The organism is Pseudomonas sp. UBA3153, from assembly GCF_002364635.1.
Classification (GTDB): Bacteria; Pseudomonadota; Gammaproteobacteria; order Pseudomonadales; family Pseudomonadaceae; genus Pseudomonas_O; species Pseudomonas_O kuykendallii.
The window spans coordinates 1,122-112,670 of sequence record NZ_DEYR01000061.1 but is presented as its reverse complement, the minus strand read 5'-3'; the positions used below and the strand labels follow the sequence as shown (position 1 = coordinate 112,670).

At 66.8% G+C, this 111,549-nt stretch carries 101 protein-coding genes and 1 pseudogene (1 of these 102 cut by a window edge); 56 read left to right on the top strand and 46 right to left on the bottom strand.

The window, feature by feature from the left end; genetic code table 11:
* From ssuE to B2X67_RS14385, 6 genes are all read left to right on the top strand, one after another.
* Positions 1-198, top strand: the 3' end of a protein-coding gene (ssuE, locus tag B2X67_RS14410) for an NADPH-dependent FMN reductase (protein WP_286785913.1). Its footprint begins 390 nt before the window's first position; 198 of the gene's 588 nt are visible here — the last part of the coding sequence; the start codon falls outside the window, past its left edge; it ends in the stop codon at positions 196-198.
* Between the two features lie 81 nt (positions 199-279).
* Positions 280-1,242 carry a sulfonate ABC transporter substrate-binding protein gene (locus tag B2X67_RS14405; RefSeq protein ID WP_286785912.1) on the top strand — a complete coding sequence of 321 codons (963 nt, stop codon included), beginning with the start codon at positions 280-282 and terminating at the stop codon, positions 1,240-1,242.
* A 52-nt stretch (positions 1,243-1,294) separates the two neighbouring features.
* Complete coding sequence (gene ssuD / locus B2X67_RS14400) at positions 1,295-2,443, top strand: FMNH2-dependent alkanesulfonate monooxygenase (RefSeq protein WP_286785911.1); 1,149 nt, start codon at positions 1,295-1,297, stop codon at positions 2,441-2,443.
* 238 nt (positions 2,444-2,681) lie between these two features.
* Positions 2,682-3,476, top strand: coding sequence for an aliphatic sulfonate ABC transporter permease SsuC (gene ssuC / locus B2X67_RS14395; RefSeq protein ID WP_286785910.1), 795 nt, complete (start codon positions 2,682-2,684; stop codon positions 3,474-3,476).
* Entirely contained in the window at positions 3,473-4,282 is an 810-nt protein-coding gene (gene ssuB, locus B2X67_RS14390; protein ID WP_286785909.1) for an aliphatic sulfonates ABC transporter ATP-binding protein, read from the top strand. Before ssuC ends, ssuB begins: the two co-directional genes overlap by 4 nt.
* 37 nt (positions 4,283-4,319) lie before the next feature.
* On the top strand, positions 4,320-4,535 hold the full coding sequence (locus tag B2X67_RS14385) for a TOBE domain-containing protein (protein WP_090224838.1): 216 nt from the start codon (positions 4,320-4,322) through the stop codon (positions 4,533-4,535).
* 167 nt (positions 4,536-4,702) lie between these two features.
* Here the strand turns inward: B2X67_RS14385 and dibA are convergent, their stop codons facing one another.
* On the bottom strand, positions 4,703-6,619 hold the full coding sequence (gene dibA, locus B2X67_RS14380; protein ID WP_286785908.1) for a phosphodiesterase DibA: 1,917 nt from the start codon (positions 6,617-6,619) through the stop codon (positions 4,703-4,705).
* Positions 6,620-6,782: 163 nt separating this feature from the next.
* Between dibA and desA the strand changes: the two genes are divergently transcribed.
* The 3 genes from desA (at position 6,783) to B2X67_RS14365 (ending at position 10,226) form a co-directional block, all read left to right on the top strand.
* Complete coding sequence (gene desA / locus B2X67_RS14375) at positions 6,783-7,967, top strand: delta-9 fatty acid desaturase DesA (RefSeq protein WP_090224841.1); 1,185 nt, start codon at positions 6,783-6,785, stop codon at positions 7,965-7,967.
* A 120-nt stretch (positions 7,968-8,087) separates the two neighbouring features.
* Positions 8,088-9,068 carry a GGDEF domain-containing protein gene (locus B2X67_RS14370; RefSeq protein ID WP_090224843.1) on the top strand — a complete coding sequence of 327 codons (981 nt, stop codon included), beginning with the start codon at positions 8,088-8,090 and terminating at the stop codon, positions 9,066-9,068.
* A gap of 150 nt (positions 9,069-9,218) precedes the next feature.
* Entirely contained in the window at positions 9,219-10,226 is a 1,008-nt protein-coding gene (locus B2X67_RS14365; protein ID WP_286785907.1) for a cytochrome-c peroxidase, read from the top strand.
* A 60-nt stretch (positions 10,227-10,286) separates the two neighbouring features.
* On the opposite strand, the gene aguA is transcribed toward B2X67_RS14365, so the two are convergent.
* The 4 genes from aguA to B2X67_RS14345 all read right to left on the bottom strand — a co-directional run bounded on the left by aguA (position 10,287) and on the right by B2X67_RS14345 (position 14,838).
* Positions 10,287-11,384 (bottom strand): agmatine deiminase, encoded by a 1,098-nt coding sequence (gene aguA / locus B2X67_RS14360; protein WP_286785906.1) that lies wholly within the window; start codon positions 11,382-11,384, stop codon positions 10,287-10,289.
* A 178-nt stretch (positions 11,385-11,562) separates the two neighbouring features.
* Entirely contained in the window at positions 11,563-12,192 is a 630-nt protein-coding gene (locus tag B2X67_RS14355) for a TetR/AcrR family transcriptional regulator (protein ID WP_286785905.1), read from the bottom strand.
* Between the two features lie 68 nt (positions 12,193-12,260).
* Entirely contained in the window at positions 12,261-13,334 is a 1,074-nt protein-coding gene (locus B2X67_RS14350; protein ID WP_286785904.1) for an extracellular solute-binding protein, read from the bottom strand.
* Positions 13,335-13,461: 127 nt separating this feature from the next.
* Positions 13,462-14,838, bottom strand: coding sequence for a glutamine synthetase family protein (locus tag B2X67_RS14345; RefSeq protein ID WP_090224849.1), 1,377 nt, complete (start codon positions 14,836-14,838; stop codon positions 13,462-13,464).
* A 277-nt stretch (positions 14,839-15,115) separates the two neighbouring features.
* On the opposite strand from B2X67_RS14345, the gene B2X67_RS14340 reads away from it, so the two are divergent.
* From B2X67_RS14340 to B2X67_RS14305, 8 genes are all read left to right on the top strand, one after another.
* Positions 15,116-15,868 carry a gamma-glutamyl-gamma-aminobutyrate hydrolase family protein gene (locus B2X67_RS14340; RefSeq protein ID WP_286785903.1) on the top strand — a complete coding sequence of 251 codons (753 nt, stop codon included), beginning with the start codon at positions 15,116-15,118 and terminating at the stop codon, positions 15,866-15,868.
* 101 nt (positions 15,869-15,969) lie between these two features.
* Positions 15,970-17,328 (top strand): glutamine synthetase family protein, encoded by a 1,359-nt coding sequence (locus B2X67_RS14335; protein ID WP_090224852.1) that lies wholly within the window; start codon positions 15,970-15,972, stop codon positions 17,326-17,328.
* 52 nt (positions 17,329-17,380) lie between these two features.
* On the top strand, positions 17,381-18,748 hold the full coding sequence (locus B2X67_RS14330) for an aspartate aminotransferase family protein (protein WP_376747771.1): 1,368 nt from the start codon (positions 17,381-17,383) through the stop codon (positions 18,746-18,748).
* Between the two features lie 146 nt (positions 18,749-18,894).
* Positions 18,895-19,992, top strand: coding sequence for a polyamine ABC transporter substrate-binding protein (locus B2X67_RS14325; protein ID WP_090224856.1), 1,098 nt, complete (start codon positions 18,895-18,897; stop codon positions 19,990-19,992).
* A 231-nt stretch (positions 19,993-20,223) separates the two neighbouring features.
* A complete protein-coding gene (locus tag B2X67_RS14320; RefSeq protein ID WP_286785918.1) occupies positions 20,224-21,279 on the top strand; it encodes a polyamine ABC transporter substrate-binding protein in 1,056 nt (351 codons plus the stop codon).
* Positions 21,280-21,329: 50 nt separating this feature from the next.
* Positions 21,330-22,484: a polyamine ABC transporter ATP-binding protein gene (gene potA, locus B2X67_RS14315; RefSeq protein ID WP_282339859.1), complete on the top strand. Its 1,155-nt coding sequence runs from the start codon at positions 21,330-21,332 to the stop codon at positions 22,482-22,484.
* A gap of 221 nt (positions 22,485-22,705) precedes the next feature.
* Positions 22,706-23,587 (top strand): ABC transporter permease subunit, encoded by an 882-nt coding sequence (locus B2X67_RS14310; RefSeq protein ID WP_282339926.1) that lies wholly within the window; start codon positions 22,706-22,708, stop codon positions 23,585-23,587.
* Entirely contained in the window at positions 23,584-24,474 is an 891-nt protein-coding gene (locus B2X67_RS14305) for an ABC transporter permease subunit (RefSeq protein ID WP_282339860.1), read from the top strand. The genes B2X67_RS14310 and B2X67_RS14305 overlap by 4 nt, the downstream gene beginning before the upstream one ends.
* 63 nt (positions 24,475-24,537) lie before the next feature.
* Here the strand turns inward: B2X67_RS14305 and B2X67_RS14300 are convergent, their stop codons facing one another.
* From B2X67_RS14300 to B2X67_RS14250, 11 genes are all read right to left on the bottom strand, one after another.
* Positions 24,538-24,861 (bottom strand): DUF3392 domain-containing protein, encoded by a 324-nt coding sequence (locus B2X67_RS14300; protein ID WP_273233782.1) that lies wholly within the window; start codon positions 24,859-24,861, stop codon positions 24,538-24,540.
* A gap of 203 nt (positions 24,862-25,064) precedes the next feature.
* A complete protein-coding gene (gene hemW, locus B2X67_RS14295) occupies positions 25,065-26,264 on the bottom strand; it encodes a radical SAM family heme chaperone HemW (protein WP_286785901.1) in 1,200 nt (399 codons plus the stop codon).
* The gene (gene rdgB / locus B2X67_RS14290; protein ID WP_273233780.1) at positions 26,261-26,857 is read right to left on the bottom strand and encodes an RdgB/HAM1 family non-canonical purine NTP pyrophosphatase; all 597 of its coding nucleotides are present in this window, start codon (positions 26,855-26,857) and stop codon (positions 26,261-26,263) included. Before rdgB ends, hemW begins: the two co-directional genes overlap by 4 nt.
* A complete protein-coding gene (locus B2X67_RS14285) occupies positions 26,854-27,273 on the bottom strand; it encodes a DUF4426 domain-containing protein (RefSeq protein ID WP_273233779.1) in 420 nt (139 codons plus the stop codon). Before B2X67_RS14285 ends, rdgB begins: the two co-directional genes overlap by 4 nt.
* Positions 27,274-27,302: 29 nt before the next feature.
* Entirely contained in the window at positions 27,303-27,923 is a 621-nt protein-coding gene (gene metW, locus B2X67_RS14280; RefSeq protein WP_090224868.1) for a methionine biosynthesis protein MetW, read from the bottom strand.
* 2 nt (positions 27,924-27,925) lie between these two features.
* Positions 27,926-29,065 carry a homoserine O-succinyltransferase MetX gene (gene metX / locus B2X67_RS14275; RefSeq protein WP_273233777.1) on the bottom strand — a complete coding sequence of 380 codons (1,140 nt, stop codon included), beginning with the start codon at positions 29,063-29,065 and terminating at the stop codon, positions 27,926-27,928.
* 112 nt (positions 29,066-29,177) lie between these two features.
* Complete coding sequence (locus tag B2X67_RS14270) at positions 29,178-31,145, bottom strand: dynamin-like GTPase family protein (protein ID WP_286785900.1); 1,968 nt, start codon at positions 31,143-31,145, stop codon at positions 29,178-29,180.
* A 115-nt stretch (positions 31,146-31,260) separates the two neighbouring features.
* On the bottom strand, positions 31,261-31,563 hold the full coding sequence (locus tag B2X67_RS14265; protein ID WP_282339869.1) for a DUF167 domain-containing protein: 303 nt from the start codon (positions 31,561-31,563) through the stop codon (positions 31,261-31,263).
* Positions 31,560-32,153 (bottom strand): YggT family protein, encoded by a 594-nt coding sequence (locus B2X67_RS14260; protein WP_273233774.1) that lies wholly within the window; start codon positions 32,151-32,153, stop codon positions 31,560-31,562. Before B2X67_RS14260 ends, B2X67_RS14265 begins: the two co-directional genes overlap by 4 nt.
* A gap of 10 nt (positions 32,154-32,163) precedes the next feature.
* Positions 32,164-32,982: a pyrroline-5-carboxylate reductase gene (gene proC, locus B2X67_RS14255; RefSeq protein ID WP_286785899.1), complete on the bottom strand. Its 819-nt coding sequence runs from the start codon at positions 32,980-32,982 to the stop codon at positions 32,164-32,166.
* Entirely contained in the window at positions 32,979-33,692 is a 714-nt protein-coding gene (locus B2X67_RS14250) for a YggS family pyridoxal phosphate-dependent enzyme (RefSeq protein WP_286785917.1), read from the bottom strand. The genes proC and B2X67_RS14250 overlap by 4 nt, the downstream gene beginning before the upstream one ends.
* A 142-nt stretch (positions 33,693-33,834) precedes the next feature.
* Between B2X67_RS14250 and pilT the strand changes: the two genes are divergently transcribed.
* Both pilT and B2X67_RS14240 read left to right on the top strand, forming a co-directional pair.
* On the top strand, positions 33,835-34,869 hold the full coding sequence (pilT, locus tag B2X67_RS14245; protein ID WP_090224879.1) for a type IV pilus twitching motility protein PilT: 1,035 nt from the start codon (positions 33,835-33,837) through the stop codon (positions 34,867-34,869).
* Positions 34,870-34,936: 67 nt separating this feature from the next.
* On the top strand, positions 34,937-36,082 hold the full coding sequence (locus tag B2X67_RS14240) for a PilT/PilU family type 4a pilus ATPase (protein ID WP_282339879.1): 1,146 nt from the start codon (positions 34,937-34,939) through the stop codon (positions 36,080-36,082).
* Positions 36,083-36,162: 80 nt separating this feature from the next.
* On the opposite strand, the gene B2X67_RS14235 is transcribed toward B2X67_RS14240, so the two are convergent.
* Together B2X67_RS14235 and B2X67_RS14230 are read right to left on the bottom strand one after the other, a co-directional pair.
* Positions 36,163-37,620, bottom strand: coding sequence for a UdgX family uracil-DNA binding protein (locus B2X67_RS14235; RefSeq protein ID WP_286785898.1), 1,458 nt, complete (start codon positions 37,618-37,620; stop codon positions 36,163-36,165).
* The gene (locus tag B2X67_RS14230) at positions 37,620-38,831 is read right to left on the bottom strand and encodes a putative DNA modification/repair radical SAM protein (protein ID WP_282339885.1); all 1,212 of its coding nucleotides are present in this window, start codon (positions 38,829-38,831) and stop codon (positions 37,620-37,622) included. The genes B2X67_RS14235 and B2X67_RS14230 overlap by 1 nt, the downstream gene beginning before the upstream one ends.
* A 117-nt stretch (positions 38,832-38,948) precedes the next feature.
* Between B2X67_RS14230 and B2X67_RS14225 the strand changes: the two genes are divergently transcribed.
* Both B2X67_RS14225 and B2X67_RS14220 read left to right on the top strand, forming a co-directional pair.
* Positions 38,949-39,347 (top strand): NINE protein, encoded by a 399-nt coding sequence (locus tag B2X67_RS14225; RefSeq protein ID WP_282339887.1) that lies wholly within the window; start codon positions 38,949-38,951, stop codon positions 39,345-39,347.
* Between the two features lie 108 nt (positions 39,348-39,455).
* Positions 39,456-40,784, top strand: coding sequence for a DUF2254 domain-containing protein (locus tag B2X67_RS14220; RefSeq protein WP_286785897.1), 1,329 nt, complete (start codon positions 39,456-39,458; stop codon positions 40,782-40,784).
* Here the strand turns inward: B2X67_RS14220 and B2X67_RS14215 are convergent.
* The 7 genes from B2X67_RS14215 to gshB all read right to left on the bottom strand — a co-directional run bounded on the left by B2X67_RS14215 (position 40,757) and on the right by gshB (position 46,682).
* Positions 40,757-42,043, bottom strand: coding sequence for a dihydroorotase (locus B2X67_RS14215; protein WP_286785896.1), 1,287 nt, complete (start codon positions 42,041-42,043; stop codon positions 40,757-40,759). The two genes, B2X67_RS14220 and B2X67_RS14215, sit on opposite strands and share 28 nt — an antisense overlap.
* Positions 42,043-43,050, bottom strand: a complete 1,008-nt coding sequence (locus B2X67_RS14210) for an aspartate carbamoyltransferase catalytic subunit (protein ID WP_286785895.1) — start codon at positions 43,048-43,050, stop codon at positions 42,043-42,045. Before B2X67_RS14210 ends, B2X67_RS14215 begins: the two co-directional genes overlap by 1 nt.
* Positions 43,051-43,063: 13 nt before the next feature.
* Entirely contained in the window at positions 43,064-43,573 is a 510-nt protein-coding gene (gene pyrR / locus B2X67_RS14205) for a bifunctional pyr operon transcriptional regulator/uracil phosphoribosyltransferase PyrR (RefSeq protein WP_286785894.1), read from the bottom strand.
* Between the two features lie 56 nt (positions 43,574-43,629).
* A complete protein-coding gene (ruvX, locus tag B2X67_RS14200) occupies positions 43,630-44,055 on the bottom strand; it encodes a Holliday junction resolvase RuvX (protein ID WP_090224888.1) in 426 nt (141 codons plus the stop codon).
* Entirely contained in the window at positions 44,052-44,621 is a 570-nt protein-coding gene (locus B2X67_RS14195; protein ID WP_286785893.1) for a YqgE/AlgH family protein, read from the bottom strand. The genes ruvX and B2X67_RS14195 overlap by 4 nt, the downstream gene beginning before the upstream one ends.
* A 76-nt stretch (positions 44,622-44,697) precedes the next feature.
* Entirely contained in the window at positions 44,698-45,600 is a 903-nt protein-coding gene (locus B2X67_RS14190) for a TonB family protein (protein WP_090224891.1), read from the bottom strand.
* 128 nt (positions 45,601-45,728) lie between these two features.
* A complete protein-coding gene (gshB, locus tag B2X67_RS14185; RefSeq protein WP_282339900.1) occupies positions 45,729-46,682 on the bottom strand; it encodes a glutathione synthase in 954 nt (317 codons plus the stop codon).
* Positions 46,683-46,929: 247 nt separating this feature from the next.
* Here gshB and pilG point away from each other — a divergent pair, with 247 nt between their 5' ends.
* The 8 genes from pilG to B2X67_RS14145 all read left to right on the top strand — a co-directional run bounded on the left by pilG (position 46,930) and on the right by B2X67_RS14145 (position 60,876).
* Positions 46,930-47,337, top strand: coding sequence for a twitching motility response regulator PilG (gene pilG / locus B2X67_RS14180; protein WP_090224895.1), 408 nt, complete (start codon positions 46,930-46,932; stop codon positions 47,335-47,337).
* A gap of 44 nt (positions 47,338-47,381) precedes the next feature.
* Entirely contained in the window at positions 47,382-47,747 is a 366-nt protein-coding gene (pilH, locus tag B2X67_RS14175; RefSeq protein ID WP_090224896.1) for a twitching motility response regulator PilH, read from the top strand.
* A gap of 41 nt (positions 47,748-47,788) precedes the next feature.
* Positions 47,789-48,325 carry a chemotaxis protein CheW gene (locus B2X67_RS14170; protein WP_273233762.1) on the top strand — a complete coding sequence of 179 codons (537 nt, stop codon included), beginning with the start codon at positions 47,789-47,791 and terminating at the stop codon, positions 48,323-48,325.
* An 83-nt stretch (positions 48,326-48,408) separates the two neighbouring features.
* Positions 48,409-50,451: a methyl-accepting chemotaxis protein gene (locus B2X67_RS14165; protein WP_273233761.1), complete on the top strand. Its 2,043-nt coding sequence runs from the start codon at positions 48,409-48,411 to the stop codon at positions 50,449-50,451.
* A 68-nt stretch (positions 50,452-50,519) separates the two neighbouring features.
* Positions 50,520-51,395 carry a protein-glutamate O-methyltransferase gene (locus B2X67_RS14160; RefSeq protein ID WP_282339928.1) on the top strand — a complete coding sequence of 292 codons (876 nt, stop codon included), beginning with the start codon at positions 50,520-50,522 and terminating at the stop codon, positions 51,393-51,395.
* Between the two features lie 11 nt (positions 51,396-51,406).
* Positions 51,407-59,347 carry an Hpt domain-containing protein gene (locus B2X67_RS14155; RefSeq protein ID WP_286785892.1) on the top strand — a complete coding sequence of 2,647 codons (7,941 nt, stop codon included), beginning with the start codon at positions 51,407-51,409 and terminating at the stop codon, positions 59,345-59,347.
* Positions 59,340-60,362 (top strand): chemotaxis protein CheB, encoded by a 1,023-nt coding sequence (locus tag B2X67_RS14150; protein WP_286785891.1) that lies wholly within the window; start codon positions 59,340-59,342, stop codon positions 60,360-60,362. Before B2X67_RS14155 ends, B2X67_RS14150 begins: the two co-directional genes overlap by 8 nt.
* 43 nt (positions 60,363-60,405) lie before the next feature.
* Positions 60,406-60,876, top strand: a complete 471-nt coding sequence (locus tag B2X67_RS14145; protein WP_090224907.1) for a chemotaxis protein CheW — start codon at positions 60,406-60,408, stop codon at positions 60,874-60,876.
* A gap of 28 nt (positions 60,877-60,904) precedes the next feature.
* Here B2X67_RS14145 and rimK read toward each other — a convergent pair whose 3' ends face one another.
* Complete coding sequence (rimK, locus tag B2X67_RS14140; protein ID WP_090224909.1) at positions 60,905-61,810, bottom strand: 30S ribosomal protein S6--L-glutamate ligase; 906 nt, start codon at positions 61,808-61,810, stop codon at positions 60,905-60,907.
* A complete protein-coding gene (locus B2X67_RS14135) occupies positions 61,807-62,241 on the bottom strand; it encodes an ATP-dependent zinc protease (RefSeq protein ID WP_175534296.1) in 435 nt (144 codons plus the stop codon). The genes rimK and B2X67_RS14135 overlap by 4 nt, the downstream gene beginning before the upstream one ends.
* A 165-nt stretch (positions 62,242-62,406) precedes the next feature.
* On the opposite strand from B2X67_RS14135, the gene hslR reads away from it, so the two are divergent.
* Complete coding sequence (gene hslR, locus B2X67_RS14130) at positions 62,407-62,799, top strand: ribosome-associated heat shock protein Hsp15 (protein WP_090224912.1); 393 nt, start codon at positions 62,407-62,409, stop codon at positions 62,797-62,799.
* 6 nt (positions 62,800-62,805) lie between these two features.
* Here hslR and B2X67_RS14125 read toward each other — a convergent pair whose 3' ends face one another.
* Positions 62,806-63,594, bottom strand: a complete 789-nt coding sequence (locus B2X67_RS14125; protein WP_090224914.1) for a phosphatase PAP2 family protein — start codon at positions 63,592-63,594, stop codon at positions 62,806-62,808.
* Positions 63,595-63,740: 146 nt separating this feature from the next.
* Between B2X67_RS14125 and hslO the strand changes: the two genes are divergently transcribed.
* The gene (gene hslO / locus B2X67_RS14120; protein WP_286785890.1) at positions 63,741-64,628 is read left to right on the top strand and encodes an Hsp33 family molecular chaperone HslO; all 888 of its coding nucleotides are present in this window, start codon (positions 63,741-63,743) and stop codon (positions 64,626-64,628) included.
* Between the two features lie 490 nt (positions 64,629-65,118).
* Positions 65,119-66,660 (top strand): phosphoenolpyruvate carboxykinase, encoded by a 1,542-nt coding sequence (locus B2X67_RS14115; protein WP_286785889.1) that lies wholly within the window; start codon positions 65,119-65,121, stop codon positions 66,658-66,660.
* 49 nt (positions 66,661-66,709) lie between these two features.
* Here the strand turns inward: B2X67_RS14115 and B2X67_RS14110 are convergent, their stop codons facing one another.
* Positions 66,710-67,381: a nitroreductase gene (locus B2X67_RS14110; protein WP_286785888.1), complete on the bottom strand. Its 672-nt coding sequence runs from the start codon at positions 67,379-67,381 to the stop codon at positions 66,710-66,712.
* A 150-nt stretch (positions 67,382-67,531) separates the two neighbouring features.
* Between B2X67_RS14110 and B2X67_RS14105 the strand changes: the two genes are divergently transcribed.
* The 6 genes from B2X67_RS14105 to B2X67_RS14080 all read left to right on the top strand — a co-directional run bounded on the left by B2X67_RS14105 (position 67,532) and on the right by B2X67_RS14080 (position 74,369).
* Positions 67,532-69,460, top strand: a complete 1,929-nt coding sequence (locus tag B2X67_RS14105; RefSeq protein WP_286785887.1) for a RecQ family ATP-dependent DNA helicase — start codon at positions 67,532-67,534, stop codon at positions 69,458-69,460.
* 135 nt (positions 69,461-69,595) lie between these two features.
* The gene (locus B2X67_RS14100) at positions 69,596-70,516 is read left to right on the top strand and encodes an aldo/keto reductase (RefSeq protein ID WP_286785886.1); all 921 of its coding nucleotides are present in this window, start codon (positions 69,596-69,598) and stop codon (positions 70,514-70,516) included.
* Between the two features lie 145 nt (positions 70,517-70,661).
* Complete coding sequence (locus B2X67_RS14095; RefSeq protein ID WP_286785885.1) at positions 70,662-71,981, top strand: NTP/NDP exchange transporter; 1,320 nt, start codon at positions 70,662-70,664, stop codon at positions 71,979-71,981.
* A 99-nt stretch (positions 71,982-72,080) separates the two neighbouring features.
* Entirely contained in the window at positions 72,081-72,980 is a 900-nt protein-coding gene (locus tag B2X67_RS14090; RefSeq protein WP_286785884.1) for a CHAD domain-containing protein, read from the top strand.
* Positions 72,981-73,096: 116 nt separating this feature from the next.
* Positions 73,097-73,699, top strand: a complete 603-nt coding sequence (locus B2X67_RS14085; protein ID WP_286785883.1) for a nitroreductase family protein — start codon at positions 73,097-73,099, stop codon at positions 73,697-73,699.
* Between the two features lie 244 nt (positions 73,700-73,943).
* A complete protein-coding gene (locus tag B2X67_RS14080; RefSeq protein WP_282339923.1) occupies positions 73,944-74,369 on the top strand; it encodes an HPF/RaiA family ribosome-associated protein in 426 nt (141 codons plus the stop codon).
* Between the two features lie 67 nt (positions 74,370-74,436).
* Here B2X67_RS14080 and B2X67_RS14075 read toward each other — a convergent pair whose 3' ends face one another.
* A complete protein-coding gene (locus tag B2X67_RS14075; RefSeq protein WP_286785882.1) occupies positions 74,437-74,958 on the bottom strand; it encodes a hypothetical protein in 522 nt (173 codons plus the stop codon).
* A gap of 224 nt (positions 74,959-75,182) precedes the next feature.
* Positions 75,183-75,977: a hypothetical protein gene (locus B2X67_RS14070; protein ID WP_286785881.1), complete on the bottom strand. Its 795-nt coding sequence runs from the start codon at positions 75,975-75,977 to the stop codon at positions 75,183-75,185.
* A 71-nt stretch (positions 75,978-76,048) separates the two neighbouring features.
* On the opposite strand from B2X67_RS14070, the gene B2X67_RS14065 reads away from it, so the two are divergent.
* The 5 genes from B2X67_RS14065 to B2X67_RS14045 all read left to right on the top strand — a co-directional run bounded on the left by B2X67_RS14065 (position 76,049) and on the right by B2X67_RS14045 (position 81,587).
* On the top strand, positions 76,049-77,284 hold the full coding sequence (locus B2X67_RS14065) for a 3-hydroxyacyl-CoA dehydrogenase (RefSeq protein WP_286785880.1): 1,236 nt from the start codon (positions 76,049-76,051) through the stop codon (positions 77,282-77,284).
* Positions 77,281-79,071 carry an acyl-CoA dehydrogenase C-terminal domain-containing protein gene (locus tag B2X67_RS14060; protein ID WP_286785879.1) on the top strand — a complete coding sequence of 597 codons (1,791 nt, stop codon included), beginning with the start codon at positions 77,281-77,283 and terminating at the stop codon, positions 79,069-79,071. The genes B2X67_RS14065 and B2X67_RS14060 overlap by 4 nt, the downstream gene beginning before the upstream one ends.
* A gap of 66 nt (positions 79,072-79,137) precedes the next feature.
* Positions 79,138-80,301 carry an iron-containing alcohol dehydrogenase gene (locus B2X67_RS14055; RefSeq protein ID WP_286785878.1) on the top strand — a complete coding sequence of 388 codons (1,164 nt, stop codon included), beginning with the start codon at positions 79,138-79,140 and terminating at the stop codon, positions 80,299-80,301.
* 24 nt (positions 80,302-80,325) lie between these two features.
* Positions 80,326-80,760 carry an acyl-CoA thioesterase gene (locus B2X67_RS14050; protein ID WP_090224938.1) on the top strand — a complete coding sequence of 145 codons (435 nt, stop codon included), beginning with the start codon at positions 80,326-80,328 and terminating at the stop codon, positions 80,758-80,760.
* Positions 80,761-80,837: 77 nt separating this feature from the next.
* Positions 80,838-81,587 carry a TerC family protein gene (locus B2X67_RS14045; RefSeq protein WP_282340635.1) on the top strand — a complete coding sequence of 250 codons (750 nt, stop codon included), beginning with the start codon at positions 80,838-80,840 and terminating at the stop codon, positions 81,585-81,587.
* Between the two features lie 588 nt (positions 81,588-82,175).
* Here the strand turns inward: B2X67_RS14045 and B2X67_RS14040 are convergent.
* The 3 genes from B2X67_RS14040 to B2X67_RS14030 are packed head-to-tail and all read right to left on the bottom strand — an operon-like array spanning position 82,176 to position 83,907.
* A complete protein-coding gene (locus tag B2X67_RS14040; RefSeq protein WP_286785877.1) occupies positions 82,176-82,481 on the bottom strand; it encodes an NIPSNAP family protein in 306 nt (101 codons plus the stop codon).
* A complete protein-coding gene (locus B2X67_RS14035; protein ID WP_286785876.1) occupies positions 82,478-82,867 on the bottom strand; it encodes a glyoxalase superfamily protein in 390 nt (129 codons plus the stop codon). Before B2X67_RS14035 ends, B2X67_RS14040 begins: the two co-directional genes overlap by 4 nt.
* Positions 82,864-83,907, bottom strand: a complete 1,044-nt coding sequence (locus B2X67_RS14030; protein WP_286785875.1) for a low specificity L-threonine aldolase — start codon at positions 83,905-83,907, stop codon at positions 82,864-82,866. Before B2X67_RS14030 ends, B2X67_RS14035 begins: the two co-directional genes overlap by 4 nt.
* A 92-nt stretch (positions 83,908-83,999) precedes the next feature.
* On the opposite strand from B2X67_RS14030, the gene B2X67_RS14025 reads away from it, so the two are divergent.
* Both B2X67_RS14025 and B2X67_RS14020 read left to right on the top strand, forming a co-directional pair.
* Positions 84,000-84,728 (top strand): TraX family protein, encoded by a 729-nt coding sequence (locus tag B2X67_RS14025; protein WP_286785874.1) that lies wholly within the window; start codon positions 84,000-84,002, stop codon positions 84,726-84,728.
* A 248-nt stretch (positions 84,729-84,976) separates the two neighbouring features.
* Positions 84,977-85,282 carry a hypothetical protein gene (locus B2X67_RS14020; RefSeq protein ID WP_286785873.1) on the top strand — a complete coding sequence of 102 codons (306 nt, stop codon included), beginning with the start codon at positions 84,977-84,979 and terminating at the stop codon, positions 85,280-85,282.
* Positions 85,283-85,378: 96 nt separating this feature from the next.
* Here B2X67_RS14020 and B2X67_RS14015 read toward each other — a convergent pair whose 3' ends face one another.
* Complete coding sequence (locus B2X67_RS14015) at positions 85,379-87,700, bottom strand: FdhF/YdeP family oxidoreductase (protein WP_286785872.1); 2,322 nt, start codon at positions 87,698-87,700, stop codon at positions 85,379-85,381.
* Entirely contained in the window at positions 87,697-88,542 is an 846-nt protein-coding gene (fdhD, locus tag B2X67_RS14010; protein ID WP_286785871.1) for a formate dehydrogenase accessory sulfurtransferase FdhD, read from the bottom strand. Before fdhD ends, B2X67_RS14015 begins: the two co-directional genes overlap by 4 nt.
* A 261-nt stretch (positions 88,543-88,803) precedes the next feature.
* Here fdhD and B2X67_RS14005 point away from each other — a divergent pair, with 261 nt between their 5' ends.
* A complete protein-coding gene (locus tag B2X67_RS14005; protein ID WP_286785870.1) occupies positions 88,804-89,292 on the top strand; it encodes an N-acetyltransferase in 489 nt (162 codons plus the stop codon).
* A 95-nt stretch (positions 89,293-89,387) separates the two neighbouring features.
* Here the strand turns inward: B2X67_RS14005 and B2X67_RS14000 are convergent, their stop codons facing one another.
* Positions 89,388-90,299 carry an acyltransferase gene (locus B2X67_RS14000; RefSeq protein ID WP_286785869.1) on the bottom strand — a complete coding sequence of 304 codons (912 nt, stop codon included), beginning with the start codon at positions 90,297-90,299 and terminating at the stop codon, positions 89,388-89,390.
* Between the two features lie 151 nt (positions 90,300-90,450).
* Between B2X67_RS14000 and B2X67_RS13995 the strand changes: the two genes are divergently transcribed.
* The 7 genes from B2X67_RS13995 (at position 90,451) to B2X67_RS13965 (ending at position 97,571) form a co-directional block, all read left to right on the top strand.
* Positions 90,451-91,683, top strand: a complete 1,233-nt coding sequence (locus B2X67_RS13995; RefSeq protein WP_286785868.1) for an HD-GYP domain-containing protein — start codon at positions 90,451-90,453, stop codon at positions 91,681-91,683.
* A 112-nt stretch (positions 91,684-91,795) separates the two neighbouring features.
* Positions 91,796-92,320, top strand: a complete 525-nt coding sequence (locus B2X67_RS13990; RefSeq protein ID WP_273233695.1) for an ATP-dependent zinc protease — start codon at positions 91,796-91,798, stop codon at positions 92,318-92,320.
* A 98-nt stretch (positions 92,321-92,418) separates the two neighbouring features.
* Complete coding sequence (locus tag B2X67_RS13985; RefSeq protein WP_286785867.1) at positions 92,419-94,449, top strand: methyl-accepting chemotaxis protein; 2,031 nt, start codon at positions 92,419-92,421, stop codon at positions 94,447-94,449.
* 380 nt (positions 94,450-94,829) lie between these two features.
* The gene (locus B2X67_RS13980) at positions 94,830-95,072 is read left to right on the top strand and encodes a hypothetical protein (RefSeq protein WP_282340616.1); all 243 of its coding nucleotides are present in this window, start codon (positions 94,830-94,832) and stop codon (positions 95,070-95,072) included.
* Positions 95,072-95,275 (top strand): hypothetical protein, encoded by a 204-nt coding sequence (locus B2X67_RS13975; protein WP_282340614.1) that lies wholly within the window; start codon positions 95,072-95,074, stop codon positions 95,273-95,275. The genes B2X67_RS13980 and B2X67_RS13975 overlap by 1 nt, the downstream gene beginning before the upstream one ends.
* Positions 95,276-95,527: 252 nt before the next feature.
* Positions 95,528-95,794 carry a DUF4212 domain-containing protein gene (locus B2X67_RS13970; RefSeq protein WP_282340612.1) on the top strand — a complete coding sequence of 89 codons (267 nt, stop codon included), beginning with the start codon at positions 95,528-95,530 and terminating at the stop codon, positions 95,792-95,794.
* A 10-nt stretch (positions 95,795-95,804) separates the two neighbouring features.
* Positions 95,805-97,571: a sodium:solute symporter family protein gene (locus B2X67_RS13965; protein WP_286785866.1), complete on the top strand. Its 1,767-nt coding sequence runs from the start codon at positions 95,805-95,807 to the stop codon at positions 97,569-97,571.
* Here B2X67_RS13965 and B2X67_RS13960 read toward each other — a convergent pair.
* The 7 genes from B2X67_RS13960 to B2X67_RS13930 form a co-directional block, all read right to left on the bottom strand.
* Positions 97,565-97,789 (bottom strand): hypothetical protein, encoded by a 225-nt coding sequence (locus tag B2X67_RS13960; protein ID WP_282340608.1) that lies wholly within the window; start codon positions 97,787-97,789, stop codon positions 97,565-97,567. The genes B2X67_RS13965 and B2X67_RS13960 overlap by 7 nt on opposite strands.
* Positions 97,786-98,916: a PepSY-associated TM helix domain-containing protein gene (locus tag B2X67_RS13955; protein WP_286785865.1), complete on the bottom strand. Its 1,131-nt coding sequence runs from the start codon at positions 98,914-98,916 to the stop codon at positions 97,786-97,788. Before B2X67_RS13955 ends, B2X67_RS13960 begins: the two co-directional genes overlap by 4 nt.
* A 70-nt stretch (positions 98,917-98,986) precedes the next feature.
* Positions 98,987-101,407, bottom strand: a complete 2,421-nt coding sequence (locus tag B2X67_RS13950; RefSeq protein WP_286785864.1) for a TonB-dependent receptor — start codon at positions 101,405-101,407, stop codon at positions 98,987-98,989.
* Between the two features lie 106 nt (positions 101,408-101,513).
* Positions 101,514-102,488 carry a FecR family protein gene (locus B2X67_RS13945; RefSeq protein ID WP_286785863.1) on the bottom strand — a complete coding sequence of 325 codons (975 nt, stop codon included), beginning with the start codon at positions 102,486-102,488 and terminating at the stop codon, positions 101,514-101,516.
* A complete protein-coding gene (locus tag B2X67_RS13940; protein ID WP_286785862.1) occupies positions 102,485-103,003 on the bottom strand; it encodes an RNA polymerase sigma factor in 519 nt (172 codons plus the stop codon). Before B2X67_RS13940 ends, B2X67_RS13945 begins: the two co-directional genes overlap by 4 nt.
* 99 nt (positions 103,004-103,102) lie before the next feature.
* Positions 103,103-103,804 carry a 3'-5' exonuclease gene (locus tag B2X67_RS13935; RefSeq protein ID WP_286785861.1) on the bottom strand — a complete coding sequence of 234 codons (702 nt, stop codon included), beginning with the start codon at positions 103,802-103,804 and terminating at the stop codon, positions 103,103-103,105.
* Positions 103,801-105,732, bottom strand: a complete 1,932-nt coding sequence (locus B2X67_RS13930; RefSeq protein WP_282340597.1) for a putative nucleotidyltransferase substrate binding domain-containing protein — start codon at positions 105,730-105,732, stop codon at positions 103,801-103,803. Before B2X67_RS13930 ends, B2X67_RS13935 begins: the two co-directional genes overlap by 4 nt.
* 266 nt (positions 105,733-105,998) lie before the next feature.
* On the opposite strand from B2X67_RS13930, the gene B2X67_RS13925 reads away from it, so the two are divergent.
* The 3 genes and pseudogenes from B2X67_RS13925 to B2X67_RS13915 all read left to right on the top strand — a co-directional run bounded on the left by B2X67_RS13925 (position 105,999) and on the right by B2X67_RS13915 (position 109,900).
* The gene (locus B2X67_RS13925; RefSeq protein ID WP_286785860.1) at positions 105,999-107,051 is read left to right on the top strand and encodes a glycoside hydrolase family 5 protein; all 1,053 of its coding nucleotides are present in this window, start codon (positions 105,999-106,001) and stop codon (positions 107,049-107,051) included.
* Between the two features lie 295 nt (positions 107,052-107,346).
* The gene (locus B2X67_RS13920) at positions 107,347-108,387 is read left to right on the top strand and encodes an acyltransferase family protein (protein ID WP_286785859.1); all 1,041 of its coding nucleotides are present in this window, start codon (positions 107,347-107,349) and stop codon (positions 108,385-108,387) included.
* A gap of 78 nt (positions 108,388-108,465) precedes the next feature.
* Positions 108,466-109,900 (top strand): annotated as a pseudogene (locus tag B2X67_RS13915) (mechanosensitive ion channel domain-containing protein).
* Here B2X67_RS13915 and B2X67_RS13910 read toward each other — a convergent pair.
* Together B2X67_RS13910 and B2X67_RS13905 are read right to left on the bottom strand one after the other, a co-directional pair.
* A complete protein-coding gene (locus tag B2X67_RS13910; protein WP_286785858.1) occupies positions 109,878-110,954 on the bottom strand; it encodes an NAD(P)H-dependent flavin oxidoreductase in 1,077 nt (358 codons plus the stop codon). The pseudogene B2X67_RS13915 and the gene B2X67_RS13910 overlap by 23 nt on opposite strands.
* A partial coding sequence (locus B2X67_RS13905) for a winged helix-turn-helix domain-containing protein (protein WP_286785857.1) occupies positions 110,951-111,549 on the bottom strand: 599 nt, incomplete at its 5' end. The genes B2X67_RS13910 and B2X67_RS13905, both read right to left, overlap by 4 nt.

Genomic DNA, 111,549 nt, shown 5'->3' with positions numbered 1-111,549 from the left:
CAGGACATGCTGCACGGCGTGTTCGCCGAGGATGGCCAGATCGACTACGGCGATGGCCATCCGCAACTGGCGCCAGCGCTCGAACAGCGCCTGCACGACGCCCTCGGGCAGTTTTCCGCGGCGCTGGCCCGGCGTCCGCAGCCGATAGACCCGAACCTGTTGAACGACCGGCTGGTGAACGCCCGCTGGAGCATCTGACCCGAACACCCCAAACCTCGCCTTACTCGCCCGCCAACGGGCAAGCAGGTAGCCAATCAAGACATCGCCAAGGAGAGCGCCATGCGCACCATTACCTTGCGTCGAAGCCTGGCCGCCCTGTTTGCCGCGGCCATCACCTTCGGAGCCGTTACCCAGGCTCAGGCCGATGCGCTGCGCATCGGCTATCAGAAATACGGCACGCTGGTGCTGCTCAAGGCCAAGGGGACGCTGGAGAAGCGTCTCGCGGCCCAGGGCATCGACGTCAAGTGGACCGAATTCCCCGGCGGCCCGCAGCTGCTCGAAGGCCTCAACGTCGGCGCCATCGACTTCGGCGTGACCGGGGAGACCCCACCGGTGTTCGCCCAGGCGGCGGGTGCCGACCTGCTCTACGTCGCCCACGAACCGCCGGCCCCGAGCAGCGAGGCGATCCTCGTGCAGAAGGAGTCGCCGATTCGCTCGGTCGCCGAACTCAAGGGCAAGAAAGTCGCCCTGAACAAGGGCTCCAACGTGCACTACCTGCTAGTGCGCGCCCTGCAGGACGCCGGCCTGCACTACAGCGACATCCAGTCCGTCTACCTGCCGCCGGCCGATGCCCGCGCCGCCTTCGAGCGCGGCAGCGTCGACGCCTGGGTGATCTGGGACCCCTTCCAGGCCGCCGCCGAACAGCAACTGCAGGCGCGCACCCTGCGCGACGGCAAGGACCTGGTGGACAACCACCAGTTCTACCTCGCCGCACGTTCCTACGCCGAGAAACACCCGCAGGTGCTGAGCACGCTGATCTACGAGATCCGCCAGGTCGGTGACGAAGCCAGGGCCGATCCGCAAGCCGTCGCCAAACAGGTCGCGCCGCTGCTCGGCCTGCCCGAGGACATCGCGCTGATCACCGTCAAGCGCCAGGGATTCGGGGCGCTGCCGCTGTCGCCGGAGGTGGTCGCGGCGCAGCAGAAGATCGCCGACGCCTTCAGCGACCTGAAGCTGATTCCGAAACGTCTGCGCATCGCCGATGTGATCTGGAATCCCCCGGGCAAAGTCGCCCAGCAGTGACCGAACCCCTCTCCCTCGCGGGAGGGGACATGAACGTCTAGGAGACCACTCCATGAGCTTGAACATCTTCTGGTTCCTGCCGACCCACGGCGACGGCCATTACCTGGGTACCGCCGAGGGCGCGCGTGCCGTCGACCACGGCTACCTGCAGCAGATCGCCCAGGCGGCCGACCGCCTCGGCTATGGCGGCGTGCTGATTCCCACCGGGCGCTCCTGCGAGGATTCCTGGCTGGTCGCCGCCTCGCTGATTCCGGTGACCCAGCGCCTGAAATTCCTCGTCGCCCTGCGTCCGGGGATCATTTCGCCGACCGTGGCCGCGCGCCAGGCGGCGACCCTGGATCGTCTGTCCGGCGGCCGCGCACTCTTCAACCTGGTCACCGGCGGCGATCCCGACGAACTGGCCGGTGACGGCCTCAACCTGTCCCACGCCGAGCGCTACGAAGCCTCCGTCGAGTTCACCCGTATCTGGCGCCGGGTGCTGGAGGGCGAAACCGTCGACTACGCCGGCAAGCACATCCAGGTGAAGGGCGCCAAGTTGCTCTACCCGCCGATCCAGCAGCCGCGTCCGCCGCTGTATTTCGGCGGCTCCTCGGACGCCGCGCAGGACCTCGCCGCCGAACAGGTCGAGCTGTACCTGACCTGGGGCGAACCGCCGGCCGCCGTCGCCGAGAAGATCGCCCAGGTGCGCGAGAAAGCCGCGGCTCGGGGCCGCGAGGTGCGCTTCGGCATCCGCCTGCACGTGATCGTGCGTGAGACCAACGAGGAGGCCTGGAAGGCCGCCGACAGGCTGATCGCCCACGTCGACGACGACACCATCGTGCGCGCCCAGGCCTCGCTGGCGCGTTTCGATTCGGTCGGCCAACAGCGCATGGCCGCGTTGCATGGCGGCAGCAAGGACAACCTTGAAGTGTCGCCGAACCTCTGGGCCGGCGTCGGCCTGGTGCGCGGCGGCGCCGGCACCGCGCTGGTCGGCGATGGCCTAACCGTGGCCGCGCGGGTCAGGGAATACGCCGCGCTGGGCATCGACACCTTCATCTTCTCCGGCTACCCGCACCTGGAGGAGTCCTACCGGGTCGCCGAACTGCTGTTCCCGCACCTGGACGTGGCCCGGCCGCAGCAGCCGGAGGCGCGCGGTTTCGTCAGCCCCTTCGGTGAAATGGTCGCCAACGACATCCTGCCCAAGGCCGCGGCGGCGAGCTGAGGGTGGCGCAGGCAGAGGTTTTTCCGGCTTGCATCCGGGCTACAGGTCGAGTCGTAGGGTGCGCTGCGCGCACCGCCATTGCCTGCGGCACCCATTGGTGCGCAGGGCGCACCCTACGAACCGATGTTCCTCCGGCTCTCCCATTGATGAGGAAAATGCTGGGGGAGAGGGCTTTCTCGCCCAGTAGCCTGGATGAAATCCGGGGAATACAGACGGTACACAACGTTTCGAGGCAACCATGAGCAACACGACCCTTCACAAACTGGCCCTGCGCGCCGCGCCCTGGGCCTTGCCCATCGCGCTGCTGGCGGCCTGGCAGATCGCCGTGCAGGCCGGTTGGCTGTCCAGCCGCATCCTGCCGGCGCCCAGCGCCGTACTCGCTGCCGGCTGGCAACTGGTGCGTAGCGGCGAGCTCTGGCAGCACCTGGCGATCAGCGGCCAGCGCGCCAGCATCGGCTTCGCCATCGGCGGCGGCATCGGCCTGCTGCTGGGCTTCATTACCGGGCTGTCGAGCTGGGGTGAGCGCTTCCTCGACAGCAGCGTGCAGATGATCCGCAACGTCCCGCACCTGGCGCTGATCCCTCTGGTGATCCTCTGGTTCGGTATCGACGAGAGCGCGAAGATCTTCCTGGTCGCCCTCGGCACGCTGTTCCCGATCTACCTGAACACCTACCACGGCATTCGCAACGTCGATCCGGCGCTGGTGGAGATGGCGCGCAGCTACGGCCTGTCCGGCTTCGCCCTGTTCCGCCAGGTGATCCTGCCCGGCGCGCTGCCGTCGATCCTGGTCGGCGTGCGTTTCGCCCTCGGCTTCATGTGGCTGACGCTGATCGTCGCCGAAACCATTTCCGCCAGCAGCGGCATCGGCTACCTGGCGATGAACGCCCGCGAGTTCCTGCAGACCGACGTGGTGGTCCTGGCGATCCTGCTCTACGCGGTGCTCGGCAAGCTGGCCGACGTCGCCGCCCGTGGCCTGGAGCGCCTCTGGCTGCGCTGGCACCCGGCGTACCAGCCCAAACGAGGTGCCGCATGACCGCCCAACAAGCCCCGCAGAACCTCAAGCGCGGCATCCCGCTGGCGCTGCGCGGCCTGCACAAGACCTTCGGCAAGCGCGAAGTGCTCAAGGACATCGAGCTGACCATTCCCGCCGGCCAGTTCGTCGCCGTGGTCGGCCGCAGTGGTTGCGGCAAGAGCACGCTGCTGCGTCTGCTCGCCGGGCTCGATTCACCCAGTTCCGGGCAACTGCTGGCCGGCTCGGCGGACCTCGGCAGTGCCCGCGAGGAAACCCGGCTGATGTTCCAGGACGCGCGCCTGCTGCCGTGGAAACGGGTGATCGACAACGTCGGCCTCGGGCTTTCCGGTGACTGGCGGCAGAAGGCCCTCGATGCGCTGGAAGCGGTCGGCCTGGCGGATCGCGCCGGCGAGTGGCCGGCGGCGCTGTCCGGTGGGCAGAAGCAGCGCGTGGCGCTGGCCCGCGCGCTGATCCACCAGCCGCGCCTGCTGCTGCTCGACGAGCCGCTCGGTGCGCTGGATGCGCTGACCCGTATCGAGATGCAGCAACTGATCGAACGCCTCTGGCAGCAGCATGGCTTCACCGTGCTGCTGGTCACCCACGACGTCAGCGAGGCCGTGGCCATCGCGGACCGGGTGATCCTGATCGAGGACGGCCGCGTCGGCCTCGACCTGCCGGTCGAACTGGCCCGTCCGCGTCACCGCGGCTCGGCGCGCCTGGCGGCACTCGAAGCCCAGGTGCTCGACCGCGTGCTGGCGCTGCCGCCCGGCGACAACGAGCCGGACCCCGTTTCACCGCTCCCGACGCAACTGCGCTGGGCGCTTTGACCCACGAATCCATCCGTACCGAACCAGGAGAAACGCCATGACCATCAAAGCCATCAACGTCCGCAACCAATTCAAGGGCACCATCAAGGAAATCATTGAGGGCGACGTGCTCTCGGAAATCGACGTGCAGACCGCCGCCGGCGTTGTCACCTCGGTGATCACCACGCGCTCCGTGAAGGAGCTGGAACTGGGTGTGGGCAGCGAAGTGATCGCCTTCGTCAAATCCACCGAGGTATCGATCGCCAAGCTCTGATCGACGGCGGCTCGGTCCCGGGCATTGAAACAGTCCGGACAGCCGCTTGCGGCCAAGGTGCTTCGGCGCGGGAGTCTGTCTTTGCGGATAACCGTCCGGGCATGGCTCGCGGGACCGAGCCGGTTCCTCCGGCGGTAACGATCAAGGCGAGCCCGGGCTCGCCTTTTTCATGCTTCGCCGGCAGGCGGGCGATCGCGCCAGTCGAGCTTTTCCGCCGGCACCGGGCGGCCGAACCAGTAGCCCTGGCCGAGATCGCAGCGGTGTTCGAGGAGGAACGCGGCCTGTTCCGGGGTCTCGATGCCCTCGGCGAGCACCTTCAGTCCCAGGCTACCGGCCAGCGCGATCACCGCGCGGGTGATGGCCATGTCCTCGCTTTCGTCGGGCAGGCCGGCGACGAAGCCCTGGTCGATCTTCAGCTTGTGCACCGGCAGTCGCTTCAGCCGCAGCAGCGACGAATAGCCGGTGCCGAAGTCGTCGATGGACAGGCGCACGCCGAGCACGCGCAGGCGCACCAGCTGGTCGAGGGCGCCGTCGGGGTCGTGCATGATCGCACTCTCGGTAACTTCCAGCTCCAGGCGCGCCGGCTCCAGCCCGGTCTTCTCCAGCGTCTCGGCGATGCGATCGGGCAGGTCGCCGCGGTTGAACACGCGGCTGGAAATGTTCACCGCGACGAACTCCAGTTCGCGGCCCTGCTCCACCCAGCGGCGCATCTGCCGGCACGACTCCTCGAGCACCCAGGCGTCGATGGTTCCGATCAGCCCGCTTTCCTCGGCGATCGGGATGAACTCGCCCGGCGAGATCAGCCCGCGCTCCGGATGCTGCCAGCGCACCAGCGCCTCGACACCGACGACGTGCCCATCCAAAAGGCGCAGCACCGGCTGGTAGTAGACGCGCAACTGGCCGCCTTCGAGGGCGTGGCGCAGCGATGCCGCCAGCTCCACGCGCTGGTGCGCGTAGGCGGTCAGCTCCTGGGTGTAGAAGGCATAGCCTTCGCGACCGCTGCTCTTGGCCTTGAACAGCGCCGAATCCGCGTTGCGCAGCAGTTGCTGCACCGTGCGCGCGTCGCCGGGATAGAGGCTGATGCCGATGCTGGCGCCGGTGAACAGCTCGTGGCCACCGAGACTAAAGGGCGCCTTGATCTCTTCGAGGATGCGCGTGGCGAGGGCCGCGGCCTGCTCGACATGCGGGCAGTCCTCGTAGATCAGGGCGAACTCGTCGCCGCCCATGCGCGCCAGGGTCATGCCGTCTTCGAGGAGGCCGCGCAGGCGTTCGGCCACGCCCTTGAGCAACTGGTCGCCGATGTTGTGGCCGAGGCTCTCGTTGATGTGCTTGAAGTGGTCGAGGTCGACCACCATCACGGCGCCGCCGCGCTTGTCGGCGAAGATGCGCTTGAGCGCGCTTTCGACGCGCTCGATGAACAGCAGGCGGTTCGGCAAGCTGGTCAGCGGGTCGTGGTGGGCCAGGTGATCGAGTTCGTTCTGCGAGCGCTTGATCGCGGTGATGTCGGAGAACACTGCGACGTAGTGGCTGAGCTCGCCGTTTTCGTCGTGAATCGCGCGCAGGTTCTGCCAGATCGGGAAGATTTCACCGCTCTTGCGACGGTTCCAGATTTCCCCGCTCCACTCGCCGCGCTGGTTGAGGCTTTTCCACATCACCTGGTAGAAGGCGTCGTCGTGGCGGCCGGACTGGAACATCGACGGCACCTTGCCCATCACCTCCTTCTCCTCGTAGCCGGTGATGCGCTGGAACGCGCGGTTGACGTGCACGATCCTCTGCTCGGTATCGGTAACCAGGACGCCTTCCAGGGTGCTGTCGAAAACCGCTGCCGCCTGCCGCAGGCTCGCTTCGTTGGCACGCCGGGCGGTGTGCTGCAGGCTCATCCGCGAGAAGTAGAGGTTGAGCAGGGCGTACAGCAGGGCGCTGGTCACCAGCACGAAGGCGAGGCCCTTGGCGCTCTGCCAAAGGAGCATCCGTTCGGTGGTCCCGAACAGCTTGAACAGCAGTTGGTCGCTGAACACCACCCACAGGCTGGCGCCTATCCAATAGATGAAAGCAAGGCGCAGCGCGCTACGATGCAATTTCATGTAACCGCTGGTTCCTTGCCCTGTGTGAGTTAGCGTTCATTATATGTGAGATGCGGGTTTGCATTATTGATCGAAAGACCCGCTGGTTTCATGACCCGCGTCGAAGATAATCGGATTGCTTCGATCCAGGTCCACCCTATCGCTCCAAAGGGCAACTAAGTCTATGTGGTATAACGGTTTTCTCGATCTATCCGGTTGGCAGCTGGTCGCTGTCACCCTGCTGCTCACTCACGTCACCATCGTCGGCGTGACGGTCTATCTGCACCGCTATTCGGCGCACCGCTCGCTGGAGCTGCACCCGGCGCTGAAGCATTTCTTCCGCTTCTGGCTGTGGCTGACCACGGCGATGAACACCCGCGAGTGGACCGCCATCCACCGCAAGCACCACGCCAAGTGCGAGACCGTGGACGATCCGCACAGTCCGGTGCACAAAGGCCTGGGCACGGTGCTGCGCACGGGCGCGGAGCTCTACGCCGAGGAGGCGAAGAACGCCGACACGCTGCGCATCTACGGCAAGAACTGCCCGGACGACTGGATCGAGCGCAACCTCTATTCGCGCTTCCCGGCCGGCGGCATCGCGCTGATGGCGATCATCGACCTGGCGCTGTTCGGCGTGCTCGGCATGACCGTCTGGGCGGTGCAGATGGCCTGGATTCCGATCTGGGCGGCCGGTGTCATCAATGGCCTCGGGCATGCGGTCGGCTATCGCAATTTCGAGTGCCGCGACGCCGCGACCAACCTGGTGCCCTGGGGCATCCTCATCGGCGGTGAAGAGCTGCACAACAATCATCACACCTACCCGAACTCGGCCAAGCTGTCGGTGAAACGCTGGGAGTTCGACCTCGGCTGGGCTTGGATACGGCTGTTCAGCCTGCTTGGTCTGGCCAAGGTGCAACGCGTCGCGCCCATCGCCCACCGCGTCGAAGGCAAGGGCAGTCTGGACATGGACACCGCCATGGCGATCCTCAACAACCGTTTCCAGATCATGGCGCAGTACCGCAAGCTGGTGATCGCGCCGCTGGTGAAGCAGGAACTGGGCAAGGCCGATGCCTCGATGCGTCACCTGTTCCGGCGCAGCAAGCGCCTGCTGTCGCGCGAGCCGAGCCTGCTGCAGGAAACCCATCATGCGCGCATCGAGAACCTGCTGGCGCACAGCCAGGCACTCAAGGTGATCTACGAGAAGCGCCTGGCGCTGCAGCAGATCTGGGCGCGTACCAGCAGCAACGGCCACGACATGCTCGCGGCGATCAAGGAATGGGTCCACGAGGCGGAGGCCAGCGGCATCCACTCCCTGCGCGAGTTCGCCGAACAGTTGAAGACCTATTCGCTGCGTCCTGCCAGCGTGTGAACCAGTCCACGCCGCGCGTCCGGAACGCACGCGCGGCTGGAACTAAGCCCCCGATCGCCTCTCTCAGTCATGGCCCACTTGCCTGGTGGGTTTTTGTCGTGCCTGTGCGAGGTCAGGGAAATGGATAGCAAGACCACACTTTCGGAACTGCCGGTTCCAGCGGAGACACTGCTCGCGCTGATGCACGCGCAGGGCGAAGTCGCGCGCCTGAGCGAGCGCGAACGCCTGTTCAGCGCCCTGCTGGGCAGCGTCAACGCCGTGCTTTGGGCATTCGACTGGCAGACCCAACGGATGATCTACGTGAGCCCCGCCTACGAACGGATCTTCGGCCGTTCCGCCGCGCTGTTGCTCGCCGACTACGGCGAATGGCGCAACAGCATCTACCCTGACGACCTGGAGTACGCCGAGCAGAGTCTCGCCGAAGCGGTCGAGAAAGGCGCCGCGGAATTTCGCGAGTACCGCATCATCCGCGCCGATGGTCAGATTCGCTGGCTCAGCGACAAGTGCTTCATCAACCGGCAGATCGGCAGCGGCGAATCGCTGACCATCGTCGGCATGGCCGAGGACATCACCGAGAAGAAGCAGCTCGAAGGCGAACTGCAACGCCTGGCGACCACCGACGTGCTCACCAAGAGCAGCAACCGCCGGCATTTCTTCGACTGCGCCCAGCGCGAGTTCGAGCACGCCAACCGCTTCGGCGCACCGCTGGCGTTCCTGCTGCTGGACATCGATGACTTCAAGAAGATCAACGACACCCACGGCCACCAGATGGGCGATCAGGTGCTGCAGCGCATCGCCCAGTGCGGTGCCACGGCGCTGCGCCGCGGCGACCTGTTCGGGCGCATCGGCGGCGAGGAGTTCGCCGCGGTGTTCCCCGGCTGCGACCCGGCGCTGGCGCAGCAGATCGCCGAGCGCCTGCAGCGCGAGGTGCAGCGGCTGATCTTCAGCAGCGCCGAGGGCGAGCCGTTCGGCGTCACCGTCAGCCAGGGACTGGTCAGCCTGCGCATCGAGGATGCGGCCCTCGGCGACCTGTTCGCCCGCGCGGACGCGGCGATGTATCAGGCCAAGCGACAGGGCAAGAATCAGATCGTCCTGGCCTGACCTGTGACCGATTGTCGCGATATCGTTCGCGTTGAACACATCTTGTGATGAATTGTTTTTCGCCGTTCCGCGGCGCTTGACCAGCGTCAAGCCTTGAACGCCTCCCGCGGGCCATCGTCATTTCAAATGACGAGCCTGAGGAGAAAGGCCATGTACAAACCGTTGATGTTAGCCATAGCGATGAGCCTGGGCACGGCTGCCTGGGCGATCAGCCCGACCCCCGGCAACGAACCCATCCAGCCGATCCAGCCCGCCAAGGTGGCCAACGCGAGCAAGGTCGAACTCGGCAAGCAGCTGTTCTTCGATCCGCGGCTGTCCAAGTCCGGCTTCATTTCCTGCAACTCCTGCCACAACCTCAGCATGGGCGGCAGCGACAACCTGCCGACGTCCATCGGCCACAACTGGCACCAGGGGCCGATCAACTCGCCCACCGTGCTCAACTCCAGCATGAACATCGCGCAGTTCTGGGACGGTCGGGCGAAGACGCTCAAGGAACAGGCCGGCGGCCCGATCGCCAACCCTGGCGAGATGGCCTTCTCGCATGAACTGGCGCTCGACGTGCTGCGCTCGATCCCGCAGTACCGCGGGGCGTTCAAGGCGGTGTATGGCGACGATGGCGTGAAGATCGACGACGTCACCGACGCCATCGCGGCCTTCGAGGAAACCCTGGTCACGCCGCACTCGCCGTTCGATCGCTGGCTGCTCGGCGATGCGACCGCCATCAGCAGCACGGCCCAGGAGGGTTACCAGCTGTTCAAGAGCGCCGGTTGCGTGGCCTGCCACAACGGCGCAGCGGTGGGCGGCGGCTCGTTCCAGAAGATGGGCATGGTCGAAGCCTATGCCACCAAGAACAAGGCCGAGGGTGTCGCCGGGCTGACCGGCAAGGATGCCGATCGCATGATGTTCAAGGTGCCGACGCTGCGTAACGTCGAGCTGACCTACCCCTACTTCCATGACGGCGCCTACTGGACGCTGGAAGAGGCGGTGGATGTGATGGCGCGCCTGCAGCTGGGTCGCAAACTGAGCACCGATGAAGTCGGCCAGATCGTCGCCTTCCTCAAGACCCTTACCGGCGATCAGCCGAGCTTCGCCCTGCCGATCCTGCCGCCGTCCACGGCACAAACGCCGCGCCCGCAGCCGTTCCCTGTGGCCAACTGACCGGCCGCGTAACAAAAAGCCCCGCCAATCGGCGGGGCTTTTTTATCGGTCATCGAACGCTCAGGGCGCCGGTTGCTGCTGGGTGATGCAGTGGATGTTGCCGCCACCCAGGAGAATCTCGCGGCCCGGCACCATCACCACGCGGTGCTGCGGGAAAAGCCGCGTGAGGATCGCCTCGGCTTCGTTGTCCAGCGGGTCGTCGAAGCGCGGCGCGACGATTCCGCCGTTGACGATCAGGAAGTTCACGTAGGAGGCCGCCAGGCGGATCGACGGATCGCGCGGTTGCGAGCCGAGCGCCTTGTCGACGCCCGCGCACTCTTCGTCGCTGGCGTACAGCGGACCCGGAATCGGCATCTTGTGCACCTGCAACGGACGGCCCTTGGCGTCGCGTGCGTTTTCCAGCACCCGCATCGCCGCCTGGCAGCGCGGGTAGTTGGGGTTTTGCTCGTCGTCGGTCCACGCCAGCAGCACTTCGCCGGGGCGCACGTAGCAGCAGAAGTTGTCGACGTGGCCGTCGGTCTCGTCGTTGTACAGGCCGTCCGGCAACCAGATCACGGTGTCGATGGCCAACTGCTCGGCGAGCACCTGCTCGATCTGCTGACGCGACAGATGCGGGTTGCGGTTACGGTTGAGCAGGCACTCCTCGGTGGTGATCAGGGTGCCTTCGCCGTCCACGTGGATCGATCCGCCCTCGAGCACGAAGCCTTCGGTGTGGTAGCGGTCGCAGCGCTCGATTTCGAGCACCTTTCCCGCTACCTGGCGGTCACGGTTCCAGGGGAAGTAGAGGCCGCCGTCGAGGCCGCCCCAGGCGTTGAAGTCCCAGTCCACCCCGCGCACGCCACCCTTGCCGTCGATGACGAAGGTCGGGCCGCTGTCGCGCACCCAGGCGTCGTCGCTGCTGATCTCGACCACGCGGATGTTGTCGGCATCCAGCTGCGCGCGGGCATTCTCGTACTGTTCCGCGGTCACCCCGACAGTCACCGGCTCGAACTGCGCGATGGCCTTGGCCACCGCGGTGAAGGCCGCCTGTGCGGGTTTGCCGCCGAGGCGCCAGTTGTCCGGGCGCTGCGGCCAGATCATCCAGGTCTGACTGTGCGGCGCCCATTCGGCCGGCATGTGAAAGCCGTCGGCGCGCGGGGTAGTGTCGAGTGTCGGCATTGTGCTCTCCGAGAATTCTGCTGGGCGGCCTGCGCCGGAATGGAGTTGGACCGTGGCGTTTGGGACGGTTCCCAAGCGATTCGGATGACAGACTTATAGTCGATAAGGATCGATATTAATAGGGTTTTTGAAGCGTAATTAGCGCCGTTATTCGCGCAATAATTCGATAAAAATCGTATTAGGCGCGGCGAGGCAGGAATTCTGGAAGGTACAGCCCCAGGTAGGCATCGAACACGCGCCGGCCCTCTTCTGCCAGGCGCGGGGTGATGCTGCCGTGTTGCTGCATAGAGCGGGCATAGACCCGGTCGCCCAGTTCCATGGCCAGGGCGAACACCTCGATCTCCGTGGGCAGCGCCGGCAGGACGAAATGCCGGTCGAACAGCGCCTGCATCAGTCGGCCCAGTTCGAGATCGTGCTGGCGGTCCGCCTGGACCAGCTCGGCGAGGCCGTGTTGGGTGAGGATCAGCTGCCGTGCGGCGGCGTCTTCGGCGTAGATCGCCAGCATGCGCGCCTCGACGATCCGCGAAAGATCGCGCCAGGTGCGCAGGTCTTCGCTGGCGATGGGCTCGGCGAGACAGGCCTGGAAGGCGGCGTGGACCTCGGCGGTGAGCGCCTGGAGCAGGGCGGGAACGCCGGCGAAGAAGTGGTAGACCGAGGACGGCGGGATCTGTGCGCGCTCGGCCACGCTGTACACCGAGAGCCCGCCGACACCCTGTTCGGCCAGCAAGACGCGCGCGGCGACGAGGATAGCGTCGATCCTCGCCTGGCTGCTGGCGCGGGGTTTGCGGGGTGTGGCGGTGCGCGGCATGCGGCGGTCCTGTGCGGGCGCTATCGAGCGGCGAGCATAGCGAAAAGTCTGTCGCTACGCCCGCCGCCTCACTCGCCGTTGCGAAAGCGCGACCAGACGTCGTCGCGCACGCTGGCGTGGCCGTCCGGCAACGGGTCCAGGGCGAACAGCCGGCGCTTGGTGTCGCGGTCCGGGTAGAGCCCCGGCAGGTCGCGCAGGGCCGGATCGACGAAGCCCTGCGCATCGGCGTTCGGGCTCGGGTAAAGGGTTTCCGCGCTGATCAGCGCGGCCACCTGCGGCTGCATCAGGTAGTCGATGAAGCGATGGGCCAGGTCGGCGTGCGGTGCGTTGGCCGGGATCACCAGGTTATCGATGAACAGCGCCGAGCCTTCCTCGGGAATCACGAAGCGCACCGGCTGCCCGGCCTTGGCGGCGGCAAGGGCGTCGCCAACCCAGGCCAGCGATACGCAGAGCCGGCCGTTCGCCAGGCCGTCGATGTAGCGCTCGCTGTCGACGTACTTCAGCCGCGGTCTCAGCGCGTTGAGGGTTTCGCCGGCGGCGCGCAGGCGAGTTGTCGAACTGCGCGCGAGGCTGTAACCGGTGTAGTTGAGGAGTATCGAGAGCACCTCGTCCGGCGCATCGATCACGCTCATTCCGCAGCCCGCCAGGCGCGCGCTCTGCACCGGGTCGAAGAGCAGGCTCCAGCTGTTCGGCAGCGGGCCTCCGTAGGCGGCCTCGGCTTTCGGCTGGTTGATCGCCAGGCCGACCGAACCCCACAGATAGGGCACCGCGTAACGGTTCTGCGGATCGAACGCGGCGAGTTTGTTCAGCAGCGGCTTGTCCAGGTGCCTGCGGTTCGGCAACCGGGCGAAATCCAGCGGCTGCAGACGCTTCTCGCGGATCAGCTTCGGCAACGCGTCGTGGGACGGCACGGCGACGTCGATGGCGTCGCCGGCATGCAGACGCTGCAGCAGTTCCTCGGCGGTGGCGTAGGTGTGGTAGTCGACGTGGATGCCGCTGTCGCGCTCGAAGTTTTCCAGTACCTGCGGCGCGATGTAGTCGTTCCAGTTGTAGACGGTGATGCTGGGGCCGGACGGCGTGGACTCGGTGGCGAACGCCAGCAACGGCGTCAGGGCGAACAGCAGCGAGATACGGCGAAGCATTGAAACCCTCCCTGGTTGACGATGCGCGGCAAAGCGCCGCCGAGAACCGTCCGTTGCGGCGCGTGGCCAGGCGGTCTTCGACGTTGGCGGTGCCGGGAGGAACGCCGGCGAGGCCGGCGTCGGGCCCCTAGACGGTATGCAGGTACCAGTTGTATTCGAGGTCGGAGATCGAGTGCTCGAACTCTTCCAGCTCGCTTTCCTTGCAGGCGACGAAGATGTCGATGTAGTCGGGGCTGATGTACTTCGCCATCACCTCGCTGTCGTCCAGCTCGCGCAATGCATCGCGCAGGTTGTTCGGCAGGCTCTGCTCGTTCTGCTCGTAGGAGTTGCCCTCGATCGGCTCGCCCGGCTCGATCTCGTTGGTCAGCCCGTGGTGCACGCCGGCCAGCAGCGCCGCCATCAGCAGGTACGGGTTGGCATCCGCGCCGGCGACGCGTTGCTCGATACGCACCGCTTCCGGGCTACCGGTCGGCACGCGCAACGCCACGGTACGGTTGTCGAGCCCCCAGCATGGCGAATTCGGCACGTAGAACTGCGCGCCGAAGCGGCGGTAGGAGTTCACGTTCGGGCAGAGGAAGGCCATCGAGGCGCCCATGGTCTCCAGCACACCGCCGATCGCGTGACGCAAAGCGGCGTTCTGCTGGGGATCATCGCTGGCGAAGATGTTCTTGCCGTCTTTGTCGAGGATCGAGATGTGCACGTGCAGGCCGTTGCCTGCCTGGCCCGGGTAGGGCTTGGCCATGAAGGTGGTGTCCATCTCATGGTCGTAGGCGATGTTCTTGATCAGCCGCTTGAGCAGCACCGCGTAGTCGCAGGCCTTGATCGGATCGGCGACGTGGTGGAGGTTGACTTCGAACTGCGCCGGGGCACTTTCCTTGACGATGGCGTCGGCCGGGATGCCCTGCTCCTTGGCGCCTTCGAGGATGTCCTGGAGGCAGTCGACGTATTCGTCCAGGTCGTCGATCAGGTAGACCTGGGTCGAGTGCGGGCGTTTGCCTGAGATCGGCGAGCGCGGCGGCTGCGGACGGCCGTTCACGTTCTCCTGGTCGATGAGGTAGAACTCCAGCTCGAACGCCGCGCAAATGGTCAGGCCCATCGCGTCGAACTTCTCCACCACCTGGCGCAGCACCTCGCGCGGGTCGGCGAAGAACGGCTTGCCGTCGAGCTCGTGCATGGTCATCAGCAGCTGCGCGGTGGGGCGCTTCTGCCAGGGCTCGTTGCTCAGGGTATTGGGGATCGGAAAGCAGATGCGATCGGCGTCGCCGATGTCCAGGCCGAGGCCGGTGCTTTCTACGGTGGAGCCGTTGATATCGAGGGCGAAGAGCGAGGCGGGGAGGTTGATGCCCTTTTCGTAAACCTTGTGGAGGCTGGTTCGTTCGATGCGCTTGCCGCGCACCACGCCATTCATATCTGCGATCAGGAGGTCGACGAACAGGACCTCAGGATGTTCCTTAAGGAATGCGTTCGCTTCGTTGAGCTGAACGGCACGCGGGGGTACCGACATGATGCAACACCTATATTGTTAAAAATATCAATCATGCGACTGATGTGAAGGGAGTCAATCCGAATCCCCCTGTGATGTCAATAGTGCCCCATATTGCCCTAAAAAGGAGCCTTGCGGCCATCTTTGGGGCGTTTCAGGGCATTGCGATGGGCCTGAAAACCCGGTTTACAGCGCCGCCCGACACGGGTGTGTTATATTTTTTACAGAAGTGTTGTGTAAAAAAATGAACAACGCTACTCTCCGGGAGAACCCCAGACAGCAAACAATCGGGTGTCCCATGCCTCGCCTGCCGTTGATCGGCGTCACCGCGTGCACCAAGCAGATCGGCCTCCATCCCTATCATATCGCCGGCGACAAATATGTCCGCGCGGTGGCCGTCGGTGCCCAGGGTTTGCCCCTGATCATCCCTTCGCTGGCCGAGCTGATCGACCAGCCGACCCTGTTGGAAAATCTAGACGGTCTGTTGTTCACCGGCTCGCCTTCCAACGTCGAACCTCATTATTACGGTGGCCCCGCCAGCGCGCCCGGTACGCCCCACGACAGCCTGCGCGACCGCACCACGCTGCCGCTGATCCGCGCGGCACTGGCGGCCGGCGTGCCGATCCTCGGCATCTGCCGCGGCTTCCAGGAGATGAACGTCGCGCTCGGCGGCAGCCTGCACCAGAAGGTCCATGAGGCCGGCCCGTTCCAGGATCACCGCGAGCCGGAGAACGAGCCGGTCGAGGTGCAGTACGCGCCCAGTCATGCGCTGCATGTGCAGCCTGGTGGCGTGCTCGCCGGGCTCGGCCTGGCGGCGCAGATTCAGGTCAACTCCATCCACGGCCAGGGCATCGATCGCCTGGCGCCCGGCCTGCGCATAGAGGCCACGGCCCCCGACGGGCTGATCGAAGCCTTCTCCGCCATCGATGCACCGAGTTTCGCCCTCGGCGTGCAATGGCACCCGGAGTGGCAGGTGCTTTCAAATCCGGATTATCTCGCCATCTTCCAGGCCTTTGGTGAGGCTTGCAGGGAGAGGGCGGGGCAACGCTGAGCGACGACTTTCTGTGCTTTTTCCGTTGCGCTGACCACCCCGGTCGGCGCTACGCTGGGAGCTGCAGCGCTTGCCGCGACGCAAACAACCCTGAGGTCTTTATGACTACCAAGCTCGACCAGCTGACCAGCTGGCTGAAAGAACGCAAAATCACCGAAGTTGAATGCCTTATCGGCGACCTGACCGGGATCGCCCGGGGCAAGATCTCGCCGACCAACAAGTTCCTCGACGAGAAGGGCATGCGCCTTCCGGAGAGCGTGCTGTTGCAGACGGTCACCGGCGACTACGTCGAGGACGACATCTATTACAACCTGCTCGACCCGGCGGACATCGACATGTTCTGCCGCCCGGACGAGAACGCGGTGTACCTGGTGCCCTGGGCCATCGAGCCCACCGCGATGGTCATCCACGACACCTTCGACAAGATGGGCAACCCCATCGAACTGTCGCCGCGCAACATCCTCAAGAAGATTCTCAAGCTCTACACCGACAAGGGCTGGCAGCCGATCGTGGCGCCGGAGATGGAGTTCTACCTGACCAAGCGTTGCGAAGATCCCGACCTGCCGCTGCAGGTGCCGCTGGGCCGCTCGGGGCGTCCGGAAACCGGGCGGCAGTCGTTCTCCATCGATGCGGCCAACGAGTTCGATCCGCTGTTCGAGGACATGTACGACTGGTGCGAGCTGCAGGGCCTGGACCTGGACACGCTGATCCACGAGGAAGGCCCGGCGCAGATGGAGATCAACTTCCGTCACGGCGACGCGCTGCACCTGGCCGACCAGATCCTGGTGTTCAAGCGGACCATGCGCGAGGCGGCGCTCAAGCACAACGTGGCCGCCACCTTCATGGCCAAGCCGATCACCGACGAGCCGGGCAGCGCGATGCACCTGCACCAGAGCATTGTCGACATCAAGACCGGCAAGAACATCTTCTCCAACGAAGACGGTTCGATGAGCGAGCTGTTCCTGCACCACATCGGCGGCCTGCAGAAATTCATCCCCGAGCTGCTGCCGCTGTTCGCCCCCAACGTGAACTCTTTCCGCCGCTTCCTGCCGGATACCTCGGCACCGGTGAACGTCGAGTGGGGCGAGGAGAACCGCACCGTCGGCCTGCGCGTGCCGGAGTCCAACCCGCAGAACCGCCGCGTGGAAAACCGCCTGGCCGGCGCCGACGCCAACCCGTACCTGGCCATCGCCGCCAGCCTGCTGTGCGGCTACATCGGCATGGTCGAGGGCATCCGGCCGAGCGCGCCGGTCAAGGGCCGCGGCTATGAGCGCCGCAACCTGCGCCTGCCGCTGACCATCGAGGACGCCCTCGAGCACATGGAAGGCTGCAAGGCCCTGGAGAAATATCTCGGCGCCAAGTTCATCACCGGCTACGTGGCGGTGAAGCGCGCCGAGCATGAAAACTACAAGCGGGTGATCAGCTCCTGGGAACGCGAGTTCCTGCTGCTCTCGGTCTGACCCGCCGGCTGCCGCCCCGCGCGGCGGCCAACCGCAATCAGGAGGAATGTCCATGCAACCGATCAAGAATGCGCAGACCCAGCAGTGGCAAGCGCTCAGCCGCGATCACCATCTGCCGCCGTTCACCGATTACAAGCAGCTCAACGCCAAGGGCGCGCGGATCATCACCCGCGCCGACGGCGTCTACATCTGGGACAGCGAGGGCAACAAGATCCTCGACGGCATGGCCGGCCTGTGGTGCGTCAACGTCGGTTACGGGCGCAAGGAACTGGCCGATGCGGCCTACAAGCAGATGCAGGAGCTGCCGTTCTACAACCTGTTCTTCCAGACCGCCCACCCGCCGGTGATCGAACTGGCCAAGGCGATCGCCGACATCGCCCCGGAAGGCATGAACCACGTGTTCTTCACCGGTTCCGGCTCGGAAGCCAACGACACCGTGCTGCGCATGGTCCGTCACTACTGGGCGACCAAGGGCAAGCCGTCGAAGAAGGTGGTGATCGGCCGCTGGAACGGCTACCACGGCTCCACCGTCGCCGGCGTCAGCCTGGGCGGAATGAAGGCCCTGCACGGTCAGGGCGATCTGCCGATTCCCGGCATCGTCCACATCGACCAGCCGTACTGGTACGGGGAAGGCGGCGACCTGTCGGCCGAAGAATTCGGCATCAAGGTCGCCGAGCAACTGGAGCAGAAGATTCACGAGCTCGGCGTGGACAACGTCGCGGCCTTCATCGCCGAGCCGATCCAGGGCGCCGGCGGGGTCATCGTGCCGCCGGATTCCTACTGGCCGAAGATTCGCGAAATCCTCGCCCGCTACGACATCCTGTTCGTCGCCGACGAGGTCATCTGTGGCTTCGGCCGCACCGGCGAATGGTTCGGCAGCCAGTACTATGGCAATGCGCCGGACCTGATGCCGATCGCCAAGGGCCTGACCAGTGGCTACATCCCCATGGGCGGCGTGATCGTGCGCGACGAGATCGTCGAAGTGCTCAACCACGGCGGCGAGTTCTACCACGGCTTCACCTACTCCGGGCACCCGGTGGCGGCGGCGGTGGCGCTGGAAAACCTGCGCATCCTCAAGGAGGAACGCATCGTCGAAACGGTCAAGGCGGAAACGGCACCATACTTGCAAAAACGTTGGCAGGAGCTGGCTGATCACCCGCTGGTGGGCGAAGCCCGCGGCGTTGGCATGGTCGGTGCGCTGGAGCTGGTGAAGAACAAGGCGACCCGCGAGCGCTTCGGCGACCTGGGCGTCGGCATGCAATGCCGCGAACACTGCTTCAACAACGGTCTGATCATGCGGGCCGTCGGCGACACCATGATCATTTCGCCGCCGCTGGTGATCAGCAAGGCGGAGATCGATGAACTGGTGACCAAGGCGCGCACCTGCCTCGACCTCACTGCCAACGCCGTGCTGGGTTGAGGGGCGAGGGCGCGGGAATGACTTTTGCCTCGGCGAACGTTGTAAACGCGCCCCGTCCCTTGCCAGACTGCGCAGGCGCTGGTCGGGCTCACCCTGGGGGTGACGGGAGCCAGGCTCGGACTTTTCAGACAACAGGAGCTGTAGGCATGAAAAAAATCGGCAAGACCCTTCTCGCCTTGTCCCTCGCGGGCATGGCGTTCAGCGCGGCGCAGGCCGACGACAAAGTCCTCCACGTGTACAACTGGTCCGACTACATCGCCGAAGACACCATCGCCAAGTTCACCGCGGAAACCGGCATCAAGGTCGTCTACGACGTCTACGACAGCAACGAAGTGCTCGAAGCCAAGCTGCTCGCCGGCAAGGCCGGTTACGACGTGGTAGTGCCGTCCAACTCCTTCCTGGCCAAGCAGATCAAGGCCGGCGTCTACCAGCCGCTGGACAAGTCCAAGCTGCCGAACTGGAAGAACCTCAACCCCGACCTGATGAAAACCCTGGAAATCAGCGACCCGGGCAACCAGTACGCGATTCCCTACCTGTGGGGCACCATCGGCATCGGCTACAACGCCGACAAGGTCAAGGCCGCGCTGGGCGACAACGCGCCGGTCAATTCCTGGGACCTGGTGTTCAAGCCGGAAAACATCGCCAAGCTCAAGGGCTGCGGCGTGAGCTTCCTCGATTCGCCGACCGAAATCCTGCCGGCCGCCCTGCACTACCTGGGCTACAAGTCGGACAGCCAGGACCCCAAGGAGCTCAAGGAAGCCGAGGCGCTGTTCCTCAAGGTGCGTCCGTCGATCACCTATTTCCACTCCTCGAAGTACATCGGCGACCTCGCCAACGGCAACATCTGCGTGGCCATCGGTTACTCGGGCGACATCTACCAGGCCAAATCCCGCGCCGAAGAAGCCAAGAACGGCGTGAAGGTGCTGTACAACATCCCGAAAGAAGGCGCCGGTGCCTTCTTCGACACCGTGGCGATTCCGAAAGACGCGGAAAACCCGGAAGGCGCGCTGAAGTTCATCAACTTCCTGCTCAAGCCGGACGTGATCGCCGAGATCAGCAACTACGTGTCCTACCCCAACGGCAACGCCGCCGCCACCGAACTGGTGGACGAGGCGATCCGCACAGACCCGGGCATCTACCCGACGCCTGAGGTGATGAAGCAGCTCTACGCCTTCCCGGACCTGCCGGCGAAAGTGCAGCGCGCGATGACCCGCAGCTGGACCGCCATCAAGTCGGGCAAGTAAGCAGCAATGGTCTCCGGCGCGTTCTGCCAACAGCGGAGCGTTCGCCGGCGGCCGTGACGTGCCGCGGCGCCAGCTGCGGCGTTCCACCCCTCGCACACGGCGTCCGCCAGGCGGAGACCGGAATGCGTGCAAGGCTGACCGCGAACCGGGCCGCGAGGCTCCGACGACTGACCAAGGAACGAGGAAATACGTGTGAAAATCGATTTCCACAAAACGCTGCTCGGCGCCGCCATGACCCTCGGGTTGATCGCCACCGCCCAGGCCGAATCCACCGTCCACATCTACAACTGGTCCGACTACATCGGCGAAACCACCCTCGCCGACTTCGAGAAGGCCACCGGCATCAAGCCGATCTATGACGTCTTCGACTCCAACGAAACCCTCGAAGGCAGGCTGCTCGCCGGCCGCACCGGGTTCGACGTGGTCGTGCCGTCCAACCACTTCCTCGGCAAGCAGATCAAGGCCGGGGCATTCCAGAGGCTCGACAAGTCGCAGCTGCCCAACTGGAAGAATCTCGATCCCAAGCTGCTCAAGCAGCTCGAGGTCAACGACCCCGGCAACCAGTACGCGGTGCCGTACATGTGGGGCACCACCGGCATCGGCTACAACGTCGACAAGATCAAGGAAGCGCTCGGCGTCGACCACATCGACTCCTGGGCCACCGTGTTCGAGCCGGAAAACATGAAGAAGCTGAGCAAGTGCGGCGTGTCCTTCCTCGATTCCGGGGATGAAGTGCTGCCGGCGATGCTCAACTACATGGGCATGTCCCCGGCCAGCCAGAGCGCCGAGGAATACAAGAAGGCCGAGGCCAAGCTGCTCGCCGTGCGCCCCTACGTGACCTATTTCCACTCCTCGAAGTACATCGGCGACCTGGCCAACGGCAACATCTGCGTCGCGGTGGGCTTCTCCGGCGACATCTTCCAGGCCAAGTCGCGCGCCGAAGAGGCCGGCAAGGGCGTCAACATCGCCTACGCCATCCCCAAGGAAGGCGCCAACCTGTGGTTCGACATGATGGCGATCCCGGCCGACGCGAAGAACGTCAAGGAGGCGCACGCCTTCATGAACTACATCATGCAGCCGGAGGTGGTGGCGAAGATCAGCGACTACGTCGGCTACGCCAACCCGACTCCGGCGTCCGGCCCGCTGATGGACCAGGAGGTCCTGAACAACCCCGGTATCTATCCGCCGCAGGAGGTCCTCGACAAGCTCTACGTGCAGGCCGAGCTTCCGCCCAAGGTCCTGCGCATGCAGACCCGTAGCTGGACCACCATCAAGACTGGCAAGTGAGTGTCCGCCCGGCCTTCTGGCCGGGCTCTATTTTTCCCGGGAGTTAGCCCATGGCCGTTGCCTCCAGCGCCTACAAGAAAGCCCTCGAGGGCGACCAGCAGCCGAAAGAAGTGCTGGTGAAAATAGACCGCATCACCAAGAAATTCGATGAAACCGTCGCCGTCGACGACGTCTCGCTGACCATCAACCGCGGCGAGATATTCGCCCTGCTGGGCGGCTCGGGCTCGGGCAAGTCGACGCTGCTGCGCATGCTCGCCGGCTTCGAGCGGCCCACCGAGGGGCGCATCCTGCTGGACGGCGTGGACATCACCGACATGCCGCCCTACGAGCGGCCGATCAACATGATGTTCCAGTCATACGCGCTGTTCCCGCACATGACCGTGGCGCAGAACATCGCCTTCGGCCTCAAGCAGGACAAGCTGTCCAAGGAGCAGATCGACGAGCGCGTCGAGGAAATGCTCAAGCTGGTGCACATGACCCAGTACGCCAAGCGCAAGCCGCACCAGCTCTCCGGCGGCCAGCGCCAGCGCGTGGCGCTGGCCCGTTCGCTGGCCAAGCGGCCGAAGCTGTTGCTGCTCGACGAGCCGATGGGCGCGCTGGACAAGAAGCTGCGCTCGCAGATGCAGCTCGAGCTGGTGCAGATCATCGAGCGCGTCGGCGTGACCTGCGTAATGGTGACCCACGACCAGGAAGAGGCCATGACCATGGCCCAGCGGATCGCCATCATGCACCTCGGCTGGATCGCCCAGATCGGCAGCCCGGTGGACATCTACGAGACCCCGGCGAGTCGGCTGGTCTGCGAGTTCATCGGCAACGTCAACCTGTTCGACGGCGAGATCGTCACCGATGACGCCGACCACGCGGTGATCGACTGTCCCGCCCTGGACAACCCGATCTACATCGGCCACGGCATCAGTACCCGCGCCCAGGAAACCAGGATGACCTACGCCCTGCGTCCGGAAAAACTGCTGATCGCCAGCCAGCTGCCGGCCGATCACGAACACCCGACCTACAACTGGTCCAACGGTATCGTGCACGACATCGCCTACCTCGGCGGCCACTCGGTGTACTACATCAAGCTGGCGTCCGGGCAGATCGTCCAGGCCTTCATCGCCAACGCCGAGCGTCGCGGCAAGCGGCCGACCTGGGACGATCCGGTCGTGGTCTACTGGGAGGACGATAGCGGCGTGGTGCTGCAGTCATGAGCAAACTCACGAACCCACTCAATGACCGCGGGATCGTGGTCGTCGCGGCGGCGCTGGTGATCATCGGCGCGGTGACGCTGCTCAATCTGATCGGTCCGGCCGGGACCTTCTGGCAGGCGCTCGGGCTGTCGATCAACCAGATCTGCACGCTGCTGGTGGTGCTGGCGACCGTGGCCGCGGTGTATGTCGGCGTGGCGCTGCTGTTCAGCCGCTTCAGCCACCTGAATCCGGGGCGCGCGGCGGTGGTCAGCGGGCCGTTCCTGTGGCTGTTCCTGTTCTTCCTGCTGCCGTTCTTCATCGTCCTGAAGATCAGCTTCGCCGAAGCCGACGTGGCGATCCCGCCGTATACCGAGATCTACAGCTACGCCGAGCAGAAGCTGGAAATTATCCTCAACCTGGGCAACTACCTGTTCCTCACCGAGGACGAGCTGTACCTGGCGGCGTACCTCGGCTCGTTGAAGATGGCGGCGATCAGCACCGTCGTCTGCCTGCTGATCGGCTACCCGATGGCCTACGCCATGGCGCGGGCGAAGAAGGAGTCGCAGACCACGCTGCTGCTGCTGATCATGATGCCGACCTGGACCGCGATCCTGATCCGCGTCTACGCCTGGATGGGCATCCTCAGCAGCAACGGCCTGCTCAATGGCTTCCTGCTCGACATCGGCCTGATCGATACACCGCTGCGGATTCTCAACACCAACCTGGCGGTATACATCGGCGTGGTCTATTCGTACCTGCCGTTCATGATCCTGCCCCTCTTCGCAAACCTGGTGAAGCACGACCACAGCCTGCTGGAAGCCGCGTCCGACCTGGGCTCGAGCAATCTGAACAACTTCTGGAAGATCACCGTGCCGCTGTCGAAGAACGGCATCATCGCCGGCAGCATGCTGGTGTTCATCCCGGTGGTCGGCGAGTTCGTCATCCCCGAACTGCTCGGCGGGCCGGAGACGCTGATGATCGGCAAGGTGCTCTGGCAGGAGTTCTTCAACAACCGCGACTGGCCGGTTGCGTCCGCCCTGGCGGTGGTGATGTTGGCGGTGCTGATCGTGCCGATCATCCTCTTCAACAGGAACCAGGCCAAAGAGCTGGAGGGCAAGGCATGAAGAACTTCCGCCTGACCACGCTCATGCTCTGGGCCGGACTACTGTTCATCTATGCGCCCATGCTGATCCTGGTGATCTACTCGTTCAACGCGTCCAAGCTGGTCACCGTATGGGGCGGCTGGTCCGTGAAGTGGTACGCCGGTCTGCTCGACAACAGCCAGCTGATGGGCGCGGTAATGCGCTCTCTGGAGATCGCCTGCTACACCGCCATCGCGGCGGTGGTGCTGGGCACCATGGCGGCCTTCGTGCTCACCCGCATCCCGCAGTTCCGCGGGCGCACGCTGTTCGGTGGCCTGGTCACCGCGCCGTTGGTGATGCCGGAAGTGATCACCGGTCTGTCGTTGCTGCTGCTCTTCGTGGCCATGGCGCAACTGATTGGCTGGCCTCAGGAGCGCGGCATCGTCACCATCTGGATCGCCCATACCACGTTCTGCGCGTCCTACGTGGCGATCGTGGTGTCGGCGCGGCTGCGCGAGCTGGACCTGTCCATTGAGGAAGCGGCGATGGACCTCGGCGCGCGGCCGTGGAAAGTGTTCCTGCTGATCACCATTCCGATGATCGCGCCGTCCCTGGCGGCGGGCGGCATGATGTCCTTCGCGCTGTCGCTCGATGACCTGGTGCTCGCCAGCTTCGTGTCCGGGCCCGGCTCCACGACCCTGCCGATGGAGGTGTTCTCCGCCGTGCGCCTGGGCGTGAAGCCGGAGATCAACGCCGTCGCCAGCCTGATCCTGTTGGTGGTGTCGATCTTCACCTTTTTCGCCTGGTTCTTCGCCCGACGCGCCGAGGAGAAGCGCAAGCGCGCGATCCAGCAGGCGATGGAAGCGGAAACCGGCGGGCAGAGCTGGCGTCCGCAGGCGGCGCCTGTGTCGCCGCCCAGCCAGGGCTGAGTCGACCGCCACGGAAAAGGGCCACGCGAGTGGCCCTTTTTTCATCCGGCGAACGGCACCGTGTCAGCTGCGGTCGGCCAGCACGCCGATCAGGAAGAACACCAGCAGCAACACCGGCGCCAGCGTGTAGTTGTTGAAGTAGCCGAGGCCCTTGGCCACCCAGGGCGTGAAGAAGACCATCGCCAGGCCATAGCCCACGGCGCAGACCAGCACGAAGATCAGCGTGCGCAGGACGAAGTTCAGGCTGCCGACCGAGCGTTGCACCCAGGCGTTGATCGACGGGCCGAACTGCACCAGCAGCGTCGCCATCAGCGCCATGGCGATCTCGGAAAGGTGCCCGCGGCACCAGCGCGAGAGGGTGGCGATCAGGTCGAGTACGAAGTCCATGCATGCTCCTTGAGTGGGGGTGGACGGGGCGCGCTCAGGTCCGTGCACGGTCCGGCGAGCGAGGGTCGGGAAGGCGAAAAACCCAGGGCGTGGAGTTTACGGGGTGCCAATGCGCATTACCCGCTCCGCTCGCCCTGCGCACCGCGCTGAAATGCGTCTGCCGCAAGCCGCTTTTCGACACACTCATGTGGGCGCCTGGACCTTCAGGGCAGGAAGCGCTGCAGCAGATCGTTAAGGAACAGCTGGCCATGCGCGGTGGGCCGCAGCCGGCCCCGGTCTTCATCCAGCAGGCCGGCCTGGCGTGCCCCGGCGCAGGCACTGGCGATGCTCGACAGCGGCAGGCCGGTGCGTTCGGTGAAGCGCTCGGCCGGCACGCCATCGACCAGGCGCAGGGCGTTCATCATGAACTCGAACGGCAGGTCCTCGGCGAGCAGCCGCTTCTCGCCGGCCTGGAAGGGTTTGCCGGCATCCAGGTAATCCTTCGGCAGACGGGTCTTCCAGGTGCGGCGGATATCGCCGTTCGGGCCGCTGAGCTTGGCGTGGGCGCCGGCGCCGATGCCGAGGAAGTCGCCAAAGCTCCAGTAGTTCAGGTTGTGCCGCGCCTGGCGCCCGGGCCGGGCGTAGGCCGAGGTTTCGTACTGCACATAGCCGTGTTCGGCGAGCAGCGCCTGGCCGGCTTCCTGGATATCCCACAGGGTGTCGTCCTCGGGCAGCTCCGGCGGCTGACTCCAGAACACCGTGTTCGGCTCCATGGTCAGCTGATACCAGGACAGGTGCGTCGGCGCCTGGGCGATGGCGATGCGCAGGTCGGCCAGCGCGTCCTCCAGCGACTGCTGCGGCAGGCCGTGCATGAGGTCGAGGTTGAAGTTGTCAAAGCCGGCGGCGCGGGCCATGTCGGCGGCGCGGATTGCCTCGTCGCCGTCGTGGATACGCCCCAGCGCCTTGAGCTTCGCGGCCTGGAAACTCTGCACGCCGATCGACAGGCGATTGATGCCCAGCGCGCGGTAGTCGACGAACTTGGCCTGCTCGAAGGTGCCGGGGTTGGCTTCCAGGGTGATCTCGATGTCGTCGGCGAACGGCACGCGACGCTCGACGCCGCGCAGCAGACGCCCCAGCGCGCGGGCGGAAAACAGGCTCGGGGTGCCGCCGCCGAAGAAGATCGAACTCAGCGGACGGCCGTGGACATGGACCAGATCGAGCTCAAGGTCCGCCAGCAGGGCATCGACGTAGGCGTCTTCCGGAAGCTCGGGGCCGGCGGCGTGGGAGTTGAAGTCGCAGTACGGGCATTTGCGCACGCACCAGGGAATATGGATGTACAGCGCCAGGGGCGGGAACTGGAAACCTGTGCCCTGGCTCCGACTCCCCGCGCCCTTCGCGGCAGGCGGAGAGGGCGTCGACTTCATGCCAGGCCCAGGCGCTGCTTCAACAGCGCCATCGCCAGCGCGCGGTGGCTGATCTGGTTCTTCTCGACCGGGCCCAGCTCGGCGCTGGAGCAGTCGCGCTCCGGCACCCAGAACAGCGGGTCATAGCCGAAGCCGTGGGCGCCGCGCGCTTCGTTGAGGATGCGGCCGTGCCAGAGCCCTTCGCAGAGGATCGGCAACGGGTCGTCGGCATGCCGCACCAGCGCCAGGCAGCAGACGAACTGAGCGCCGCGCTCGGCCTCCGGCACGTCCTTGAGCGCCAGCAGTAGCTTGGCGTTGTTCGCCGCATCGCCCTGGCCGTCGGCATAGCGCGCCGAGTAGATGCCCGGCGCGCCGCCGAGGACGTCCACCGCCAGCCCGGAGTCGTCGGCCAGCGCCGGCAATCCGGACAGCCGCGCGGCGTTGCGCGCCTTGAGGATGGCGTTCTCGACGAACGACAGGCCGGTTTCCTCCGGTTCCACCGGGCTGAACTCGCCCACCGAGCGCAGCTTCACGCTGGCGCCGAGCATGGCCTGGAGTTCCTTGAGTTTGCCGGCGTTGTGGCTGGCGAGGACCAGTTCGTTGAACATGTTCATTCGTCCGGAAAGATTTCCTGGGAGAAGTCGAGGCTTTGCTCGGCGCCGCCGGCGGCTTTGACCTTCAGCGAGAAGGCGAGCATTTCCCGCGACTCGATGGGGAACTGCGCCAGGTAGTAGATCGACTCGCCCTCCCGGACCTGGCGGAAGGTCAGCGCGGTGCGCTTGCCGAGCAGGTCCTTCACCTCGCCACGCACCTCGCCGGCGGCGGGCTTGCCGGCCTCGACCAGGGCGACGTTGAGCACACCCTGCTGCTTGCTGCGCACCAGGCCGGCCGCGGCGGCCACGTCCGGCTGCAGGAAGCTGGAGTTGAACGCACTGTAATGCACGTCCAGCGCGCCGAAGCTTTGCTTGCGTTCAGCCAGCGCTGGCACGGCGAGGCAGAGGGCTACGAGGAACAGGGTCAGGCGGCGCATGGTCGGGGCTCCAGGGTGATGATCGGGATTCAGACGGCGATCAGCGCGTCGGCCACGCTCGGGCCGCAGACCCGGTAGATGCCGATCTCGCCGAGCAGGTTCGGCCACAGCCGGCTGCCGAGGCTGTGGCGGTGCTCGCGGTCGACCGCCAGGCGGTCCTGCACGCGCACCTGCAACTTGTGGCACAGCGCCTCGAAGTCCTCGAAGGTGCAGAAGTGGATGTTCGGCGTGTTGTACCAGGTGTACGGCAGGAAATCCGACACCGGCATGCGGCCCTTGCTCGCCAGGTACCAGCGGCAGCGCCAGTGGCCGAAGTTGGGGAAGGTGATGATGCAGGTCTTGCCGACCCGCAGCATTTCTTCCAGCACCTTGTCCGGGTAGTGCATGGCCTGCAGCGACTGGGTCATCACCACCACGTCGAAGCTGTTGCTGGCGAAGTTGCCGAGGCCCTTGTCGAGGTCCTGCTCGATGACGTTGACGCCCTTGCGCACGCATTCGGCGATGTTGCCGGGGTCGATTTCCAGCCCGTAGCCGCTCACCGACTTGTTGTCGCGCAGCCAGGCGAGCAGTTCGCCGTTGCCGCAGCCGAGGTCGAGCACGCGGCTGCCGGCGGGAATCCAGTCCTGGATGATGTCGAGGTCGGCGCGCATGGTTACACCAGAATCCGGTTCATGTAGCCGCCGAACGCCTGCAGGTAGCGCGGGATCGGCATGAGGAAGGCGTCGTGGCCCTGCGGAGCGTCGATTTCCAGGTAGCTGACGTTCTTCTTCGCGGCGATCAGCGCCTCGACGATTTCCCGCGAGCGGGCCGGCGAGAAGCGCCAGTCGGTGGTGAAGGACATCACGCAGAAGTCCGCCTCGACCTTCGCCAGGGTCCGCGCCAGGTCGCCGCCGTGGGCCGCCGCCGGGTCGAAGTAGTCCAGCGCCTTGGTCATCAGCAGGTAGGTGTTGGCGTCGAAGCGCCCGGAGAATTCCTCGCCCTGGTAGCGCAGGTAGCTTTCCACCTGGAACTCGACGCTGTGGAAGTCGTAGTTGAGCTTGTCGGTCTTCAGCTCGCGGCCGAATTTCTCGCCCATCGCGTCATCCGACAGGTAGGTGATGTGGCCGACCATGCGCGCCAGCATCAGCCCGCGCTTGGGGATCACGCCCTGTTCCTGGAAATGCCCGCCGTGGAACTGCGGGTCGGAGAGGATCGCCTGGCGCGAGACTTCGTTGAAGGCGATGTTCTGCGCCGAGAGCTTCGGCGCCGAGGCGATCGCCAGGCAGTGGCGGATGCGCTGCGGGTAGCTGATCGCCCATTGCATCGCCTGCATGCCACCGAGGCTGCCACCCACCACCGCCGCCCACTGGGCGATGCCCAGCGCATCGGCGAGGCGCGCCTGGCTGTTCACCCAGTCCTCCACCGTCACCACCGGGAAGTCGGCGCCGTAGGGGCGGCCGCTCGCCGGGTTGATGCTGCCGGGGCCGGTCGAGCCGTTGCAGCCGCCGAGGTTGTTCAGCGAGACGACGAAGAACTTGCGCGTGTCGATGGCCTTTCCCGGCCCGATGCAGCTGTCCCACCAGCCGGGCTTGCGCTCGCTGTCGCTGTGGTAGCCGGCGGCATGGTGATGGCCGGACAGGGCATGGCAGATCAGTACAGCGTTGCTGCGCGCCGCGTTCAGTTCGCCGTAGGTTTCGTAGACCAACTGATAGCCGTTCAGATCGCGTCCGCAGGCCAGCGCCAGCGGCTCGCTGAACGTCATCACCTGCGGGCTGACCAGACCGACCGAATCATCGGGGAAGACAGAGGACATCGACCCTGCTCTCGCGGAAATAAGGCGGCAAAGTCTAAAGGGAAGCGCCGGGCAATTCACCCTGTATCGGCGCAGCGGGAAATCGCGCGGCGGGCGCCGCCGAGCGTTGCGGTCAGAGGCGCATCGCTCCCGGCAGGCTGACCACCTTGGCCTGGCGCTGGATCGGCGCCGGGAGGCGGAGGACGCGCAGCATCTCGTTGGCCTGGGCCAGCTGTTTTTCCAGGTCGGCGAGATAGCGCTCGAGCACCTGCCCGCGCTGGCGTACCTGCCGGGTGCGCTGGGCCAGCTCGCGCAGTTGCAGCATGTGGCCTTCGAGCGCCTGCTTGTGCTCCAGGGCGTGCTGCAGCAACGGCGTCAGCGCATCGCTCGCCCACTGCTCGGCGGCCTGGCGCAGGCGCCGGTGCAGGCCGATGACTTCCTGGGCGAGGGTGGCGAAGAAGCGCCGGGTCAGCGCGCGCTGCTCGGTGAACAGGGTTTTCGGGTGCAGGCGGAACTGGTCGGCCTTGACCCGCAACTGGTGCAGTTCGCGCAGGTAGCGGCTGGCGTCGAAGCGCGGTGCGTCGATGCCGTGCAACGGGTTCTCCTCGTTGTGCCGGCGGTAGAGGGCGCCGACCATCTTGTTGGCCATCTCGGCCTCTTGCTGCAGGTGGTGCAGGTCGGTGTCCACCGCATCGAAGAAGCCGAGGATCGCCTGGCCGATGCCCAGCGTGGTCCAGCTACCGGTGAGGTTGCGGCGAACGTCCTGCAGATGCTGCTCCAGACGCTCCGGGCGCGACGCCGCGCGCAGCAGGTTGCCCTGGCGCTTGAGCAGGCGCTGGTTGGTCTTCAGGGTGAGCAGGCGCTTGTGGTGGCGAGCGTGCTCCTGGCGGGTGCGCGCGGTCAGCTCGAACAGCAGCTGGCCGTCGTCCTGCTGACGGCTGCCGAGCAGCGCCTGCTGTTCGCGGGCTTTTTCCAGGCGCAGCTGCAGCACGTGCTGGCTGTTGTGGAGCAGGCCGAGCACCTGGTTGACCACCTGGTCTTCGAGCAGCCGTTCCTTCTGCGCAACGATGCGCTCGCAGAGCAGTTCCTCAAGTTCGCCCAGCCGGCTGCGCTCGAGCAACGCGCGGTCGCCGCGGACCTTGGCCAGCAGCGCCTGCTTGGCCGAAAGCGGCAGGATATCCTGGACCTCGATGCCGAGCTGGCCGGCGCTGGTAGCCTGGATCTGCCGGATGCTGGCTTCGACGAAGCCCTCGCCGGCGAGGTCGTCCCACAGCGTGTCGATCTTGTTCAGCACGGCGAACAGGCTGGCCGGGGTGTCGTCGTCGATCTGGCGGATGTGCTGTTCCCAGATGTCCAGGTCGCTGGCGCTGACACCGCTGTCGGCGGCGAGCAGGAAGATGATCGCCTGGGCGCCGGGCAGCATCGACAGGGTCAGCTCCGGTTCGCTGCCCAGGGCGTTCAGGCCGGGCGTGTCGAGGATGCGCAGGCCCTGACGCAGCAGCGGGTGATCGATGTGCACCAGGGCGTGACGCCAGGCCGGCACCAGCACTTCACCGGGGCGGCCGCTGGGCTCCAGGGCGTCGGGGTGGAAGCCGAGGGCGATCGCCTGTTCCACCGGCACCGGCTTGGACTGCGCCAACTGGGCGAAGGCCTGGGCCATGTTGTCCGGGTCGCTGGCATCCAGCGGAATGTTCACCCAGTGCCGCGGAAGCCGCTTGAACTGCGCCACGCGGGTGGCGGAGATGCGCGTCTCGATCGGCAACAGGCGGATGTAGGGACGCTCGGAGCGCGGGTCGAAGAACAACTCGGTGGGGCACATGGTGGTGCGCCCGGCGCGCGAGGGCAGCATGCGCTGGCCGTATTGGGAGAAGAACAGGGCGTTGATCAGCTCGCTCTTGCCGCGCGAGAACTCGCCGACGAAGGCCAGGGTGATGTGGTCGGTGCGCAGCAGCCGCAGCGCGCGCTCGAGCCGGGCCTCCACCGCGTCGGAACCGAGCCGGTTGCTCGCCAGCCAGCTGCGGTAGCGGATGATCTCGCGGATCAGTTCGCGCTTCCATCCGACGTAGGCGTCCACCTGCTGGCTGAGGCGTTCCATGCTCATTCGATGCATCCTGATGGTGGTGTGCGAGAGGCGCGATGCGGCGGCGCCCCTGGATTATGGGAAGGCCGACGCAGGGCTTCAACGCGGCGCCGGCATCGCCCGGTCGTAAGGTCGCTCAGGCGGGGCGAGCGGTCAAACCGGGGAGCGCCGGCAACTGCCGGGGCTGGCGGATACGCACGCGCTTCTGGCGGTTCAGTTCGCCACTTTCCAGGCTGACCTGGCTTTTCGACACGCCGAACGCCTCGGCGAGGAAGGCCAGCAGGTGGGCATTGGCCTTGCCTTCCACCGGCGGGGCGGTGAGGCGGATCTTCAGCCGGTCGCCGTGCAGCCCGGCGAACTCGTCGCGGCTGGCCTTGGGCTGCAGGTGACAGGCGAGGAGCAGGTCCTCGCCGTCCCAGCGGAAGTACGCGCCGCTCACATGAACGGACTGAGGATTTTCGGCATTCCCGTCATCGCCGCGAGGTTGTTGATCACCAGCATGTCGATCAGGTTCAGCGCGATGAAGGCGAAGATCGGCGACAGGTCGAGCCCGCCGAGGTTGGGCAGGACGCGGCGGATCGGCGAGAGCAGCGGCTCGCAGATCTGGTTGACCAGTTCGGCGGCCGGGTTGCGCGTGCCGGGCGCGACCCAGGACAGGATCACGCTGATGATCAGGGCGAAGAAGAACACCTTCATGAACAGCGAGGTGACGCCGATGATCGCCCAGATCAGCACCTGCAGGAGGAAGCCGCCGACGCCGTAGCCCATCAGGATCAGGGTGATCACCATCAGTAGCATCTGCACCAGGATCGCCAGCACCAGCGAGGCCAGGTCGACCCCGCCGAAGCCGGGAATCACCTTGCGCAGCGGGCGCAGCAGCGGCTGGGTGGCGCGCACGATGAACTGGCTCATCGGGTTGTAGAAATCGGCGCGGACCATTTGCAGGATGAAGCGCAGCAGGACGATCAGCAGATAGAGGCTGCCAAGCGTTTGAATCACGTAGATGGCGGCGGTGTTGAGACCGGTCATCGATAGCTCCTTATTGACCCAGTTGTTCGGCGAGTTCGGCGGAGCGCTGCGCGGCGGCGTCGAGCGCCTGCTGCACCAGCGCGTCGAATCCGCCCGTCTGGAACGCGGTGATGGCCGCTTCGGTGGTGCCTTTCGGCGAGGTGACGCGACGGCGCAGTTCGGCGGCCGGCACATCACTTTCACTGGCCATGCGCGCGGCGCCCAGGGCGGTCTGCAGGGTCAGCCGGGCGGCGGTTTCGCGCGGCAGGCCGAGCTGTTCGCCGGCGGCTGTCATCGCCTCGATGAGCAGGAAGAAATACGCCGGGCCGCTGCCGGAGACGGCGGTGACCGCGTCGATCAGGCGTTCCTCGTCGAGCCATTCCACCAGGCCCACTGCGGACAGCAGTTGCTCCGCCTGGCCGCGCTGCTCGGCGCTGACCCGCGGGTTGGCGTACAGGCCGCTGGCGCCCTGGCGCAGCAGCGCCGGCGTGTTCGGCATGCAGCGCACCAGCGGGCGTTCGCCCAACCAGCTTTCGATGCTCGCCGCGGTGATTCCGGCGGCGATCGAGACGATCAGCTGGCCCTCGCGCAGATTCGGCGCCAGCGCCAGGCAGACGCTCTTCATCACCTGCGGCTTGGTCGCCAGGACGATCACGTCGGCGCCCTCGATGGCCTCGGCGTTGCTCTCGAACAGCGCGATGCCGTGCTCGGCCGCGACGCGCGCGCGGGCATCCGCGCCGGGATCGCTGGCGCGGATGCGCTCGGCCGGAACGCCCTGGGCGCGCAGGCCGCCGATCAGGCTGGTGGCCATGTTGCCGGCGCCGATGAAGGCGATGCGGGGACTGCTCATGCGGGGTTTCCTTTGTCGGAGGGGGTGGCCTGCGGATAATCGCGCGCGCCGAACAGCGCTGTGCCGATACGAACCCAGGTCGCGCCTTCGGCGATGGCGGCTTCGAGGTCGTGGCTCATGCCCATGGACAGCGTGTCCAGCGGCAGCTCGAGTTCTTCGCCCAGCGTGCGCAGGCGAGCGAAGGCGGCGCGCTGCACGGTGAGATCGTCGCTCGGCTCGGGAATCGCCATCAGCCCGCGCAGGCGCAGGTTGGGCAGCGCGGCCACGGCCGCAGCCAGCGCCGGTAGTTCTGCAGCGGCGCAGCCGGACTTGCTGTCCTCGCCACTGACGTTCACCTGCAGGCAGATGTTCAGCGGCGGCAACCCGGCGGGGCGCTGCGCGGAAAGACGTTCGGCGATCTTCAGGCGGTCGACCGAGTGCACCCAGGCGAAATGCTCGGCGATGGGCTTGGTCTTGTTCGACTGGATCGGCCCGATGAAATGCCAGGTGAGCGGCAGGTCGGCCAGCTCGCGCTGCTTGTCGAGGGCTTCCTGCAGGTAGTTCTCGCCGAAATCGCGCTGCCCCGCGGCATAGGCTTCGCGTAGCGCGGCGGCGGGTTTCGTCTTGCTCACGGCGAGCAGCGAAATACCCTGGGAATCCCGCTGTACGGCCTCTGCCGCCCGACGGATGCGCGCGCCGACCTTTGCAATATTCTCTGCTATCGTGGACATTACTTGCGCTCTGCGACCCGCTTTAGAGGTCCGGCATTCTATCAGGCTGTCGGAAAGCGTAGCGAGCGAAGGTCGGGCTTCCCGCCCCGCCCGCCGCGCCTTCCTGTCGAAGCCACCTGCTCGTTCGTGATTGGGGATTTCCATGGATATTACCGAGCTGCTTGCCTTCAGCGCCAAGCAAGGCGCCTCGGACCTGCACCTGTCGGCCGGTCTGCCACCGATGATCCGCGTCGACGGCGACGTCCGCCGGATCAACCTGCCGGCGATGGAGCACAAGCAGGTGCACGCGCTCATCTACGACATCATGAACGACAAGCAGCGCAAGGATTACGAGGAGTTCCTCGAGACCGACTTCTCCTTCGAGGTGCCCGGCGTCGCGCGTTTCCGGGTCAACGCGTTCAACCACAACCGTGGCGCCGGCGCGGTGTTCCGGACCATTCCCTCCAAGGTCCTGACCATGGAAGACCTGGGCATGGGCGACACCTTCAAGAAGATGGCCGACGTGCCGCGCGGCCTGGTGCTGGTCACCGGCCCGACCGGTTCGGGCAAGTCGACCACCCTGGCGGCGATGCTCGACTACCTGAACAACACCAAGTACCACCACATCCTCACCGTCGAGGACCCGATCGAGTTCGTTCACGAATCGAAGAAGTGCCTGGTCAACCAGCGCGAGGTACACCGCGACACCCTCGGCTTCAACGAAGCGTTGCGCTCGGCCCTGCGCGAAGACCCGGACATCATCCTGGTCGGCGAGATGCGCGACCTGGAAACCATCCGTCTGGCGCTGACCGCGGCGGAAACCGGCCACCTGGTGTTCGGCACGCTGCACACCACCTCGGCGGCCAAGACCATCGACCGGATCGTCGACGTGTTCCCGGCCGAGGAGAAATCCATGGTTCGCTCGATGCTTTCCGAGTCGCTGCAGGCGGTGATCTCGCAGACCCTGCTGAAGAAGATCGGTGGCGGTCGCGTCGCGGCGCACGAAATCATGATCGGCACGCCGGCGATCCGTAACCTGATCCGCGAGGACAAGGTCGCGCAGATGTATTCGGCGATCCAGACCGGCGGTTCGCTGGGCATGCAGACCCTCGACTCGTGCCTCAAGGGGCTGGTCGCCAAGGGCTTGGTATCCCGCGAGAACGCCCGCGAGAAGGCCAAGACCCCGGAAAACTTCTGAGGCCGCGGGCTGACATCCCGTCCTTTCCACCGATCCAGCAAGAACGGAGCTGCACGTGAGCGAGCCCATGGAATTCGAAAAACTGTTGCGCCTGATGGTGGAGAAGGGCGCATCCGACTTGTTCATCACCGCCGGTGTAGCGCCGTCGATGAAGGTCAACGGGCGCATCCTGCCGGTGACCAAGACGCCGATGTCGCCCGAGCAGACCCGCGAGACCGTGCTCGGCGTGATGAACGAGCAGCAGCGCCGCGATTTCGCCGCCCAGCACGAGTGCAACTTCGCCATCAGCGCCCGCGGCGTCGGACGTTTCCGCGTCAGCGCCTTCTACCAGCGCAACCTGGTCGGCATGGTGCTGCGGCGGATCGAGACCAACATCCCGACCATGGAAGACCTGCGCCTGCCGGAAATCCTCAAGAAACTGGCGATGACCAAGCGCGGCCTGGTGATCTTCGTCGGCGCCACCGGCACCGGTAAATCCACCTCGCTGGCCTCGATGATCGGTTACCGCAACAAGAACTCCAGTGGCCACATCATTTCCATCGAGGACCCGATCGAGTTCATCCACCAGCACCAGAGCTGCATCGTCACCCAGCGCGAAGTCGGCATCGACACCGAATCCTTCGAGGTGGCGCTGAAGAACACCCTGCGCCAGGCGCCGGACGTGATCATGATCGGCGAGGTGCGGACCCGCGAAACCATGGACTACGCCGTGGCCTTCGCCGAAACCGGCCACCTGTGCCTGGCCACGCTGCACGCCAACAACGCCAACCAGGCGCTGGACCGGATCATCCACTTCTTCCCGGCCGACCGGCAGCAGCAGGTGTGGATGGACCTCTCGCTGAACCTGCGCGCCATCGTCGCCCAGCAACTGGTGCCCACGCCGGACGGCAAGGGCCGCCGTGCGGTGATCGAAGTGCTGCTGAACACCCCGCTGGCCGCCGACCTGATCCGCAAGGGCGAAGTGCACGAGCTGAAGTCGCTGATGAAGCGCTCGACCGAGCAGGGCATGCAGACCTTCGACCAGGCGCTGTTCAACCTCTACAACCAGGGCGAAATCACCTACGAGGATGCGCTGGCCTACGCCGACTCGGCCAACGACCTGCGCCTGATGATCAAGCTCGGCTCGGAAACCGACGGCGATCACCTCACCAGCGTGTCCCAGGGGCTGTCGCTGGAAGTCAGCGACGACGATCCGGGCCGGCGCTTCCGCTGAAGTTCACGGTTCGCAGCTTCGTAGGGTGGGCTTCAGCCCACCCAGGCTGCGTCGGGCACGGCGCCACGCGGGTTGCGCCCCTAGGTCGCCATGACTTCCTGTAGCTCGCTCGCCTGCTTGAGCGCCTCCGCCAGTTCGGCGAAGCGCTGCTCGCCGGCTGCTGCCGCGCGCAGCACCGCGGCGGGATGGGGCGCCACCACTACCCAACGACCCTGATGAGCGAAAGCCCGGCCGGCGAAATCGGCCAGGCGGACGCGTTGCGGGTCGTGGATTTCCAGCAGCGACGCCAGCGCGGTGCGGCCCAGGGCAACGATCACCTGCGGCTGCACTTCCTCCAGCTCCTTGCCCAGCCAGCCGCGGCAGGCCTTGATCTCGGCCGGTTTCGGCGTGGCGTGCAGGCGCGTGGCGGCGCGCCCGGCGACGCCGCCGCGGGGTTCCCACTTGAAGTGCTTCACCGCGTTGGTGAGGTAGACGTCCTCCCGCCGCAATCCGGCCTCGGCGAGGGCGCGCGCCAGCACCTGGCCGGCGGGGCCGATGAAGGGTTTGCCGGCCAGGTCTTCCTGATCGCCGGGCTGCTCGCCAAGCAGCATGATCCGTGCCCGTGGCGGGCCCTCTCCCGGCACCGCGCGGGTCGCGTCGCGCCAGATGTCGCAGTTGCGGCAGTTTTCCAGCGAACTGGGCAACGGTCGCTGCGGCTGCGCCTTCTCGCGGGTGATCAGCACCTGCCGGCCATCCTGCTCGCCGACCGCTGCGGTCTGCGCCAGGCGCTGCTGCCCGGCACGTGCCTGGCTCATCAGATCGGCGATAAGCGGGCCTTCCGGGAGGCGTTTCCAGAAGCGCGCGGGCATGTGCCCGCGCATCACCTTCTGGTTCAGCCGGGCCGGATTGAAGGTGCTCGCGTAGTAGGCCTGCCAGAGCCGTTCGCCATCGTCGCGGATACCTCCGGCGAAGGCGCGCAGCTCGGCCGGGCAGCCCTCCTGGTAGTGCACGCGCGTGCCGTCGAAATGCGCGGCGCCGTCCGGCGTGGCGATCAGCCAGGTGCTGCGGCCCATGCGTTCGGCGAAGTGTTCGGCGCCGAGGTCGAGGACGTCGTGGGCCGGCTCGTGCCAGGCAACGAACTGCGGCGCGCCGAGGGCGGCGTCGCGCTGGCGGAAGCGCAGGAACGCGTGCATGTGGTGGGCTTCGCGGCGCACCGCCTTGACCCGCCGCTGCAACACGGCGCCGTCGACATCACCGGCGAGCATGGCGCTGCGGTCGCCGCCGGTGACGCGCCAGAGCACGCGGTAGAGCAGCGCCCAGCGGTCGTCGGCGCGAAAGCGGGCGGCGCTTTCAAGCAGTTCCGGCAATTCCCGGGGGACCTTGAGTGCGGCGCGCGTGACGGCGTAGCGCGGCGGCTCCTCGCGGACCGCGGCGAACAGGTCGTCGCAGGCGCTATCCACCTGCCAGGTCAGCGTGTGTGGTGCGACGCCGTCCTCGAGCAGCGTCCGGCACTCCTTGCGCCAGTCGGCGAAGCGGCCGGAGAAGCGCACCAGGCGCATCACCACAGTGCCATCTGCGCCGGCGTGTCGCTCAGCGCGCGGCGCAGCGTGGCGGACTCGAAACCGTCGCTGCGCGGCCGGTAGTCCTGCACCACGATGAATGGCTTGAGCTTGTCCATCGAACAGCGCATGCGCACCAGATCGTCGTAGCGGATGCGCCGCTCGCGCCGGAGCAGGGCCAGGCGCTTGGCGTTGCGCACGCCGATGCCGGGCACGCGGGCGATCAGCATCGGTTCGGCGCGGTTGAGGTCCACCGGAAACTGCGCGCGGTGATTCAGCGCCCAAGCCAGCTTGGGGTCGATGTCCAGCGCCAGGTTGCCGGGGCCGGCGAGCAGCTCCTCGGTATGGAAGCCATAGCCGCGCAGCAGGAAATCGGCCTGGTACAGGCGGTGTTCGCGCAGCAGCGGCGGCGCTTGCAGTGGCACCGTGGTGGGGCTCTGCGGGATCGGACTGAAGGCGGAGTAGTAGACGCGCTTGAGCCCGTAGGCGCCGTACAGCCGTTGCGCGGTGTCGAGGATGGTGCGGTCGTCGGTGGCATCGGCGCCGACGATCATCTGCGTGCTCTGCCCGGCCGGAGCGAAGCGCGGCGCGCGGGCCTCGCTGCCGGCTTCCTCGACGCCGAGGCGAATCGCGCCCATCGCCTGGCGGATGGTGCGGCCGTTCTTCTCCGGCGCCAGGTGCACCAGGCTGTCCTCGGTGGGCAACTCGATGTTCACGCTCAGGCGGTCGGCGTAGCGCCCGGCCTGGGCGATCAGCAGCGGGTCGGCGTCGGGAATCGTCTTCAGGTGGATGTAGCCGCGAAAGCCGTGGTCTTCGCGCAGGCTCTGGGCGACGCGGGTCAGCTGCTCCATGGTGTAGTCCGAGGAGCGGATGATGCCGGAGCTGAGGAACAGCCCGCTGATGACGTTGCGGCGGTAGAAATCCAGGGTCAGGCGGACCACTTCCTCGGGCGTGAAGCGCGCCCTTGGCACGTTGCTGGAGCGCCGGTTGACGCAGTACTGGCAGTCGTAGAGGCAGAAATTCGTCAGCAGGATTTTCAGCAGGGCGACGCAGCGGCCATCCGGTGTGAAACTGTGGCAGATGCCCGCGCCATCGGTGGCGCCCAGGCCGTCCTTGCCGCGGGAGCTGCGTTTCGGCGCTCCGCTGCTGGCGCAGGAAACGTCATACTTGGCAGCATCGGCCAGCACTATGAGCTTGTCGGTGATGTCCATGATCCTTACCAAATACTGTATTTAAATACAGTATTCGTACAATTTCCCGCGCCTGCAAGCAAAGGGCGGCCCCGGTTGTCGGCGCACCGAAAATCGCTTCACTCCAGAGGAATAGCCATGCAACGACAGGACACGCACAGCAAGCTGATCGGTTATCTGCTGTGGATCTTCGGCTTCACCGGCGCGCACCGCTTCTATTACGGCAAGCCGGTCACCGGGACGATCTGGTTCTTCACCTTCGGCCTGTTCTTCGTCGGCTGGATCATCGACTTCTTCCTGATTCCGGCGATGGATCGTGAGGCCGACCTGCGCTTCAACGCCGGCCCGACCGATTACAACGTCGCCTGGCTGCTGCTGACTTTCCTCGGTCTGTTCGGCGTGCACCGCATGTACCAAGGCAAATGGATTACCGGGGTGATATACCTCTGCACCGGCGGCCTTTTCCTGGTCGGCGTGCTCTACGATTTCTGGACGCTGAACGATCAGGTGTCGCTGCGTAACGCACGGCGCAACTGAGCCTGCGCGGGCCCAGCGGCAAGGCGATGGAGCAAAGCTTCGCCTCTGGCAGTCCTAGTTCCTGAGACGGCGACATTTGTCATTGTCAGAGACCAGGATGCGATCCGAATGGAGCGTTTTTTCAATACGCTGGTGCTTTTGCGCCGGCAACTATGGATTCTTCCGGCGCTGATCAGTACGTTCGGCTTTGCGCTAGCGGCGCTGATGTTGTTCCTCGACTATCGCTGGCTCGACTTGCAGTACTCCAAACTCTGGTGGCTTTATAGCGGCGATGCCGGCAGCGCCAGCAACCTGCTCGGCACGTTTCTCTCGGGCATGATGACCATCACCTCCCTGGTGGTCTCGCTGACCTTCGTCACCCTGACCCTGGCGGCTAACCAGCTCGGCCCGCGGCTGATCCTCAATTTCATGGGCGACCGACAGATCCAGTCAGTGCTCGGCCTGTTTCTGGCGACCATCTTCTATCTGATCGTGATCCTGCGCAGCATCGACGGCAGCCGCGGCGATGCGGGCGTGCCGGCGCTATCGATCGGCGTGGCCAGCCTGCTGACCCTAGCGTGCCTGTTCGCCCTGCTGTTCTACGTGCATAAGATCGCTCGCTCCACGATTGCCGATATCGTCGTCCAGCAGGTGGCTCGGGAGCTGATGCAAGCGCTGCGCGAGCGGCTCGAAACGCTGCCGCCAGTGGCGCCAGAACCCCTTGCCGATCTGCCGCCCTGCCGAGCAATGCTGAGCCTCGATCGTCCGGGCTACGTGCAGATGATCGATTATTCCGTACTCAGGGCCTGGGCCAAGCGCAACGATGCCGTGCTGGAGGTGCAGGTTCGCGCCGGACACTACCTGCTCCGGCGAGGCGAGCATGTGCGCGTGTTCGCCTCGCAGGCTGTGGATGAGGCGTCCTTGAAGGAGCTGCGTGAAGCCATCATCATCGGCGAGGAGCGAAGCCCGACTCAGGACTTGGAATATTCGATCCGACAGATGGTCGAGATCGCCCTGAGGGCGCTGTCGCCGGGCATCAATGACCCCTTCACGGCAATCGCGGTTATCGATCGACTGGGCAGCGCGTTGGAAGAGATTCTCGGCCGGCAGGTCGAGAGTCGTCGATTATTCGACGACGACGGCCAACTTCGGGTGATCGCCGCCCGGTCCGACCTTCAGGGTCTGGCAGACGCCTGCTTCGACCAGATTCGCCAGGCGGGTGCGTCGAACCCAGCGGTGCTGATCCGCATCGCCGATGTGCTCGGCAGGCTGGCCCCGGCGTGCAAGAACGATGCCGCCCGGGTGGTACTGGCGCGGCATCTTGAACGAGTCGACGAGCTGGCACCTGCCGCTGGCCCCGGTGCGGCGGACCATCGCGCCGTGGCCGAACGCGTGGCTGCCGCCTGCGCGCAGCTACGCAAGGCGGTGGGTTACGACGGCACGCGGGCGGCTCGATAGGTGAGATGGCCGTCGACCAGCGTGTAGCGCACCGCGCCGGGCAGCGCATGGCCGAGGAACGGGCAATTCGCGCCCCTGGAGTGCCAGGCCTCGCCGGCCAGGGTGCTGGCCGCGGGGTCGAACAGCACCAGGTCGGCGGCGGCACCGACGCGCAGGCTGCCGGCGGGCAGGCGCAAGGCGGCGGCGGGACCGTTGCTGAGCCGGGCGATCAGGGTGGGCAGGTCGAGCAGGTCGTCCTGCACCAGGGTCAGCGCCAGCGGCAGCAGCAGCTCGACGCTGCTGATGCCCGGTTCGGTGGCGCCGAACGGGGCCAGTTTGGCGTCCGCCTCGTGCGGCTGGTGATGGCTGGAAATCGCCGAGATCACGCCGCTTTTGAGCGCCTCGCGCAGCCCCGCGCGGTCGGCGGAGGTACGCAACGGCGGTTGCACGTGGTAGAGGCTGGAGAACTCGGCGAGGGCCTCGTCGGTGAGGATCAGCTGGTACAGCGCCACGTCCGCCGTCACCGGCAGACCGCGGGCCTGGGCCTCGCCGATCATCTGCGCGCCGCGGGCGCTGGTCAGCTGGCTGAAGTGGGCGCGCACGCCGCTCTGTTCCACCAGAAGCAGGTTGCGCGCCAGGGCTACGGTTTCCGCGCTCTCCGGGATTCCCGGCAAGCCGAGGAAGCTGGCGGTCGGGCCTTCGTGGGCGAGGCCGCCCTCGGCCAGGTCGGCGTCCTGGGAATGCAGGACCACGGTGAGGTCGAAGGTCGCCGCGTACTCCAGCGCGCGGCGCAGGTTGCGGTTGCTCGGGAAGTTGGTCAGGCCGTTGCCGAAGGCCACGCAGCCGGCGTCGCGCAGGGCGACCAGCTCGGCGAGCTGCTCGCCGGCGAGGTTCTTGGTCAGCGCGCCGATCGGGAAGACCTTGCAGTGGCCGGCCTCGCGGGCGCGGTCGAGGATCAGTTCGGCGACGGCCGGGGTGTCCAGCACTGGGCGGGTCAGCGGCGGGCAGCACAGGCTGGTGACGCCACCGGCGGCCGCAGCCAGGGTTTCGCTGGCGATGCTGCCCTTGCGGCTGTAGCCGGGCTCGCGCAGGGCGACGGAAAGATCGACCAGGCCCGGTGCTGCGACCAGCCCTTGGGCGTCGATCCGGTGTTCGGTGTCGAAGCCGGCCGGCGCGGCGCCGATGGCCTTGATCCGGCCGTCCTCCAGGTACAGGTCGGCCACGCCATCGTGGCCGCTGGCCGGGTCGATCAGGCGGGCGCCGAGGATGTGGGTACGCATCAGAGCTGCTCCTCGGTCTGCTGGTTGAGCTGGCGTTGCGCGGTCTGTCCGCTCATGGCCATGGAGAGCACCGCCATGCGCACGGCGATGCCGTAGGTCACCTGGTTGAGGATCACCGAGTGGGCGCCGTCGGCCACCGCCGACTCGATCTCGACGCCGCGGTTGATCGGCCCCGGGTGCATGACGATGGCATCCGGGCGGGCCAGCGTGAGGCGCTGCTCGGTGAGGCCGTAGAGGCGGTAGAACTCGCCCTCGCTGGGCAGCAGGCCGCCCTGCATGCGCTCGCGCTGCAGGCGCAGCATAATCACCACGTCGACATCCTTGAGCCCGGCGGCGAGGTCGGTGAAGACGCGCACGCCGTACTGCTCGATACCCACCGGCAGCAGCGTCTTCGGCCCGATCACGCGGATGTCCGGGCAGCCGAGGGTCTTCAGCGCGAGCATGTTGGAGCGCGCCACCCGCGAGTGCAGGACATCGCCGACGATGGCCACCGAGAGGTTCTCGAAGCCGCCCTTGTGGCGGCGGATAGTGAGCATGTCGAGCATGCCCTGGGTCGGGTGCGCGTGGCGCCCGTCGCCGCCGTTGATGATCGCCAGGTCCGGGCAGACGTGCTCGGCGATGAAGTGCGCGGCGCCGGAGTCGGCGTGGCGCACGACGAAGATGTCGGCGGCCATCGCCTCGAGGTTGCGCAGGGTGTCGAACAGCGTCTCGCCCTTGCTGGTCGAGCTGGTCGAGACGTTCAGGCTGATCACGTCGGCGGACAGTCGCTGCGCCGCCAGCTCGAAGGTGGTGCGCGTGCGCGTGGAGTTCTCGAAGAACACGTTGCACACGGTCTTGCCGCGCAGCAGCGGGACCTTCTTCACCGCGCGCGCGCCGACCTCGAGGAAGGAGTCGGCGGTGTCGAGAATTTCCGTGAGCAGCTCGCGCGGCAAACCGTCGAGCGAAAGGAAGTGACGCAACTGGCCCTGATCGTTGAGCTGCAGTGAGCGCTTGGCGGCGATAGACATGGAGGTGGCCTTGTCAGGAGGCGGAGAGGGTCTTGGACTCGAGCGCGAGCGGCGCGGGGCCGGTCAATTTTACCCGCTGGTCGGGGGCCAGCGACAGGGTGGCGCCAAGCACGTCGGCACGGATCGGCAGCTCGCCGGCCTCCAGGTCGAGCAGGCAGACCAGCGTCACGCTGGCCGGTCGGCCGTAGTCGAACAGCTCGTTGAGCGCGGCGCGGATGGTCCGGCCGCTCATCAGCACGTCGTCGACCAGCACCAGGTGCTGGCCTTCGACCTCGAACGGCAGCGCCGACGGACGCACCTGCGGGTGCAGGCCGTTCTGGCTGAAGTCGTCGCGGTAGAAGGACACGTCCAGCGTGCCCAGCGGCGCGTCGCTGCCGAGTTCGGCCAGCAACGCCTGGGCGACCCACACGCCGCCGCTGTGGATGCCGATGAAGCGGGGCTCGGCGATGCCGCGATCGGCCAGGTGGCGCTGCAGGTCGCGGGCCATCTGCGGTAGCAGGTCGGCGGGGTTGGGCAGGTTCATGGCGGTCTCCGTACAGAATTCTTGGTTGCGACGATCGGCCACCGTGGCGCGTCGTCCTAGCCGGCGTTTTGCTCCAGCCAGCCTTCCAGCAACAGGGCGGCGGCGAGGGCATCCACCGGGTTGTCGCGATAGCCGCCCCGTTGGCCCTGGGCCAGGCGCTGGCCCTTGGCCTCGAAGGTGGTCAGGCGCTCGTCGTGGGTGTGCACCGGCAGGTTGAAGCGGCCGTTCAGGCGCCTGGCGAACTTCTCCGCGCGGGCGCTCATCTCGCTCGGCGTTCCATCCATGTTCAGCGGCAGCCCGACGACGATGGCGTCCGGCTGCCACTCCTTGATCAGCGCTTCGACCTTCTGCCAGTCCGGCACGCCATTCTGCGCCTTGAGCACGCACAGCTCGCGCGCCTGGCCGGTGATCGCCTGGCCGACGGCGACGCCGATCTGCTTGGTGCCGTAGTCGAAGCCGAGCAGCAGGCGCGGTGCGCTCATGCGTGGCCGGCCTGGGAAGTGAGCAGCGCGAGGTTGATGCCCAGGCGCGCGGCGGCGGCGTCCAGGCGACGTTCGGCCGGCGTCTGGAAGAGGATGTCGAGGTCCACCGGGCAGCTGAGCCAGGCATTGTCGACCAGTTCGGCCTCCAGTTGCCCGGCTTCCCAGCCGGCATAGCCGAGGGCGATCAGGCTCTGCGCCGGGCCGTTGCCTTCGGCGATGGCGAAGAGCACATCCTGCGACGTGGACAGCGACAGGTCACCGAGCGCCACGGTGGCCTGGTAGACCTCGCCCGCCGGATGCAGGACGAAGCCGCGATCGGTCTGCACCGGGCCGCCGGTGAAGATCGCGATGTCCGCGCAGCGCGGCGCCGGCTCGCTGTCCGGGCGCAGCTGTTCGAGCACGTCGGCGAGGCTGAGGCCGTTCGGGCGGTTGATGATCAGGCCCATGGCGCCCTGATCGTTGTGCTCGACCAGGTAGATGACCGTCTGCGCGAAATTCGGGTCGGCCATGTGCGGCATGGCGATCAGGAGATGGTGCTTGAGGTAGCTGGGTGCGTCGATTTTCATGTCGCTAGTTTCGGGTTTCGTTCCTTGGGCCACAAGGGGCGAACGCGGTCGGCATGTGTGCGAGGCGCGGGCGGGGCTAGCGGCTGGACAGCTTGTCGCCGCGCTCGAAGCGCCAGGTGCGGATGATTTCCAGGCGATCGATGTCGGCCAGGTCACCGCTGAACGGCGCGAAGGGTGCCGCCAGCCGGACGATGCGCAGGGCGGCCTGGTCGAGCACCGGTTGGCCGGAGGACTCCAGCACCTGCACTTCGTAGAGCGTGCCGTCGCGGTTGATCGACACCAGCAGGCGCAGGCTGCCGTAGATGCGCTGGCGGCGGGCATCGTCCGGATAGTTGAGGTTGCCGACCCGCTCGATCTTCTTGCGCCAGTCGTCCTTGTACCAGGCGCCCTTGTCGCGCATGGTCGAGGCGGCGTTGAGGCGATGGATCTTCGGTCGCTTGGCGTAGAGCTCGCGCTGGGTGGACAACTCGGCCTCGAGGCTGGCGATCTCGCTGCTCAGCTGCGCGCTGTCGAACGCCGGCGCCTTCTGCGGCACCGGGTCGGGCTCCGGCTGGCGCTGTTCGCGCTTGGCCGGGGTCTTCTCGGCCTTCGGCTTGGTGGTCGCGACTGCCGCCTTGGGCGCCTCGGCGGGCGCCGGTGCGGCCTTCGGTGCGCTGGGCGGCGCGACCTTGTTGATCTGGGTGTCCTGGAACGGCGCCTGTTCGGTGGTCTTCGGCGTCGCCTTGTGGTCCAGCGAGCCGCTGCCCTGCTGATTGTCCTGGGCGAGGAAGTCGGCCTCCTTGGGCTTGGTCTCGCTCTTGAAGGTCGACAGGGTGATTTCCAGCGTCTTGCTTATCTGCTCGGGTTCGGCGAGGGTGAAACCGACGCCGAGGATCAGCGCGATGTGCAGCACGGCGGCGACGAACAGCGTGAAGCCCAGCCGGTCCGCCGGGCGAACAGCGGTGCGTTGGAGGGCGGGCGGTAGGCTGGCTGCATTCATCGGGGCGTCGGCGGATCGCGGTAGCCGCGCAGTCTGAACAGGCGTCGCGGAAATGTCCACGCGGCCGGCGCCGCGGTCCCTTCCGCGACCCTTGCCGCGCCGTGTGGAGGGCACGAGCGGTTGCCGCCTCAGCCGCGGCCGAGCTTGGCGGCGATCGACTGCATCAGGCGCTCGCCGATGCGGGTGTCGTAGGCCTTGTCGATTTCGCGGATGCAGGTCGGGCTGGTGACGTTGATCTCGGTGAGGAAATCGCCGATCACGTCGAGGCCGACGAACAGCAGGCCGCGCTCGCGCAGGAACGGACCGACCTGGGCCGCGATCCAGCGGTCGCGTTCGCTCAGCGGCCGCGCCTCGCCACGCCCGCCGGCAGCGAGGTTGCCGCGCGTCTCGCCAGCGGCCGGGATGCGCGCCAGGCAGTACTCCACAGGCTCGCCGTCGATCATCAGGATGCGCTTGTCGCCTTCCTTGATCGCCGGGATATAGCGCTGCGCCATGATCTGCCGGGTGCCGAGCAGGGTCAGGGTCTCGAGGATCACCGACAGGTTCGGGTCGCCCTCGCGGTGGCGGAAAATCGAGGCGCCGCCCATTTCGTCGAGCGGTTTGAGAATGACGTCACCGTGCTCGGCGACGAACTCGCGCAGAATGTCGGCCCTTCGGGCGACCAGGGTCGGCGGCGTGCACTGCGGAAACTGCGTGGCGAAGAGCTTCTCGTTGCAGTCGCGCAGGCTTTGCGGACGGTTGACCACCAGCGCGCCGGCCTTTTCGGCCTGCTCCAGCAGGTAGGTGGCATAGATGTACTCGCTGTTGAACGGCGGATCCTTGCGCATCAGGATCACGTCCAGCTCGCCCAGCGGCATGTCGACGTCGGCCTCCAGCTCGAACCAGCGCTCGGGGTCGTTGAACACCTTCAGCGGGCGGACGCGGGCGCGGGCCTGTTCGCTGCGCTGATAGAGGTCCTGCGGCTCCATATAGAAGAGCGACCAGCCGCGCGCCTGGGCAGCCAGCAGCATGGCCAGCGAACTGTCCTTCTTGAAGGAAATTCGCGCGATGGGGTCCATGACAATCCCGAGGCGAACGCTCATGTGGGGGTATCCTCCGCGGTGGCAAAGAGGCGGCAACGAGGGGCCGCGAGGCTGGATCGTGAGGCGCCAAGGGTGGCGCTGCAACCCGCCCCGGTCAAGGAAAAACCTTGCGCGTCCGGGGCTTATAGATTGCATGTGGAGAGTGTGCTAAAACAGCTCGGCGATCGGGGCGCAACCCGTCATCGGCACGGGTCTGGCGTACCGGAATAGCAATGCAACGACTCACCGAGGCGATGGTAGGGCAGACATGGAACAGCATTCCGACGGTTTGAAGGTGATGGTGATCGACGACTCGAAAACGATTCGTCGCACGGCGGAAACCCTGCTCAAGAAAGTGGGTTGCGACGTGATAACCGCGGTGGACGGTTTCGATGCGCTGGCCAAGATTGCCGACAGCCATCCCAGCATCATCTTCGTCGACATCATGATGCCTCGGCTCGACGGCTATCAGACCTGTGCGCTGATCAAGAACAACAGTGCCTTCAAATCCACACCTGTGATCATGCTGTCGTCCAAGGACGGCCTGTTCGACAAGGCCAAGGGCCGCATAGTCGGCTCGGACCAGTACCTGACCAAGCCTTTCAGCAAAGAAGAACTGCTCGGCGCGATAAAGGCTCACGTACCGGACTTCACTCCGGTGGAACACGCTTCCTGACGTCGGCCACTGGGTCGGCGACGCTATTTTCGTATGGGGACACCATGGCTCGAATTCTGATTGTTGATGACTCTCCTACCGAGATGTACAAGCTCACCGCCATGCTCGAAAAGCACGGCCATGAGGTCCTGAAGGCCGAGAATGGCGCGGACGGCGTGGCCCTGGCGCGCCAGGAGAAGCCGGACGTGGTGCTGATGGACATCGTCATGCCTGGCCTCAACGGCTTCCAGGCGACCCGCCAGCTGTCCAAGGATGCCGACACCAGTCACATCCCGGTGATCATCGTCACCACCAAGGACCAGGAAACCGACAAGGTCTGGGGCAAGCGCCAGGGCGCGCGCGACTACCTGACCAAGCCGATCGAAGAAGACACCCTGGTCAAGACCATCGAAAGCGTACTGGCCGGCTGATGCCGGCCCCTTCCCTCAGCAGCTGACAAGGTCAGGCCGGCATGGCGGACGCGCGCGCTCCCTTTGAGCTCCTTCTCGAGATCGATCAGCGCTGTCGCGCGCTGGCCGTGGGCCTGCCTTCGCAGCAGGAAGCCGTACAAAGCTGGGGCGGCATCGGTTTTCGCATGGGCGAGCAGCATTTCGTGGCGCCGATGGGGGAGATCGGCGAGGTGCTGCACGAGCCCCGGCACACCCTGTTGCCCGGTGTGAAACCCTGGGTTAAAGGAGTGGCCAACGTGCGTGGACGGCTGTTGCCGATCATGGACCTCTGCGGGTTTCTAGGCAGCGAGCTGTCACCCCTGCGCAAGCAGCGCCGGGTGCTGGTGGTGGAGCATCAGGACGTGTTCGCCGGGCTGATCGTCGACGAAGTCTTCGGCATGCAGCATTTTTCGGTGGATACCTTTGACGAGCGCCTGCCCGGGGTAGGCGAGGCAGTGCGACCCTTCATCCATGGCGTGTTCCAGCGCGAGCGGGAGTGGCTGGTGTTCAGCCCCCATGCGCTGGCGCGCCACCCGGGTTTTCTCGACGTCTCGGTGTGACAGTTTTTGGTGGGCCGGCGCTGCCGGCTCTTTTGATGTGTATGGGAATCTAGATCGGCGGTAGGTCCAGGCGGGGGCCAGTTATGAGCAAACAGAGCGGTAATCTTCTCGCGGGTATGCGCAGCAGCAAGCTGATCGGCGGCCTCTTCATAGTCCTGATCGTCTCCATCGTGCTGCTGTTCGCCAACTTCGCCTACCTCAGCACGCAGACCAACAACGACACCGAGTACCTCGGCCATGCCGGCGAGCTACGCGTGCTGTCCCAGCGGATCGCCAAGAACGCCACCGAAGCGGCGGCGGGTACCGTCGAAGCCTTCGCCCTGCTGAAGGACGCGCGCAACGACTTCGAGAGGCGCTGGGGCTACCTGCGTGATGGCGACGGCGCCGGGCTTCCGGGTGCGCCGCCCGCCGTGCAGGCGCAGATGGCCGCCGTGCAGCAGGACTGGGACAGCCTGCGGCAGAACTCCGACGCGATCATCGCCTCCGAACAGACCGTTCTTTCCCTGCACCAAGTAGCGGCGACCCTCGCTGAGACCATCCCGCAGCTGCAGGTCGAGTACGAGGAAGTCGTCGATATCCTGCTCAAGAGCGGCGCGCCCGCGGCCCAGGTCTCGGTGGCGCAGCGGCAGTCGCTGCTGGCAGAACGTATCCTCGGTTCGGTAAACAAGGTGCTCGCCGGCGACGCCGATTCGGTGCAGGCCGCCGACATGTTCGGTCGCGATGCCAACCTGTTCGGTCGGGTGCACACGGCGATGCTCGAAGGCAACCCGTCGATGAACATCGCCAAGGTCAGCGATGCCGCGGCGCGGGAGCGCCTGGGGGAGATTTCCGAGCTGTTCGAGTTCGTCTCCGGCTCGGTGGACGAGATTCTCGAAACCTCGCCGGAACTGTTCCAGGTCCGCGAATCCGCCAACACCATCTTCACCGTGTCGCAGACCCTGCTGGAAAAAGCCTCGGCGCTGACCGATGGCTTCAACTCCCTGGCCGAAGGCCGCTCCGTCAACACCCTCGCCGGTTACCTCCTTGGCGCGCTGGTGCTGGGCGCGATCATCCTCATCGGTTTGGTGATGGTGCAGGACACCCGCCGCACGCTGGCCGAAACCGCCGAGAAGAACGACCGCAACCAGGCGGCGATCCTGCGTCTGCTCGACGAGATCGCCGACCTCGCCGACGGCGATCTAACGGTGACCGCGACGGTGACCGAGGACTTCACCGGCGCCATTGCCGACTCGATCAACTACTCCATCGACCAGCTCCGCGACCTGGTCGAAACGATCAACCTGACCGCCGTCCAGGTGGCCGCGGCCGCCCAGGAAACCCAGGCCACGGCGATGCACCTGGCAGAGGCGTCGGAGCACCAGGCGCAGGAAATCGCCGGGGCCTCCGCGGCGATCAACGAGATGGCGGTGTCCATCGACCAGGTATCCGCGAACGCCTCCGAGTCCACTGCGGTTGCGGAGCGCTCCGTGGCGATTGCCAACAAGGGCAACGAGGTGGTGCACAACACCATCACCGGGATGGACAACATCCGCGAGCAGATCCAGGACACCTCGAAGCGGATCAAGCGCCTCGGTGAGTCGTCCCAGGAGATCGGCGACATCGTCAGCCTGATCAACGACATTGCCGACCAGACCAACATCCTTGCCCTCAACGCCGCGATCCAGGCCTCCATGGCCGGCGACGCGGGCCGCGGCTTCGCCGTGGTGGCGGACGAAGTACAGCGCCTTGCGGAGCGCTCCTCGGGCGCAACCAAGCAGATCGAGGCGCTGGTGAAGACGATTCAGACCGACACCAACGAGGCGGTCATCTCGATGGAGCAGACCACCTCCGAAGTGGTCCGCGGCGCCCGCCTGGCGCAGGACGCCGGGGTTGCCCTGGAAGAGATCGAGAAGGTATCCAAGACCCTCGCGGCGCTGATCCAGAACATCTCCAACGCCGCCCGTCAGCAGGCTTCGTCGGCCGGCCACATTTCCAACACCATGAACGTGATCCAGGAGATCACCTCGCAGACCTCCGCCGGTACCACCGCCACCGCGCGCAGCATCGGAAACCTGGCGAAGATGGCCAGCGAGATGCGTCGGTCGGTGTCCGGCTTCACCCTGCCGGAAGCAGCGGAGCAGGCCTGAGTGGGGCAGCGTCGACCGCCCGCCTGGGTGGCCGACGGAGGCGAAGGTCCATGAGTGAGGGGCAGGGTATGCAGCCAAGTGGCGTCTGGGCCTTGAAACCCCTGGCGGAGATGTCGGCAGCGGAATTCCATGATTGGCGAACGCTGCTGGAAACGCGCACCGGCCTGGTGATCAACGAAGGGCGGCAGGTGTTCCTGCAAACCAATCTGAGCGCACGCATGCGCGAACTCGGTATCGACGATTACACCAGCTACTACCGTCAGGTCGTCGAAGGCCCGCGCGGGGCGGTGGAGTGGTCGAAGCTGCTGGATCATCTGACGATTCAGGAAACCCGCTTCTTCCGCCATCGGCCGTCGTTCGATCTGCTCGACCGCTACCTGCGCGAGCGGCTCGAGCGGCAGGGCATGCCGTCGGCCTGGGCGCTGTGGAGCGTGGGTTGTTCGACGGGCGAGGAGCCGTATTCACTGGCGATCGCCGCCGCCGAGGTGCTGCACGACAGCCCGTGGCCCGAGCATTTTGGCGTTACCGGCACCGATATAAGCCTCAGCGCTCTGAGCAGGGCGCGCGAGGCCCACTACGACCTACGTCGGCTCGAGCCGATGGACGACGAGCGTCGCGAGCGCTACTTCGACCGTCGGGGCGACGGACGCTACGAGATTTCCGCCGAACTGGCGGATCGCGTCTGTTGCGCACGGCTCAATGTGCTGGAATTGTCCAAGGCGCCGATGTCGGGCATGGACGTCATTTTCTGTCAGAACCTGCTGATCTATTTCCGCCGCTGGCGCCGCCGCGAAATCCTCAACCGGCTGGCCGAGCGCCTCGCACCGGGCGGCCTGCTGGTGGTCGGGGTCGGTGAGGTGGCGGGTTGGCAGCATCCGGACCTGGTGCCTGTGGCCGACGAGCAGGTTCTGGCTTTTACCCGTAGGGGTAACACACGCGTATGACTGGAGTGGCTATGGGTGATCGGCACGATTATGTCGCCCTGGAGTGGGTCAAGGGCGAAATCGCCGAAACGCTGAAGCAGGCGCGTCAGGCGCTGGAGGCGTTCGTCGAGAATCCGCAGGATTCCACGCGCATGAGTTTCTGCCTGACCTATGTGCATCAGGTGCAGGGCACCCTGCAGATGGTCGAGTTCTACGGCGCGGCGCTCCTTGCCGAGGAAATGGAACGTTTGGCCCAGGCCCTGATGGAAGGCCGGGTGAACAACCAGCGCGAGGCGCTGGAAGTGCTGATGCAGGCGATCCTGCAGCTGCCGACCTATCTGGAGCGGGTGCAGAGCGCGCGGCGCGACCTGCCGATGGTGGTGTTGCCGCTGCTCAACGACCTGCGCGCGGCCCGAGGGGAAAACCTGCTGTCGGAAACCAGCCTGTTCTCGCCCGATCTCTCGGCAGCCCTGCCGGCCGTCTCGCCGGATGCCCTCGAGCGCCTGCACAACGCCGAGTTGTTGCCGCTGCTGCGCAAGCTGCGGCAGATGCAGCAGGTTGCGCTGGTCGGCGTGCTGCGCGACCAGGACCTGCCGACCAACCTCGGCTACATGGCGCGGGTGTTCGCGCGCCTCGAAGGGTTGTGCCAGGGCGCTCCGCTCGGCCCGCTCTGGCAGATCGCCTCGGGCCTGGTCGAAGGCCTGTCCAATGGCGGCGTGGCCAACGGCACCTCGGTCCGTGGCTTGCTGCGTCAGGTCGACAAGGAACTCAAGCGGCTGGTCGAGCAGGGCGCCGATGGCATCAACCAGCCGGCCTCCGACGAGCTGACCAAAAACCTCCTCTTCTATATCGCCAAGGCGCCGGTACAGTCGCCGCGCATCCGCGCGCTGAAGGACCACTACCGTCTCGACGACGCGCTGCCGGACAGCGACCTGGTCGACGAAGAGCGAGCGCGCCTGGCCGGTCCCGACCGCGACGCGATGCGCTCCGTGGTCGCCGCCCTGTGCGAGGAGCTGGTGCGGGTCAAGGACAGCCTCGACCTGTTCGTCCGCAGCGACCGCAGCGGCGTCGCCGAGCTCGACGGCCTGCGGGCCCCGCTGAAGCAGATCGCCGACACCCTGGCGATGCTCGGCTTCGGCCAGCCGCGCAAGGTCATCCTCGATCAGCTCGACGTCGTCCATCAATTGTCCATGGGCAACGGCGAGCCGACCGACGCGGCGCTGATGGATATCGCCGGCGCGCTGCTCTACGTCGAAGCGACGCTGGCCGGAATGGTCGGGCAGAGCGATGACGGCGCGGGCGAGGAACGCCACCTCCCGACCACCGACGTGGCGCAGATCCACCAGTTGGTCATCAAGGAAGCGCGTACCGGCCTGGAGCAGGCGAAGGACGCGATCATCGAGTTCATCGCCTCGCAATGGAACCACGAGCACCTGGCCCGCGTGCCGGAGCTGCTTACCCAGGTGCGCGGCGGGCTGGCGATGATCCCGCTGGAGCGCGCCGCCGAACTGCTGCGCGCCTGCAACCGCTATATCGAGGAACAACTGCTGGCGCGCAAGGCGGTGCCCAACTGGCAGAGCCTGGACACCCTGGCCGACGCCATCACCAGCGTCGAATACTACCTCGAGCGCCTGTCCGAAGATCACGCCGCCCAGGGCGACATGATCCTCGACGTCGCCGAGGAGAGCCTCGGCAACCTCGGTTATGCGCTGGCTCGAACACCGATTCTCCCGCTTCCGGAGGCGGCCGAGGAGACGCCGGCGGTGCTGGACGATCCGCTTGACGAAATCGAGGTCATCGCCGAGGAGGCCGATCATGCCCTCGACGACGAACTGCTCCCCGCGGTGGAGCCTGGCGCCCCGCTACTGGTGCCCGTCCCGCTCGACGAACACTCCGAGCCGATCGACGTGCTGCCGCTCGAGCCGGGTGAGTCGCTTGACGAAGTGCAACCGCATGCCGCCCTTGATGAGGCGCCAGGCGTGCTGCCGACTGACGTCGAGCCCGAGCCCGAGCCCGAGCCCGAGCTGAGCGCCCTGAGCGATCCGCTGCAGGATATGGAACTGCTCGCTGCCGAAGCCGAAGAGCTGGTCGAGAACGAACCCGAACCCGCGCCGTCGGCCGGGGAGAGCGCTCCGATACGTGCCCATTTCGACGAAGAGGCCGAACAATCACCCGTCGATGCCGTTGCTCCGACGCCCGCCGAGACGGAACACTGGGACCTGGGCGAGCCTCTGCCCGAGCCCGCCGCCGAACTCGATTCGCTGTCCGCGCAGGACGCGCAGATCGAGCCTCTCACCGCGCAGCCGACCCTGGAGGTGCAAAGCGCAGACCTGCCGCTCGCTGACGCCGATCACTGGGACCTCGGCGAGCCGTTGACCGGTGGCGACGAGCCAGCCGGCGAACTCGACGCGGTGCCGGATTCGCCCGCGCCGCAGGCCGACACCGAAACCTTCGAGCTGCCGCCGCTGGACCTTGCCGCCGAACCCGCCGCGCCGGCGCTGCCCGCAGAACATTGGGATCTCGGCGAACCCGTGGCTGCTGAATCCGCCGTCGTCGACTTCAGCCTCGACCTGCCGCTCGACGAGCTGCCCCCGGTCACCGGCGCTCAGGACGAGGTGAGCCTGGAGCTGCTACCGGACGAGCCCGCCGCGCTGCCGGGCCTGGACGACAGTTGGGGCCTTGGCGAGCTCACGCCCGAAGAGCCCGTCGCCGACTTCAGCCTGGACCTGCCGCTCGACGAGCTGCCCCCGGTCACCGGTGCCCAGGACGAGGTGAGTCTTGAACTGCTTGCGGACGAACCGGCCACGCTGCCGGGCCTGGACGACAGCTGGGACCTTGGCGAGCTCGCGCCCGAAGAGCCCGCCGCCGACTCCGGCCTCGACCTGCCGCTCGACGAGTTGCCTGCCGTCACCGGTGCTCAGGATGACACTACGCTGGAGCTGCCGGAGCTGAGTTTCGAGTCGTTGGATGAGGGCGGTCTGAGCTTCGACGAGCACGACATCGCCGCGCTGGAGCTGCCCGAGGTCGAGCTGCCGGGCCTGTCCGAGGCACACGCCGAGGTCGCCGAGCCGCAGGTCGAGGACAAGCCGCTGTCGATGGCCGACGTCATGGCCGCGCCGAGCCAGGCGATAAACCCGCCGGCGCGCGAAGTGCCGCCGAGTCTGCTGCCGCCGCCCGCCGACGAAGAACCGATGGACGAGGAACTGCTGGAAGTCTTCATCGAAGAAGCCGGCGAAGTCATGGAAACCATCGCCGAGTACCTGCCGAAATGGCAGGCCGACCTCGCCGACAAGGCGGCGCTCACCGAGCTGCGCCGTGCTTTCCACACGCTCAAGGGCAGTGGCCGGATGGTCCGTGCGCTGGTTATCGGCGAACTCGCCTGGTCGATCGAGAACCTGCTCAACCGCGTGCTGGACAGGACCATCGAACCTGATGAGCCGGTGCAGCAGGTGATCCTCGGCGTGGTCTCGCTGATGCCCGAACTGGTCGAGGAGTTCGCCGCCAGGGCGCAGCGCCAGCGCGACGACGTCGATCAGCTCGCGGCAATCGCCCACGCACTGGCGAGGGGGCAGACACCACCGCGTTTTAGTGACGGCCCGGACAGCGTCGCCACGTCCGCGGCCGTAACCACGGCGGCAACTTCGCAGGATGCCACTGAAGAAGCCGAGGAAGGCCTGGACCCGCAGTTGCTGGAGATCTTCCGCAACGAGGCGGACGCTCATCTGGATACCCTGAGGAAGTTTCTCGCCGCCTGCGCGGAGGAGCTCCCGCGGCCGGTCAACGACGAACTGCAACGCGCGCTGCATACCCTCAAGGGCAGCTCGCACATGGCCGGCATCCTGCCGATGGCGGAAATCGCCGCGCCGCTGGAGCGCATGGTCAAGGAGCTCAAGGCCAACCTGATTCCCCTGGATCTGGCCGAGACCGAACTGCTGCGTGATGCCGAGGCGCTGTTCCGCGAGGGCCTGGCGCAGCTGGAGACGCATCCGTTCCGCCCGATCGAGGGCGCCGATGCGCTCATCTCCCGTGTGCAGAAGCTCCTGAGCGAACGCCTGGAGGCCGCGCAGAGCGCGCGTAGCGGCGAGGCGGGCAGCGTCCGCGATCCGCAGATGATCGCGCTGTTCCTCGCCGAAGGCATGGACATCCTGCTGGACGCCTCGGACCTGCTCGATCGCTGGCACGAACACCCCGCCGAACGGCAGGAGCTGGGCGCGCTGCGCGAGGAACTGAGCACGCTCGGGCGCGGCGCGCGGATGGCCGAGCTGCCGCAGATCGACGAGCTGTGCCAGGCGCTGCTGGACACCTACAGCGCGGTGCAGGACGGCCGCCGCACGGTCAGCCCGGCGTTCTTCCGGGAAGTCGACTTGTCCCACGAGGCGCTCGTCGGAATGATGGATCAGGTCGCCGCCGGCCAGCAGGTAACCGCTCAGCCGGAGCGCGTGCAAGCGTTGCGCGCCCTGCTCGATGAGGTCGAGCAGGTTCCTGGCGAACTGCCGTCCGCGCTCGTGGAACAGGGCGAGGAGGCCGCCGCGCAGGATGCGCAGGGCTGGGGCGAGCCCGACGGCGAGACGGTTGCCGAGGAGGCGGTCGAGCAGCGCATGAGTCACGACCTGCCGGCCGTGCAGGCGCGCGTCAGCTCGCTGGACGAGGAAATGGTCGACATCTTCCTCGAGGAAGCCGTGGATATCCTCGACAGCTCGGGCCAGGCCCTGCAGCGCTGGGTCAACGACCCGGAAAACCATCTGGTGCTGTCATCCCTGCATCGCGACCTGCACACCCTGCGCGGTGGCGCGCAGATGGCCGAGATCAATCCGATCGGCGAACTCGCCCATGAACTCGAAAGCCTCTACGAAGGGCTGCTCGACCGCCGTTACGGGGTCAGCGCCGAGCTGGTCGCACTGTTGCGCCGCAGCCATGACTGCCTGGCCATCCTGCTCGACCAGTTGAAGGCGAACCAGCCGCTGGCGGCGGCCGATACCCTGATCAGCATCGTCCGCGATTTCCGCTCCAGCGGCGCGGCGATGGCCCACGCGCATCAGCTTCCGCCATCGGAAGTGTCGTCGGAGCCGGCCGAGGATGCCGCGCACAGCGTCGAGCCCGAAGCGGACACCGACGAACCGCTGGTCTTCGAAGCGGCACCGGAGGACACCCCGGCGTCCGCGCCGACCCCGAAGCCGGTGGTGGTCGAGGACGAACGCGACTACGAACTGGTGGACATCTTCCTCGAGGAAGGTTTCGACATCATCGACAGCGCCGGCGCCGCCTTGCAGCGTTGGATGGGCGATGTCGACAACAGCGTCGATCTGGAGGCCCTGCAGCGCGACCTGCACACCCTCAAGGGTGGCGCGCGGATGGCTGAGATTCGCGAGATCGGCGACCTCGCGCACGAACTGGAATTTCTCTACGAAGGCCTCTGCGGCGGACGCCTGCGTGCCAGCCAGCCGCTGTTCGGGCTGCTCCAGGCCTGCCACGACCGCCTTGCCGACATGCTCGAAGCGGTGCGCGAGCGCTCGGCCGTGCCGGGCGGCGGCGACCTCATCGAGGCGATCCGCCGATGGCGCGCCAATCCCGACGAGCAGCTCAGTGTGCCCACCAGCGTGCACTTGCAGCCGGCCCCGAGCCCTGTCGAGGAGGACGAGGGCGCCGAGGCGGAAATCCTCGACATCTTCCTCGAAGAGGCCGACGAGCTGCTGGAAGCCCTGGAAGCCGCGCTTGGTAGCTGGGAAGACAAGCCCAACGACAGCGAGCCGATCGATGAGATGCTCCGCGTGCTGCATACCCTTAAGGGCGGCGCGCGCCTGGCAGGCCAGATGACCCTCGGTAATCTGACCCACGCCCTGGAGCAGCGCCTCGGCGAGGCCCTGCTGCAGGGCGCGCCCTGGCCGCAGAGCCTGGTGCTGGATGTGCAGTCGGGTTTCGAGGGGTTGCAGAAGGAGGTCGACGGGCTGCGCCGGCGTCTGGCGCAGAGCGACGAGGCGGCCGGGCAGGCATCGACCGAGCCCGGCGGCGCGCTGGTGCTGGACGCGCCCATCGTGGCGGCCAGCCAGGCCTCAGGCGCGACCAGGGAGAACCGCGTGCTGCCGTTCGTCCGCCGTGCCCAAGAAGCCGCGCAGCAGGACAACGCGCGGCGCGGCCCGCAGGAGCTGGTCAAGGTGCCGGCCGAACTGCTCGAAGGGCTGGTCAACCTGGCCGGGGAAACCTCCATCTTCCGCGGGCGCGTCGAACAGCAGGTGAGCGACGTCGGTTTCACCCTCGGCGAGATGGAAGCGACCATCGAGCGGGTGCGCGACCAGTTGCGTCGGCTGGACACCGAAACCCAGGCGCAGATCCTCAGCCGCTACCAGGCCGAGGCCGAACGCGCCGGCTACGAGGATTTCGACCCGCTGGAGATGGACCGCCACTCGCAGTTGCAGCAGCTGTCGCGCGCGCTGTTCGAGTCCGCCTCCGACCTGCTCGACCTCAAGGAAACCCTGGCCGCGCGCAACCGCGACGCGGAAACCCTGCTGCTGCAGCAGGCGCGGGTCAACACCGAGCTGCAGGAAGGCTTGATGCGCACGCGCATGGTGCCGTTCGATCGCCTGGTGCCGCGGCTACGACGGATCGTCCGGCAGGTCGCCGGTGAGCTGGGCAAGCAGGTCGAGTTCGTCGTCGGCAACGCCGAGGGCGAGATGGACCGCAGCGTGCTCGAACGCATCGTCGCGCCGCTCGAACACATGCTGCGCAACGCCGTCGACCACGGCATCGAGAGCGCCGAGCGCCGTCAGGCGGCCGGCAAGCCGGCGCAGGGCACGATTCGCCTCAACCTCGGCCGCGAGGGGGGCGACATCCTCCTCACCCTGGCCGACGACGGTGCCGGCATCCGCCTCGAAGCGGTGCGCCGCAAGGCCATCGAGCGTGGGCTGATGAGCGAGACCTCGGAAATCTCCGATCACGACGTGCTGCAGTTCATCCTCGAGGCCGGTTTCTCCACCGCGGAGAAAGTCACGCAGATTTCCGGGCGTGGCGTCGGCATGGACGTGGTGCATTCGGAGGTCAAGCAGCTCGGCGGTTCGATGAGCATCGACTCGACGCCAGGCGAGGGCACGCGCTTCCAGATCCGCCTGCCGTTCACCGTGTCGGTGAACCGCGCGCTGATGGTCTATTCCGGCGAGGACCTCTACGCCATCCCGCTGAACACCATCGAGGGCATCGTGCGGGTCTCGCCGTACGAGCTGGAAGCCTATTACGCGCCCGATGCGCCGCGCTTCGAATACGCCGGCCAGCCTTACGAGCTGCGCTACCTCGGCGACCTGCTGAGCAACGGCCAGCAGCCCAAGCTGATCGGCCAGAGCCTGCCGCTGCCGGTGATCCTGGTGCGTTCGGCAGAGTATTCGGTGGCGGTGCAGGTGGACAGCCTGGCCGGTTCGCGGGAGATCGTGGTAAAGGGCCTCGGCCCGCAGTTCGCCGGCGTGCCGGGAATTTCCGGCGCGACCATCCTCGGCGACGGCCGCGTGGTGGTGATTCTCGACCTGCTGGCGACCATCCGCGCGCTGCAGGCGCGCCAGACGCACCTGTTACCGCACGGCAGCGGCCCGCTCGGCGGCGAAGTGGAAAGCGAACGGCCGGCGCTGGTGATGGTGGTGGACGACTCGGTCACCGTGCGCAAGGTCACCAGCCGCCTGCTCGAGCGCAACGGCATGAACGTGCTGACCGCCAAGGACGGCGTCGATGCCATCGCCCAACTGCAGGAGCAGAAGCCGGACATCATGCTGCTGGACATCGAGATGCCGCGCATGGACGGCTTCGAGGTGGCCACGCTGGTGCGCCACGACGAACGCCTGAAGGACCTGCCGATCATCATGATCACCTCGCGTACCGGTGAAAAACACCGCGAGCGGGCGATGGCCATCGGCGTCAACGAATACCTGGGCAAGCCCTATCAGGAATCGCTCCTGCTCGAGTGCATCCAGCAACTGGTCAAATCCCATGAGTGAGAAAGCGGCGGCGCGTATCGCCGTCATCGCCGACACCTCGCTGCAGCGTCACGTGCTGCAGCATGCGCTGGCCGGCAACGGTTATCAGGTAGTGCTGAACAGCGACCCGGCGCGCCTCGACGATGCCGCGCTGGATGCCTGCGAAACCGACCTCTGGCTGGTCGACCTGGCGCAGCAGTCGGAGGATTCCGCGCTGCTCGACAGCCTCCTCGAGCGCACCAACGCGCCGGTACTGTTCGGCGAGGGGCATGCTCCCGAACGGCATTCGGAACATTACCCGCGCTGGGAGCGCAGCCTGTTCGGCAAGCTCAAGCGGCTGATCGGCGACCCGGCGCAGGCGGTCGGCCCGAGCCTCGATGCGCTGCTTTCCGAGGCGCAGCGCCCGCCGCGCGTGGACCTGCCGCAGGCGCTGGCGCAGAGCCCGTTGCAGGCCGGCGAACCGGCGCGCCAGGTATGGCTGCTGGCCGCCTCGCTGGGCGGTCCGGCGGCGGTGAAGGCGTTTCTCGACGCCTTGCCGGGTGGCCTGCCAGTGGGTTTCCTCTACGCCCAGCACATCGACGCCGCGTTCGAGTCGCGCTTGCCGCAGGCGGTCGGCCGGCACAGCCAGTGGCACGTCAACCCGGTGCGCCCCGGCGACAGCGTGCGCTGCGGTGAAGTCGTGGTGGTGCCGATCGGCAACGAGCTGCGCTTCGACGAAGACAGCCTCATGCAGGTCTCGACCCAGAGCTGGCCCGAGCCCTACGCGCCGTCGATCGATCAGATGATGCTCAACCTGGCCCAGCAGTTCGGTCGCCATTGCGGCGTCATCGCCTTCAGCGGCATGGGCAGCGACGGCAGCGCCGCGGCGGCCTACGTGCGCCGCCAGGGCGCGGAAATCTGGACGCAACGCGCCGACACCTGCGCCTGCCCGAGCATGCCGGACAGCCTGCGCGAAGCCGGTTACAGCAGCCTCACCGGCGATCCCCGCGAGCTGGCCGGAGCCCTGGTGGCGCGCCTTGCCGAGGCCCTGAACTGATGTCCGCCCAGCCCTTCACCCCGTATTACCGGAGCCCGTCGCGATGAGCCAGGCCGTCATTGAACAGAACGGCGCCGCGAGCGTCACCGGACTGCTGCTGCCGCTGACCGACCGCACCCTGCTGGTGCCCAACGTGGCGCTGGCCGAACTCATCACCTATCGCGCCCCGCAGACCCAGGCCGGCATGCCGGCCTGGCTGCTGGGGCAGATCGCCTGGCGCGACCTGCGTCTGCCGCTGCTGTCCTTCGAGGCGGCGTCCGGGGGCGAGGCGAAGGTGGTTCCGGGCGCGCGCGTCGCCGTGCTCAACGCCATCGGCGGGCGCTCCCACGTGAAATTCATCGCGCTGTTGATCCAGGGCATTCCCCGCTCGCTGAAGCTTGATGCCAGCCTGCGTCGGGCCGACGCGCCGCTGGCGCCGCTGGAGCTGGACGTGGTCGAGCTGGGCGACGACCTGGCGAGGATTCCCGATCTCGCCGGGTTGGAGCAGAAGCTCGCGGATGCCGGCTTGATCTGAGGGTAGCGAGCGTTGTGCTCGCGGCTTCCTAGCCCTTGCCGCGGGTGCGGGTCAGGCCGTGCTCGGCATTCTTTTCCAGGTACTCGATGACCAGCCCGGCGACATCCTTGCCGGTGGTCACTTCGATGCCTTCCAGGCCCGGTGAGGAGTTCACCTCCATCACCAGCGGGCCGTGGTTCGAGCGCAGGATGTCGACGCCGGCCACCGAGAGCCCCATCACCTTGGCCGCTCGGATCGCCGTCATGCGCTCCTCCGGGGTGATCTTGATCAGGCTGGCGGTGCCGCCGCGGTGCAGGTTGGAGCGGAATTCGCCGGGAGCGGCCTGACGCTTCATCGAGGCGATCACCTTGTCGCCGACCACGAAGCAGCGGATGTCGGCACCGCCGGCCTCCTTGATGTACTCCTGCACCATGATGTCCTGCTTCAGGCCCATGAACGCCTCGATCACCGATTCCGCCGCCTTCTCCGTCTCGCAGAGCACCACGCCGATGCCTTGGGTGCCTTCCAGCACCTTGATCACCAGAGGCGCGCCGTTGACCATGCGGATCAGGTCCGGCACGTCGTCCGGTGAGTGGGCGAAGCCGGTGACCGGCAGGCCGATGCCCTTGCGCGAGAGCAGTTGCAGCGAGCGCAGCTTGTCCCGCGAGCGGCTGATCGCCACCGACTCGTTGAGCGGGAACACGCCCATCATCTCGAACTGGCGCAGCACCGCGCAGCCGTAGAAGGTCACCGAGGCGCCGATCCGCGGGATCACCGCGTCGAAGCCTTCCAACGGGCCGCCGCGGTAGTGGATCTGCGGCTTGTGGCTGGCGATGTTCATGTAGGCGCGCAGGGTGTCGATCACCTGCATCTCGTGACCGCGCGCCTGGCCGGCCTCCACCAGTCGTCGGGTCGAATACAGGCGCGGATTGCGCGACAGCACGGCGATCTTCATTGGGCACCGGGAGAAGTGAGTATCTGGGGTTTGTTGAGCAGGTAGGCGTGCGCGGGATTGACCAGCAATCGACCGTCGACCAGCGCTTTCGATCCCAACAGCACGCGATATCGCATGGTTTTCCTGCAGGTCAGGGTGAATTCCACCGGCCATGCCCGTTCACCCAGCGCGAGCAGGGTGCGGATCACGTAACGGGCCTGGGCCTGGCCATTGGAGCTCTTGATCGTCTTGCGCGTCACAATCGGCGCTTCGCAGCGGTGGCGCCGCTGCACCAGCGTGCCGATGTGCGCGTTGAAGCGTACCCAGCGTTCTCCGTCGCGCTCGAACTCGCTGATCTCGGTGGCATGCAGCGCGGAGGTGCTGGCGCCGGTGTCGATCTTCGCGCGCAGGCCGACGACACCCAGGTCGGGCAGGGCGATCCACTCGCGCAGGCCGGTCACGCAAAAGGCTTCGGGGCTATCCAAAGGCGGCTCCCTCTCAGGAAGGCGGCATTCTAGTGAGCCCGCATGACAACTGCACGCAGCGGGCTTACCGGTGGTTTACCGCAGGGGACATTTCATGGTGCGATGAACGCACCCTACACAATCGGAACCCGCATGAGCGAGAAAGACGACGACAAAGTGCGCCTGGACAAGTGGCTCTGGGCGGCCCGCTTCTACAAGACCCGCGCGCTGGCCAAGGCGGCCATCGAAGGCGGCAAGGTGCACTGCCGCGGCGAGCGCTGCAAACCGAGCAAGGAGCCGAAGATAGGCGAGGAACTGACCCTGCGCACCGGCTTCGACGAGCGCACGGTGCGCATTCTGGCGCTATCGGTGGTGCGCCGCGGCGCACCCGAGGCGCAGACCCTCTACGAGGAAACCGCCGAGAGCGTCGAGCGCCGCGAACAGGCCGCGGCGCAGCGCAAGGCCGGCAGTCTGGGTGTCACCACCGACGGCCGGCCGAGCAAGAAGCAGCGTCGTCAGCTGTTCACCTTCCGCGACAGCCACTGAGGTACTTCAGTCGCCGCGGACCAGCGCCATCCGGCCGATCATCGGCAGGCGCGCGAGCAGGGCGAACAGCGGCGCGGTGAGGCGTTCCAGGGCATGGCTGCAGTGGCTCGCGTAGGGCGTGCAGCAACCCCAGGCGATGGCCAGCAGGCTGAGGAACAGGCCGCCGACGAAGTCGTCCGAGCCCCAGTGCGCGCCGGCGACCAGGCGCGGCAGCATGAACAGCGTGGCCAGGCCCCAGATCACCAGCAGCCGCCAGCCGCGGGCGAAGAAGCTGAGGAACAGCGCCCAGAGCAGCAGCACCGAGGCGTGGTCGCCGGGGAAGCTGCGTTCGGATGCGTCCTTGAGCTCCCAGCGGTCCCAGTCCGGGAACAGCTCGCTCAGGCGCACGGCGCCGTCGATCACCAGCGACGGGCTGGCGTGCTGCCAGTCCAGCAGCTTGGCCAGTGCGGTGAATCCGGTGCGCACCAGCAACAGCAGGAGCAGGATCGCGACGAAGGCGAACAGCGCACGGCGCACTTCGTTGCCGGGGAACACCCAGCCGCGGTGCAGCAGGAAACTCAGCATGATCAGCCCGGCGGCGACGTCCATCGGCCGCAGGCTGCCAATCGCCCAGGTCTTCGCCCACCAGCCGCCGTCCGCCAATGGCGTGTTGAGCAGGCGGAATAACTGGTCGTCGAAGTGGTCCCACAACAGGCGGGTCGGTTCCCACACCCAGCTGGCCAGCAGCAGGGCGGCGAATAGATGGCAAAGCAGCAGCGGCCGCATGCGCCAGGAGGCGCGCAGTAACGTGGTCATTCGGTCATCTTCCCTAAGATAAAACCCGGGCGAGATGGTAGACCCGCGCTCAGGCCGCGCCAAGCCGCCCGGTCGGAATCTTGGATCGCCCCCGCTTTGCGCCTAGAATCGACGCCCTTTGCCGTCCCTAACCTGCGAGCGACGCCATGTCCGACTTCACTCAGCGCTTCATCTTCGACGACACCGACGTGCGCGGCGAGCTCGTCACTCTCGGCGACAGCTACCAGCACGTCCTCGCCAAGCACCCCTATCCCGAACCAGTCGCCCAGTTGCTCGGCGAGCTGCTGGCGGCCGCGGCGCTGCTGGTCGGCACGCTGAAATTCGACGGCCTGCTGGTGCTGCAGGCGCGCTCCTCCGGCGGCGTGCCGCTGCTCATGGTGGAGTGCTCCAGCGAGCGCCAGGTGCGCGGCATCGCGCGCTACCACGCCGAGCAGATCGCCGACGGCGCCGGGCTCGCCGAGCTGATGCCCGAGGGCATGCTGACGGTGACCATCGACCCGCGCGCCGGCCAGCGCTACCAGGGCATCGTCGCCCTGGACGGGATCAATCTGTCCGCCTGCCTGACCAACTACTTCGCCAATTCCGAACAGTTGCCGACACGTTTCTGGCTGTACGCCGATGGTCGGCGCTCGCGTGGCCTGCTGCTCCAGGCGCTGCCGCCGGATCGGTTGAAGGACGCCGAGGCCCGCGCCGCGAACTGGCGGCACCTGACCACGCTGGCGGACACCCTCACCGCCGAGGAACTGCTTGGCCTGGACAACCTCACCGTGCTGCACCGGCTGTATCACGAGGAGGCGGTGCGCCTGTTCGATCCGCTGGGTCTGGAATTCCGCTGCAGCTGCAACCGTCAGCGTTCCGCCAATGCGCTGGTCAGCCTCGGCCAGCAGGACGCGGAACGGCTGCTCGAAGAACACGGCGGCTCGGTGGAGATCGACTGCCAGTTCTGCAACCAGCGCTACCGCTTCGACAAGACCGACGTCGCCCAGCTGTTCGCCGGTGGCGGCAGTGGCGCACCTTCCTCGACCCGCCACTGATCGGCGGGGGCACCGCCTGAGCCCCGCCCGATGCCTGGCATCTGGACAAGCGGGTAGGGCGGGTGCCATAAAGGTGGCGCTGTCGTCCGTAGTGCCGTTTTGCTGGCGAATCCGGAAACTAACGGCAGCCGACGGGACTCTATACGCGTCGTTGCTACCGCTTCGCTCGCCAATCACGCGCGCCCGCCGGGCTCGCGAACCACGCCAGGGCGAAGCAGGACTGCACCAGGCTAGACCTTTGAACTGCCCCCAGAACCGGTGACGACTCCGACGAGGTTGCTGCCTCTGGGCGCGATACGGACGCCAACACGAATCCAGGGAAGACCATGGTCTGCCACCGCGACCCCCGTCGTTTCTGGCTCTGCGCCGCCGCCTCGCACTTGCAGCACATCCTCTGGCATAATCCGGCACACTTTTCTCATGCTGTAGCCGGGCAAAGAGTTCACTACAGATCGTTAGGAAGCATCCGGCTGAGACCAACGAGGACGCCATGAACCAAGCCATACAAGCCGTTTACACCGACATCAGCACGTCGCAGCTGGTCGAAGAAGCCATTCGCCGCGGCGAAGGCGAGTTGGCCGCCAATGGCGCGCTGGTGGTGAGAACCGGGCACCGCACCGGTCGCTCGCCGGCCGACCGCTTCATCGTGGACGAGCCCAGTACCACCGCCGACATCGGCTGGGGCGCGATCAACCGCAAGTTCCCGGCCGACAAGTTCGATGCCCTGTGGGACCGCGTGCAGGCCTTCTCCGACGCCCAGGACAGCTTCGTTTCGCATGTCCACGTAGGCTCGGCCGAGACCCACTACCTGCCGGTCAAGATGACCACTGCCACGGCCTGGCAGAACCTCTTCGGTCGTCAGCTGTTCATCGAACCCGCCGAGTACAACCCGTCCGGCAAGGACGAGTGGCAGGTCCTGAACGTCGCCAACTTCGAGTGCGTGCCCGAGCGTGACGGCACCAACTCCGACGGCTGCGTGATCCTCAACTTCGCGCAGAAGAAAGTCCTGATCGCCGGCATGCGTTACGCCGGCGAGATGAAGAAAGCCATGTTCAGCGTGCAGAACTTCCTGCTGCCGGCCGCCGACGTGCTGCCGATGCACTGCGCCGCCAACATCGGCGAGGAAGGCGACGTGACGCTGTTCTTCGGCCTGTCCGGCACCGGCAAGACCACCCTCTCGGCCGACGAAAGCCGCTACCTGATCGGCGACGACGAGCACGGCTGGGGCACCGGCGTGGTGTTCAACATCGAGGGCGGCTGCTACGCCAAGTGCATCGACCTGTCCGAGAAGAACGAGCCGGTGATCTGGAAGGCCATCCAGTTCGGCACCGTGCTGGAAAACGTCGTGCTCGACGACAAGCGCGTGCCCGATTACAGCGACGACAGCCTGACCCAGAACAGCCGTGCGGCCTACCCGCTGGAATACGTCGAGAAGCGCTCGCAGCAGAACCTCGGCGGCGAGCCGAACGCGGTGATCTTCCTCACCTGCGACCTGACCGGCGTGCTGCCGCCCGTGTCGATCCTCGACGAAGAGCAGGCGGCGTACCACTTCCTCTCCGGTTACACCGCGCTGGTCGGCTCCACCGAGATGGGCTCGGGCGCCGGCATCAAGTCGACCTTCTCCACCTGCTTCGGCGCGCCGTTCTTCCCGCGTCCGGCCGGCGTCTACGCCGAGCTGCTGATCAAGCGCATCCGCGCGTTCGGCTCCAAGGTCTACCTGGTCAACACCGGCTGGACCGGCGGCGGCTACGGGGTCGGCAAGCGCTTCAACATCCCGACCACCCGTGGCGTGATCGCGGCGATCCAGAGCGGCGCGCTGATCGGCGCCGAGACCGAGCAACTGCCGATCATCAACCTGCGCGTGCCGAAGGCCGTGCCGGGCGTCGAGACTCAGCTGCTCAACCCGCGCAACACCTGGGAAGACCAGAACGCCTACGACGAAGCGGCGAAGGGGCTGGCCAGCCTGTTCATCGAGAACTTCAAGAAGTTCGACGTTTCCGAGGCGATCAAGGCCGCCGGCCTGCAGCTGTAAGCGGTTCCGCGTCAGGAAAGGCCGCCTTCGGGCGGCCTTTTTCGTTGGCTTAGAAACCGCGGAATTCGGCGAACGCTTCCACGGCGATCCGGCTGGCGCGCAGGGCGTTCACCGGGGCGTCCGGGTCGGCGTAGCCCAGCGCCATGGCGCAATAGATCATCTCCTGCTCGGGCAGCGCGAAGTGGCGTTTCAGCGTCTCGCGCCCCTGCGCCCAGTACTCCTGCATGCAGGTGGACAGCCCGCGCTCCTGCGCGGCGAGGGCCAGGGTCTGCATGAACATTCCCAGGTGCGCCCACTGGCCGTGCCCCATGCGCGCGTCGATGACGAAGAACAGCCCGACTGGCGCGCCGAAGAATTCCAGGTTGCGGGCGAACTGACGGTAGCGCGCGGGCTTGTCGTCGCGGGCGATGCCGAGGGTCGCGTAGAGCGCCTCGCCGACCTCGTAACGGCGCTCGCGATAGGGCGACCAGAGCGGGTCCGGGTAGCCCCGTCGCTCGCCGACCTCGCCCTGCGGGTTGGCCTGCAGCGCGGCGCCCACCGCGTCGATCACTGCGCGGCGTTCGTCGCCGGCGACGGCGATGACCTTCCATGGCTGCAGGTTGCCGCCGGACGGCGCATGACGCGCCACGTCGAGAAGCTCGCGCAGCAGCGCTTCGGGCACCTCGGTGGGGGTGAAGGCGCGTATCGAGCTGCGCTGGCGGATGGCGTCGCTGACGTTCATGGCGTTGCTCCGGTGGATGAACCCTCATAGTGGCTGCGGCCACGCGGCTTTGCAGCGGCGGATGACCCGCGCGGGACGAGGCTCTGCTACCGTGCCGGCTGCCCTGCGCCGTGCGCCGTTTCCGCGCCGGCCGATCTACCGAGGTAAGCCATGATCGAACAGACCCTCGCCGACATCTTTGGCTACGACGGTTTCCGTCCGGGCCAGGAGGCCGCCATCCGCGCGGTGATCGACGGCCGTTCGGCGGCGGCGATCTTTCCCACGGGTTCCGGCAAATCGCTGTGCTACCAACTGCCGGCATTGCAGCTGCCCAACCTGACGCTGGTCGTCTCGCCCTTGCTGGCGCTGATGCAGGACCAACTGGCGTTCCTTCACCGCCACGGGATCGCCGCCGCCAGCATCGACTCGGCGCAGAGCCGCGAGGACGCCAGCGCGGTGATGGCGCGGGCAAAGTCCGGCGAGCTGAAGATCCTGATGATCTCGGTGGAGCGGCTGAAGAACGAGCGCTTCCGCCACTTCATCGGCCAGGTGCCGATCTCGCTGCTGGTGGTGGACGAGGCGCACTGCATCTCCGAGTGGGGCCACAACTTTCGCCCCGACTACCTCAAGTTGCCGGACTACGCGCGCCAGTTCGGCATTCCCCAGGTGCTGCTGCTGACCGCCACGGCGACGCCGCCGGTGATCGCCGACATGCAGGCCAAGTTCGCCATCGCCGCGGGCGACGTGATCACCACCGGCTTCTACCGGGCCAATCTCAACCTGCTGGTGGAACCGGTGGCCGGGCGCGACAAGCTGCGCCGGCTGGTCGACTGGCTCGGCGCCAAGGCCGGCGAGCCGGCAATCGTCTACGTCACCCAGCAGAAAACCGCCGAGCAGGTCGCCGCTCACCTCGGCGCCAGCGGCGTACCGGCCAGCGCCTACCACGCCGGCATGCCGTTTGATGTGCGCGAGGCGATCCAGCGGCAGTTCATGGACGGGCGGATCAACTGCATCGTGGCCACCATCGCCTTCGGCATGGGCATCGACAAGAGCGACATCCGCAACGTGGTGCACTTCGACCTGCCGAAATCGATCGAGAACTATAGCCAGGAGATCGGCCGCGCCGGCCGCGACGGGCACCCTTCGGATTGCCTGGTGCTGGCGAATCGCGACAGCCTCAGTGTGCTGGAGAACTTCGTCTACGGCGACACCCCGGAACTCGACGGCATCCGCGAGGTGCTCGAGGAAATCCGCCAGGCCGAAGGCGGCCAGTGGGAGCTGATGCTGGGCGCGCTGAGCGAGCAGAGCAACATCCGCCCACTGCCGCTGAAGACGTTGCTGGTGCAGCTGGAACTGCGCGGCATCATCGCCCCGCGCTACGCCTATTTCGCCGAGTACCGCTTCAAATACCTGATCGAGCCGGATGCCCTGCTGGAGAAGTTCGACGGCGAGCGCCGCCAGTTCGTCGAGGCCATCGTGCACAGTTCGGCTCGCGCGCGGACCTGGTGCACGGTGGATTTCGAGACGCTCTACAACCAGCACCGCGCCGAGCGCGGACGGGTGGTCAAGGCACTGGACTGGTTCCAGGAGCGTGGCTGGATCGAGCTGGAGAGCAAACAGATGACCGAAGTCTACGAACGGCTGCGCAGCGAGTTCGCCATCGATCGGCTCAGCGGCGAACTGCATGACTATTTCCGCCAGCAGGAAACCAGCGAGATTGCCCGCATCCACGCCATGCTCGAACTGTTCGCCAGCGATCGCTGCCTGAGCCAGCGCCTGGCCGCGTATTTCGGCGACGCGCAGGCGCCGCAGCAGTGCGGGCACTGCTCGGTATGCCGGGGACGGGTCGCGCGGCTGCCGGAATCGCCGGCGCTGCCGCCGCTGCAGGGCAGGGATTTCCACGCGCTGTGCGGCGCGTTCATCCAGCGCTACGAGGCGCTCAAGGGCAAGGCGCCGAGCAGCGAGACGCTGACCCGCTTTCTCTGCGGCATCGGCGCGCCGCTGTTCACCAAGCTCAAGGCGAAGGGCATCGGCGGCTTCGCTGCGCTGGACGAATACCCCTATGCGCGGGTGCGGAACTGGGCCGAAGCGCATGTCTGAGCGCCTTGCGGTCAATTCCTGAAACAAAAGCGCCCGTTACGGCGCCGCGAAGCGAACGGCAGGCGGCCATACTCAAGGGCCTACCGTGCGCCTTCCTCGGGAGGCCTTCCCTCGCAATATGCCCGGAGGCTGCTCATGCCCACGCGTCGCCAGTTCGTCCAACGGTCATCCCTTCTCGCTGCCATGGCCGGCCTCGCGCCGCTGCTGCCGGCCTCGGCCTTCGCCGCCGATGAGCTGATGATGCGCAGTATCCCGTCTTCCGGGGAGCGCCTGCCGGTGATCGGCCTGGGCACCTCGCGGACCTTCAACGTCGATCCCGCCTCCGGCGAGATGAGCGGGCTGCTGGAGGTGATGAAGACCTTCGTCGAGGGCGGTGCGCGGCTGATCGATACCGCGCCCAGCTACGGCGATGCCGAGGCGGTGACCGGTGAACTGGTGAAACGCGTCGGTGCGCGCGACAAGGTATTCCTCGCCACCAAGGTCTCGTCCACCGGTCGCGAGGCCGGACAGCGCCAGATCGAGGCCAGCTTCAAGGCGCTGCAAACCGAGAAGATCGACCTGATCCAGGTGCACAACCTGCAGGACACCGTCACCCAGCTGGGCCTGCTGCGCGAGCTGAAGGAGCAGGGGCGGATTCGCTACATCGGCATCACCCACTACGTCGAATCGGCCCATGACGACCTGATCGCAGTGCTGCAGAAGGAAAAGGTCGACTTCGTCCAGTTCAACTATTCGGTGGCCGCGCGCAATGCCGAGAAGCGGCTGCTGCCGTTCTGCGCCGAGCATGGTATTGCCACACTGATCAACCGCACCTACGGCGCCGGCCAGCTGTTCGCGCGGGTCAAGGGCAAGGCGCTGCCGGGCTGGGCGGTCGCCGAGCTGAGGGTCGGTTCCTGGGCGCAGCTGATGCTCAAGTTCGTGCTCGCCGACCCGGCGGTGACCGCCGTGATCCCCGCCACTTCCAACCCGCGCTACATGGCCGACAACCTGCTTGCCGGTCAGGGCCGCCTGCCGGATGCCCGGCAGCGCGAGCAGATCGCCGCCGAGTTCGCCTGATGCGGTTTGCTGCCGCCGTTGCGCGCTGGCCGACCATCCGCCCGGCGCGCCATCGTTCACCGTGACGCGGGCGTAACGCCCAGGCCGCCCCGGCCTATGGCCCGAAGCCCATGGCGCACGGGGCCTCGACAACACGGGAATCTCCATGTCCGACCATCCCCTGACGCGGCGGCTGTCCACTGCCATCAACGCCCGTCCCGGCGAACTGCTGCCGGCGCTGGCCGGCTTCGGCCTGTTCTTCTGCCTGTTCAGCGGCTACTTCATGCTGCGCCCGATCCGCGAGGCGATGGGTATCCAGGGCGGTGTGGACAACCTGCAATGGCTGTTCTCCGCCACCTTCGTGGTGATGCTGATCGCCGTGCCTGCGTTCGCCTGGCTCAACTCGCGCGTTCCGCGCAGTCATTTCATCGACTGGGTCTACGGCTTCTTCTGCCTCAACCTGCTGGCCTTCGCCGCGCTGTTCGCCGCGCACAGCGACAGCGTGTGGATGGCGCGGGCGTTCTACGTGTGGATATCGGTCTACAACCTGTTCGTCGTCTCGGTGGCCTGGAGCCTGATGGCCGACGTGTTCGATTCGCCGCAGGCCAGGCGCCTGTTCGCTTTCATCGCCGCCGGTGCCAGTGTCGGCGGGCTGGTCGGCCCGGCGCTTGCCGCGTTGCTGGTGGACATGCTCGGCCAGGCCGGGCTGGCGCTGCTGTCCGCCCTGCTGCTGGGCGCGGCGCTGCTGCTCAAGCACTACCTGATGACCTGGCGCGAGCGTGGCGGGGCCGGGCGCCCGGGTGCGCAGGCGGCGGAAAGCCCGCGGCGGCCGGTGGCCGGGAATCCGTTCAGCGGCATGCTGCGGGTAATCCGTTCGCGCTATCTGCTCGGGGTCTCGGGGTTCGTCATCCTGCTCGCCACGGTGAGCACCTTTCTCTATTTCGAGCAGGCGCGACTGGTCGCCGAGCTGTTTCCCGATCGCCACGAGCAGGTCCGCGTGTTCGGCCTGATCGACTTCGTCGTGCAGGCCGGCGCGCTGCTCGCCCAGGTGTTCGTCACCGGCCGCGTCGCCCAGCGCTTCGGCATGCGCGCGCTGCTGACGCTGGTGCCGGCGCTGCTCTGCCTCGGCTTCGTCGGCCTGGCGCTGGCGCCGACCTTCGCCATGCTCGCCGGGCTGATGATCGTGCGGCGCATAGGCGAGTACGCCTTCGTCCGCCCCGGCCGGGAAATGCTCTTCGCGCCGCTGGACGCGCAGAGCAAGTACAAGGCTAAGAACTTCATCGACACGGTGGTTTACCGCGGCGGCGACGCCATCAGCGGCTGGGCCAAGAGCCTGCTCGATCTGCTCGGCCAGGGCGCGGTGCTGGTGGCGCTGGTCGGCGCCGTGTGCGCGGCGCTATGGGGCGCGCTCGGCTGGTACCTCGGCGAAAGAGCCGATCTCGACGCACGCAAGCCGCCGCGCCAGAGGCCTGCAGGTCGAATGTGACGGTTTGATGAAGATTGCCGTGGCCGGCTACCGCCTCCCGCGCCGCGCGGATACGCTCGCTCGCAGCGTGCCACCGCGCAGCGAACTCACGGGGGAATCATGTCGTTTCGAATCCATGCCCGACGCCACGCCGACGACGAGGTGCGGCGGGTCGCCAGGGAACGTATCGCCGAGGCCGTCGCCGCGCTGGACAGCGGCACGCCCAGCGGCGTGCACGATGCGCGCAAGCGGCTCAAGGAACTCCGCGCGCTGTTGCGCCTGGTGCACAAGCCGCTCGGCAAGAAGCTCTTCACCCGCCACAACCGCCAGTTCCGCGACATCGGCCAGCAGCTGTCGAGCCTGCGCGATGCCACGGCGATGGTCGAATGCTGGGATGCGCTGGTCGCCGAGGACCCCCGGCGTTTCTCCAGCGCGGCGATGAAGCGCGTGCGGGCGCGGTTGCAGGCTCGGGTGGCGGATATCGCGCCGGATCAGCCGCAGGCCCATGCCGAGCTGCTCGCCAGCCTCGGGGCGGCGAGCGAAGCGGTGGCCGACTGGCCGCTGCGCGCGCAGGGCTTCGCGCTGTTCAAGGCCGGGGTGCTGCGTACCTGCCAGGAGGGGCGCCGGGCGATGAAGGCGGTGCAGCAGAAGCGCAGCGACGAACTGCTCCACGAATGGCGCAAGCGGGTCAAGGATCACTGGTATCAGACGCGCCTGCTGCGCGATGCCTGGCCGGCGCTGCTCAAGGCCCGGCAGAAGAGCCTGGAAACCCTCGCCGGCTACCTGGGCGACGATCACGACCTGGCAGTGTTGCACCTGTTGCTCGAGGAACAGCCGGCGCTGTTCGGCGCGCCCAATACGCGCAAGACCATCGCCCTCGCTGTCGAGGCGCGCCGCCGGCAATTGTTCGACGAGGCCCTGGAGCTTGGCGCGCGGCTCTACGCCGAGAAGCCCGAGGGGCTCGCAGAGCTGTGGTCGAGCTACTGGAAGATCGCCAGCAAGGCACCCAAGTCTGCCTAGCTGCATCAGGTCTGAATTATCGGGTCGCTCGATGCTTTCCATCGGCAAAAGACGGTGGATTGCCGGCGCGCCGCTGCCTAGCATGAGCGCCCGTTCTCGTTCGTTCCGGAGTCCATATGCACATAGAAGAAGCGATCACCACCCGCCGCGCCGTCAAGGGCTACGATCCGGCCTTCGTCCTCAGCGCGGAGGAGAAGAACGACCTGCTGCGCCTTGCGCTGTTCGCCCCTTCGGCGTTCAACCTGCAGCACGTCCGCCTGGTGGAAGTCAGCGATGTCGCCCTGCGCGCGCAGATCCGCGAAGCCGGCTGGGGCCAGGCGCAAATGACCGATGCCTCGATGCTGGTGGTGGTCTGCGCCCAGGTCGACAGCTGGGAGAAGAACGTGAAGCGCGTCTGGGAAGGCGCGCCGCCGGAAGTGCAGGACTACATGGCCGGCGCCATCGACGCCTACTACCGTGACAAGCCGCAGGTGCAGCGCGACGAAACCATGCGCAGCTGCGGGCTCATGGCGCAGACGCTGATGCTCGCCGCGCGCGGCAAGGGCCTCGACTCCTGCCCGATGGACGGCTTCGACTTCGACGCCGTGGCCAAGCTGATCCGTCTGCCGGCCAACCACGTGATCGGCCTGATGGTCGCCATCGGCAAACAGACCATCGAACCCAAGCCGCGCATCGGCAAGCTGCCGTTCGACGAGGTGGTGCTGCGTAACCACTTCTAGACGATCCCCTGCGCGCCGGTCTTGCCGCGTGGAAAGGCGAATCGCCAGCCGGAGCGGCTTCTCGTCGACCTGCACTGCGAAAAGGCGCGCCCCGGGCGCGCCTTTTTCGTCGATGGCGCGAATCCGTCCGTTTGCGGCGCTCATGGCTTCTTACGATTTCCCGTCCGGCAGAGCATGATCGGGGTGAACCTCGACGCTCCCGCGAGCCTCGAAAAGAGAAGTACACAAGAAACGAGGAAATTTCATGCAGGTTCAAGTGAACAGCAATCAGATCGTAGCGAGTGCTTCCGTTCAGGATTGGGTCAGCGCAGCCGTGTTGGGGCGACTCGACCGATTCGAGGATTTCCTTACCCGCGTCGAAGTCCACCTCAGCGATGAGAACGCCAAGAAGGCCGGCGCCGACGACAAGCGTTGCCAGATCGAAGTGCGTCCGAAGGGCCACCAGCCGCTTTCCGTGACCCACAAATCCGAATCCATGAACCAGGCGGTGGATGGCGCCGCGGAAAAGATGCGCCATGCGCTCGAACATTTGATGGGCCGCCTCGATGCCAAGTCGGTCTCCACCGGGCATCTGGCCGATCCGCTTCTGGAGGAAGAGTCCGGGCAGGTTACCGACGCGCTGTTGCAGGAGGAATTCCTCGCCAAACAGGAAGCGCTCGGCAAGGACTGACTTGCGCTCGGCCTTCCTGCTGCGACGTGCGCCCGCCCCGAAAGGCGGGCGCTTTCGTTCTGGCCGGTCAGCGCGCCGGCAGCGGCTGCATGAACGGCGCGAGCGGCGCCTGGCGTTGCTCGGCGATGGCTTTCAGCCGCGCCACCTCGTTGTCGGCCAGGCAATAGGTGGCACCATTCGCCAGTTCCACCTCGATGCCGATGAAGCCCGCATTGATCGCCGACCAGGGGCAGGCGAACGGGTGGATGGCCCGGCCCTGCAAGGTGATCGGCCCGCTGTTCATCGCCACACCCAGATCCCCGCCGCTCAGGGTCAACGCGCCCAGTTGCAGCTGGCGGCCCTGGTCGTAGCGAAACAGCAGTGCGCTGACGGTACGCTGGCGACCACGGAAGTTGCACAGGTAGAGGATGAAGCCCGGCCCCGGAGCGCGCAGGTTGGCGCCGGCCGTGTCGACGCGCCCGCCCTGGGCGGGTAACTGCGTGGTGATCAGGATAGGCTGCTCCCGGCGGAGCTGCGAGACGTACCGGAGCGCCCACGCAGCGCCTGCCGACAGGACGAAAATCAAAATCGTGATCGACGTCTGGGTCATCTGGACGAACCTTCCTGAGCGGACGAACTCGGCTTTGTGCAGGCTGCGAAGAACCTGTCGGTGAGCGCCGGGTGAGCCTGTGTGGGACATTTCGGCGCGCAGGATATAGACGGGCTTGGCAAATGGCCAGTACGCAGATCAAGTCAGTGGTGCACGTAGAAAACATCCGCGGCCGGCATGGGTGCCGGCCGATTCGAAGGGGCGCCAGCGGCCGCCGGCCCCCGTCAGCCGATGCTGAATGCCGAGGCGTGGCGGTGCGGGAGCAGGCGGGCGATCGACTTGATGCGTTGCACTTCGGAATTGGGCAGGCGGAGCACGCTGCCATCGTCCAGTTCGGCCTCGATCCCGTCGAAATCCTCGCCGATCGCTTCCCACGGGCAGTCGATCGGCACGATGGCGAGCATCCTCAGGCAGATTGGCTGCTGCGGGTCGATCAACGTCGGAATGTCGTCGGCGTCGATCCTGATCTCGCCCAGGCGCAAACGGTCATGCCGCTGATTGCGCAGCATCAGGTCCTGCACCGTCTCCGGCTGCTCGCCGAAATTGCAGAGATAGAGGGTGAAACCCTTGGTGCCGGCGGCGGAACGGCGGGCGCCGTATTGGGAAACCAGGGGGAAGTTGGTGGTCAGCACCATGGCGCGGGGATTGAGCGGCACCAGCAACTGCCTCCACATCACCAATGCCACGAAAATCAGCAGTGCCCAAGTCGCTAACGCAAGGGGAATGGCGTCCATTGGATGATTCCTTACAGCGTGAATCCGGTTATGCCGGCTGGGGGCATCCTTATTGTGTTTCGTCGCCGGTACCGATAGCGCGCAGCGTAGTACCAGATTGCCGAAACGGCTAGTGCAGAGCGCTCGCTGCAGGTTCGCGGTGCGACAAAACGGCCCTTCGCGATGCTGCAACTCAGGTCGTGGGCGGCGTAGGAGGCGATATTCATCGTCTTGATACGACTTATCAGAACGGCGGATTTGAAAAATAGTGCGCTGCTGACCGGCTTCGACCGTGCCCGTTTCCATTCCTGCCACTCATCCGCGGGAGCGGTCGTCGGGCCGTCCAGGCTGTCCACCGAACAACAAGAGGACGTTTCATGAGCACTTATTCTCTCCAACTGGCCGCCGTGATCGGCGCCGGAACCATGGGCCGCGGGATCGTCATGAGCCTGGCCAACGCCGGCGTGCAGGTGCTCTGGCTGGACAACAATCCGCAGATGCTCGAGCAGGCGCTCGGCGTGGTCGCCGACACCAACGCGCACAACGTGCGCCAGGGCCGCATCAGCGAAGCCGAGGCGGCCGAGCGCCTGGCACGGGTGCGTGCGGTGGACGGCTACGCCGCGTTGGCGGACGCCGACCTGGTGATCGAGGCGGTTTACGAGAACCTCGAACTCAAGCAGAGCATTTTCCGCGAGCTGGACAAGACCCTGAAGCCGACGGCGATCCTCGCCAGCAACACCTCGGCGCTGGACATCGACGCCATCGCCGCCGTCACCGCGCGGCCCGAACAGGTGCTCGGCCTGCACTTCTTCAGCCCGGCGCACATCATGAAGCTGCTGGAAATCGTGCGCGGCGCGCGTACCGACAAGGCGGTGCTGCAGGCCGCCGTCGAACTCGGCCAGCGCATGGGCAAGGTCAGCGTGGTGGCGGGCAACTGCGACGGATTCATCGGCAACCGCATGCTCGCCACCTACGTGCGCGAGGCGCGGGCGATGCTGCTCGAAGGCGCCTACCCGCATCAGGTGGACGCCACGCTGCAAGGGTTCGGTTTCGCCATGGGGCCGTTCCGCATGTACGACGTGGTCGGCATCGACCTCGAATGGCGCGCCCGCCAGCTGGCCGGCGAAGGCCAGGACGCCGCCGAGGTGCAGGTCGACAACCGTCTCTGCGAGCTCGGCCGCTTCGGCCAGAAGGCGCGCATGGGCTACTACCGCTACGCCGAAGGCAGCCGCCAGGCCGAACACGACCCCGAGGTCGACGCGCTGGTGCTGGAGGTGTCCGAGTCCCTCGGCTACACGCGCCGGGAGATCGGCCCCGAGGAAATCCTCGAGCGCTGCCTGCTGGCGCTGGTCAACGAAGGCGCGAAGATCCTCGACGAGGGCATCGCCGCCAGCAGCCATGACGTCGACCTGGTCTACCTCAACGGCTACGGTTTCCCGGCCGACAAGGGCGGCCCGATGAGCTGGGCCGATGGCCAGGGGCTGGCCTCGATCCGCGACCGCCTGGATGACCTGCGCGCGCGTTTCGGCGACCACTGGCAGCCGGCCGCGCTGATCGATCGCCTGGCCGCCTCCGGGCAGCGTCTGAGCGACGTGAAGGAGGGCCGCGCATGAACTACCAGGCTCCCCTGCGCGACATGCGCTTCGTGCTGCACGAACTCTTCGACGTCACCGGGCATTGCGAACAGCTTGGCAATGGCCTGGACCGCGAGCTGATCGACGGCGTGCTGGAAGAGGCCGCGCGCTACACCGGCGAGGTGGTGGCGCCGCTCAATCGGCACAGCGACGAGGAGGGTGTCAGCCTCGTCGACGGCGCGGTGACCACACCGCAAGGCTTTCGCGAGGCCTACGCGCAGTTCGTCGAAAACGGCTGGGCGAGCATGACCGGACCGCAGCAGTACGGCGGCCAGGGCTTTCCGCAACTGGTGGCGTGCAATTTCCACGAGATGCTGATGGGCGCGAGCCTGTCGTTCCGCATCTATTCCGGGCTCACCGAGGGCGCTGTGCTGGCGCTGTACAAGCACGGCAGCGAGGCGCTCAAGGACGCCTACCTGGAGAAGATGGTGAGCGGCAGCTGGACCGGCACCATGTGCCTCACCGAGCCGCAGGCCGGCACCGACCTGGCGCTGCTGCGCACCCGCGCCGAGCCGCAGGCGGACGGCAGCTACCGGGTCAGCGGCAGCAAGATCTTCATCAGCGGCGGCGAGCACGACATGAGCGAGAACATCGTGCACCTGGTGCTCGCCCGCCTGCCAGACGCGCCGCCCGGCGTGAAGGGCATCAGCCTGCTGCTGGTGCCCAAGTTCATCGCCAACCCGGACGGCATGCCCGGCGCACGCAACGCGCTGTCCTGCGGCGCCATCGAACACAAGATGGGCATCAAGGGCGCGGCGACCTGCGTGATGAACTTCGACGGCGCCACCGGCTGGCTGGTGGGCGGCGCCAACCAGGGCCTGGCCTGCATGTTCACCATGATGAACGACGCGCGCTTCCAGGTCGGGCTGCAGGGCCTGGGCGTCGCCGAACAGGCCTGGCAGGGCTCGCTCGCCTACGCCCGCGAACGCCTGCAGTCGCGCGGCCTGGCCGGCGCGCAACAGCCGGACAAGGCGGCCGATCCGATCATCGTCCACCCGGATGTGCGGCGCATGCTGCTGACCCAGAAGACCCTGGTCGAAGGCAGCCGCATGCTCGCCGCCTACACCGCGCGCCAGCTCGACCTGGAGCACGGCCACCCGGACGAGGCGGCGCGCAAGGCCGCTGGCCGGCGCGCCGCCCTGCTGATCCCGATCGTCAAAGCGTTCTTCACCGACATGGGCCAGGAGGTCGCCAGCCTCGGCGTGCAGATCTACGGCGGGCACGGCTACATCCGCGAGTGGGGCATGGAGCAGCTGATGCGCGACAGCCGCATCACCCAGCTCTACGAGGGAACCAACGGCATCCAGGCGCTGGACCTGATCCGCCGCAAGCTGCTCGGCGACGGCGGCGCGGAGATCGCGGCGCTGCAGGACGAACTGCTCGCCGCCTGCGAAGCCCCCGCCGGGCGTCCGGCGCTGGCCGCGATGGCGGCCAGCGTGCAGACGCGGTTGCTGGAGTGGCGCGAGCTGAGCGCCCACGTGCTGGCCATCAGCGCGCGCAACCCGCAGGAAATCGGCGCCACCTCGGTGGACTTCCTCGCCTACTCGGCCTACACCCTGCTCGGCGCGCTCTGGCTGCAGGCCGCAACCCGGGCGCAGGAGGCGCTGGACGGCGGCAGCGGCGAGGTGGCGTTCTACCAGGCCAAGCTGCACAGCGCGGACTTCTACCTGCGCCGCGTACTGCCGCGCGCCAGCATGCACCGCGAGGCGCTGCTCGGCGGTGCGGACTGCCTGATGGCGCTGTCGGAGGCGGATTTCGCCTTCTGATCCAACGCGCCCGGCGTCACCGCCGGGCGCTGCGTGCGTCCCATCACAAGAAAGAAGGAGCCCCCCATGCAACCCTTCAGTTTCGCCACCACCGCCCAGTTGATCTGCGAGAGCGGCGCCGCGCGCCGGCTTGCCGCCCTCTGCCGCGAACGCGGCGCGCGCTCGGTGCTGATCGTCACTGACCCAGGCATCACCCGCTTCAAGCTGCTCGACGGCGTGCTGCACGGCTTCGCCGAGGAGGGGGTCGCCGTGGCGGTCTTCGACCAGGTGCTCGCCGATCCACCGGAAGCGGTGGTGCTGGACGCCGTGGCGCGGGCCAGGTCGTTGCAGGCCGAGCTGATCGTCGGCTTCGGCGGCGGCAGCTCGATGGACGTCGCCAAGCTGGTCGCGCTGCTCGCCCATCCCCAATGCACCCAGGAACTGGCCGATCTCTACGGCGTCGGCAATGCGCGTGGCCAGCGCCTGCCGCTGATCCAGGTGCCCACCACCGCCGGCACCGGCTCGGAGGTGACGCCGATCTCCATCGTCACCACCGGCGAGACGACCAAGATGGGCGTGGTCTCGCCGCTGCTGCTGCCGGACCTGGCCCTGCTCGACGCCGAGTTGACCCTCGGCCTGCCTCCGGCGGTGACCGCCGCCACCGGCATCGATGCCATGGTGCATGCCATCGAGGCCTACACCAGCGCGCACAAGAAGAACCCGCTGTCCGACCTGCTCGCCCGCGAGGCGTTGCGCCTGCTCGCGGCCAACCTCGGCGAGGCGGTGCACAACGGGCAGAACCGCGAGGCACGCCAGGCCATGTTGCTGGGCGCCTGCCTGGCTGGCCAGGCGTTCGCCAACTCGCCGGTGGCCGCGGTGCACGCGCTGGCCTATCCGCTGGGCGGGCATTTCCACATTCCCCACGGGCTGAGCAACGCGCTGGTGCTACCGCACGTGCTGCGCTTCAATGCGCCGGCGGCCAGCGCGCACTACGCCGAACTGGCGCCGCTGCTGCTCGGCGAGCGGCTGCAGGCCGGCAGCGCGGAAAGCCTGGTGGAGCAGTTCATCGCCGAACTGGCGGCGCTGAATGCGCGCCACGGGCTGCCCAGCCGCCTGCGCGATGCGAACGTCCCCGAGGCGATGCTCGAACGCCTGGCGGCCGATGCCATGCTGCAGACCCGCCTGCTGGTGAACAACCCGCGCGAAGTCAGCGAAGTCGACGCCCTGGCGATCTACCGGGCCGCCTACTGACCGCCATACCGACAAGGATTCCCCATGCCACAGCCGCAGCACCTTCGCGCCGACTACCGGCACTTCCAGCCGGTGACCACGCGCTGGCACGACAACGACCTCTACGGCCACGTCAACAACGTCGTCTACTACAGCTACTTCGACAGCGCGGTGAACACCTTCCTGATCGAGCGCGGCGGGCTGGATATCCACGCCGGCCAGGTGGTGGGCTTCGTGGTCAGCTCCAGCTGCGACTACTTCGCCTCCATCGCCTTTCCCGAGCGCATCGAGGTCGGCCTGAGGGTCGCCCGGCTGGGCAACAGCTCGGTGCAGTACGAACTGGCGGTGTTCAAGGGAGGCGAGGATGAAGCCTGCGCCGCCGGGCGTTTCGTGCATGTCTTCGTCGACCGCCAGTCGAACCGCCCGGTGCCGATTCCCGACACCCTGCGCGCCGCGCTGGAGGGGTTGCTGGTCGGTTGAAATGACTTGTTGCCAAGTCGCAGGGAACGCCAGGGGGGCCGCCGCGTACTATTCTTCGGACCTTTCGGAGAGCCTCAATGGAATACCTGCAGCAACTCGTCAGCGACCCCGCCGCCTGGGTGGCGCTGGCCACCCTGGTCACCATGGAAATCGTGCTCGGCATCGATAACCTGGTGTTCATCTCGATACTCACCAACAAGCTCCCCGAACACCAGCGTACCAAGGCCCGTCGCCTCGGCATCGGCATGGCGCTGGTATTGCGGCTTGGATTGCTCGGCACCGTCGCCTACATCGTCCAGCTTACCGAACCGGTGTTCGAGGTGTTCGGCCAGGCGTTCTCCTGGAAGGACATGATCCTCATCGCCGGCGGCCTGTTCCTGCTGTGGAAGGCGACCAAGGAAATCCACCACTCGGTGGACCCGGAGCCGGAAGGCGACCTGTTCACCGGCAAGGTCGCCAGTATCGGCTTCACCTCGGCCATCGTGCAGATCCTGGTGCTCGACCTGGTGTTCTCCATCGACAGCATCATCACCGCCGTCGGCATGACCGAGCACATCCCGATCATGGTGATCGCGGTGGTCGCCGCGGTGACCGTGATGCTGCTCGCCGCCGACCCGCTGGCGCGCTTCATCGGCAACAACCCGACGGTGGTCATGCTGGCGCTGGGCTTCCTGATCATGATCGGCATGACGCTGATCGCCGAAGGCTTCGGCGCCCACGTGCCGAAGGGCTACCTGTACGCGGCGATGGCGTTCTCGGCACTGATCGAGGCGCTCAACATGCTGGCCCGTCGTGCTCGGCGCAAGCGCTCCGACACACCGTCCTGAGGGGCAACAGCGCGGAGCCATCCGGCTCCGCTGCCGGTGCAGCCATTGCCTCGCGTGGTTGTCCAAGGCGTATCCGCCCACGGAGACGCCCGATGAAAGTCCTTCTCGCCTGCCTGCTCTGCCTGCCTTGCGCTGCCGCCTTCGCACAAACGCCCGCGCCGGGTTCGCCCGGCACAGCGACGCCGCAGCCCTATGTCCATCCGGCGCCGCAGCCCCGGCCCGCCGATCCCGGCAGGCCTGCCCTGTTCAAGCGCCCGCAGCCGACCGGCAACCCCGCCCCGCCGGCTAATCCTGCTCCCCCACATGAACAACCTCGGGCGCCTGTGGATAGAAAGCCCAATTCGTGATCGATCAATAAACGTACAGTCCGCGCTAAGCCCCGTCACCAGCGGCCTGCAGCCGGGGCCACACAGCTTGTCCACAGCCGGTTGCACAGGCGTTGTGCAAAAGTTCGATGGCAACTCGTTGAAATCGCTCAAAAAACGTACGGGTGGCGGGAAGCGGCGCAGGCCCTGGGCTGGCGGCGGGTCTGTACAGCTTATCCACAGCGCCATCCACGCGCGCTGTGGGTAAGCCGGACGCAGGGGTTTAGCTGAAGACCGGGCGGAAGAAGCTGCGTTCGTAGCTGACGATGCAGCGGGTTTCCTCGGCATAGCGAAAGGCGGCCTGGCATTCGGCGTCGGCGAGGGAGCGCTCGCGGTAGGTTTCGTAGGCGGCCAGCGAGGGAAAGCTGAACATCGCCAGGGCGACGTTGCTGGCGCCTTCGCTGGGCAGGAAGTAGCCGTGGTGGGCGCCGCCGAATTTCTCCACCAGCGGTATCCAGAGTTTGCCGTAGTGCTCGAATTCCGCGAGCTTGTACGGATCGATGAGGTAACGCAGGTAGCAGGTGATCATGGCGCTGGGTTGTCCTTGGGCGTGTCGATGAAGACCAGGCGATTGCCGAACGGATCGTGGAGCGTCAATTCGCGGGTTTCCCAGGGCGTCTCGACGATGCCCGGGCGGGCGAAGCCGTAGTCCTTCGCCTGGAGTTCGGCGTGCAGCGCAGGCAGATCGGCGCAGGCGATCCGCAGGGCCGCGCCGGGACAGGCGTCGCCGTGGTGTTCGGAAAGGTGCAGCAGGCAGCCGTCGCGCGACAGCTGCATGTACAGCGGCAGCGCCGGCTCGAAGCGGTGTTCCCAGTCGACGGAAAAGCCCAGGTAGTCGAGGTAGAACGCCCTGGCCTTGGCCTCGTCGAAGCTGCGCAGGATGGGCACCGGCGAGCCGAGCGTGGCCGCCATCATAGACCGCCGACCACGTCGCGGATGTCGCGGGCCAGCTCGTCCACCCGCTCCATCTGCGAATCCCACGAGCACATGAAGCGCGCGCCGCCGCTGCCGATGAAGGTGTAGAAGCGCCAGCCGCGGTTGCGCAGGGCTTCCAGTGCCGGCTCGGGCATCTGCAGGAACACGCCGTTGGCCTCGACCGGGAACATCAGCCGGACGCCGGGCACGTCGGCGACGCATTCGGCCAGGCGCCGCGCGCAGGCATTGGCGTGTTCGGCATGGCGCAGCCAGGCGCCGTCCTGCAAAAGGCCGACCCAGGGCGCGGAGAGGAAGCGCATCTTCGAGGCCAGCTGGCCGGCCTGCTTGCAGCGATAGTCGAAGTCTTCGGCCAGGTCGCGGTTGAAGAACAGGATCGCCTCGCCGACCGCCATGCCGTTCTTGGTGCCGCCAAAGCAGAGCACGTCGACGCCGGCCTTCCAGGTCAGCTCGGCCGGCGTGCAGCCGAGGAACGCGCAGGCGTTGGAGAAGCGCGCACCGTCCATGTGCAGGTGCAGGCCGAGTTCGCGGCAGGTGGCGCTGATCGCGCGGATTTCCTCGGGGCGATAGACGCTGCCGACCTCGGTGGCCTGGGTCAGGGTGACCACGCGGGGTTTCGGGAAGTGGATGTCCTGGCGCTTGTTGGCGATCAGGCGCACCGCCTCCGCGCTCAGCTTGCCGTCCGGGCTGGGCGCCACCAGAAGCTTGGAGCCGTTGGAGAAGAACTCCGGCGCGCCGCATTCGTCGGTCTCGACGTGGGCGGTCTCGGAGCAGATCACGCTGTGGTAGCTCTGGCACAGCGCGGCCAGGGCCAGGGAGTTGGCGGCGGTGCCGTTGAAGGCGAAGAACACCTCGCAATCGGTCTCGAACAGCGCACGGAAATGGTCGGCGGCGCGCGCCGTCCACTCGTCGTCGCCGTAGGCGCGGGCATGGCCCTGGTTGGCCTCGGCCATCGCCGCCCAGGCTTCCGGGCAGATTCCCGAGTAGTTGTCGCTGGCGAACTGCTGGCTGTTGTCGGTCATGGTGATCCTGCGAGTCAGTGAAAGCATCGCCGCTCACTTTACCCAACAATGGCGGTCAATGGCTGATCGCCACGGGCAAAGCGGGGGGGCGGATGAGGGGGAAGGACGGATCGCCGGCAGGCCGCGACACGGCGCTGGACCTGCTCAAGTGGCTGGCATTGGCGAGCATGCTGCTCGATCACCTGCGCTTCGTCTGGCCGGCGCTGGGCTGGCTGTATCCGTTCGGCCGCCTGGCGTTCCCGTTCTTCTGCCTGGCCATCGCGGCCAACCTCGCGCGCAGCCCGGCGGCGCCGGAGCCGCGTCGGCTGCTGCGCTACCTGGGCGCGCTGCTGCTCTTCGCGCTGCTGGCGGAAGGGCCGTACCGCCTGCTGGTGGGCGAGGCGACGACGCTGAACGTGCTGCCGACGCTCGCCCTCGGCCTGTCGATCGCCCAGGCGCTGCACCGTCCGCGGCGGCTTGGGCTGCTGCTCGCGAGCGCCGCGCTGGTACTGGCCGTCATCGGCGACCGCTGGCTGATGTTCGGTGCGGCGGGAGCCTTGCTGCCGGCGGCCTGTTTGCTGGTGCTGCGCCGACCGCTGTGGTGCGCGGCGCTGCCGGGGCTGGTCTGCCTGGCGGCGAACTGGTGGCCGCCGCTGTTCGCCGAAGCTGCCGTCCTGCAGCCGTTCGCCCTGCTGGTGCTGGGCACGTGCCTGGGCGCGCCGGCACTCGGGCTGCGGGTGCTGCGCAGCGAGCCGGGTTTAGCCGTGGCGCCGCTGACGCGCTGGGGGTATCTGCTCTACCCCGGGCACTTCCTGTTGCTGGCGGCCATTCGCGCGCTCTAGCGCCGGCATGAAAAGTACCTGTACTCGGCGCTACCGGCTTGTGTAGGGTGCGCCTTGCGCAGCGGGCCATGTACCGGGTTCGCGGAGCGCAGGCCGTCAGTCGCCGACGGCGCCTGATGTCTACCCGGGGGACCGCTGGTAGCGACCCGAGCCCCGTCGATCACGCGGAACTCCCGGCCCGCGTAGCCCTCAGAACAGGAACCAGTGGCCGACGGCCGCGCGTCCTTCGCAAGAAAAGGAGCAGCACCATGCGTTACGCCCGCTTGATCGCCTTCGCCGCACCCCTGTTCGTGGCCTTCTCGGCCACCGCCGCGCAGTGGCCCGTCGGTGCGAAAGAGGAATTCACCAACCAGTGCGTCACCAGCGCCAAGGCCAACGTACCGGCCGCCAAGGCCGAAGCCTATTGCGGCTGCGCGGCGGAAAAGGTCGGGATGGAGTTCAGCAGCGCGGAAATCCAGGCCATGCAGGACAAGAAAGGCAGCGACGTGACCCCGGAAATGAAGGAACGCCTGGGCAAGGCGTCCACCAGTTGCCTGCACTACCTGAACCCCTGAGTCGTCCTGGCCCTTGCCGCGCGCAGGGGCAGCCTGGACTCACATGACGCCGCGCAGGGCCGCCCTGCGCGGCGTCGTCGTGTCCGGCGGGCGGAATCAGAGGATCCGCGCGCTCTGCGCCGCCGGCTTCAGGCGGATGGCGATGAACTTGGAGGTTGGCGTGTGGCTGCCGTCGCCGTAGCTGTCCAGCGGCACCAGCGGGTTGGTTTCCGGGTAGTAGGCCGCGGCCTGGCCGTCCGGCATGTCGAAGGCGAGCAGGGTGAAACCCTTCACCGTGCGCTCGATGCCGTCGTCCCACAGCGAGGTGATATCGACCTTCTGCCCCGGCCGATAGCCCAGGCGCTCGATCTGCGCGGCGCTGACGAAGAGCACCTCGCGCTGCCCGCGCACGCCGCGGTAACGGTCGTCCAGGCCGTAGATGGTGGTGTTGTACTGGTCGTGTGAGCGCAGCGTCTGCAGGATCAGGTCGTGGGCCACGCCGCTCTTGCGCATGCGCTCGGACACCAGGTCCGCCGGCAGCACGTTGGCCTTGAAGTTGGCCTTGCCGCTGGCGGTGGTCCATTTGCGCGCGCCGGCCGAGTTGCCGAGGTAGAAGCCGCCGGGATGGGCGACGCGGCGGTTGAAATCCTGGAAGCCGGGCAGCGTATCGGCGATCAGCTCGCGGATGCGGCCGTAGTCGGCGATCAGCGCATCCCAGTCCACCGGATGGTTGCCCAGGGTGGCCTTGGCGATGCCGGCGACGATGGCCGGTTCCGAGCGCATCTCGGCGGACAGCGGTTCGAGCTGGCCGAACGAGGCGTGGATCATGCTGAACGAGTCCTCCACCGTCACCGCCTGCGGGCCGCCGGTCTGGCGGTCGATGTCGGTGCGGCCCAGGCACGGCAGGATCAGTGCGTCGCGGCCGTGGGTCAGGTGGCTGCGGTTGAGCTTGGTGCTGATCTGCACGGTCAGGGCACAGCGTTGCAGCGCCTGGTGGGTGCGCGGGCTGTCCGGGGTAGCCTGGGCGAAGTTGCCGCCCAGACCGATGAACACCCGGGCGCGGCCTTCCAGCATCGCTTCGATGGCTTCCACGGTGTTGTGGCCGTTGTGCCGCGGCACGCTGAAGGCGAAGCGTTTTTCCAGCGAATCGAGTAGTGCTGCCGGCGGGCGGTCGTTGATGCCCATGGTGCGGTCGCCCTGCACGTTGCTGTGGCCGCGTACCGGGCAGAGGCCGGCGCCTGGCTTGCCGAGGTTGCCGCGCAGCAGTTGCAGGTTGACGATTTCCTGGATGGTCGGCACCGAATGACGGTGCTGGGTGATGCCCATCGCCCAGCATACGATCACCCGCTCGGCGCGCCGGTACATGCGCGCGGACTGCTCGATCTCCGCCAGGGTGAGACCGGACTGTTGCTCGATCTGCGCCCAGGAGGTGTCATCCAGCTCGGCCAGGTAGGCGTCAATGCCGTCGGTGTGCTCGGCGATGAAGCCGTGGTCGAACACCGCCGGCTCGCCCTTGGCCTGGGCCTCGCGCTCCCACTGCAGGAGGAACTTGGCCATGCCGCGGACCGCCGCCATGTCGCCGCCCAGCGCCGGGCGGAAGAACGCTGTGTTCAGCGGTTCGGAGCCGTTGGCGAGCATTTCCGCCACGTTCTGCGGGTTCTGGAAACGTTCCAGGCCGCGCTCCTTGAGCGGGTTGAAGCAGACCACCTGGGCGCCGCGCTGCACCGCTTCACGCAACGGTTCGAGCATGCGCGGGTGGTTGGTGCCGGGGTTCTGGCCGAGTACGAAGATGGCGTCGGCATGCTCGAAGTCGGCGAAGGTCACGCTACCCTTGCCGATCCCGACGCTTTGCCCGAGGGCCACGCCGCTGGCCTCGTGGCACATGTTCGAACAGTCCGGGAAGTTGTTGGTGCCGTAGGCGCGGACGAACAGCTGATAGAGGTAGGCCGCCTCGTTGCTGGCCCGCCCGGAGGTGTAGAACTCCGCCTGGTCGGGGCTTTCCAGCGCGTGCAGGTGCTCGGCGATCAGGGCGAAGGCGGCGTCCCAGTCGATCGGCAGGTAACGGTCGCTGGCCGCGTCGTAGCGCATCGGCTGGGTCAGCCGGCCCTGATATTCGAGCCAGTAGTCGCTCTGCTCGCGCAACTGGCTGACGCTGTAGCGGGCGAAGAAGGCGGCGTCCACGCGGCGCTTGGTGGCTTCCCAGTTGACTGCCTTGGCACCGTTCTCGCAGAACTTGACCATGCCGTTCTCCGGCGAGTCGCCCCAGGCGCAGCCCGGGCAGTCGAAACCGCCGTTCTGGTTGGTCTTGAGCAGCGCGCGGAAGTTCTTGAACGGCTGTTTGCTGTCCAGCCAGAAGCGCGTGACGCTGGCCAGCGCACCCCAGCCAGCGGCCGGGCCTTTGTAGGGTCGGTACTGCGGATCGATCTTTTGCAGGCTCATGTCGGCGATTCGTCTTCGCTGGGCGCCGGGCTGTAGACCCGTGGCGCGCTGTGTTGGGGCAGATGGATGAGGTTCAGGTTGTGCCGCCGCGCCCACTGCACGGCGAGGCCGGTGGGCGAGGAGAAACTGACCAGGCTGTGAAGGCCGGCGCGCAGCGCCTTGTGGATCAGTTCCAGGCTGCAGCGGCTGGTGACCACGGCCACTCCGCCCGTCGTGGCGATGGCCTGGCGTTGCAGTGCGCCGATCAGCTTGTCCAGGGCGTTGTGCCGACCGATATCCTCGCGGCCCAGCAGCAGTGCGCCCCGCTCATCCATGAACAGCGCCGCATGCACCGCGCCGCAGTGCTGGCCCAGCGGCTGGAATTCGCCGATGCGTTGGCGCAGGCCGTCCAGCCACTGTGCCGGCGGCAGCGGGGTCGGCGTCAGTACCGGCAGGTCAGGCAGCGCCTGTTCCAGCGCCTCGACGCCACACAGCCCGCAGCCGCTGCTGCCGGCGACGTTGCGGCGTTGCCGCTTGAGTTGCCAGAAGGCGCGGCTGGCGATCTGCACCTGCGCCTGACGGGCGTCGCCGTTGCCGGAAATGACGATGTCGTAGAGCTCGTCGGGCGAGGCGACGATGCCGGCGGCGAGGCTGAAGCCGACCACGAAGTCCTCCAGGTCGGCGGGGGAGACCAGCATCACCGCCTGGTTCAGGCCGTTGTAGGAAATCGCCAGGGCAATTTCCTCGGCCAGTTCGGCAGGGCTTTCGGCCTGGTCGTCCAGGCCATGGAACCGGTAACGCTGGCTGGCGGCGGCAACGGGCGCGGGCAGGCGGCGCACCGTTGAACGTCTCGGGGCGTTCATAGGCAAGGCTCGGTGTCGTTATGGAAACGAGACTAGGGCGGATTGTCGCACCCCGTCTAATCGTTAGGACCGATGCGGCGATAGAGGCGTTCGATGAGTTGCGCCAGCGTGGCCGACAGGCGATGCGGGGGAACACCGGGCAGGCTCCGACGCTCAAAGCCGTGAGCGCCGGGCAAACGGCGCTCGGGAAGGAACAAAGGAATACATGTCTGCCCGGAGGGCGCGGTACCCCGTATCGATCGACAAATGGAGACTTTCAGGATGATCAGGAAAGCGACCCCGGCCGATCTGCCGGCCCTGCTCGACATCTGGCTCGAAGCCACGCAACAGGCGCACGACTTCATCGAACCCTCCTTCTGGGAAGGCAAATTCGAGGACATGCGCGACCACTATCTCCCCTGCGCGGACGTCTGGCTCTACGAGCGTGACGGCCGGCCGCTCGGGTTCTTCGCCTTGCAGGAACACATCCTCGCCGCGCTGTTCGTCAGCCCTTCTGAACATGGCCAGGGCATCGGCTCGGCGCTGCTGGAGAAGGCGCGCAGCATGACCGACGGGCTGGAGTTGTCGGTCTACGAGCGCAACAGCGAGGCAGTGGCGTTCTACCAGAAGCACGGCTTCTGCCAGATCGACCTGCGCACCGACCAGCGTGCCGGGCACGTGGAACTGGTGATGCTCGACTGCACGCAGATGGACGGCGCCGAGCGGCGCGCGGCCGATCGCGAGGCGGTGGAGTTGATGCAGCCGGGTTGAGGAGGTTTGGACTTTTTGCAGCTGTGCAGCACCGTAGGGTGGGTCGAGCGAAGCCAAACCCGTTGCCTCGCGGCATGACTGTGGGTATCGCTGCGCTAACCCAACCTTCGGCCTGACGGCTCAGCCTCCGCCTTCAGCCGCTCGATCCGTTCATCCTTCTCCGCCCACAACCCGCTCACCCATTCCTGCACCTGCCGGCGGAAGTCGGGGTCGTTCTCGTAGTCGCCGCGCCACAGCGCGGGGTCCAGCGGTAGCGTGCGGATGTCCACGATCACCCGCGGCACCCGCCCGCAGAGCAGGTCCCAGAAGCCTGGCGTGGGTGTCTGCGGGTAGACCAGGGTGACGTCGAGGATGGCATCCAGCTGCTCGCCCAGGGCGGCGAGGACGAAGGCCACGCCGCCGGCCTTGGGCTTGAGCAGATGGCGGTAGGGCGAGCCTTGTGCCGCGCGCTTGGCCGGCGTGAAGCGCGTGCCTTCGAGGTAGTTGACCACGGTCACCGGCAGGCGCTTGAAGCGCTCGCAGGCGGCGCGGGTGATGGCCAGGTCCTGGCCGCGCAGGTGCGGGTTCTTCTCCAGGAAGGCCTTCGAGTAGCGCTTCATGAACGGGTAGTCCAGCGCCCAGAACGCCAGGCCGAGGAAGGGCACCCAGATCAGCTCCTTCTTCAGGAAGAACTTGAAGTAGGGCGTCTTGCGGTTGAAGGCCTGCACCAGCGCCGGGATATCTACCCAGGACTGATGATTGCTGATGACCAGGTAGGAGGTGTCCATGCGCAGCTCGCCGCCGCCGCGGATGTCCCAGTGCGTCGGCGTGCACAGGGCGAAGATCGCCTTGTCGATTTCGGCCCAGGTCTCGGCGACCCACATCACCCCGCGCGAGCAGCGATCACACAGCGCCTGGTTCGGCGCGATCCGTTTGAACAGGGCGATCAGCAGCAGCGGGCCGATCAGGACGAGGGTGTTGAACAGCAGCAGAAGGGTGGTGACGACGCCGGTTAGCGGGGCTCTCATCGGCCTCTTCTCCTTGGCTATGTGCGGTCGGGGAATCATACCCAGCGCCGGCGCTCGTCCCAAGCCAATGGCGTTACAGGGCTTTTATGCAGCGATGCCTTTGAGCCATCATGGCGGCGCGACCATACGGTCATTCTCATCGGGTGCCAGCGTGCTTAAACGTATCGCTTTGACCGAACTGCGTATCGGCATGTTCATTCACGAATTTTCCGGCTCATGGATGGAGCACCCCTTCTGGAAGAGCCGGTTTCTCCTCGAGAACCCTAAGGATCTGCAACGCATCCGCGACAGCGGCATCGGCGAGCTGTGGATCGACACGGCCAAAGGGCTGGACGTGCCGGGTGGGGAGACCGTCGACGAGGTCAAGGCACAGACCGATGCGCGCTTGCTGGCCGCGGTGACGACGCCGACGGTGCCTCCGCCGCGCGCCAGCCTCGAGGAGGAAGTCGCCCGCGCGCAGAAGCTCTGCTCGCACTCGCGGAGGGCGGTGATGGAGATGTTCCAGGACGCGCGGATGGGCCAGGCGGTGAACGTCGAGCAGGTCGGCCAGCTGGTCCGGGACATCACCGCCTCGGTGATGCGCCATCCGCACGCGCTCATCAGCCTGGCGCGCCTGAAGAGCGCCGACGAATACACCTACATGCACTCGGTGGCGGTGTGCGCGCTGATGATCGCGCTGGCGCGCCAGCTTGAGCTGAGCGATGCGCATATCCAGGAGGCCGGTGTCGCCGGCCTGCTGCACGACATCGGCAAGATGGCGATCCCCAGCGAAGTGCTGAACAAGCCGGGCAAGCTCACCGACGAGGAATTCCGCCGCGTTTGCGACCACCCGCAGGCCGGCACCGACATCCTGCTGGAGTGCAAGCAGGTCAGCGCGCTGGTGATCGACGTCTGCCTGCACCACCACGAGAAGATCGACGGAACCGGCTATCCGCACCGTCTGGCCGGCGATCAGATCAGCCTTTTCGCGCGGATGGGCGCGGTCTGCGACGTGTACGACGCGATCACCTCCAACCGCCCGTACAAGCGCGGCTGGGACCCGGCCGAGTCGATCCGCAAGATGGCCGAGTGGTGTCACCGGCATTTCGACGAAACGGTGTTCCAGGCGTTCGTCAAATCGGTCGGCATCTATCCGGTCGGCTCGCTGGTGCGCCTGGACAGCGGCCGCCTGGGCGTGGTCATCGAACAGAACGAGAAGTCCCTGCTGTCGCCACGGGTGCGGGTGTTCTTCAATGCCAGGACCAATACGCACCTGGCGCGCGAGGTCGTCGACCTGGCCAAGCTGGTCGGCCGCGACAAGATCGTCGGCCGCGAATCCCCGGCGCAGTGGGGGTTCCGCGACCTCGATGAGCTCTGGTCGGGAGTCGCCTCTCCCGCTCTCTGAGGCGGTCACCCTTCCGCGTGACGCCGCGAGCGGCGTACCCTGTGCGCCCGCTGCGCTGAACCCCGTCCGCCAGCCGCCGTCTTAGACTATCCGCGCCCTTTGGAGAACCTGCGTGAAAGCCATTCTCGCCCTGCTGGCCCTGAGCGCCGTGCTGCCCGCCGTCGCCGATGAGCAAGAGCAACCGACCCTCTATGGGCGCAACGAGTACGTACGCTTGCCGGAACTGGGCAAGACCCTGCGCGCCAAGCTCGATACCGGTGCGCTGAACGCCTCGCTGTCGGCCAAGGACATCGAGCGCTTCGAGCGCGATGGCGAGGACTGGGTGCGTTTCCGCCTGGCCAGCAAGGGTGCCGACGACACGCTCTACGAGCATAGGCTGGCGCGCATCGGCAAGATCAAGAACCGCGCGGGCGAGCAATCCGCCGACGAGGAGGAAGACGCCGGGGTCGAGGTCAGCAAGCGTCCGGTGATCGATCTCGAACTGTGCCTGGGCACTGTCAAGGAGACCGTCGAAGTCAACCTGGCGGACCGCAGCAACTTCATCTATCCGCTGCTGCTGGGCGCCAAGACCCTGCGCGAGCTGGGCGCGGCAGTGGACCCGGCGCGGCGCTTCACCACCCGCAAGCCGGAATGCTGAGCCTCACGACCAACTGCGCAGCCAGGCGGCCCGCAACTTGCTAGCATTACGACATCATGGCGCCAGAAGACTGGCGTGATCGTTGTCGAGGTGTGCTGATGGGCGCTCTATTGTTACCGGGGATGCGCGTTCTGGAACGCTTCAGTTTCGCGCGCAAGTTTCAGTTGCTGTTCCTGCTTTTCGTGTTGCCCCTGTGCTTCGCCGCCTGGGTGATCGTCAGCGATTTCACCGCCAAACTGGACGTGGTGGCGAAGGAGCGCGGCGGCATGCGTGCGATGCAGGCCCTGGACGCGGTGCTGCAGGCGATGGTCGAGCAGCGCAACCTGTTCGCCCGCTGGAAGGGCACCGAGGAGCCGGCCAAAGCGGGTTTCGAGCAGCAGGCCGGCGAACTCGACCGCGCCATGCAGGAGGCCGCCCGGCGCATCGCCCAGGAAGGTTTCACCGCGCAGACCGACCAGCATCTGCAGACGCTGCAGGGCTTGCGTAGCGAGCTGGCGGTCGACCGGCTGGGCAAGATGGCCCTGCCCGACGGGCTCGAGCGCTATCAGAAATTCCTCCTGCAACTGCAACGCCTGCGTGACCAGGTCGCCACCGACAGCGGCCTGATCCTCGACCCGTGGCTCGACACCTACCTGATGATGGACCAGCTCACCGCCAACCTGCCGCGTGCGCTGGAGCGTCTCGGCAGCTTCTTCGCCCAGGGCCACGGCGCTGTCGTCTCGCAGCATTTCACCCTGCAGAGCCGGGTGGTGATCCGCGACCTGCGTCGCGCGCTGGACGATTCCCGCGCCAGCCTGCAGAAGGCCGCCGCCACCCTCGCCCAGGATGCGCCCTGGGTGATGCCCGGCCTGCGCCAGCCCTACGACACCGCGCTGCAGGGCCTCGACGCCTATACCCAGCGCATCGATCGCGAGGTCTTCGAGAGCAACCCGATCGCCATCGCCCCGGCGCCGTTCGCCGCCGCCAGCGACACCCTGCGCGACCAGTTGCTCGGTCTGCAGCAGGCGCTCTACGACGTGTTCGAAGGGCGCATGGCCAGCCACCGGGAGGACGCGCTGCACAGCCTGCTGCAGGTGATCGGCGCCTTCGCCGCGCTGGCGTTGATTGCGCTCTACGTGCTGCTGTGCCTGAACGCCTCGATCCGTCGCAGCACGGCGGGCATCACCGAGGCGGCCCAGGGGCTGCGCGACGGCGACCTGCGTGTGCGCGTCGCGGTGCATGGCGAGGACGACCTGGCGCGGATCGCGCTGGCCCTCAACGCCGCCGTCCTGCAGTTGCGCGACAGCCTGAAGGGCGTCGACGACGAGAGCCACCAGCTCGGCGACACGGTGCACCGGCTGTATGCCCAGGCGCAGGATTCCCTCGGCGAAGTCGAGCAGCAGCAGGTCCAGCTAAGCCAAATCGCTACCGCCGCGACGCAACTTGCCGCCACCGCGCAGAGCGTCGCGCAGAGTTGCGAGGAAGCGGCGGTGGACGCCGTGCAGACTCGCGAAGTCGCCATGCAGAGCCGTCAGCGCAGCACGCGGACCGGCGCCAGCATGCATCAGCTCGGCGAGCGCCTGGGCGAGGCCTCGGTCACCCTTGGGCAACTGCGCGAACAGGCGCAGCAAATCAACCGCATCGTCGACGTGATCAAGGGCATCGCCGAGCAGACCAACCTGCTGGCGCTCAACGCGGCCATCGAGGCGGCCCGCGCGGGCGAGCAGGGCCGCGGCTTCGCGGTGGTCGCCGACGAAGTGCGCAGCCTGTCGCAGCGTACCCAGGAGTCGACCAAGGAAATCGGCCAGACCGTCGGCGACCTGCAGAGCGTGGTCGGCCAGGCGGTGGCGCTGATGGAGGAAGCCAACCGCCAGGCCGAGGGCGACGTCGGCAGCGTGCTGGCGATGGGCGGCGATCTGGAGCACATCGCCGAATCCGTGCAGCGCGTCAGCGACCGCCTCGCACAGATCGCCACCGCCGCCGAGCAGCAGGCCGCCACGGCGGACGAGGTGAGCGGCAACATCCAGCAGATCGACCAGGCGGCAAGCCAGTTGCTGAGCGGCGCGCAGTCGGTCAGCGGCGCGGCGGAGCAGATGCAGCGTGGCAGCGAGGGGCTGCGGCGCAACACCGGGCGTTTCCAGCTGAGCTGAGCCGACGGGAGGCGACGAAGCGAAGCGGCACCATTTCGTTTCGCCGGCGTCATAACCCTTGAGAGCCAGTCAGGACAGGACATTCCTCATGCTGCTAGACATCTTGCTGTGGGCCGGTCTGGTCGCCTTTTTCCTCGGCGGTCTATACGTGAACCCGAAGTGGAAAGAGCGTAACGACGCCTGATGCGCGCATCCGATCGTCTGCCTTCTTCCGCCTGACGGCGAGCGCCGCCCGCCGGCCGCCCTGCGCGCCAGCCCTGGCACCTTGCACGTCCCCGCGTTCAATCTGTGAAACCCTGCCTCCCGGTGGACAGCCCCGTGGCGATGCGGTTAGCGTCGTCGCGCCGGGACAGCTGCCCGGTGGCCACCACGGGTTTTGCATGAACGAACGCAACGAGCAGCACAAGCACCTTTCCGCACGGCCTGCGGCGCCCTCGCAGGATGAGGGCGAGGCGCGCCGGAAACAGCTTTCCCGACAGCGCTTTCTCCTGCGTTCCGGCCTGGTCGGTTTTGCCATCGCCGGCGTCGCCGGCTACCTGATTTCCGGCGATCCGCTGCCGGTCGCCTGGCTCGGCATGGTACTGGGCGCGGCGGCCGGCTGGGTCTGGTTGAGGGTGCGCTGATGGACACCGCCTCGCTGCTCTGGGGGCTGCTGTTCAGCGCCTTCGGCCTGGCCTATTTCATCTACGGCAAGAAGCGGGGCAAGAGTGTGCCGCTGGTCTGCGGCATCGCCCTGATGATTTTCCCCTACTTCGTCGACAGCGACCTGCTGCTGGCCGGCATCGGCCTGACGCTGTTGGCAGTGCCGCTGGTCGTCCGTAGCTGATCTGACTGAGGCGTGCGCCCAGGCGACCGGATACGTCCGCGGACGGTGTCCTGCGCGCCTTTCGCGGCCTTAGTGTTAGTGGATGTTTCCATCCGCGCGCCGGAACGGGCGGGCGGTGCGCCTGCAAGCCGCGGACTAGACACATTAAGCCCTGAGCGTGGAAATCGGCGTTCGACCAACGTCGAACGGCGGGCGTCCGCGTGGCTGCTAGGTTCCTGAAGCGATAACAAAAACAATAACAGGAGATCCGACATGTCTTTCAGCAAGCAAGAAGCCGCACGCGCCTATTGGAAAGAAAACCTGCGCTGGATGCTCATCCTGCTGGTCATCTGGTTCGTCGTCTCGTTTCTCTTCGGCGTGCTCATGGTCGATGCGCTCAACGCCTTTTCCTTCTTCGGTTTCCCGCTCGGGTTCTGGTTCGCCCAGCAGGGTGCCATCTACGTCTTCGTGATCGAGATCTTCTTCTACGTGTGGAAGATGAATCAGCTCGATCGCAAGTACGACGTCCACGAAGAGTGAGGGCCCACGCATGGATACCCAGACCCTGATCTACCTGGTCGTCGGCGCCACCTTCGCGCTGTACATCGGCATCGCGCTCTACACCCGCGCGGCTTCCACCAGCGAGTACTACGTCGCCAGCAAGGGCGTGCATCCGATACTCAATGGCATGGCCACCGGCGCCGATTGGATGTCGGCGGCATCCTTCATCTCCATGGCCGGGATCATCGCCTTCGCCGGCTACGACGGCTCGGTCTACCTGATGGGCTGGACCGGCGGTTACGTGCTGTTGGCGATGTGCCTGGCGCCGTACCTGCGCAAGTTCGGCAAGTTCACCGTGCCCGAATTCATCGGTACGCGTTACTACTCGCAGACCGCGCGGGTGGTGGCGGTGATCTGCGTGATCTTCATTTCCTTCACCTACGTGGCCGGTCAGATGCGTGGCGTGGGCATCGTCTTCTCGCGCTACCTCGAGGTGGACATCAACACCGGCGTGATGATCGGCATGGCCATCGTGTTCTTCTACTCCGTGCTCGGCGGGATGAAGGGCATCACCTACACCCAGGTGGCGCAGTACTGCGTAATGATCTTCGCCTACATGGTCCCGGCGATCTTCATCTCGATGATGATCACCGGTAATCCGATCCCTCAGTTGGGCTTCGGCAGCGAAGTCCTCGGCACCGGGCAGAGTGTGCTGGAACGTCTCAACGGGCTGGGCGCGGAGCTGGGATTCGCGGCCTACACCAACGGCACCAAGTCGACCACCGATGTGTTCTTCATCACCATGGCGCTAATGGTCGGTACCGCTGGCCTGCCCCACGTGATCGTGCGTTTCTTCACCACCCCGACGGTGAAGGATGCGCGCAAGTCGGCCGGTTACGCGCTGCTGTTCATCGCGGTGCTCTACACCACGGCCCCGGCGGTTGCCGCGTTTGCCCGCACCAACCTTCTCACCAGTGTCCCCAACGTCAGCTACGAGCAGGTGCCCGGCTGGTTCAAGACCTGGGAAAGCGCCGGGCTGATTGCCTGGATGGACAAGAACGATGACGGCGTCATCCAGTACGGGCCCGGCGCGGCCTTCGTCGGCAAGCCGACCTTCACTGCCGAGCGCGGCGAGGTGGGCCAGCGCGTGTTGTCCAATCAGGGTACGGCGGCGGCCAACGAGCTTTACGTGGACAACGACATCATGGTGTTGGCCAACCCGGAGATCGCCGGACTCCCGGGCTGGGTCATTGCGCTGATCGCCGCCGGGGGGCTGGCGGCAGCGCTGTCCACGGCGGCGGGGTTGCTGCTGGTGATCTCGACATCGATTTCCCATGACCTGCTCAAAAGCAACCTGATGCCGGGCATCAGTGAGAAGAAGGAGCTGCTCGCCGCACGGATCGCCGCGGGTGTCGCGGTGGTGATTGCCGGCCTGTTCGGTATCTACCCGCCGGCGTTCGTCGCCCAGGTGGTGGCCTTCGCCTTCGGCCTTGCCGCGGCGTCCTTCTTCCCGGCCATCGTCATGGGCATTTTCTCCAAGCGGATGAACAAGGAAGGTGCGATCGCCGGCATGGTGGTAGGCCTGGCGTTCACCTTCAGCTACATCGTCTACTACAAGTTCATCAATCCCACGGCAACCGCCGCGGATTGGTGGTTCGGCATATCGCCGGAGGGCATCGGTACGCTGGGGATGATCTTCAACTTCATCGTCGCGCTCGCGGTATCGCGCATGACCGCGCCACCGCCGGAGGACATCCAGCACCTGATCGAGGATATTCGCGTTCCGCGCGGTGCCGGCGCGGCCATCGATCACTGACGTCTGTGCCAGAGCAGGGCGCCCCGTTTAAACGGGGCGCCCTTGTTTTGTCCGCGGCGCAGCAACGGCCAGCTCCCGAGCAACGCCGGAATACCGAGGCCGAGCCAGGCCACCGCGTCCCACACACCGTCGCCGAGCAGTGCACAGAACAGGCCGATGGCGCTTCCCAGGCCGACCAGCGCGGGCAGGGCGAAGGTCGAGTGGCGCAGGCGCTTCATGCCTCCGCCCCGGCCGTTCGAGGGCTGCCCACGAGCACGCGCCGGCGCACCCACCAGAGGTACAGGCCGCTGCCGAGGACGATGATCGTCAGCACGTCCAGCACGGCCCACAGCACCTTCATCGGCATGCCGCCGTAGTCGCCGAAATGCAGCGGCTGCGACATGCCCAGCGCGTCCATGTACCAGGGCCGCGCGACCACCGCGGTGACGCCGAGGGTCTTCGCATCGATCAGCACTGGAGTGAACAGGTGCGAGGTCAGCGGCGTGTTGCCGTTCATGAACACGGTGTAGTGGTGCTCACTGGAGAACCGTGTGCCGGGGAAGGCGATGAAATCCGGCTGGCTGTCGGGCGCCGCCGTGCGGGCGATCTCCAGCAGCCGGCTGGCCGGCGCGCGTTCGCCGAGCGGCGGGGCGTTGCGGTAGGGCGCCAGCATCGCGGTCAGCGCGTCCTGCCGCCAGGCGGCGATCAGCAGGTCGGCACAGGCGCTGATCACCCCGGTGACGCCGACCGCCAGCGCCCAGACCAGGGTGACGATGCCGATCAGGTTGTGCAGGTCCAGCCAGCGCAGTCGGGTGGAGCGGTCACGGCGTACCTGGGCGAACCGCTGGCGGCGCATGAAGGGCGCGTAGAGCACGACGCCGGAGATGAGGGCGACGATGAACAGCAGCCCCATGGACGCCAGCAGCAGCTTGCCCGGCAGCCCCGCGAACAGGTCGACGTGCAGGCGCAGGATGAACAGCATCAGGCCGCCATTCGCCGAAGGCATTTCCAGGGCCTCGCCGGTGCGCGCATCGAGCAGGAAGGTGTGCGAGTCGTTCGGGTCGCTGCCCGCCGTGGCCGCGCTGATCGCCATTACCGCGTCGGGCTCGTCGTCTTCCCAGGCGAGGTACTGCACCACCTCGTCGGGCCGGTGTGCCTCGGCGGCCCGTATCAGTTGCTGCAGGTCCAGGTGCGGCGTATCCGCCGGCAGCTCGCGCAGTGCGGGCGCATCGCCGAGCAGGTGGTCGATCTCGTGGTGGAAGATCAGCGGCAGGCCGGTCAGCGCCAGCATCAGCAGGAACAGCGTGCAGATCAGGCTGCTCCAGGTGTGGACGAAGGACCAGCGGCGGATTGTCTTGGCGTGCATCGGGGATTCCGTGGAAAACGCCGGAGCCGGCTCCCGGAGCGGCTCGCGCGCGAAGCGGGGCAGCGGCGGTTCAGAACTCCATTTCCGCCGAGAAGGTCAGGGTGCGCGGATCGCCCAGGTAGTAGCTGTTCAGCCAGTAGGACTTGTCCGCCAGGTTGCTGACGTTGGTGCGCAGGGTCAGCTTATTGTCCGCCACTGGCATGCTGTAGCGCGCGCCGAAGTCGAACGTGGTGAAGGATGGCAGGCTGTGGTCGTTGGCCTCGTCGCTGTACTGCTTGCCGGTGTAGTAGGCGCCGCCGGTGAAGGCGAAGCCGGGCAGGGCGTCGAGGTCGTACTCGGCGTAGACCTTGGCCAGTTGCGAGGCCACGTTGGTCGGCTTGTTGCCGTCGTTCGCCGCCACGTTGGACTTCTTCACCTGCGGGTCGAGCAGGGTGAGGCCGCCGACCAGGGTCAGGTTGGAGGTCACCCTGCCGGTGACGCCGAATTCCAGCCCGGTGTTTTCCTGGCGGCCGTTAGGCGTGTAGACGAAGTTGGTGATGTAGTTGGGCTTGTCGATGTTGAACAGCGCCACGGTGAACAGCGCATCGCCCCAGGTGGCCTTGGCGCCGATTTCGTACTGCTCGCTGACTTCCGGCGGCAGGGCGATGGAGCGGCCGTTGAGGGTCGTGGCGCCACCGGCTTCCAGGCCTTCGATGTAGGTCGCATAGGTGGTCAGCCAGGGCAGCGGTTTGAAGATCAGCGAGTAGTTCGGCGAGGTCTTGGTCTTGGCGTAGGTGCTCACACCGCTGCCGTAGACGAAGTCGTTGGTGAAGGTGTCGATCTTGCTGTGGGTGAAACCGACGATCGTCGACCACTGGTCGTTGAAGGTGATTACGTCGCCGATCAGCAGGTTCCGGGTTTCGTTAGTGCTGTAGAGGTGCTTGTCGCTGTTGCCGATGCTGTAGGACGGCTTGTCGACCTGCGGGGTTTCTTCGAGCGGGATGTCGCCGACCACCGAGAACTGGGGATAGGACGGGTACGCGTGGTCGATGTGCTGCTTCACGCGGCGCATGTTGCCCTGGTAGCCGAACGTCACCTTGTGCCCGATGGCGCCGGTGGCGAACGCCGAGTCGAGGAACAGGTAGCCGGAGGTCTCGGCGTTGTCCACCGGGGCGTAGGCATACAGCGGCTGGGTATAGTTGCCCAGTGCCGATACCGGTGGCGAGGTGCTGTAAATGGTCGGGCCTGTGTAGGTGTATTCCTGGGTGTACTCGGTGTAGGCGAGCGCACCGCGCAGGCTGAAGACATCGTTCAGGCGCCAGTTGAAGCGGCTGCCGACGCGGTCGCTTTCCGAGTCCGAGAACGCCCACTTCTGGCTGTAGAGCCGGTCGTTGTCCAGGTCGTCCGCATCTGGGCGGCGAGCGCCGTCCTGGACGAACCAGTAGCTGCTCAGGCCGCGCGTCTCGCTCTTCTTGTGCGAGGCGTCGAACTGGATCTGCAGGTCGTCGCTGAGGTTCCAGTCCAGCGCCAGGCTGACCATCTCGCGGCGGCGCTTCTGCAGGTCGATGGCGGTTTCGCCATCCTGGGTCAGCACATTGAGGCGATAGGCGAACCGGCCTTCGGTGTCGATCGGGCCGCCGAAGTCGCCGTGCAGGTAGTAGTTCTCGCCGCCGGCGTTGCCCAGGGTGACGCTGTTGTAGCGCTCGGCCGTCGGCCGCTTGAGCACGTAGTTGACCAGTCCGCCGGGGTTGCCGGGGCCGTAGAGGAAGCCGGAGAGGCCGGTGAGGACCTCGATCTGCTCCATCTCCTCGACGAAGTTGTTGCTGTCGGAATCGGTACTGAAGCGCAGGCCGTCGGTGGCCACGTTCAGGTTGCCGGCGCTGCTGAAGCCACGGATCGCCACGGCGCTGGCGTAGCCGGCGTTCTTCGGCGAGTAGAGCTGGGTGAACGGGTTGCGCTTGAAGACGTCGTCGGTGGAGGTCGTCTGGGTGTTGCGCAACTGGTCGCTGGAAACGACGCTGATCGAATACGGCGTGTCCTGCAGGCTCATGCCGCCCAGCGCGCCGACGTTCTTCGCGGCGTCGACGCGATAGCCGGCGGCCGCGCTGCCGTCGACGGGCGCCGTGGCGCTGGCGGTGACGCTGGATTCGGAGAGCAGCATGGCGCCACTCTGATGCACCTCGTCGAGGCTGTAGACGCCGGCGGCGTTGCGCTGCAGTTGCAGGCCGGTGCCGCGCAGGGCCTCGAGCAGGGCGCTCTGGGCGTCGAACTGGCCCTGTACCGGGTTGGAGGTGCGGCTGGCGCTCAGTGCCGGGTCGATGCTCAGGGTCAGCCCGGCTTCACCGGCGATGCGGTTGAGCGTGTTGGCCAGCGGTGCGGCCGGCAGCTGGTAGGTGCGTACGGCGCTGCTGGCAGTGGATTCTTGGGCTTGTGCGGCGCTCCAGGGTTGGCTGGCGAGCAGCATGGCGGCAACCAGCAGACTGGGGCGGAACAGGGTTTTCGACGCGGACATTCGGGAATGGCTCCTGGACAAGAATGAATCTCAATGCCCCTTTGCCGAAGCAAGATCGAAAAGTGATAGGGCGCGGCGGAAAATATTTCCGCCGGCGCCATTCCCGTCATTTCTCCTTGGTCGCCGCCGGCACCACCGTCACCCACCAGTCGGTGTGCCGCTCGATGCTCACCGGCAGGCTCGGCGGCAGCGCGGCGAGGGCCAGGTCGCTGTCGTTCAGCGGGAAGCTGCCGGTGATGCGCAGGTTTTCCAGGCGCGGATCGAGGCCGAGATGACCTCTACGGTATTCGCCCAGCTGTTCGAGCAGCTGGCCCAGCGGCATCTCTTCCACCACCAGCATGCCGCGGCTCCAGGCATCCGCGGCGACCGGCGCGGGCTGGCTGGCGCCGAGCCAGGCGTTGCGCATCAGCACCTGCTGGCCTTCGCCGATGATGCGTTCCTCGTCTCCCCGTCCCGGGTGCGCGGCGACGGCCGACTTCAGCACGATCAGACGCGTGCCTTCGGGGTCGCGGCGGACCAGGAAGCGGGTGCCGAGGGCGCGGAGGTCGCCCTCGGCGGTCTGCACGATGAACGGGCGCGGGTCGCCGTGCGCGGTTTCCACCAGCACCTCGCCGCCGCGCAGGATCACCCGTCGCTCGCGGGCATCGAAGGCGATATCAAGCGCGCTGCGGCTGTTCAGGCGGATTCGCGTGCGGTCGGGCAGCTCGACGTCGCGCTGTTCGCCGCTGGCGGTGACTTCATCGGCCAGCCAGTCGCTCAGCGGACGTTGCTGCTGGAGCAGGCCGAGCGTCAGCCCGACCATCAGCAGCAGGCCGAGGGTCGTCCCGCCGAGCCGGCGCAGTTGCCGCCGCACTTCGCCTTCGGTGCGCTGCAGCGCGCGTCGCGCAGGGCCCGACGCGGCGCCGTGCAGTTGCTGGTCGATGCCACCCAGCTGCGCCCAGGCGCGCGCGTTGTCCGGATGCGCAGCGTGCCAGTGGGCGAATGCCTGCTGCTGGCGGTCGTCATCGCCGGCGCCGAGGTTCAGTTGCCAGGCGATGGCCTCGTCGAGGACGCGCGCGCTGACCGGTCGGGTATCGATCATGTCGGTTCGCCGTAGAGCGCGATGTAGCACTGGCGCAGGCCCTGGGCGAGGTACTGGCGCACGCGTGGCACCGAGACGCCAAGGCGCTCGGCGATCTCGGCGTGGCTCAAGCCGTCGAGGCGGCTGTGCAGGAAGGCGGCGCGGGCGCGGGTCGACAACGTGGCGAGCAGGCGCTCGACCTCACGCAGCGCCTGCAGTATCTGCAACTGTTCCTCGGCGCTGGGCTGCAGCGCCTCGGGTTGGGCGGCGAGTTCGTCCAGATAGGCGCGTTCCAGCGCGTTGCGCCGGAAGTGGTCGATCAGCAGGCCCTTGGCGATGGTGCGCAGCAGCGCGCGCGGCTCGCGCGGTGCTTGCAGGTGCTGGCGGGCGAGCAGGCGCAGGAAGGTGTCCTGACTGAGGTCCTCGGCGCGCTGCGGGCAGTTGAGGCTGCGCCGCAACCAGGCGAGCAGCCAGTCGCGATGACCGCGATACAGCAGTCCGACTAACTCGTGGTTCGGCGATTGCCCGGTCGACACGACCAGCCTCCATTGCGCACGCTGGCCGCAAAACGAGAATTATTCGCACATGATCGCAAATGTCGTTGGTGCCCGCAATGCCGGGGTATGCCAGTCGGATTAGAGGGATTGCGCGCGCTGCCGGCGACGCCAGCCGGCCAGGCGCTCGTCCAGCGCGACGAAACTGTCCATGCCCTGGCGCCGCGCGTGGCTGAACAGGATCAGCGCCAGTTCCGCGGTGGCCAGGGCGTCGGCGCTGGCATTGTGGCGCTGCTGCACCTGCAGGCCGAAATACGCGATCCAGTCGTCCAGCCCACCCTGGCGGATATTCGCCTGGGGGAACAGCAGCGGCGCCAGCTCGGCGAGGTCGATGAACGGGTGCAGCAGCCGATGGCCGAGGCTGTGTTTCAGCGCGCGGGCCAGCATGCGCTGGTCGAACGGCGCGTGGAACGCCAGCAGCGGGCTGTCGCCGAGGAACTCGAGGAAGTCCAGCAGCGCGTCCGCCGGGTCGCTGCCGGCGGCCACCGCGTCCGGGCCGATGCCGTGGATCAGCACGCTTTCGCTGACCTGGTGGTTGTCGCGCTGCAGGGTGCGCTCGAACTGCTGGCCGAGCTGTATCGCGCCGTCGTCGATGACCACTGCGCCGATCGCCAGGACCATGTCACGGCTGGTGTTCAGCCCGGTGGTTTCCAGGTCGAGGACGACGAAGCGCTGGTCGCGCAGCGGCAGCGTGCCGCTGGCCACGCCCGGCAGGGCCTCGAGGCGCCGGCGCTGGCGATCGTCCAGGCTCGGTGCGCGGCGGTTCAGCCAGGAAAATCTCACAGCTGATACCTCAGCGCCAGGCTGCTCTGCAGGCGCTGCGCCTGGCGGAAGGATTCGCGCAGGATGCGCCGGTCGAGGTGGTTGAGCGTGTCCGGGTCGAGGCGGTTGGAGTAGGGCAGGTTCTGCCGCGCCTGCTGCTGGTGCTGCTGCATGCGGATCAGCTGGATGATGTGGTAGGCCTCCTCGTAGGCGCCGCCGTCCTGGGCGTCGATGATGTCCCGCGCGACCAGCTGGCGCAGGCGTTCCAGGGTGTTGCCGGCTTCGATGCCGTGGGCCAGGGCGAGCAGCCGGGCGCCGTCGACAAAGGGCGTCAAGCCCTGCACCTTGAGGTCCAGGGTGTCCTTCTCCGCGCCCTTGCGGGCCACCACGAAATCGCGGAAACGGCCCACCGGCGGGCGCTGGCGCAGGGCGTTCTCGGCCATCATGCGCTGGAACAGACGGTTGTCGTCGATCTGCCGCAGCACTTCGCGGCGCAACTCGTCGCAGCCTTCCGGCGGGCCCCAGACCGCGCGCAGGTCGAAGTAGATGCTCGAGCCGAGCAGGTTCTCCGGCGTCGCCTCGCGGATGAAACCGGCGAAGCGCCGCGACCACTCGGCGCGCGACAGGCACAGCTCCGGGTTGCCGGCCATGATCCGCCCCTGGCACAGGGTGAAGCCGCACAGCGCCAGGCCCTCGTTGATGCGTTCGGCGAGCGGCAGCAGGCGCCCGCGGATCGCCGCGGCATCGGCCGAATCCTCGGCGTCGAAGAGGATGCCGTTGTCCTGATCGGTATGCAGCGTCTGCTCGCGACGGCCCTCGCTGCCGAAACACAGCCAGGTGAAGGGCACGCCGGGGTCGCCGCATTCCTCCAGCACCAGCTCGATCACCCGGCACACGGTGTGGTCGTTGAGCAGGGTGATGATGTGAGTGATCTGCGTCGAGCTGGCACCGTGGGCGAGCATGCGGTCGACCAGCAGATGGATGTCGCGGCGCAGCGCCGCCAGCGTCTCGATGCGCCCGGCGTGGCGGATGGTCCGCGCCAGATGCACCAGGTCGACGCGTTGCAGGGAGAACAGGTCGCGCTCGGACACCACGCCGCTCAGGCGGCCGTCCTCGACCAGGCAGACGTGGGCGATGTGCCGCTCGGTCATCGCGATGGCGGCGTCGAAGGCGCTGGCGGCGGGCGCCAGGTGGAACGGGTCGCGGATCATCAGCGCGTCGATCGGCTGGTTCATCTCGCCGCCGCCGGCCACCGCGCCGCGTAGGTCGCGCAGGGTGAAGATTCCCAGCGGGCGCTGCTCGGGGTCGACGATCACGATGCTGCCGACGCTCTGCTCGTCCATCAGGCGCACCGCCTCGCGCAGCGGCGTGCCCGGCGCGCAGCTCACCGGCTGGCGCATCGACAGCTCGCCCAGGCGGGTATCCAGGGAATATTGCGCGCCCAGGGTTTCCGCGGCGCGCAGCTGGATCTGCTGGTTGACCTGATCGAGCAGGCTGCTCACCCCGCGCAGGGCGAAGTCGCGGAACACGCTCGACACGCCGAACAGCTTGACGAAGGCCGGCTTGCCCAACTGCAGGCAGAAGGTGTCCTCGGCGGCGCGGTGTTCGGTGCGCGTGGCGCGTTCGCCGATCAGCGCGGCCAGCGGGAAGCACTCGCCGGCGGTGATCTCGAAGGTGGTCTCGGTGCCGCGCCGGGCGCTGTGCGGGCGTTCGCCATGCACCCGGCCCTGCTTGACGATGTAGAAGTGTTGCACCACGCCGTCGGCGGGTTTGATGATGGAGTCGCCGCTTCCGTAGAAGCGCAGCTGGCAGTTCTCCACCATGAACGCCAGGTGGGCGTTCTCCATCTGGTTGAACGGCGGGTACTTCTGCAGGAACTCCATGGTGCCGTGGATGTTCTGCAGCACGGCGGTCTTCCCCGCCTGGGCGAAGGCGTCGGCTTTGCTCATGGCTGGCTCGCTCTTGTTATTCAGCACGCATGGTCGGCTGCACCCGGCACGCTCGACATTGGACGTAAGTCTAGTCGGGCTCCGGCAACCTCCGGTAACAGACGCATCGGAACGGGTGGACGCGGCGCCGGCACGGCGTATCCGGCGTTTCGTCGAGTGTGGCGGCGAGGCGTCTGGCCAGGCATTTTTGAACCTAGCCGGGGTATCCGGGTCGCTTGTGGTCACGGGAATGCATGGTGGGTTCCCATCGGACTGGAGATCAGCCTATGAATAGCGCTTCGACCCTGTGGGGCAAACTCTGTGCGCTGCTGTTCGCGACCTTGCTGGCGAGCGCCGCCCAGGCCCAGGAGGCGCCTCCGCAGCTGGTCGGCATCAACGTCGCCGGCGCCGGCTTTTCGCCGGGCACGCTGCCGGGCAAGCACGGCACCAACTATTTCTTCCCGCCGCCGGACTATTTCGTCCAGTGGAAGGAACGCGGCATCACCTGGGTTCGCTTCTCGATCGTCTGGGAGCGCCTGCAGCCGCAGCAGTTCGGCGACTTCGACGCCGACTACGCGGCGCGCATCGACAAGACCCTGGAGGACGCCAAGGCCAACGGCATCCGCGTGATGCTCGACGTGCACAACTACGGGCGCTACTACGGCAAGATCATTGGCGACGCCGATGTGCCGATCAAGGCCTACCAGGATCTGATGGAGCGCATCGCCGAGCGCTGGTCGAGAGACGACACGCTGTACGCCTACGACCTGATGAACGAGCCCTATGGCGACGCCGAGCGCTACTGGTTCGATGTCGCCCAGGCCGGCATCGACGGCGTGCGCAAGTACGATAAGACCAAGACGATCTACGTCGAAGGCCGCAGCTGGTCGTCGGCGCAGCGCTGGCCGGGGCTCAACGACGACCTGCTGAAGCTGGTCGACCCGGCGGACAACCTGGTGTTCTCCGCGCACATCTACGCCGACAAGGACAGCAGCGGGCTGTACAAGCAGGCGATGCCGGACAACTACGACCCGATGGTGGTGGTCAAGCGCGTCGAGCCCTTCGTCGAGTGGCTGCGCCAGCACGGCAAGCGTGGCCACCTCGGCGAATTCGGCGTGCCCAACAACGATCCACGCTGGCTACCGATCATGGACAATCTTCTGAGCTACCTGCAGCAGAACTGCATCCCGGTGACCTACTGGGCCGCCGGGCCTTCGTGGGGGCGCAACTACCACATGTCCATCGAGCCGCTGGACGGCAAGGACCGGCCGCAATGGCCGGTGCTGCAGAAGTATCTCGGCAGCGGCGGCTGCGAGGCGATCGGCCCGAAGAAATCCTGAAACCCCTGCCCACTGGCGGTTTCGGCGCGGTGTATCCGGACAGCTACGTTCGTCCGGATCGTCGCCGCGTCCGGAACCGGCGGACCTTTTTGCGCTCCAAGTTGGGCCCTATAGCCGGGTTGCGAGAAGAAACCTCCTGAAAGGATGCCGTTCGGCAGAGACGAATGCCGGGCAGTCGGCCTCCCGTTGCCAGGAGTGATCGCAGAGTGAGTGCGTCGCCCGTCGTCCGGCGCTGCGCCTATCCCGCTTCGCCCTGGTTATGAGACCTCCACGGGCTTTCGAGAAAAGGATGTTCATGAACAATCGCAACCTCTGGGTGGACTACGGCAAAGCCATCGGCATCGTTCTGGTCGTGTACGGCCACGTCGTGCGCGGGTTGCTGGCGGCCGGGATCATCGAAGACCACATCTTCCTGCACAAGCTGGTGGATAGCGTCATTTACAGCTTCCACATGCCGTTGTTCTTCTTCCTTTCCGGGTTGTTCTTCTGGCACTCGATGAGCAACCGCGGCGCCAACGGCGTCTTCCTCAGCAAGATCGACACGGTGTTCTACCCCTTCGTGCTGTGGTCTATCCTGCAGGGCTGCATCGAGGCGCTGCTGTCCAACTACACCAACGGCGACGTCAGCCTGGCCAAGGTGTTCTCCCTGCTCTGGGCCCCGCGCGCGCAGTTCTGGTTCCTCTATGCGCTGTTCCTGATCTTCACCCTGAGCGTGCTGCTCTACCGGCGCAGCGCGATGTTCCTGCCGCTGCTGGTGGCGGGCGCGGTGATCTACATCTTCCAGAACCGCGGGCCGAACTTCTTCGTCTTCAACTTCATCGCGCAGAACTTCGTGTTCTTCGCCTTCGGCGTCTGGTTCAACAGCATTCGCGGGCACATCGAGAGCCGCGCCGGCGTCGTCGCGGCGCTCAGTGGGGTGGCCTTCGTGGTGGTGGAGTACGTCTTCCACGGCGTGCTCGGCCTGCGCTACGAAGACCGCGGAGTGATCTCGCTGGTGGTGGCGATGACCGCCATCTTGTTCGTCGTCAGCGCCTGCATGGTGCTGGCGCGCAAACCGCTCGGCTGGGTGCTGACCCTCGGTGCGCTGTCGATGCCGATCTACCTGATGCACATCCTCGCCGGCAGCGGCATCCGCGTGATTCTCAGCAAGTTCTTCGGCATCGACAGCGTCGCTGTGCATATCCTCGCCGGCTGCGTGATCGGCCTGGTGCTGCCGGTGATCGCCGCGAAGATCCTCGAGGCCATGGGCATCAAGTGGCTGTACGAGGCGCCGGCCTGGATGTCACTGGACAAGCGTCGCCAGCGCCGCCTGGCGGTCGCCCCGCGCACCCTCTGAGCGGCGCCCGCGGCGGGGCGATCTTTTCCGCCGGATTGCGGTTATAAATGATCCCTCTTCACGCTCAGCGAAGCCGCGATGCTGCCGATCCTTTCCGCCCATCCCCTGATCAGCGCCGTGCTCCTGCTGGTCATCGACCTGCTCGTCTGGCAACTGGTCGACGAGCGCCACAAGCCGTGGAAGATCGCCGCGCGGCTGGGCATCTTCCTGCTCTACAGCCTGCTGATCTTCGAGGCGGGCCTTAGTCCACTGCAGGCCGCGCCTTGGGCAGGCGACGTTCCGCTGCACCTGCTCGCCATCGTGCTGGAAATCGTCTGGTGGCTGTTCTGCGCGCGCACCCTCACGGTGGTCATCGGGCCGCTGCTGATGCCGCGCGGCGGGCACACCGGGCGTCTGGTGCAGGATGTGCTTGGCGCGATCATCTTCCTGGTCGCCATCGTCGCCGCCGCGGCCTACGTCATGGAGCTGCCGGTGCGCGGTCTGCTGGCGACGTCCGGCGCGGTGGCGATCATCGTCGGCCTGGCGTTACAGAGCACCCTAGGCGACGTGTTTTCCGGGATCGTGCTGAACACCACCAAGCCCTATCAGCTGGACGACTGGATCTCCATCGACGGCATCGAAGGCAAGGTGGTGGAGATCGACTGGCGTTCCACCCACCTGCTCACCGCCCAAGGCAGCATGGCGGTGGTGCCCAACTCGGTGGCGGCCAAGGCCAAGATCCTCAACCTGAGCCGCCCGCGCGACGTGCATGGCGTGTCGATCCGTCTGGAGCTGCCGCGACTGGTGCGCCCGCGCAAGGCGCTCGACGCCCTCGAGCGCGCGCTGCAGGGCTGCAGCGAGCTGCTGTCGACGCCCAGGCCCAGCGTCGGTATCAAGAGCTCCGGCATCGACAGCGTCGAGTACGAACTCACCGGCTTCGTCGATGCGATGGCGAAGAAGGCCGCGGTGCGCAATCAGCTCTACGACCTCGCCTACCGTCACCTGGAGGCCTCCGCGGTGCTGCGGGAGGATGCCCCGGTGCAGGCGCCACGGGAAATCTCCCGCGCCCGCGCGCTGCTCGACGAGGTGAAGATTTTCCGTACCCTGAGCGAGCCGCAGAAGGACGAGCTGAGCGGCCACCTGATGCGCCGGGACCATGCCGCCGGCGAAGAAGTGATCGCCCTCGGCGCCCTCACCGAGGACCTGCTGATCATCGGTTCTGGGGTGATCGGGGTGTCGGTCTCCGATGGCGCGACGCTGATCGAGGCGGGGCGCATGGGGCCGGGCGAGATCATGGGCGAGGAGAGCCTGATCTCCGGCCAGCCCTCGCAGGCGCTTCGCCGCGCTGACCGCCTGCGTGCTCTACCGGATCGACAAGGTGCACATCCAGACCTGCATGGAGGCAGGGGGCGAGGTCGCCGAGGCGATGACGCGGCTGCACCATTTCCGCCAGCAGGCCAGCCAGTCGCTGCTGCTACAGAAGCCGGTGGCGGTGCACAAGGCCGGTTTCCTCAGCTGGTTGCGCAAGCGCTGAGGCGCGCCGCCTCCAGCTCCTCCACCAGCACCCGCATCAGTTCGGCGGCCGGCAGTGCCCGCGCCAGCGGCGCGCCCTGGCCGGCCCATTGCGCGGCGAAATCGTGGTTGCCGCGGGCGCTGGCCGCGGCATGCAGCGCCTTGGCGGCGTCGTAGGCGATTGGGTAGTCGGGCAGCGCGGGCCTGGCATCGCCATCCCGGTACAGGCGATTGGGCAGGCCGCGCGCCGGGCGTCCGGACAGCGTCGCGGTGATCCGCGTGCGGGCGGCGCGCTCGCCCTGCAACGCGGCGCGGTAGGCCGGGTTGGCCGCGGACTCCGGGCAGAGGATGAACGCGGTGCCCATCTGCACCGCGTCGGCACCCAGCGCCAGCGCGGCGGCGATGCCGGCGCCGTCCATGATGCCGCCGGCGGCGATCAGCGGCAGGCGGGTCTGCCGCGCCAGCAGGCGCACCAGCGCCAGGGTGCCGATCCCGTCGTCGCCGCGCTGCGGGTCGAAAACCCCGCGATGGCCGCCGGCCTCGACGCCCTGGGCGACCAGTGCATCGACCCCCGCGGCCTCGGCCAGCGTCGCTTCCGCCGGCGTGGTGACGCAGGCCATCAGGCGGATGCCGGCGCCCTTCAGCGCAGCGATGGTCGCCGCCGGGGGCAGGCCGAAGTGGAAGCTCACCACCGCCGGGCGCTCGTCCAGCAGCACCTCGAGCATCGGCGCATCGGCCAGGAAGCTAGTGTATATCTCGCCCAGTGCGGCTGGCGGCGCGGCGTCGAACTCGGCGAACAGCGGCCGCAGGTAGTTCAGCCAGGCCGCCTCCCGCGCGGCGTCGGGCTGCGCGGGCGGGTGGCAGAACAGGTTGACGTTGAACGGCCGCGCGGTCAGCGCGCGGGTTTCGCCGATCAGCGTTCGTGTCTGCTGCGCGGTGTTGGCGCCCACGCCCAGCGAGCCCAGCCCGCCGGCCTCGGACACCGCCGCCGCCAGGCGGGGCGTGGAGACGCCGGCCATCGGCGCCTGGATGATCGGATGTTCTATGCCCAGCAGGGCGGTGAGGCGCGGACTCATGGGGTCTCCTCGGGCGGCGCTGCCGCCGGTAGTTCGATCAGGCGATAGCCGACGCCGGGTTCGGTGACGATGAAGCGCGGCCGGGTCGGCGCGTCGCCAAGTTTCTGCCGCAGGTGGCCGACCACCACGCGCAGATAGTGGCTGTCCTCGACGTGGGTCGGGCCCCAGATGTCCTTGAGCAGTTGCTGCTGCGTCACCATGCGCCCGAGGTGCCGGGCGAGCAGTGCCAGCACGGCGAATTCCTTGCGGGTCAGCGCCACCTCGGCGCCGTCCAGGGTCACCCGGCGGTCGGCGAAATCGATGTGCAGCGGGCCATTGTCCAGGCTCGGCTCGCCGCGCGGGCCGTCGGCCAGGCGCAGCAGCACGCGCACGCGGGCGAGGAATTCCTGGATACCGAACGGCTTGGTCACGTAGTCGTTGGCGCCGCCATCCAGGGCGAGCACCTTCTCGCCCTCGCTGGCGCGCACCGAGAGCACCAGCACCGGCATCCGCGACCACTGGCGCAGGTCGCGAAGCACCTCATGGCCGTCCATGTCCGGCAGGCCGAGGTCGAGCACCATCAGGTCCGGGCGCGCCAGCGCGGCCTGGGCCAGCC

What these genes read in the sequence shown, in the direction of transcription:
- B2X67_RS14250 (WP_286785917.1), bottom strand. Translation starts at nt 33,692, where the DNA reads ATGTCCACGATAGCAGAGAATATTGCAAAGGTCGGCGCGCGCATCCGT.
- B2X67_RS14040 (WP_286785877.1), bottom strand. Translation starts at nt 82,481, where the DNA reads ATGATCACCTGCTACCTGCGTTACCTCATCGATCCGTACAAGCTCGCG.
- B2X67_RS14355 (WP_286785905.1), bottom strand. Translation starts at nt 12,192, where the DNA reads ATGCCGCGCACCGCCACACCCCGCAAACCCCGCGCCAGCAGCCAGGCG.
- B2X67_RS13910 (WP_286785858.1), bottom strand. Translation starts at nt 110,954, where the DNA reads ATGAGTCCGCGCCTCACCGCCCTGCTGGGCATAGAACATCCGATCATC.
- B2X67_RS13920 (WP_286785859.1), top strand. Translation starts at nt 107,347, where the DNA reads ATGAACAATCGCAACCTCTGGGTGGACTACGGCAAAGCCATCGGCATC.
- B2X67_RS14285 (WP_273233779.1), bottom strand. Translation starts at nt 27,273, where the DNA reads ATGCGCCGCCTGACCCTGTTCCTCGTAGCCCTCTGCCTCGCCGTGCCA.
- B2X67_RS14085 (WP_286785883.1), top strand. Translation starts at nt 73,097, where the DNA reads ATGCACATAGAAGAAGCGATCACCACCCGCCGCGCCGTCAAGGGCTAC.
- metX (WP_273233777.1), bottom strand. Translation starts at nt 29,065, where the DNA reads ATGTCCTCTGTCTTCCCCGATGATTCGGTCGGTCTGGTCAGCCCGCAG.
- B2X67_RS14045 (WP_282340635.1), top strand. Translation starts at nt 80,838, where the DNA reads ATGGAATACCTGCAGCAACTCGTCAGCGACCCCGCCGCCTGGGTGGCG.
- B2X67_RS14340 (WP_286785903.1), top strand. Translation starts at nt 15,116, where the DNA reads ATGCCTCGCCTGCCGTTGATCGGCGTCACCGCGTGCACCAAGCAGATC.
- B2X67_RS14115 (WP_286785889.1), top strand. Translation starts at nt 65,119, where the DNA reads ATGAACCAAGCCATACAAGCCGTTTACACCGACATCAGCACGTCGCAG.
- B2X67_RS14160 (WP_282339928.1), top strand. Translation starts at nt 50,520, where the DNA reads ATGCAGCCAAGTGGCGTCTGGGCCTTGAAACCCCTGGCGGAGATGTCG.
- pilT (WP_090224879.1), top strand. Translation starts at nt 33,835, where the DNA reads ATGGATATTACCGAGCTGCTTGCCTTCAGCGCCAAGCAAGGCGCCTCG.
- B2X67_RS14325 (WP_090224856.1), top strand. Translation starts at nt 18,895, where the DNA reads ATGAAAAAAATCGGCAAGACCCTTCTCGCCTTGTCCCTCGCGGGCATG.
- desA (WP_090224841.1), top strand. Translation starts at nt 6,783, where the DNA reads ATGTGGTATAACGGTTTTCTCGATCTATCCGGTTGGCAGCTGGTCGCT.
- B2X67_RS14210 (WP_286785895.1), bottom strand. Translation starts at nt 43,050, where the DNA reads ATGTCTATCGCCGCCAAGCGCTCACTGCAGCTCAACGATCAGGGCCAG.
- hemW (WP_286785901.1), bottom strand. Translation starts at nt 26,264, where the DNA reads ATGAAGTCGACGCCCTCTCCGCCTGCCGCGAAGGGCGCGGGGAGTCGG.
- fdhD (WP_286785871.1), bottom strand. Translation starts at nt 88,542, where the DNA reads ATGAACGCCCCGAGACGTTCAACGGTGCGCCGCCTGCCCGCGCCCGTT.
- B2X67_RS14105 (WP_286785887.1), top strand. Translation starts at nt 67,532, where the DNA reads ATGATCGAACAGACCCTCGCCGACATCTTTGGCTACGACGGTTTCCGT.
- B2X67_RS13925 (WP_286785860.1), top strand. Translation starts at nt 105,999, where the DNA reads ATGAATAGCGCTTCGACCCTGTGGGGCAAACTCTGTGCGCTGCTGTTC.
- B2X67_RS14385 (WP_090224838.1), top strand. Translation starts at nt 4,320, where the DNA reads ATGACCATCAAAGCCATCAACGTCCGCAACCAATTCAAGGGCACCATC.
- B2X67_RS14125 (WP_090224914.1), bottom strand. Translation starts at nt 63,594, where the DNA reads ATGACCACGTTACTGCGCGCCTCCTGGCGCATGCGGCCGCTGCTGCTT.
- B2X67_RS14080 (WP_282339923.1), top strand. Translation starts at nt 73,944, where the DNA reads ATGCAGGTTCAAGTGAACAGCAATCAGATCGTAGCGAGTGCTTCCGTT.
- B2X67_RS14005 (WP_286785870.1), top strand. Translation starts at nt 88,804, where the DNA reads ATGATCAGGAAAGCGACCCCGGCCGATCTGCCGGCCCTGCTCGACATC.
- B2X67_RS14030 (WP_286785875.1), bottom strand. Translation starts at nt 83,907, where the DNA reads ATGACCGACAACAGCCAGCAGTTCGCCAGCGACAACTACTCGGGAATC.
- hslR (WP_090224912.1), top strand. Translation starts at nt 62,407, where the DNA reads ATGAGCGAGAAAGACGACGACAAAGTGCGCCTGGACAAGTGGCTCTGG.
- B2X67_RS14220 (WP_286785897.1), top strand. Translation starts at nt 39,456, where the DNA reads ATGGAGCGTTTTTTCAATACGCTGGTGCTTTTGCGCCGGCAACTATGG.
- B2X67_RS14170 (WP_273233762.1), top strand. Translation starts at nt 47,789, where the DNA reads ATGGCGGACGCGCGCGCTCCCTTTGAGCTCCTTCTCGAGATCGATCAG.
- B2X67_RS14025 (WP_286785874.1), top strand. Translation starts at nt 84,000, where the DNA reads ATGAGGGGGAAGGACGGATCGCCGGCAGGCCGCGACACGGCGCTGGAC.
- B2X67_RS14345 (WP_090224849.1), bottom strand. Translation starts at nt 14,838, where the DNA reads ATGTCGGTACCCCCGCGTGCCGTTCAGCTCAACGAAGCGAACGCATTC.
- B2X67_RS14065 (WP_286785880.1), top strand. Translation starts at nt 76,049, where the DNA reads ATGAGCACTTATTCTCTCCAACTGGCCGCCGTGATCGGCGCCGGAACC.
- B2X67_RS14145 (WP_090224907.1), top strand. Translation starts at nt 60,406, where the DNA reads ATGAGCCAGGCCGTCATTGAACAGAACGGCGCCGCGAGCGTCACCGGA.
- metW (WP_090224868.1), bottom strand. Translation starts at nt 27,923, where the DNA reads ATGCGCGCCGACCTCGACATCATCCAGGACTGGATTCCCGCCGGCAGC.
- B2X67_RS14405 (WP_286785912.1), top strand. Translation starts at nt 280, where the DNA reads ATGCGCACCATTACCTTGCGTCGAAGCCTGGCCGCCCTGTTTGCCGCG.
- B2X67_RS13950 (WP_286785864.1), bottom strand. Translation starts at nt 101,407, where the DNA reads ATGTCCGCGTCGAAAACCCTGTTCCGCCCCAGTCTGCTGGTTGCCGCC.
- rdgB (WP_273233780.1), bottom strand. Translation starts at nt 26,857, where the DNA reads ATGAACATGTTCAACGAACTGGTCCTCGCCAGCCACAACGCCGGCAAA.
- B2X67_RS13965 (WP_286785866.1), top strand. Translation starts at nt 95,805, where the DNA reads ATGGATACCCAGACCCTGATCTACCTGGTCGTCGGCGCCACCTTCGCG.
- pilG (WP_090224895.1), top strand. Translation starts at nt 46,930, where the DNA reads ATGGAACAGCATTCCGACGGTTTGAAGGTGATGGTGATCGACGACTCG.
- ruvX (WP_090224888.1), bottom strand. Translation starts at nt 44,055, where the DNA reads ATGAGCGCACCGCGCCTGCTGCTCGGCTTCGACTACGGCACCAAGCAG.
- B2X67_RS14110 (WP_286785888.1), bottom strand. Translation starts at nt 67,381, where the DNA reads ATGAACGTCAGCGACGCCATCCGCCAGCGCAGCTCGATACGCGCCTTC.
- ssuD (WP_286785911.1), top strand. Translation starts at nt 1,295, where the DNA reads ATGAGCTTGAACATCTTCTGGTTCCTGCCGACCCACGGCGACGGCCAT.
- B2X67_RS14075 (WP_286785882.1), bottom strand. Translation starts at nt 74,958, where the DNA reads ATGACCCAGACGTCGATCACGATTTTGATTTTCGTCCTGTCGGCAGGC.
- B2X67_RS13980 (WP_282340616.1), top strand. Translation starts at nt 94,830, where the DNA reads ATGAACGAACGCAACGAGCAGCACAAGCACCTTTCCGCACGGCCTGCG.
- aguA (WP_286785906.1), bottom strand. Translation starts at nt 11,384, where the DNA reads ATGCCGACACTCGACACTACCCCGCGCGCCGACGGCTTTCACATGCCG.
- B2X67_RS14060 (WP_286785879.1), top strand. Translation starts at nt 77,281, where the DNA reads ATGAACTACCAGGCTCCCCTGCGCGACATGCGCTTCGTGCTGCACGAA.
- B2X67_RS13930 (WP_282340597.1), bottom strand. Translation starts at nt 105,732, where the DNA reads ATGAGCAAAGCCGACGCCTTCGCCCAGGCGGGGAAGACCGCCGTGCTG.
- potA (WP_282339859.1), top strand. Translation starts at nt 21,330, where the DNA reads ATGGCCGTTGCCTCCAGCGCCTACAAGAAAGCCCTCGAGGGCGACCAG.
- B2X67_RS14050 (WP_090224938.1), top strand. Translation starts at nt 80,326, where the DNA reads ATGCCACAGCCGCAGCACCTTCGCGCCGACTACCGGCACTTCCAGCCG.
- B2X67_RS14230 (WP_282339885.1), bottom strand. Translation starts at nt 38,831, where the DNA reads ATGGACATCACCGACAAGCTCATAGTGCTGGCCGATGCTGCCAAGTAT.
- B2X67_RS14320 (WP_286785918.1), top strand. Translation starts at nt 20,224, where the DNA reads ATGACCCTCGGGTTGATCGCCACCGCCCAGGCCGAATCCACCGTCCAC.
- proC (WP_286785899.1), bottom strand. Translation starts at nt 32,982, where the DNA reads ATGAGCAGTCCCCGCATCGCCTTCATCGGCGCCGGCAACATGGCCACC.
- pyrR (WP_286785894.1), bottom strand. Translation starts at nt 43,573, where the DNA reads ATGAACCTGCCCAACCCCGCCGACCTGCTACCGCAGATGGCCCGCGAC.
- B2X67_RS14240 (WP_282339879.1), top strand. Translation starts at nt 34,937, where the DNA reads ATGGAATTCGAAAAACTGTTGCGCCTGATGGTGGAGAAGGGCGCATCC.
- B2X67_RS14350 (WP_286785904.1), bottom strand. Translation starts at nt 13,334, where the DNA reads ATGCTTCGCCGTATCTCGCTGCTGTTCGCCCTGACGCCGTTGCTGGCG.
- dibA (WP_286785908.1), bottom strand. Translation starts at nt 6,619, where the DNA reads ATGAAATTGCATCGTAGCGCGCTGCGCCTTGCTTTCATCTATTGGATA.
- B2X67_RS13945 (WP_286785863.1), bottom strand. Translation starts at nt 102,488, where the DNA reads ATGATCGATACCCGACCGGTCAGCGCGCGCGTCCTCGACGAGGCCATC.
- B2X67_RS14305 (WP_282339860.1), top strand. Translation starts at nt 23,584, where the DNA reads ATGAAGAACTTCCGCCTGACCACGCTCATGCTCTGGGCCGGACTACTG.
- pilH (WP_090224896.1), top strand. Translation starts at nt 47,382, where the DNA reads ATGGCTCGAATTCTGATTGTTGATGACTCTCCTACCGAGATGTACAAG.
- B2X67_RS14020 (WP_286785873.1), top strand. Translation starts at nt 84,977, where the DNA reads ATGCGTTACGCCCGCTTGATCGCCTTCGCCGCACCCCTGTTCGTGGCC.
- B2X67_RS14300 (WP_273233782.1), bottom strand. Translation starts at nt 24,861, where the DNA reads ATGGACTTCGTACTCGACCTGATCGCCACCCTCTCGCGCTGGTGCCGC.
- B2X67_RS14225 (WP_282339887.1), top strand. Translation starts at nt 38,949, where the DNA reads ATGCAACGACAGGACACGCACAGCAAGCTGATCGGTTATCTGCTGTGG.
- B2X67_RS14370 (WP_090224843.1), top strand. Translation starts at nt 8,088, where the DNA reads ATGGATAGCAAGACCACACTTTCGGAACTGCCGGTTCCAGCGGAGACA.
- B2X67_RS14150 (WP_286785891.1), top strand. Translation starts at nt 59,340, where the DNA reads ATGAGTGAGAAAGCGGCGGCGCGTATCGCCGTCATCGCCGACACCTCG.
- B2X67_RS14195 (WP_286785893.1), bottom strand. Translation starts at nt 44,621, where the DNA reads ATGAAAATCGACGCACCCAGCTACCTCAAGCACCATCTCCTGATCGCC.
- B2X67_RS14015 (WP_286785872.1), bottom strand. Translation starts at nt 87,700, where the DNA reads ATGAGCCTGCAAAAGATCGATCCGCAGTACCGACCCTACAAAGGCCCG.
- B2X67_RS14330 (WP_376747771.1), top strand. Translation starts at nt 17,381, where the DNA reads ATGCAACCGATCAAGAATGCGCAGACCCAGCAGTGGCAAGCGCTCAGC.
- B2X67_RS14035 (WP_286785876.1), bottom strand. Translation starts at nt 82,867, where the DNA reads ATGATGGCGGCCACGCTCGGCTCGCCGGTGCCCATCCTGCGCAGCTTC.
- B2X67_RS13955 (WP_286785865.1), bottom strand. Translation starts at nt 98,916, where the DNA reads ATGCACGCCAAGACAATCCGCCGCTGGTCCTTCGTCCACACCTGGAGC.
- B2X67_RS14190 (WP_090224891.1), bottom strand. Translation starts at nt 45,600, where the DNA reads ATGAATGCAGCCAGCCTACCGCCCGCCCTCCAACGCACCGCTGTTCGC.
- B2X67_RS14335 (WP_090224852.1), top strand. Translation starts at nt 15,970, where the DNA reads ATGACTACCAAGCTCGACCAGCTGACCAGCTGGCTGAAAGAACGCAAA.
- B2X67_RS14365 (WP_286785907.1), top strand. Translation starts at nt 9,219, where the DNA reads ATGTACAAACCGTTGATGTTAGCCATAGCGATGAGCCTGGGCACGGCT.
- B2X67_RS13985 (WP_286785867.1), top strand. Translation starts at nt 92,419, where the DNA reads ATGGGCGCTCTATTGTTACCGGGGATGCGCGTTCTGGAACGCTTCAGT.
- B2X67_RS14215 (WP_286785896.1), bottom strand. Translation starts at nt 42,043, where the DNA reads ATGCGTACCCACATCCTCGGCGCCCGCCTGATCGACCCGGCCAGCGGC.
- ssuC (WP_286785910.1), top strand. Translation starts at nt 2,682, where the DNA reads ATGAGCAACACGACCCTTCACAAACTGGCCCTGCGCGCCGCGCCCTGG.
- B2X67_RS13970 (WP_282340612.1), top strand. Translation starts at nt 95,528, where the DNA reads ATGTCTTTCAGCAAGCAAGAAGCCGCACGCGCCTATTGGAAAGAAAAC.
- B2X67_RS13960 (WP_282340608.1), bottom strand. Translation starts at nt 97,789, where the DNA reads ATGAAGCGCCTGCGCCACTCGACCTTCGCCCTGCCCGCGCTGGTCGGC.
- B2X67_RS14095 (WP_286785885.1), top strand. Translation starts at nt 70,662, where the DNA reads ATGTCCGACCATCCCCTGACGCGGCGGCTGTCCACTGCCATCAACGCC.
- B2X67_RS14055 (WP_286785878.1), top strand. Translation starts at nt 79,138, where the DNA reads ATGCAACCCTTCAGTTTCGCCACCACCGCCCAGTTGATCTGCGAGAGC.
- B2X67_RS14090 (WP_286785884.1), top strand. Translation starts at nt 72,081, where the DNA reads ATGTCGTTTCGAATCCATGCCCGACGCCACGCCGACGACGAGGTGCGG.
- B2X67_RS14270 (WP_286785900.1), bottom strand. Translation starts at nt 31,145, where the DNA reads ATGAGCATGGAACGCCTCAGCCAGCAGGTGGACGCCTACGTCGGATGG.
- B2X67_RS14100 (WP_286785886.1), top strand. Translation starts at nt 69,596, where the DNA reads ATGCCCACGCGTCGCCAGTTCGTCCAACGGTCATCCCTTCTCGCTGCC.
- B2X67_RS13975 (WP_282340614.1), top strand. Translation starts at nt 95,072, where the DNA reads ATGGACACCGCCTCGCTGCTCTGGGGGCTGCTGTTCAGCGCCTTCGGC.
- B2X67_RS14235 (WP_286785898.1), bottom strand. Translation starts at nt 37,620, where the DNA reads ATGCGCCTGGTGCGCTTCTCCGGCCGCTTCGCCGACTGGCGCAAGGAG.
- ssuB (WP_286785909.1), top strand. Translation starts at nt 3,473, where the DNA reads ATGACCGCCCAACAAGCCCCGCAGAACCTCAAGCGCGGCATCCCGCTG.
- B2X67_RS14260 (WP_273233774.1), bottom strand. Translation starts at nt 32,153, where the DNA reads ATGACCGGTCTCAACACCGCCGCCATCTACGTGATTCAAACGCTTGGC.
- B2X67_RS14070 (WP_286785881.1), bottom strand. Translation starts at nt 75,977, where the DNA reads ATGGAAACGGGCACGGTCGAAGCCGGTCAGCAGCGCACTATTTTTCAA.
- B2X67_RS14000 (WP_286785869.1), bottom strand. Translation starts at nt 90,299, where the DNA reads ATGAGAGCCCCGCTAACCGGCGTCGTCACCACCCTTCTGCTGCTGTTC.
- hslO (WP_286785890.1), top strand. Translation starts at nt 63,741, where the DNA reads ATGTCCGACTTCACTCAGCGCTTCATCTTCGACGACACCGACGTGCGC.
- B2X67_RS14155 (WP_286785892.1), top strand. Translation starts at nt 51,407, where the DNA reads ATGGGTGATCGGCACGATTATGTCGCCCTGGAGTGGGTCAAGGGCGAA.
- B2X67_RS14165 (WP_273233761.1), top strand. Translation starts at nt 48,409, where the DNA reads ATGAGCAAACAGAGCGGTAATCTTCTCGCGGGTATGCGCAGCAGCAAG.
- rimK (WP_090224909.1), bottom strand. Translation starts at nt 61,810, where the DNA reads ATGAAGATCGCCGTGCTGTCGCGCAATCCGCGCCTGTATTCGACCCGA.
- gshB (WP_282339900.1), bottom strand. Translation starts at nt 46,682, where the DNA reads ATGAGCGTTCGCCTCGGGATTGTCATGGACCCCATCGCGCGAATTTCC.